The 111911-nt window shown below is 57.0% G+C and carries 117 protein-coding genes, 3 tRNA genes and 1 riboswitch (1 of these 121 running past the window's edge); of the genes, 61 read left to right on the plus strand and 59 right to left on the minus strand.

Annotated elements, in window-relative coordinates; all coding sequences use genetic code 11:
• The 5 genes from AC2FFF_RS00005 to AC2FFF_RS00025 all read right to left on the minus strand — a co-directional run bounded on the left by AC2FFF_RS00005 (position 1) and on the right by AC2FFF_RS00025 (position 4720).
• Positions 1–75 (minus strand) — tRNA-Glu (locus AC2FFF_RS00005).
• Positions 76–173: 98 nt separating this feature from the next.
• Complete coding sequence (gene recJ / locus AC2FFF_RS00010; protein ID WP_281972339.1) at positions 174–1916, minus strand: single-stranded-DNA-specific exonuclease RecJ; 1743 nt, start codon at positions 1914–1916, stop codon at positions 174–176.
• Positions 1917–2007: 91 nt separating this feature from the next.
• The gene (glpX, locus tag AC2FFF_RS00015) at positions 2008–2991 is read right to left on the minus strand and encodes a class II fructose-bisphosphatase (protein WP_271946243.1); all 984 of its coding nucleotides are present in this window, start codon (positions 2989–2991) and stop codon (positions 2008–2010) included.
• A gap of 69 nt (positions 2992–3060) precedes the next feature.
• Positions 3061–4347 carry a homoserine dehydrogenase gene (locus AC2FFF_RS00020; protein ID WP_142634682.1) on the minus strand — a complete coding sequence of 429 codons (1287 nt, stop codon included), beginning with the start codon at positions 4345–4347 and terminating at the stop codon, positions 3061–3063.
• A gap of 124 nt (positions 4348–4471) precedes the next feature.
• Positions 4472–4720 carry a hypothetical protein gene (locus AC2FFF_RS00025; RefSeq protein ID WP_142634680.1) on the minus strand — a complete coding sequence of 83 codons (249 nt, stop codon included), beginning with the start codon at positions 4718–4720 and terminating at the stop codon, positions 4472–4474.
• Between the two features lie 100 nt (positions 4721–4820).
• Here AC2FFF_RS00025 and AC2FFF_RS00030 point away from each other — a divergent pair, with 100 nt between their 5' ends.
• Positions 4821–5408, plus strand: coding sequence for a TetR/AcrR family transcriptional regulator (locus AC2FFF_RS00030; protein WP_281972338.1), 588 nt, complete (start codon positions 4821–4823; stop codon positions 5406–5408).
• A gap of 7 nt (positions 5409–5415) precedes the next feature.
• Here AC2FFF_RS00030 and AC2FFF_RS00035 read toward each other — a convergent pair whose 3' ends face one another.
• Complete coding sequence (locus tag AC2FFF_RS00035) at positions 5416–6327, minus strand: pirin family protein (protein WP_281972337.1); 912 nt, start codon at positions 6325–6327, stop codon at positions 5416–5418.
• A gap of 159 nt (positions 6328–6486) precedes the next feature.
• Here AC2FFF_RS00035 and AC2FFF_RS00040 point away from each other — a divergent pair, with 159 nt between their 5' ends.
• The gene (locus AC2FFF_RS00040; protein WP_281972336.1) at positions 6487–6957 is read left to right on the plus strand and encodes a hypothetical protein; all 471 of its coding nucleotides are present in this window, start codon (positions 6487–6489) and stop codon (positions 6955–6957) included.
• A gap of 71 nt (positions 6958–7028) precedes the next feature.
• On the opposite strand, the gene AC2FFF_RS00045 is transcribed toward AC2FFF_RS00040, so the two are convergent.
• From AC2FFF_RS00045 to AC2FFF_RS00055, 3 genes are read right to left on the minus strand one after another with little or no spacing between them, the layout of a single operon-like run.
• Complete coding sequence (locus tag AC2FFF_RS00045; protein ID WP_281972335.1) at positions 7029–7709, minus strand: hypothetical protein; 681 nt, start codon at positions 7707–7709, stop codon at positions 7029–7031.
• A 4-nt stretch (positions 7710–7713) separates the two neighbouring features.
• Positions 7714–8247, minus strand: coding sequence for a TadE/TadG family type IV pilus assembly protein (locus tag AC2FFF_RS00050; protein WP_142634669.1), 534 nt, complete (start codon positions 8245–8247; stop codon positions 7714–7716).
• Positions 8244–9857 (minus strand): TadE/TadG family type IV pilus assembly protein, encoded by a 1614-nt coding sequence (locus AC2FFF_RS00055; RefSeq protein ID WP_281972334.1) that lies wholly within the window; start codon positions 9855–9857, stop codon positions 8244–8246. Before AC2FFF_RS00055 ends, AC2FFF_RS00050 begins: the two co-directional genes overlap by 4 nt.
• A 332-nt stretch (positions 9858–10189) precedes the next feature.
• Between AC2FFF_RS00055 and AC2FFF_RS00060 the strand changes: the two genes are divergently transcribed.
• From AC2FFF_RS00060 to rpoD, 4 genes are all read left to right on the plus strand, one after another.
• Positions 10190–11620 (plus strand): Glu/Leu/Phe/Val family dehydrogenase, encoded by a 1431-nt coding sequence (locus AC2FFF_RS00060; protein WP_271946263.1) that lies wholly within the window; start codon positions 10190–10192, stop codon positions 11618–11620.
• Between the two features lie 145 nt (positions 11621–11765).
• On the plus strand, positions 11766–12062 hold the full coding sequence (locus AC2FFF_RS00065) for a hypothetical protein (protein ID WP_142634663.1): 297 nt from the start codon (positions 11766–11768) through the stop codon (positions 12060–12062).
• 80 nt (positions 12063–12142) lie between these two features.
• Positions 12143–14092, plus strand: a complete 1950-nt coding sequence (gene dnaG, locus AC2FFF_RS00070; protein WP_281972333.1) for a DNA primase — start codon at positions 12143–12145, stop codon at positions 14090–14092.
• Positions 14093–14206: 114 nt separating this feature from the next.
• Complete coding sequence (gene rpoD / locus AC2FFF_RS00075; RefSeq protein WP_142634659.1) at positions 14207–16195, plus strand: RNA polymerase sigma factor RpoD; 1989 nt, start codon at positions 14207–14209, stop codon at positions 16193–16195.
• Positions 16196–16388: 193 nt separating this feature from the next.
• Here the strand turns inward: rpoD and AC2FFF_RS00080 are convergent, their stop codons facing one another.
• Entirely contained in the window at positions 16389–17366 is a 978-nt protein-coding gene (locus AC2FFF_RS00080) for a helix-turn-helix domain-containing protein (RefSeq protein WP_281972332.1), read from the minus strand.
• A gap of 422 nt (positions 17367–17788) precedes the next feature.
• Between AC2FFF_RS00080 and AC2FFF_RS00085 the strand changes: the two genes are divergently transcribed.
• From AC2FFF_RS00085 to ribD, 6 genes are all read left to right on the plus strand, one after another.
• Entirely contained in the window at positions 17789–18136 is a 348-nt protein-coding gene (locus tag AC2FFF_RS00085) for a thiol-disulfide oxidoreductase DCC family protein (protein ID WP_496731802.1), read from the plus strand.
• Between the two features lie 41 nt (positions 18137–18177).
• Entirely contained in the window at positions 18178–18681 is a 504-nt protein-coding gene (locus tag AC2FFF_RS00090) for a DUF4166 domain-containing protein (RefSeq protein WP_281972407.1), read from the plus strand.
• A 78-nt stretch (positions 18682–18759) separates the two neighbouring features.
• The gene (locus AC2FFF_RS00095) at positions 18760–19158 is read left to right on the plus strand and encodes a hypothetical protein (protein ID WP_142634653.1); all 399 of its coding nucleotides are present in this window, start codon (positions 18760–18762) and stop codon (positions 19156–19158) included.
• 19 nt (positions 19159–19177) lie between these two features.
• Positions 19178–19591: a secondary thiamine-phosphate synthase enzyme YjbQ gene (locus AC2FFF_RS00100; RefSeq protein WP_281972406.1), complete on the plus strand. Its 414-nt coding sequence runs from the start codon at positions 19178–19180 to the stop codon at positions 19589–19591.
• 121 nt (positions 19592–19712) lie between these two features.
• Complete coding sequence (gene nrdR, locus AC2FFF_RS00105) at positions 19713–20183, plus strand: transcriptional regulator NrdR (protein ID WP_142634651.1); 471 nt, start codon at positions 19713–19715, stop codon at positions 20181–20183.
• Positions 20180–21280: a bifunctional diaminohydroxyphosphoribosylaminopyrimidine deaminase/5-amino-6-(5-phosphoribosylamino)uracil reductase RibD gene (gene ribD / locus AC2FFF_RS00110; RefSeq protein WP_496882800.1), complete on the plus strand. Its 1101-nt coding sequence runs from the start codon at positions 20180–20182 to the stop codon at positions 21278–21280. Before nrdR ends, ribD begins: the two co-directional genes overlap by 4 nt.
• Here the strand turns inward: ribD and AC2FFF_RS00115 are convergent.
• The 3 genes from AC2FFF_RS00115 to AC2FFF_RS00125 form a co-directional block, all read right to left on the minus strand.
• Positions 21277–23283 carry a capsule polysaccharide biogenesis protein gene (locus AC2FFF_RS00115; protein WP_496882838.1) on the minus strand — a complete coding sequence of 669 codons (2007 nt, stop codon included), beginning with the start codon at positions 23281–23283 and terminating at the stop codon, positions 21277–21279. The genes ribD and AC2FFF_RS00115 overlap by 4 nt on opposite strands.
• Positions 23283–24416, minus strand: coding sequence for a polysaccharide biosynthesis/export family protein (locus AC2FFF_RS00120; protein ID WP_281972329.1), 1134 nt, complete (start codon positions 24414–24416; stop codon positions 23283–23285). The genes AC2FFF_RS00115 and AC2FFF_RS00120 overlap by 1 nt, the downstream gene beginning before the upstream one ends.
• A 92-nt stretch (positions 24417–24508) precedes the next feature.
• Positions 24509–25807, minus strand: coding sequence for a capsule polysaccharide biogenesis protein (locus AC2FFF_RS00125; RefSeq protein WP_281972328.1), 1299 nt, complete (start codon positions 25805–25807; stop codon positions 24509–24511).
• A gap of 138 nt (positions 25808–25945) precedes the next feature.
• Between AC2FFF_RS00125 and AC2FFF_RS00130 the strand changes: the two genes are divergently transcribed.
• From AC2FFF_RS00130 to AC2FFF_RS00150, 5 genes are all read left to right on the plus strand, one after another.
• Positions 25946–26533 carry a riboflavin synthase gene (locus AC2FFF_RS00130; protein ID WP_142634640.1) on the plus strand — a complete coding sequence of 196 codons (588 nt, stop codon included), beginning with the start codon at positions 25946–25948 and terminating at the stop codon, positions 26531–26533.
• 109 nt (positions 26534–26642) lie between these two features.
• A complete protein-coding gene (gene ribB, locus AC2FFF_RS00135; RefSeq protein WP_281972327.1) occupies positions 26643–27764 on the plus strand; it encodes a 3,4-dihydroxy-2-butanone-4-phosphate synthase in 1122 nt (373 codons plus the stop codon).
• 2 nt (positions 27765–27766) lie between these two features.
• Entirely contained in the window at positions 27767–28318 is a 552-nt protein-coding gene (locus tag AC2FFF_RS00140; RefSeq protein WP_281972326.1) for a 6,7-dimethyl-8-ribityllumazine synthase, read from the plus strand.
• The gene (gene nusB / locus AC2FFF_RS00145; RefSeq protein WP_142634634.1) at positions 28315–28797 is read left to right on the plus strand and encodes a transcription antitermination factor NusB; all 483 of its coding nucleotides are present in this window, start codon (positions 28315–28317) and stop codon (positions 28795–28797) included. Before AC2FFF_RS00140 ends, nusB begins: the two co-directional genes overlap by 4 nt.
• A 59-nt stretch (positions 28798–28856) precedes the next feature.
• Positions 28857–29162: a hypothetical protein gene (locus tag AC2FFF_RS00150; protein WP_281972325.1), complete on the plus strand. Its 306-nt coding sequence runs from the start codon at positions 28857–28859 to the stop codon at positions 29160–29162.
• 112 nt (positions 29163–29274) lie between these two features.
• On the opposite strand, the gene AC2FFF_RS00155 is transcribed toward AC2FFF_RS00150, so the two are convergent.
• Positions 29275–30102 carry a TauD/TfdA dioxygenase family protein gene (locus tag AC2FFF_RS00155; protein ID WP_281972324.1) on the minus strand — a complete coding sequence of 276 codons (828 nt, stop codon included), beginning with the start codon at positions 30100–30102 and terminating at the stop codon, positions 29275–29277.
• Between the two features lie 90 nt (positions 30103–30192).
• Here AC2FFF_RS00155 and AC2FFF_RS00160 point away from each other — a divergent pair, with 90 nt between their 5' ends.
• Positions 30193–31089 carry a LysR family transcriptional regulator gene (locus AC2FFF_RS00160; protein ID WP_281972323.1) on the plus strand — a complete coding sequence of 299 codons (897 nt, stop codon included), beginning with the start codon at positions 30193–30195 and terminating at the stop codon, positions 31087–31089.
• A 275-nt stretch (positions 31090–31364) separates the two neighbouring features.
• Here AC2FFF_RS00160 and AC2FFF_RS00165 read toward each other — a convergent pair whose 3' ends face one another.
• Both AC2FFF_RS00165 and AC2FFF_RS00170 read right to left on the minus strand, forming a co-directional pair.
• On the minus strand, positions 31365–31790 hold the full coding sequence (locus AC2FFF_RS00165) for an SRPBCC family protein (RefSeq protein ID WP_281972322.1): 426 nt from the start codon (positions 31788–31790) through the stop codon (positions 31365–31367).
• Entirely contained in the window at positions 31787–32107 is a 321-nt protein-coding gene (locus tag AC2FFF_RS00170) for an ArsR/SmtB family transcription factor (RefSeq protein WP_271946295.1), read from the minus strand. The genes AC2FFF_RS00165 and AC2FFF_RS00170 overlap by 4 nt, the downstream gene beginning before the upstream one ends.
• 113 nt (positions 32108–32220) lie before the next feature.
• Here AC2FFF_RS00170 and AC2FFF_RS00175 point away from each other — a divergent pair, with 113 nt between their 5' ends.
• Positions 32221–32652, plus strand: coding sequence for an MmcB family DNA repair protein (locus AC2FFF_RS00175; RefSeq protein ID WP_281972321.1), 432 nt, complete (start codon positions 32221–32223; stop codon positions 32650–32652).
• Between the two features lie 4 nt (positions 32653–32656).
• On the opposite strand, the gene AC2FFF_RS00180 is transcribed toward AC2FFF_RS00175, so the two are convergent.
• Positions 32657–32845: a DUF6324 family protein gene (locus AC2FFF_RS00180; protein ID WP_142634620.1), complete on the minus strand. Its 189-nt coding sequence runs from the start codon at positions 32843–32845 to the stop codon at positions 32657–32659.
• Positions 32846–32922: 77 nt separating this feature from the next.
• On the opposite strand from AC2FFF_RS00180, the gene AC2FFF_RS00185 reads away from it, so the two are divergent.
• Positions 32923–33405 carry a GNAT family N-acetyltransferase gene (locus tag AC2FFF_RS00185; protein ID WP_281972320.1) on the plus strand — a complete coding sequence of 161 codons (483 nt, stop codon included), beginning with the start codon at positions 32923–32925 and terminating at the stop codon, positions 33403–33405.
• Positions 33406–33452: 47 nt separating this feature from the next.
• A tRNA-His gene (locus AC2FFF_RS00190) sits at positions 33453–33529 on the plus strand.
• 149 nt (positions 33530–33678) lie between these two features.
• Here the strand turns inward: AC2FFF_RS00190 and AC2FFF_RS00195 are convergent.
• The 10 genes from AC2FFF_RS00195 to secG form a co-directional block, all read right to left on the minus strand.
• Positions 33679–34485, minus strand: coding sequence for an ABC transporter permease (locus AC2FFF_RS00195; protein ID WP_281972319.1), 807 nt, complete (start codon positions 34483–34485; stop codon positions 33679–33681).
• Positions 34482–35369 carry an ABC transporter permease gene (locus tag AC2FFF_RS00200; RefSeq protein ID WP_142635158.1) on the minus strand — a complete coding sequence of 296 codons (888 nt, stop codon included), beginning with the start codon at positions 35367–35369 and terminating at the stop codon, positions 34482–34484. The genes AC2FFF_RS00195 and AC2FFF_RS00200 overlap by 4 nt, the downstream gene beginning before the upstream one ends.
• A gap of 72 nt (positions 35370–35441) precedes the next feature.
• Positions 35442–36155, minus strand: a complete 714-nt coding sequence (locus AC2FFF_RS00205; RefSeq protein ID WP_271946303.1) for a transporter substrate-binding domain-containing protein — start codon at positions 36153–36155, stop codon at positions 35442–35444.
• Between the two features lie 33 nt (positions 36156–36188).
• Positions 36189–36965 carry an ABC transporter ATP-binding protein gene (locus tag AC2FFF_RS00210; protein ID WP_281972318.1) on the minus strand — a complete coding sequence of 259 codons (777 nt, stop codon included), beginning with the start codon at positions 36963–36965 and terminating at the stop codon, positions 36189–36191.
• Positions 36966–37111: 146 nt separating this feature from the next.
• A complete protein-coding gene (locus tag AC2FFF_RS00215) occupies positions 37112–37843 on the minus strand; it encodes a phosphate/phosphite/phosphonate ABC transporter substrate-binding protein (protein ID WP_281972317.1) in 732 nt (243 codons plus the stop codon).
• Positions 37840–38277: a tellurite resistance TerB family protein gene (locus tag AC2FFF_RS00220; RefSeq protein ID WP_281972316.1), complete on the minus strand. Its 438-nt coding sequence runs from the start codon at positions 38275–38277 to the stop codon at positions 37840–37842. Before AC2FFF_RS00220 ends, AC2FFF_RS00215 begins: the two co-directional genes overlap by 4 nt.
• A 20-nt stretch (positions 38278–38297) precedes the next feature.
• Complete coding sequence (locus AC2FFF_RS00225) at positions 38298–38747, minus strand: tellurite resistance TerB family protein (protein ID WP_142634606.1); 450 nt, start codon at positions 38745–38747, stop codon at positions 38298–38300.
• 103 nt (positions 38748–38850) lie between these two features.
• Complete coding sequence (locus tag AC2FFF_RS00230; RefSeq protein WP_142634604.1) at positions 38851–39615, minus strand: isocitrate lyase/PEP mutase family protein; 765 nt, start codon at positions 39613–39615, stop codon at positions 38851–38853.
• A gap of 102 nt (positions 39616–39717) precedes the next feature.
• The gene (gene pyrG, locus AC2FFF_RS00235; protein WP_142634602.1) at positions 39718–41361 is read right to left on the minus strand and encodes a CTP synthase; all 1644 of its coding nucleotides are present in this window, start codon (positions 41359–41361) and stop codon (positions 39718–39720) included.
• Positions 41362–41522: 161 nt separating this feature from the next.
• Positions 41523–41888: a preprotein translocase subunit SecG gene (secG, locus tag AC2FFF_RS00240; protein WP_142634600.1), complete on the minus strand. Its 366-nt coding sequence runs from the start codon at positions 41886–41888 to the stop codon at positions 41523–41525.
• Positions 41889–42039: 151 nt separating this feature from the next.
• Between secG and nthA the strand changes: the two genes are divergently transcribed.
• The 5 genes from nthA (at position 42040) to AC2FFF_RS00265 (ending at position 45413) form a co-directional block, all read left to right on the plus strand.
• Positions 42040–42654, plus strand: coding sequence for a nitrile hydratase subunit alpha (nthA, locus tag AC2FFF_RS00245; protein WP_142634598.1), 615 nt, complete (start codon positions 42040–42042; stop codon positions 42652–42654).
• Positions 42651–43331 (plus strand): nitrile hydratase subunit beta, encoded by a 681-nt coding sequence (gene nthB / locus AC2FFF_RS00250; RefSeq protein WP_281972315.1) that lies wholly within the window; start codon positions 42651–42653, stop codon positions 43329–43331. The genes nthA and nthB overlap by 4 nt, the downstream gene beginning before the upstream one ends.
• Positions 43324–43659, plus strand: a complete 336-nt coding sequence (locus tag AC2FFF_RS00255) for a nitrile hydratase accessory protein (protein ID WP_281972314.1) — start codon at positions 43324–43326, stop codon at positions 43657–43659. Before nthB ends, AC2FFF_RS00255 begins: the two co-directional genes overlap by 8 nt.
• A 216-nt stretch (positions 43660–43875) precedes the next feature.
• Entirely contained in the window at positions 43876–45171 is a 1296-nt protein-coding gene (locus tag AC2FFF_RS00260; protein ID WP_281972313.1) for an adenylosuccinate synthase, read from the plus strand.
• The gene (locus AC2FFF_RS00265; protein ID WP_142634590.1) at positions 45171–45413 is read left to right on the plus strand and encodes a DUF2842 domain-containing protein; all 243 of its coding nucleotides are present in this window, start codon (positions 45171–45173) and stop codon (positions 45411–45413) included. The genes AC2FFF_RS00260 and AC2FFF_RS00265 overlap by 1 nt, the downstream gene beginning before the upstream one ends.
• 113 nt (positions 45414–45526) lie before the next feature.
• Here AC2FFF_RS00265 and AC2FFF_RS00270 read toward each other — a convergent pair whose 3' ends face one another.
• The gene (locus AC2FFF_RS00270) at positions 45527–47122 is read right to left on the minus strand and encodes a hypothetical protein (RefSeq protein ID WP_281972312.1); all 1596 of its coding nucleotides are present in this window, start codon (positions 47120–47122) and stop codon (positions 45527–45529) included.
• A gap of 134 nt (positions 47123–47256) precedes the next feature.
• Between AC2FFF_RS00270 and AC2FFF_RS00275 the strand changes: the two genes are divergently transcribed.
• Positions 47257–47952, plus strand: coding sequence for a thiamine diphosphokinase (locus AC2FFF_RS00275; protein ID WP_281972311.1), 696 nt, complete (start codon positions 47257–47259; stop codon positions 47950–47952).
• Here the strand turns inward: AC2FFF_RS00275 and AC2FFF_RS00280 are convergent.
• The 4 genes from AC2FFF_RS00280 to AC2FFF_RS00295 are packed head-to-tail and all read right to left on the minus strand — an operon-like array spanning position 47897 to position 51366.
• Positions 47897–48811, minus strand: a complete 915-nt coding sequence (locus AC2FFF_RS00280; protein WP_281972310.1) for a DMT family transporter — start codon at positions 48809–48811, stop codon at positions 47897–47899. The two genes, AC2FFF_RS00275 and AC2FFF_RS00280, sit on opposite strands and share 56 nt — an antisense overlap.
• 42 nt (positions 48812–48853) lie before the next feature.
• On the minus strand, positions 48854–49273 hold the full coding sequence (locus AC2FFF_RS00285) for a GFA family protein (protein WP_496728092.1): 420 nt from the start codon (positions 49271–49273) through the stop codon (positions 48854–48856).
• 16 nt (positions 49274–49289) lie between these two features.
• Entirely contained in the window at positions 49290–50663 is a 1374-nt protein-coding gene (locus AC2FFF_RS00290) for an L-serine ammonia-lyase (RefSeq protein WP_142634582.1), read from the minus strand.
• A 1-nt stretch (position 50664) separates the two neighbouring features.
• A complete protein-coding gene (locus tag AC2FFF_RS00295; protein ID WP_142634580.1) occupies positions 50665–51366 on the minus strand; it encodes a glutathione S-transferase family protein in 702 nt (233 codons plus the stop codon).
• Between the two features lie 167 nt (positions 51367–51533).
• Between AC2FFF_RS00295 and rpiA the strand changes: the two genes are divergently transcribed.
• The 7 genes from rpiA to AC2FFF_RS00330 all read left to right on the plus strand — a co-directional run bounded on the left by rpiA (position 51534) and on the right by AC2FFF_RS00330 (position 58208).
• Entirely contained in the window at positions 51534–52322 is a 789-nt protein-coding gene (rpiA, locus tag AC2FFF_RS00300; protein ID WP_271946345.1) for a ribose-5-phosphate isomerase RpiA, read from the plus strand.
• Between the two features lie 3 nt (positions 52323–52325).
• Positions 52326–52862 (plus strand): hypothetical protein, encoded by a 537-nt coding sequence (locus AC2FFF_RS00305; RefSeq protein ID WP_281972309.1) that lies wholly within the window; start codon positions 52326–52328, stop codon positions 52860–52862.
• Positions 52863–52923: 61 nt separating this feature from the next.
• Positions 52924–54282, plus strand: a complete 1359-nt coding sequence (gor, locus tag AC2FFF_RS00310; protein WP_281972308.1) for a glutathione-disulfide reductase — start codon at positions 52924–52926, stop codon at positions 54280–54282.
• 72 nt (positions 54283–54354) lie between these two features.
• Positions 54355–55497, plus strand: coding sequence for an FtsH protease activity modulator HflK (gene hflK, locus AC2FFF_RS00315; RefSeq protein ID WP_142634572.1), 1143 nt, complete (start codon positions 54355–54357; stop codon positions 55495–55497).
• A complete protein-coding gene (gene hflC, locus AC2FFF_RS00320; protein ID WP_142634570.1) occupies positions 55497–56393 on the plus strand; it encodes a protease modulator HflC in 897 nt (298 codons plus the stop codon). The genes hflK and hflC overlap by 1 nt, the downstream gene beginning before the upstream one ends.
• Entirely contained in the window at positions 56393–56587 is a 195-nt protein-coding gene (locus AC2FFF_RS00325) for a DUF2065 domain-containing protein (protein ID WP_142634568.1), read from the plus strand. The genes hflC and AC2FFF_RS00325 overlap by 1 nt, the downstream gene beginning before the upstream one ends.
• 184 nt (positions 56588–56771) lie before the next feature.
• On the plus strand, positions 56772–58208 hold the full coding sequence (locus tag AC2FFF_RS00330) for a Do family serine endopeptidase (protein ID WP_246097166.1): 1437 nt from the start codon (positions 56772–56774) through the stop codon (positions 58206–58208).
• Positions 58209–58423: 215 nt separating this feature from the next.
• Here the strand turns inward: AC2FFF_RS00330 and AC2FFF_RS00335 are convergent, their stop codons facing one another.
• From AC2FFF_RS00335 to AC2FFF_RS00355, 5 genes are all read right to left on the minus strand, one after another.
• On the minus strand, positions 58424–59092 hold the full coding sequence (locus AC2FFF_RS00335; RefSeq protein WP_142634564.1) for a Crp/Fnr family transcriptional regulator: 669 nt from the start codon (positions 59090–59092) through the stop codon (positions 58424–58426).
• 142 nt (positions 59093–59234) lie between these two features.
• A complete protein-coding gene (locus AC2FFF_RS00340; RefSeq protein WP_281972307.1) occupies positions 59235–59840 on the minus strand; it encodes an inner membrane-spanning protein YciB in 606 nt (201 codons plus the stop codon).
• Positions 59841–59857: 17 nt separating this feature from the next.
• Entirely contained in the window at positions 59858–60760 is a 903-nt protein-coding gene (locus AC2FFF_RS00345) for an EamA family transporter (RefSeq protein WP_142634560.1), read from the minus strand.
• Between the two features lie 86 nt (positions 60761–60846).
• Positions 60847–61965, minus strand: coding sequence for a signal recognition particle-docking protein FtsY (gene ftsY / locus AC2FFF_RS00350; protein WP_496882801.1), 1119 nt, complete (start codon positions 61963–61965; stop codon positions 60847–60849).
• Positions 61966–62023: 58 nt separating this feature from the next.
• Entirely contained in the window at positions 62024–62662 is a 639-nt protein-coding gene (locus AC2FFF_RS00355) for a lysoplasmalogenase family protein (RefSeq protein ID WP_281972305.1), read from the minus strand.
• Between the two features lie 133 nt (positions 62663–62795).
• Between AC2FFF_RS00355 and AC2FFF_RS00360 the strand changes: the two genes are divergently transcribed.
• Positions 62796–63191, plus strand: coding sequence for a hypothetical protein (locus tag AC2FFF_RS00360; RefSeq protein WP_496750892.1), 396 nt, complete (start codon positions 62796–62798; stop codon positions 63189–63191).
• A 12-nt stretch (positions 63192–63203) separates the two neighbouring features.
• Here AC2FFF_RS00360 and xseA read toward each other — a convergent pair whose 3' ends face one another.
• Positions 63204–64697 (minus strand): exodeoxyribonuclease VII large subunit, encoded by a 1494-nt coding sequence (gene xseA, locus AC2FFF_RS00365; protein ID WP_496750889.1) that lies wholly within the window; start codon positions 64695–64697, stop codon positions 63204–63206.
• 75 nt (positions 64698–64772) lie between these two features.
• Between xseA and purD the strand changes: the two genes are divergently transcribed.
• Positions 64773–66035 (plus strand): phosphoribosylamine--glycine ligase, encoded by a 1263-nt coding sequence (gene purD / locus AC2FFF_RS00370; protein WP_281972303.1) that lies wholly within the window; start codon positions 64773–64775, stop codon positions 66033–66035.
• 86 nt (positions 66036–66121) lie between these two features.
• Here the strand turns inward: purD and AC2FFF_RS00375 are convergent, their stop codons facing one another.
• The 4 genes from AC2FFF_RS00375 to AC2FFF_RS00390 form a co-directional block, all read right to left on the minus strand.
• Positions 66122–66877: an FG-GAP repeat domain-containing protein gene (locus AC2FFF_RS00375; protein WP_281972302.1), complete on the minus strand. Its 756-nt coding sequence runs from the start codon at positions 66875–66877 to the stop codon at positions 66122–66124.
• Positions 66877–67200, minus strand: coding sequence for a 2Fe-2S iron-sulfur cluster-binding protein (locus tag AC2FFF_RS00380; protein WP_142634548.1), 324 nt, complete (start codon positions 67198–67200; stop codon positions 66877–66879). The genes AC2FFF_RS00375 and AC2FFF_RS00380 overlap by 1 nt, the downstream gene beginning before the upstream one ends.
• A 136-nt stretch (positions 67201–67336) precedes the next feature.
• Positions 67337–67963: a GNAT family N-acetyltransferase gene (locus AC2FFF_RS00385; RefSeq protein ID WP_281972301.1), complete on the minus strand. Its 627-nt coding sequence runs from the start codon at positions 67961–67963 to the stop codon at positions 67337–67339.
• 60 nt (positions 67964–68023) lie between these two features.
• Complete coding sequence (locus AC2FFF_RS00390; RefSeq protein ID WP_271946383.1) at positions 68024–68713, minus strand: glutathione S-transferase N-terminal domain-containing protein; 690 nt, start codon at positions 68711–68713, stop codon at positions 68024–68026.
• 130 nt (positions 68714–68843) lie between these two features.
• A riboswitch (SAM riboswitch) is annotated at positions 68844–68921 on the plus strand.
• Positions 68922–68983: 62 nt separating this feature from the next.
• Here AC2FFF_RS00390 and metZ point away from each other — a divergent pair.
• From metZ to AC2FFF_RS00415, 5 genes are all read left to right on the plus strand, one after another.
• Positions 68984–70174 carry an O-succinylhomoserine sulfhydrylase gene (metZ, locus tag AC2FFF_RS00395; protein WP_281972300.1) on the plus strand — a complete coding sequence of 397 codons (1191 nt, stop codon included), beginning with the start codon at positions 68984–68986 and terminating at the stop codon, positions 70172–70174.
• A 171-nt stretch (positions 70175–70345) separates the two neighbouring features.
• On the plus strand, positions 70346–71449 hold the full coding sequence (gene folE2 / locus AC2FFF_RS00400; protein ID WP_142634540.1) for a GTP cyclohydrolase FolE2: 1104 nt from the start codon (positions 70346–70348) through the stop codon (positions 71447–71449).
• A gap of 275 nt (positions 71450–71724) precedes the next feature.
• Positions 71725–72486 carry a hypothetical protein gene (locus tag AC2FFF_RS00405; protein WP_281972299.1) on the plus strand — a complete coding sequence of 254 codons (762 nt, stop codon included), beginning with the start codon at positions 71725–71727 and terminating at the stop codon, positions 72484–72486.
• A gap of 50 nt (positions 72487–72536) precedes the next feature.
• The gene (locus AC2FFF_RS00410) at positions 72537–73985 is read left to right on the plus strand and encodes a TrkH family potassium uptake protein (protein ID WP_142634535.1); all 1449 of its coding nucleotides are present in this window, start codon (positions 72537–72539) and stop codon (positions 73983–73985) included.
• Positions 73985–75568: a thiamine pyrophosphate-binding protein gene (locus AC2FFF_RS00415; protein WP_281972298.1), complete on the plus strand. Its 1584-nt coding sequence runs from the start codon at positions 73985–73987 to the stop codon at positions 75566–75568. The genes AC2FFF_RS00410 and AC2FFF_RS00415 overlap by 1 nt, the downstream gene beginning before the upstream one ends.
• Positions 75569–75613: 45 nt before the next feature.
• On the opposite strand, the gene AC2FFF_RS00420 is transcribed toward AC2FFF_RS00415, so the two are convergent.
• Positions 75614–77350, minus strand: coding sequence for a serine protease (locus tag AC2FFF_RS00420; protein ID WP_271946395.1), 1737 nt, complete (start codon positions 77348–77350; stop codon positions 75614–75616).
• A gap of 204 nt (positions 77351–77554) precedes the next feature.
• On the opposite strand from AC2FFF_RS00420, the gene AC2FFF_RS00425 reads away from it, so the two are divergent.
• Positions 77555–78484: a glycine--tRNA ligase subunit alpha gene (locus AC2FFF_RS00425; RefSeq protein ID WP_281972405.1), complete on the plus strand. Its 930-nt coding sequence runs from the start codon at positions 77555–77557 to the stop codon at positions 78482–78484.
• A gap of 8 nt (positions 78485–78492) precedes the next feature.
• Here the strand turns inward: AC2FFF_RS00425 and AC2FFF_RS00430 are convergent, their stop codons facing one another.
• On the minus strand, positions 78493–79125 hold the full coding sequence (locus AC2FFF_RS00430) for a MarC family protein (RefSeq protein ID WP_142634527.1): 633 nt from the start codon (positions 79123–79125) through the stop codon (positions 78493–78495).
• A gap of 92 nt (positions 79126–79217) precedes the next feature.
• On the opposite strand from AC2FFF_RS00430, the gene AC2FFF_RS00435 reads away from it, so the two are divergent.
• The 9 genes from AC2FFF_RS00435 (at position 79218) to glmM (ending at position 91511) form a co-directional block, all read left to right on the plus strand.
• On the plus strand, positions 79218–79745 hold the full coding sequence (locus tag AC2FFF_RS00435) for a DUF6446 family protein (RefSeq protein WP_496882802.1): 528 nt from the start codon (positions 79218–79220) through the stop codon (positions 79743–79745).
• Positions 79742–80944 carry a sodium/glutamate symporter gene (gene gltS / locus AC2FFF_RS00440; protein WP_142634523.1) on the plus strand — a complete coding sequence of 401 codons (1203 nt, stop codon included), beginning with the start codon at positions 79742–79744 and terminating at the stop codon, positions 80942–80944. The genes AC2FFF_RS00435 and gltS overlap by 4 nt, the downstream gene beginning before the upstream one ends.
• A gap of 9 nt (positions 80945–80953) precedes the next feature.
• The gene (gene glyS, locus AC2FFF_RS00445; RefSeq protein WP_281972296.1) at positions 80954–83245 is read left to right on the plus strand and encodes a glycine--tRNA ligase subunit beta; all 2292 of its coding nucleotides are present in this window, start codon (positions 80954–80956) and stop codon (positions 83243–83245) included.
• Positions 83246–83281: 36 nt separating this feature from the next.
• Positions 83282–85843 (plus strand): putative PEP-binding protein, encoded by a 2562-nt coding sequence (locus tag AC2FFF_RS00450; RefSeq protein ID WP_281972295.1) that lies wholly within the window; start codon positions 83282–83284, stop codon positions 85841–85843.
• Positions 85844–85996: 153 nt separating this feature from the next.
• Entirely contained in the window at positions 85997–86671 is a 675-nt protein-coding gene (locus tag AC2FFF_RS00455; protein WP_246097141.1) for a cell wall hydrolase, read from the plus strand.
• Positions 86672–86787: 116 nt separating this feature from the next.
• Positions 86788–88116 (plus strand): multicopper oxidase family protein, encoded by a 1329-nt coding sequence (locus tag AC2FFF_RS00460; protein ID WP_281972294.1) that lies wholly within the window; start codon positions 86788–86790, stop codon positions 88114–88116.
• A gap of 100 nt (positions 88117–88216) precedes the next feature.
• Positions 88217–89137, plus strand: a complete 921-nt coding sequence (locus tag AC2FFF_RS00465) for a dihydroneopterin aldolase (protein WP_281972293.1) — start codon at positions 88217–88219, stop codon at positions 89135–89137.
• Positions 89134–90132, plus strand: coding sequence for a dihydropteroate synthase (gene folP, locus AC2FFF_RS00470; RefSeq protein ID WP_281972292.1), 999 nt, complete (start codon positions 89134–89136; stop codon positions 90130–90132). Before AC2FFF_RS00465 ends, folP begins: the two co-directional genes overlap by 4 nt.
• A gap of 35 nt (positions 90133–90167) precedes the next feature.
• Positions 90168–91511 (plus strand): phosphoglucosamine mutase, encoded by a 1344-nt coding sequence (gene glmM, locus AC2FFF_RS00475; RefSeq protein WP_281972291.1) that lies wholly within the window; start codon positions 90168–90170, stop codon positions 91509–91511.
• Here glmM and AC2FFF_RS00480 read toward each other — a convergent pair.
• Positions 91508–92416, minus strand: a complete 909-nt coding sequence (locus AC2FFF_RS00480; RefSeq protein ID WP_282027463.1) for a DMT family transporter — start codon at positions 92414–92416, stop codon at positions 91508–91510. The two genes, glmM and AC2FFF_RS00480, sit on opposite strands and share 4 nt — an antisense overlap.
• Before the next feature lie 77 nt (positions 92417–92493).
• Between AC2FFF_RS00480 and AC2FFF_RS00485 the strand changes: the two genes are divergently transcribed.
• On the plus strand, positions 92494–92838 hold the full coding sequence (locus tag AC2FFF_RS00485) for a hypothetical protein (protein WP_142634506.1): 345 nt from the start codon (positions 92494–92496) through the stop codon (positions 92836–92838).
• 39 nt (positions 92839–92877) lie between these two features.
• Here the strand turns inward: AC2FFF_RS00485 and ilvC are convergent, their stop codons facing one another.
• Positions 92878–93900: a ketol-acid reductoisomerase gene (ilvC, locus tag AC2FFF_RS00490; protein WP_142634504.1), complete on the minus strand. Its 1023-nt coding sequence runs from the start codon at positions 93898–93900 to the stop codon at positions 92878–92880.
• Between the two features lie 131 nt (positions 93901–94031).
• Between ilvC and AC2FFF_RS00495 the strand changes: the two genes are divergently transcribed.
• Together AC2FFF_RS00495 and AC2FFF_RS00500 are read left to right on the plus strand one after the other, a co-directional pair.
• Positions 94032–94487, plus strand: coding sequence for an Lrp/AsnC family transcriptional regulator (locus AC2FFF_RS00495; protein WP_271946422.1), 456 nt, complete (start codon positions 94032–94034; stop codon positions 94485–94487).
• Entirely contained in the window at positions 94484–94942 is a 459-nt protein-coding gene (locus AC2FFF_RS00500; protein ID WP_142634500.1) for an Lrp/AsnC family transcriptional regulator, read from the plus strand. Before AC2FFF_RS00495 ends, AC2FFF_RS00500 begins: the two co-directional genes overlap by 4 nt.
• A gap of 7 nt (positions 94943–94949) precedes the next feature.
• Here the strand turns inward: AC2FFF_RS00500 and hutC are convergent, their stop codons facing one another.
• Positions 94950–95651 carry a histidine utilization transcriptional repressor HutC gene (gene hutC, locus AC2FFF_RS00505; protein ID WP_142634498.1) on the minus strand — a complete coding sequence of 234 codons (702 nt, stop codon included), beginning with the start codon at positions 95649–95651 and terminating at the stop codon, positions 94950–94952.
• A gap of 229 nt (positions 95652–95880) precedes the next feature.
• On the opposite strand from hutC, the gene AC2FFF_RS00510 reads away from it, so the two are divergent.
• Positions 95881–97008 carry an aminotransferase class V-fold PLP-dependent enzyme gene (locus AC2FFF_RS00510; protein WP_281972289.1) on the plus strand — a complete coding sequence of 376 codons (1128 nt, stop codon included), beginning with the start codon at positions 95881–95883 and terminating at the stop codon, positions 97006–97008.
• A 10-nt stretch (positions 97009–97018) separates the two neighbouring features.
• Here the strand turns inward: AC2FFF_RS00510 and AC2FFF_RS00515 are convergent, their stop codons facing one another.
• The 3 genes from AC2FFF_RS00515 to AC2FFF_RS00525 all read right to left on the minus strand — a co-directional run bounded on the left by AC2FFF_RS00515 (position 97019) and on the right by AC2FFF_RS00525 (position 99268).
• Positions 97019–98215 carry a UbiH/UbiF family hydroxylase gene (locus tag AC2FFF_RS00515; RefSeq protein WP_281972288.1) on the minus strand — a complete coding sequence of 399 codons (1197 nt, stop codon included), beginning with the start codon at positions 98213–98215 and terminating at the stop codon, positions 97019–97021.
• Between the two features lie 74 nt (positions 98216–98289).
• Positions 98290–98538 carry a hypothetical protein gene (locus tag AC2FFF_RS00520; RefSeq protein ID WP_271946430.1) on the minus strand — a complete coding sequence of 83 codons (249 nt, stop codon included), beginning with the start codon at positions 98536–98538 and terminating at the stop codon, positions 98290–98292.
• Positions 98539–98623: 85 nt separating this feature from the next.
• A complete protein-coding gene (locus AC2FFF_RS00525) occupies positions 98624–99268 on the minus strand; it encodes a pyrimidine 5'-nucleotidase (protein ID WP_281972287.1) in 645 nt (214 codons plus the stop codon).
• A 99-nt stretch (positions 99269–99367) separates the two neighbouring features.
• Here AC2FFF_RS00525 and AC2FFF_RS00530 point away from each other — a divergent pair, with 99 nt between their 5' ends.
• Positions 99368–100015: a GntR family transcriptional regulator gene (locus AC2FFF_RS00530; RefSeq protein WP_142634488.1), complete on the plus strand. Its 648-nt coding sequence runs from the start codon at positions 99368–99370 to the stop codon at positions 100013–100015.
• Positions 100016–100018: 3 nt separating this feature from the next.
• On the opposite strand, the gene AC2FFF_RS00535 is transcribed toward AC2FFF_RS00530, so the two are convergent.
• Together AC2FFF_RS00535 and carA are read right to left on the minus strand one after the other, a co-directional pair.
• Entirely contained in the window at positions 100019–101890 is a 1872-nt protein-coding gene (locus AC2FFF_RS00535) for a glycosyltransferase (protein WP_281972286.1), read from the minus strand.
• A 73-nt stretch (positions 101891–101963) separates the two neighbouring features.
• On the minus strand, positions 101964–103130 hold the full coding sequence (gene carA / locus AC2FFF_RS00540; protein ID WP_281972285.1) for a glutamine-hydrolyzing carbamoyl-phosphate synthase small subunit: 1167 nt from the start codon (positions 103128–103130) through the stop codon (positions 101964–101966).
• 184 nt (positions 103131–103314) lie between these two features.
• Between carA and AC2FFF_RS00545 the strand changes: the two genes are divergently transcribed.
• The gene (locus AC2FFF_RS00545) at positions 103315–103794 is read left to right on the plus strand and encodes a GatB/YqeY domain-containing protein (protein WP_142634482.1); all 480 of its coding nucleotides are present in this window, start codon (positions 103315–103317) and stop codon (positions 103792–103794) included.
• Between the two features lie 21 nt (positions 103795–103815).
• Here AC2FFF_RS00545 and AC2FFF_RS00550 read toward each other — a convergent pair whose 3' ends face one another.
• The 3 genes from AC2FFF_RS00550 to ctaD form a co-directional block, all read right to left on the minus strand.
• Positions 103816–104307: a DUF2244 domain-containing protein gene (locus AC2FFF_RS00550; protein ID WP_142634480.1), complete on the minus strand. Its 492-nt coding sequence runs from the start codon at positions 104305–104307 to the stop codon at positions 103816–103818.
• 44 nt (positions 104308–104351) lie between these two features.
• Positions 104352–104951: a 2-hydroxychromene-2-carboxylate isomerase gene (locus AC2FFF_RS00555; protein ID WP_142634478.1), complete on the minus strand. Its 600-nt coding sequence runs from the start codon at positions 104949–104951 to the stop codon at positions 104352–104354.
• Positions 104952–105090: 139 nt separating this feature from the next.
• Positions 105091–106764 carry a cytochrome c oxidase subunit I gene (gene ctaD, locus AC2FFF_RS00560; protein ID WP_142634476.1) on the minus strand — a complete coding sequence of 558 codons (1674 nt, stop codon included), beginning with the start codon at positions 106762–106764 and terminating at the stop codon, positions 105091–105093.
• A gap of 188 nt (positions 106765–106952) precedes the next feature.
• Between ctaD and AC2FFF_RS00565 the strand changes: the two genes are divergently transcribed.
• Both AC2FFF_RS00565 and AC2FFF_RS00570 read left to right on the plus strand, forming a co-directional pair.
• Entirely contained in the window at positions 106953–107708 is a 756-nt protein-coding gene (locus AC2FFF_RS00565) for a glutathione S-transferase family protein (RefSeq protein WP_281972284.1), read from the plus strand.
• A gap of 81 nt (positions 107709–107789) precedes the next feature.
• Entirely contained in the window at positions 107790–108209 is a 420-nt protein-coding gene (locus tag AC2FFF_RS00570; protein WP_281972283.1) for an HIT family protein, read from the plus strand.
• 15 nt (positions 108210–108224) lie between these two features.
• On the opposite strand, the gene AC2FFF_RS00575 is transcribed toward AC2FFF_RS00570, so the two are convergent.
• Positions 108225–108638, minus strand: coding sequence for a MerR family transcriptional regulator (locus AC2FFF_RS00575; RefSeq protein ID WP_281972282.1), 414 nt, complete (start codon positions 108636–108638; stop codon positions 108225–108227).
• Positions 108639–108719: 81 nt separating this feature from the next.
• Here AC2FFF_RS00575 and AC2FFF_RS00580 point away from each other — a divergent pair, with 81 nt between their 5' ends.
• The gene (locus AC2FFF_RS00580; protein ID WP_271946444.1) at positions 108720–109646 is read left to right on the plus strand and encodes a cation diffusion facilitator family transporter; all 927 of its coding nucleotides are present in this window, start codon (positions 108720–108722) and stop codon (positions 109644–109646) included.
• A 292-nt stretch (positions 109647–109938) separates the two neighbouring features.
• Here AC2FFF_RS00580 and lipB read toward each other — a convergent pair whose 3' ends face one another.
• Positions 109939–110598 (minus strand): lipoyl(octanoyl) transferase LipB, encoded by a 660-nt coding sequence (gene lipB, locus AC2FFF_RS00585; protein ID WP_271946447.1) that lies wholly within the window; start codon positions 110596–110598, stop codon positions 109939–109941.
• A 38-nt stretch (positions 110599–110636) separates the two neighbouring features.
• A complete protein-coding gene (locus AC2FFF_RS00590; RefSeq protein ID WP_271946450.1) occupies positions 110637–111296 on the minus strand; it encodes a DsbA family oxidoreductase in 660 nt (219 codons plus the stop codon).
• A 142-nt stretch (positions 111297–111438) separates the two neighbouring features.
• Between AC2FFF_RS00590 and AC2FFF_RS00595 the strand changes: the two genes are divergently transcribed.
• Positions 111439–111525: transfer RNA gene (locus tag AC2FFF_RS00595), tRNA-Leu, on the plus strand.
• 162 nt (positions 111526–111687) lie between these two features.
• On the opposite strand, the gene AC2FFF_RS00600 is transcribed toward AC2FFF_RS00595, so the two are convergent.
• A protein-coding gene (locus AC2FFF_RS00600) for an ABC transporter permease (RefSeq protein ID WP_425595839.1) crosses the window boundary here: on the minus strand, positions 111688–111911 show its end. The gene runs 547 nt beyond the window's last position; 224 of the gene's 771 nt are visible here — the last part of the coding sequence; the start codon falls outside the window, past its right edge; it ends in the stop codon at positions 111688–111690.

A 111911-nucleotide genomic window follows, 5' to 3' on the forward strand; every position in this document is an offset into this window, starting at 1 on the left:
TGGTAGCCCGTAGGGGAATCGAACCCCTCTTTCCAGGTTGAAAACCTGGCGTCCTAACCGATAGACGAACGGGCCACGCTAGCTTGTGGGGGGCCTTTTACGGTTTCACTCTGACCCCCGCAAGCCGAAAAACGCAGGGTTGTGAAAGTTTTTTGGCGGTGGCGAATGCGGCCTTAGATCGCCTCGGCGGCATCTTCCAATCTGAGTTGTACGGTTTGCCGTCCACCCCATGTGTTCACCTCAAGTCGTCCGGCGAAATGAAAGCGCGCGCCGCCGTGATTGGTCAGCCGTTCCCCCATTGGTCCGTCAAAGGCGCCAAACGCGATGGCTTCCAACCCGGCACCCACCCCGTCTGATAGCGACAGCTTCAGATGGGAGTCGCCGACCCGCTTGGCAAAGCGCACCTGTAAGTCCGGAAAGGCATACCGCGGAGCCGGAGCACTGGCGCCGAAAGGCCCTGCTTTTTCAATCTGTTCAATCAGATCGACAGTGGCCGCGCCGGGCATAAGTGTGCCTTCCAGTTTCAGGTCTGCAGGGCCGGTTTGACCTGCCCCTTGTTTTGCCAGCAATTCGCTGAGCCGTTCCATCGCCGGTTCCAGCTGATCACGCATGACCGTCAGGCCAGCCGCCATCTTGTGGCCGCCGCCCTTGACCAACAGACCTTCCGCAGCCAGCCGCTGAATCGAAGCGCCCAGATCGACACCGCTCACGGATCGGCCCGATCCTTTGCCCTCATCCCCGTCCAGACCGATGACGATGGCCGGGCGGTTTGCGGTTTCTTTCAGGCGCGACGCGACGATGCCGACAACGCCCGGATGCCAGCCTTCCCCGGCCGCCCAGACCAAGGGTGCATCAAGGCCCCGTTCTTCGGCCTGTTCCATGGCGGCTGCCCGAACCGCATTTTCAATATCGCGCCGCTCGGTGTTCAACTCGTCCAGCCGTTGGGACAGAGCCTCTGCTTCATGGGTTGAATCGGTGCTGAGCAGCCGGGCACCCAGATCGGCCTGGCCGATCCGGCCCCCTGCGTTGACGCGCGGGCCCAGCATGAACCCCAGATGATAGCTGTTGGGCGCGGAATCCATCCGCGCCACATCCGACAGCGCCACCAGACCCGGTCTTTGTCGTTGCGCCATGACCTTCAGCCCCTGACGCACAAGCGCGCGGTTTGCACCGATCAACGGGGCCACGTCCGCCACCGTGGCCAGCGCCACAAGGTCTAGCATTGCAATCAGGTCAGGCCCTTTTGCACCCGCTTCGCGCAACTGCCGTCCGGCCTCGACCAGCATCAGGAACACAACGGCGGCGGCACAAAAATAGCCAAGATCGCCGCTTTCGTCCTGTCTGTTCGGGTTCACCACGGCCACGCAATCGGGCAAAGTTTCACCACCAAGGTGGTGGTCCAGGACGATGACATCGGCCCCCTTTGCGGCGGCGATGGGTTCATGGCTGAGGGTTCCGCAATCGACGCAGATAATCAGATCATGCGCGGCGGCCAGTTCCTGCATCGCCGGGACATTGGGGCCATAGCCCTCATCAATCCGGTCAGGCACATAGAGCGTCGCCTGCAGGCCCATCTGACGCAACCACGTGAGTAGCAGAGCAGCCGAGCTGCCGCCATCCACGTCATAATCGGCAAAGATCGCAATGCGCTGCTTTAGACGGACCGCAGTCAGAAATCGCGTTGCAGCGGTTTCCATGTCTTTCATCGCGCGCGGATCGGGCAACAGCTCTTTCAGTTTGGGTTCTAGAAATCCCGGTGCTTCCATTGCCGGAACACCGCGCCGGGCCAGAACCTGGCAGACAGCCCTCGGCAGGCCGGCTTGTTGTACCAGCATCTCGGTCGCGCGCTCTACATCCGCCGAGGGGCCGACCCAGCGACGTGCTGACAGTGAATGTTCAACCCCAAGAAAGCTCATGTCCTGCCCCTGATGTGCCAAGGCCGGACCCTCGCGGACCCGGCCTTATCATTTCTATGGATAGCCCTGCACGATGGTCAGGCGCAAGAACTTAGCCGTCGCTATGCGACCACGTCGGCGTGCGGTACGACATACGCCGAACCGACCCGGTTTTCGACCGCATCAACAGGGTGGTGGTTTCAACCCAGCCCGGCTCGCGCTTGATACGCGGCAGCAAAGAGCCGCCGGTGACGCCGGTTGCGGCAAAGATCACATCGGCGGTTACCATCTCATCGCGCGAATAGATGCGGTCCAGATCGGTGATGCCCGCTTTGGCGGCGCGGCCGCGTTCGTCATCATTGCGGAACAGCAGGCGGCCAAAGATCTGCCCGCCCATGCATTTCAGCGCTGCGGCGGCCAGAACACCTTCGGGGGCGCCGCCTTGGCCCATATACATGTCGATCCCGGTGACTTCGCTTTCGGCGCAGTGCATGACGCCAGCAACATCACCATCGGTGATCAGGCGGATAGATGCACCGGTTTCGCGAACTTCGGCAATCATAGCCTCATGCCGAGGGCGTTCCAGAATGCAGACGGTAATGTCGGCAGGCTCGCAATCCTTGGCCTTGGCCAGTGCTTCCACACGTTCGCGCGGGCTCATGTCCAGGCTGACAACGCCTTCAGGGAAACCCGGGCCAACGGCCAGTTTGTCCATATAAACGTCCGGTGCATGCAGCATTGATCCGCGCGGGCCCATTGCTATCACAGTTAACGCGTTGGGCATGTCCTTGGCTGTCAGCGTGGTGCCTTCCAGCGGGTCCAACGCGATGTCGACGCCGGGACCATTGCCGGACCCGACCTCCTCACCAATATACAGCATCGGTGCCTCGTCGCGCTCGCCTTCACCGATGACAACGACACCGGCGATATCCAGAAGGTTCAACTGTTCGCGCATGGCATTCACAGCGGCCTGGTCAGCGGCCTTTTCATCACCCCGTCCAACCAGCGAAGCCGAAGCAAGCGCAGCCTGTTCCGCAACCCGCGCCAGGCCCAGAGACAACAGGCGGTCATTGAAATCAATCTTGGCAGCACTCATTTTCACTATCCTCAGGTCAGTATCGGCGTCTTGTCCGGCATAGCCTGCGTATCGTGCAGGCCGCAAGGGTCAAACCTCTTCAATCCGCAAAGCAACCGGAGTGCCCGAAACAACATCGGTCTCGTGCAGGCCCAGCAAGGCGACATCCAGCGTGGCACGGGTGGTTTTGTGGGTAACTATCAGAACCGGCGCGGTGCTTTCCGCATGGGCGTATTGGCGCATGCGATCAATCGAGACCCCGGCATCGCCCAGGATGGCCGCAACTTTGGCCAAGGCGCCGGGTTTGTCCAGCAGACCCAGACGAAGATAATAGGGGGCAGGGCGACCAGTCAGCGCTGGCACTGCGTCCTGCAAAGAACTGGCAGGGCGGCCGAAGGTCGGAATCTGAAGCCCACGTGCCAGATCGCAGACATCGCCCATCACCGCGCTGGCCGTTGGACCCTCGCCAGCTCCGGGGCCACGCAGAACAACCTGCTCGACCGCGTCGCCTTCGATCACCACCATATTGGTGCCGCCTTCAAGCTGGCCCAGGGGCGAGTCACTGGGCACCAAACACGGCTGCATCCGCTGTTCAAGCCCCCGTGCCGTGCGCTGAGCCACGCCCAACAGTTTGATCCGGTATCCCATGTCATGGGCCTGGTCGATGTCATCCAGACTGATCTGCTGAATGCCTTCGATCTCGATCCCGTCGAAATTCGGTTTGGTGCCGAATGCGATCGAGGCGAGCAGCGCCAGTTTATGCGCGGCGTCTATCCCGCCCACATCCAGATTTGGATCGGCTTCAAGGTAACCCAGCTGTGCGCATTCGTCGAACAGGGCGTTATATCCCTGCCGCTGCGATTGCATCCGGGTCAGGATATAGTTGCATGTGCCATTCATCACCCCCATGACGCGGGTGATTTCGTTGCCCGCAAGTCCTTCGGTCAGGGATTTGATCACTGGAATGCCGCCAGCCACGGCCGCTTCGAAGCGGATCACACGGCCCGCGGCTTCGGCCATTTCGGCCAGTTCCTGACCGTGAATGGCCAACAGGGCCTTGTTGGCGGTGACGACATCCTTACCACTGGCTAGCGCCGCTTCGACCGAGGCTTTGGCAGGTCCGTTTTCCCCGCCCATCAGTTCAACAAAAACATCAATATCGTCGCGCTGTGCCAATGCGACAGGGTCAGTTTCCCAGGCATAATCCGACAGGTTCACACCGCGATCCTTGCCAGCGTCACGCGCGGAAACCGCTGTGATCTGGATGGGACGACCCGTTCGTGCCTGCAGCAGGTCGGCATGGCGGCGCACGATCCTGACGACACCCACACCAACAGTTCCCAAGCCCGCAATTCCAAGCCGCAGCGCCTGTGTCATCCTGTGGGTTCCTTTCCGCTCGAATATCCTAAACTGGGGTGTTTCCCCGTTCCCGCTGCCTTAGCGGGTTCAGCGCCGAGGCGCAATCCGCGACACCCATGCCGGGCGGCAGAAAACCTGAGGATTAATTGGTCTGAGCGTTTTGCAATGCCGTTGCCTTTTTCTTCAACGCCTTGCTGCGGTCGGTCAATTCACTTTCGACCTCTGCCGCTTCGTACAGCGGGTCAACAGGCACAGCGAAAACATCTGCCAGTGGGGTTAATTTGGGGTAGGGGGCCGATTGCACATTTGGCCCTTCGCGGTCTTTCAGCTCGGGAAAATTGGTGCATCCCAGGCAGAGCAAAACTAGGGGCAGAAGAAGAAGGGGCTTCATGATGAAACCTTATTGTGGCAACTGGCATCGGTGATGCACTTTTTGTCCGGTCGTTTCAAGCGGGCTTCTATCTGAACATCCGTTCAGATATGGTGGATACATGGCACGTACACAAGGCTCACACTCGGACATTACCGGCCCGCGTATCCGGCAGGCAGCGCTTCGGCTTTTCGCGCGCCATGGGTATGCTGCTGTTTCCATGCGGAAAATTGCGGGCGAGGTTGGGGTGCAGGCCGGGGCATTGTACAATTACACCCCGGATAAGCAGAGCCTTCTGTTCCGTTTGATGCGCGACCATATGCAGGATTTGTTGTCCGCCTATGGCGAGCAAAAGCAAACTGGCGATCCGCAGGTTGCTTTGCGTCGGTTTGTCGGATTTCACATCCGGTTCCACCTGCAGCGCCCCGACGAGGTATTCATCGCCTATATGGAACTTAGGAACCTCACGCCCGAAAACTTCGCCGAAATAGAGGATCTGCGCCGCAAGTATGAAGACGGGCTTGAAGCCATTTTGCGCGAAGGTCAGCGGGCGGGTATCTTTGCGGTCGCGGATACGAAGATTGCGACATTGGCGGTCATCGCCATGCTGAACGGCGTCATGACGTGGTATCGCGCCGGTGGGCGGCTTTCGCTGGACGAGGTTGAAGCCGTCTATTGGGACATGGTCCGAAAGGCGGTGACTGCTTAAGGGGCAGTCAATGTGCCGGCCGAATAAACGTCCCGTTGCGCAATTCGCGAAAAGCCTGTTCCAGCTCGGTCCGGGTGTTCATGACGATGGGGCCGTGCCACGCGACCGGCTCATTGATCGGTGCGCCGGAAATCAGCAGGAACCGGACACCCTCCGGACCTGCCTGAACGGTCACTTCGTCACCACTCCCAAACCGAACCAGAGTTCGGTCCCCCGACATGTCACGAATGTTCACCTCTTGGCCGCCAACTTCTTTTTCCAAAAGGACCCCCGCAGGCCGCGAGGCATCAGCAAAGGCGCCCGCGCCTTCGAATACATATGCAAATGCGCGACGGTAGGTGTCTATGGGGAAGGTCTTCTTCACACCTGCCGGAATTTGGATGTCCAGATACTGAGGGTCGGCGGCGATGCCGTCGACTGGGCCTGTCTTGCCCCAAAACGTCCCCACGATCACACGGACAACGGTTCCGTCATCGTCCATGATTTCAGGGATCTCTTTGCGCGGTACGTCCTGATATCGCGGTGTTGTCATCTTTTGGGCCGCGGGTAGATTGCCCCACAGCTGAAACCCGTGCATTTGGCCGGTTTGGCTTCCCTTGGGCATTTCCTGATGCAGGATCCCGGACCCTGCCGTCATCCACTGCACATCACCCGCGCCAAGTGTTCCGTTATTGCCAAGTGAATCCGAATGCTCAACCGAGCCGGACAGGACATAGGTGATCGTCTCGATCCCGCGATGCGGATGCCATGGAAATCCAGCCTGATAGTCCTGCGGGCGTTCATTGCGAAAGTCGTCGAACAGCAAAAAAGGATCCAGTTCTGACGGGTCCTGAAAGCCGAAAGCGCGGTGCAGTTTAACGCCTGCCCCCTCCATCGTCGGTATGGCCTTTCGGGTTTCCAAAGTCGGTCTGAGGGACATTGCTGTGCTCCTGTTGCTATGGGGAAGATGTACCGCACCGCCATGGCGGGTCAATTTGCGCTGAAACACGCAACCTGTGCGAAATTCAGCAGGTGCGTTCGCCTCTGTTGTTTGGCTGGGAAAGTGGCTAAACCCAACTGCAAAGTGGGAGAGCAGCAAATGCAACAAGAAGTTCTGGCCGTGGTCAAAGCCTCATCACCCAGGCGGTGGATGGGTGTCGGAATGTTGTCGACCGTGGGCTTTCTGGTTGTTTTCGTCGCGCTTGCCGCGCCGCCGGAGCCATCCTGGCAGGCATTCCTGTTTGTGGTAGGCGCGGCGTCCTTTTGGCTGGCCTATCGCATGTGGCAGGCAACCTCGGATTGGATCGAGCTGACTGAGACCGAACTCAGAACCGGGGCAGGGCAGCCGATCGCCGCAATAGAAGACATTGAAACCGTCGAAAGAGGTGCGTTTGCCTTCAAGCCGTCGAATGGCTTTCTGGTAACAACCCGGCAATCAGGTGCAAATAGATGGGCGCCGGGGCTGTGGTGGCGCTTGGGACGCCGCGTTGGCATAGGCGGCATGACATCCGCCGCCGAAACCAAATTCATGTCCGAGATTTTGTCTGTGATGGTGGCAGAACGCGGCTAGGTCAGACCTTCAGCGCCACCTCGTTATTCGAAGGCGGGGTGGAAGGCACTAAGATGCCATCCCACGCTGTCCTAGTTCGTTGCGCTTTCCGCACTCGCACCGGAATCCCCTGTGCCAGGGTCCTCGATTTCACCGATCTCGCCAGACCCGTTGGGATTTTCCTCAATTTCAACAACGCCCGACACATTTGCCGCAACCTCATTGGTAAAGCGTGGGCGTGTAAAGACGAAATTTTCAAAGACATGTTCGCCTTTGAGGAAATCTACCCCATAGATCGAGTCAAAGACCGGAATGTAAGCATTCGCCGTTTCAACAATGATCAGTGTGTCCTGGTTCGGCATAGGCGGCAGGTTATCACGCATGCGGTCGATATTGTCGTCGGTCCAGATGCTGTCGTAACCGCGCGCGGTTGACCATCTGACGTAATGACGATCATCCTGTTCGTCGAACACAACCAGCGACACGCGCAGATTCATCTGTGATCGGTTGTTGACCATCGCCACCAGCAGCGAATGCAATGAGGTGATATATGTGTCCGTGATCGTGCCGGTCTCGCGAGAGATCAAATCGCCAACCGTATATGCCGCTTTAAGGTTAGATGCGCTTTGGCGGAAGCCGTCGAAATACGTGAAGGCGCCTGTGATCGTCCACACCAGCATCGGAAAGACAAGCAAAGCCTCAACCGTGAGTACCCCACTCTCGTCTTTCGTCTTGGATTTCAGAAGATTCCGGAGCTTTGAAATGAAAAACATAGGCTTACAGAGGCTCCTGTACGAAGGCAGTCGTCGCGGTAAGTTCGATCTGGCCTGATTCATCCGACAAAATACGCCCCATCGCCGATGTAGGGAAAATCGGATCGACCTTTGCGCAGGCCCGAAGGATCATCAACTCGTTCGAAAGGCCATTTTCGAAAGCGCGAACTGGGTTCACTTCTTCAGAATTGTCAGTGCAATCCGGGACAGGCGGAAGGTTCAACCCGACAAACGCGCTTTGTTGCAGCATCTCCAGCTGCAAGTTGGTGGTACAGCGTTTGATCACTACGACGCGATCACAGATCGTACTTTTTATCTGATCATGCGTTGGGTTGGTGCCCGTGCCGAGGCGAATGTCGCGAACTGTCTGGTCCACAGCCCGCTCTAACATCGCCTGCTGCAAGGTGACCACCGAATATTCCATCGCACTCAGGATGAAGAACATGAATGCCGGGAAGATGATCACAAACTCGACGGTGACCGCCCCATCTTCCCTGCGTCTCAGGCTTCGCAGCTTTGAAACAAGGGCTCCGATCATTGGGTCAACCGCAGTTTTCTGATCGACGACGCGATAGAAGCAAATGCGTCTTCCAGGTCCAGACCGTTCACATTGTATACATGGCTGTCCGAGCTGGCACAGTCCTTGATGGTTTTGTACCCGGCCCTGGGTGCTTCGAAGGCGATGCCATAGACAATGACGCCCTCATCTTTGGCTGCGTCACAGATATGCTTGGTGCGCTGGTTCTTGGCCGAAGTTTCAACTTTGGCATACGCTTTCGAGTACCACTCGGCCCATGCACTTGACTGCCAGTAATAGTTATATCTTGCATTCCAGGCCAAAGACACACGGTTGAAGAGTTCTGGATAGGTCAGGCGAACAGCCGTACCCAATTCTTCGTTGGCTGGTGTCTCTGGATCAGGATTGCCGAACGGATGGTCCGCCCATGTGTTCTGCTGTGGCCAGAAAAAGTTAGGCCGACCCTGCGAATGGTAGACTGTGTATTCGGAGGCCTCAGCATTGTACCAGACATCCGACAAGCCCTCCCGAAGGGACGGGTTCAGCATATACTGGTCCGTGTTCTGACCGTCGGTCATTACGATTACAATTTTCAAGATGTCCGAGTTATAGTCTGACGGGCGGGTCCGGAAGTGATTTGGAACGATGTTGTCGTCAGCCAGGTCGCTCACAATGCCACGAACGCTTGGGTCCAGGAAGGCCACGCCCCATTTCATGCCGACATCTATCGAGGTGTTCCCGGTTGCAGTCAACGCCTTGATCTGTTTGGTCAAGGCCTCCAGATTATCGGTAACAGGCGTAATCGCACTGCCATCGCGGACCGGGCAAACCGGTGTTCTGATCGAGCCTTCGGAATAGGTGAAGGGGTCAAAATGCGCGGTGCGTTCCAGCCTGTCATCACGCTCCAGGTCTGTGTCGCTATACTGTTCAGGGATAAAGTTCACACAATGGGAGTAGTTGTGCTCTGCTGTAACGTTGGTGAATTTGCTCAGGATGGGTTCACCCGCATTGACCTGAGTTGCGTAAGGCACGATCGAGATCGAAATGCCCGTGCGGTTCGGATCATCTGAATCCAGCATCAGCGTGACAAATTCTGTGGCCGCATCCTGCAGAAGCGCAATTTTGCTCTTCCCGCCAGAACTCGAATAGTTGTTCATTGAGCCTGAGATGTCGAGAACCAGCGAGATTTCAACAGCTCCAATGCTTTCGACGGCCGTGCTGGCCGCGTTAGCGGTCAAGCTGTTGACGCCAGAGAAATGCATAAAGTGGGTTTTGATGGTCGCCTCGGCGGTGGCTGATACTTTACGTGATCCAAAGCCTTCTTCCACCACGACGGAAGTGATTTTGCCGCCCAGCCCGGCCTTCTCGAAATAGGCATCGACAATTTCGCGTGCGGGCTTTTTCTGATCAAGGTCAGCGGCCGCAAGAACGGCGCGGTCCAATGTTGATTGCAGATTGGCGCGGTCGCGTTCGAAATTCATTAGGTCAACGCCAGCCCCAGTCGAGGCGATGATCACCAGGAAACCCAACAATACAAAGATTGTGAATGTACCGTCTTCGCTTTTTGCGAACCGGCGCGCGCTTAGCGCGGATTTAGCGCCGCTTTTGCTTTCGCGTAGAAACTTGGGCATTTTCATCTTGCAGACCTCGCTGAGCAGACATCCAAAGCTGCTAAGGAAAAGTTAACGTATGGAAATTAACTGCCAAACGTGGCGGGAATTGGGCGAAAAGGGCCCAGTTTTGGCTGGTTTGAGGGAAATTGAGGGATAATTCCGGACCGTTGCGCGGGGCTGTATTCGATGCGTGAACAATTCGGCGGATAATGTCTGGGTTTGGCGACTCAGCCAGAGTTCGAATATTTCCCCGTAACTTGAGATTTTATTTCTGCTTAAACATTGATCGTTTAGCAAAGGGGTGCGACAAAACGTCAGAACGCAAGTCGTTCGCCGGCACGGAGGTTTAAATGACGGCCACAAAAGAACCCAGCTTTCGAGAGAGTGTAGATCTTATGTTTAACAGGGCAGCGTCCCTGATGGATCTGCCTCCGGGCCTTGAAGAAAAGATAAGGGTCTGCAACGCCACCTACACTGTACGCTTCGGCGTCCGGCTGCGCGGTGACATACACACGTTCACCGGATATAGGTCGGTACATTCCGAACATATGGAGCCGGTGAAAGGCGGCATTCGCTATGCTTTGGCGGTGAACCAGGACGAAGTCGAAGCGCTGGCGGCGCTGATGACCTATAAGTGCGCCCTTGTCGAAACGCCATTTGGCGGATCAAAGGGCGGCTTGTGTATAGACCCGCGCCAATACGAAGAGCATGAGCTTGAACAGATCACCCGCCGGTTCGCCTATGAGTTGGCCAAGCGCGACCTGATTAACCCGTCACAGAACGTGCCAGCCCCGGATATGGGGACGGGTGAGCGTGAAATGGCGTGGATGGCGGACCAATACGCCCGGATGAATACAACTGACATCAACGCGCGCGCCTGTGTGACAGGCAAGCCGCTGAATGCTGGCGGTATTGCCGGACGGGTCGAGGCCACGGGCCGCGGCATTCAATATGCGCTGCGCGAGTTTTTCCGCCATCCTGAAGACATTCAAAAGGCAGGGCTGTCGGGCAAGTTGGACGGCAAGCGCATTATTGTTCAGGGCTTGGGGAATGTGGGCTACCACGCTGCCAAGTTCCTGAGCGAGGAAGACGGCTCTCGTATCGTGGGCATCATTGAATGGGACGGAGCGCTGTATAATCCCGACGGGATCGACGTCGAGTCGGTTCGCCAATGGATTGTCAAGCATGGCGGCGTCAGCGATTATCCCGACGCCACCCATTCCGCCGAGGGAGGGGCCGTGCTGGAAGAAGAGTGCGACATCCTGATCCCGGCGGCGCTGGAAGGTGTGATCAACCTTGATAATGCCGATCGCATCAAGGCCCCGTTGATCATTGAAGCTGCAAACGGCCCAGTGACAGCTGGTGCAGACGAAGTTCTGCGCGATAGGGGCGTCGTGATCATTCCTGATATGTACGCAAATGCTGGCGGTGTGACCGTTTCGTATTTCGAATGGGTTAAGAACCTAAGCCATATCCGGTTTGGCCGCATGCAGCGTCGCCAGGAAGAGTCGCGGCACGAGCTGATCGTCAGTGAACTGGAACGGCTGGACCGCTATCTGGGCGATGCCTGGTCCATGTCTCCGAACTTCAAGGCGAAATACCTGAAAGGTGCGGATGAGCTTGAGCTGGTTCGTTCGGGGCTCGATGACACCATGCGGATTGCTTACCAGTCGATGCGTGAAGTCTGGCACAGTCGCGACGATGTCGAGGATCTGAGGACCGCGGCCTACATCGTGGCCATTGACCGTGTCTCGAAAAGCTACCGCGCTAAGGGGCTTTGACAATACTCTCTGCGGGCGGTTGGCATCTGATCCCTCGCCCGCAGGACCAAGGCGCAACAGGGCTGCGCAAGATGCAATTCGACGATGGCGCGCATCCGCGCCCGGCAGTAGACTTCAGCGACGAGAACGAATCCCGGAGACCACCATGTTGCGTATTGCCGTCGCGGCTATTTTACTGGCCACACCTCTGGCTGCTCAGGAAACAAAAGAACAAAGCTGTCAGCATCAGGCGGATGTCGTGGCGGCGATCCAGCAGGCGCGACTTGACCGCGTGAAAGAGCGCGACGTGCCGCAAGCCGTGGCCGATACAGGTCCGACCTGGCCCGCGAACTATAATGCCGCGATCCCGCTGATCACCCCTTGGGTCTATGAGCAGAAGATGCGCGATGTGCGCAAAAAGGATCTCGGCGCCACGTGGATGGAGCTGTGCCTGCAGCAGTAATCCAAAACCTTGCGATTTCTTTGCGGACAAACGCGCGCCTTCCCCTTGGCGCGCGTTGCTGTTTCTGTCAGGTTTAACCCATGTCATTACCACCCGGTTTTCTGGATGAGTTGCGCACCCGGCTGAGCTTGTCTCAGGTCGTCGGGCGCAAAGTCATGTGGGACGCGCGCAAGTCCAATCAGGGCAAGGGCGACATGTGGGCTCCGTGCCCGTTCCATCACGAGAAGACAGCATCGTTCCACGTCGATGACCAAAAGGGATTCTATTACTGCTTTGGCTGCCATGCCAAAGGGGATGCGATCAGCTTCGTGAAAGAGACCGAGAATGTCTCGTTCATCGAAGCGGTCGAAATTCTCGCGCGTGAAGCCGGGATGCCGATGCCAGAACGTGACCCCAAGGCGCAAGAGAAACAGGATCGTCGCACGCAACTGGCCGAGGTGATGGAACAGGCGGTGCAGTTCTTCCGGTTGCAACTGAAAACAGGGGCAGGTGGGGAGGCGCGCGATTATCTGGCGCGGCGCGGCTTGAAAGAGCGGGCGCTGGATCGGTGGGAAATCGGCTTTGCGCCCGACGGTTGGCAGGCGCTTTGGGATCACCTACGCGGCAAGAACGTTGCCGAAGATCTGATCCTTGGTGCGGGTCTGGCGAAACCCTCGAACAAAGGTAAAAAGCCCTATGACACGTTTCGGAACCGGATCATGTATCCGATCCGGGATCCGCGCGGGCGTTGCATTGCGTTCGGTGGCCGGGCGATGGACCCCAATGACAATGCGAAATATCTGAACTCGCCCGAAACCGAACTGTTTGACAAGGGACGCAGCCTCTATAACCAAGGCCCCGCGCGGCAGGCTGCCGGCAAAGGGCAGCCATTGATCGTGGCCGAAGGATATATGGATGTGATCGCGCTTGCCGAGGCCGGTTTTGGCGCATCGGTGGCCCCATTGGGCACCGCAATCACCGAGCATCAGTTGCAACTGCTGTGGCGTATCTCGGACGAGCCGATCATTGCGCTGGATGGCGACACGGCGGGTTTGCGTGCTGCGATGCGGGCGGTCGATCTGGCCCTGCCGCTGCTTGAGGCAGGAAAGTCCTTGCGCTTTGCGCTGATGCCCGAGGGCAAAGACCCTGACGACCTATTGCGGGCGGAAGGACCGGCAGCCGTGCAGACGGTTTTGGAAGGCGCCATGCCGATGGTCCGGCTGCTGTGGCAGCGCGAAACCGAAGGCAAGGTGTTCGACAGCCCCGAACGCAAAGCAGCTTTGGACAAGGTCTTGCGCGACAAGATCAAGCTGATCCGTGACCCGTCGATCCGGTCGCATTACGGGCAAGAGATCAAAGACCTGCGCTGGCAGCTGTTTCGCCCTCAAAGGCAGCCACAAAACCGCACCTGGCAAACGCGCGGGAAATGGAAGCCCCAGCCACAACCGGCCACACCGGGCGCGCGGGCGTCATTCCTGGCATCGTCCGACAATGCCGATATCCAGATGCGCGAAGCCGCCATTCTGGCCATCGCCGCATTGAACCCCCAAGTCGTGGTGCAGTTTGAACACCAACTGGAAGAAATGGAGTGCCGTGACCAAGATCACGCGGGCCTGCGTGATGCCATTCTACGGCACGCGATAGATGATCCTGAGAACCTCAAACAACATATTGCGGAAACTTTGGGACATCACGCCCTTGAAAACCTGCTGACCCTTCGCCATGTCGCAGTGATCCCCTGCGTGAATAAACCGGGCGACGTTGAAAAGGCCGAAATGACATTGGCTGAGGAACTCGCCAAAATCAAAGCTCTCAGGGGTCTGGACGCAGAGATTGCCGAAGCCGCAGAGGAGCTGTCCGATCTGGACGATGAAGCGTTGACCTATCGCTTGGCGCAAGCTGCCGAAGAGCGCAACAGAACAAGCCGGAGCCAGAATGAAGACAGGGCCGTTTTCGACATCGCTGACAATGGTGCGCGAATCAACCGCGACGAGAAGGATGCGTTTAAGGCAATCATGTCAGGTATCAATTTCGAGCGAAAACGCCGGTAATGTGGTGTTTTCGTAAGGCACTGGAAAAGAAAAACAGGTAAACGGGTGGCCGAATCACTTCAACGCGCTAATGATTCGGTTCAATCGAATCACCCATCCCTGCAGGAGCATTGAATGGCCGCCAAGGATACAAACGAAGACAGCAAATCCGACGAGCAGGAACAGGAAATCTCGCTGGACATGAGCCAGACTCAGGTCAAGAAGATGATCGCCGAGGCTCGTGAGAAAGGCTACATCACCTACGACCAGCTCAATCAGGTCCTGCCGCCTGATCAGGTCAGCTCGGAACAGATCGAAGACGTTATGTCGATGCTGTCCGAGATGGGGATCAACATCATCGAAGATGAAGAGGCGGAAGAGGAAGAGAATAAAGGCTCGACCGACCTGATCACAACGGAAAGCAACCGTGAGGTCACGCTGGCCGGTGCCGCCGCCGAAAAGCTTGATCGTACCGATGACCCGGTGCGCATGTATCTGCGCGAAATGGGTTCGGTCGAACTGCTCAGCCGTGAGGGCGAGATTGCTATCGCCAAGCGGATCGAGGCTGGTCGTAATACGATGATCCTGGGGCTTTGTGAAAGCCCACTGACCTTCCAGGCGATTACGATCTGGCATGATGAATTGCTGTCCGAAGACATTCTGCTGCGCGACGTCATTGATCTGGAGGCCACTTTCGGCAATCAGATGGACGAAGACGGCGATGTCGAAGAGCCGGTCGTCGACACTTCGACCGTGCAGGCCGCAAAGCCCGCCAAAGAAGAAGGCCCCGAGCTGGATGCCGATGGCAACCCGATTGCGACCGATGATGACGATGACGAAGACGAGCAGGCGAACATGTCGCTGGCTGCTATGGAAGCTGCTCTGAAAGATCAGGTTCTGACTACGCTCGAGCGTATTTCGACTGATTTTGCGATGCTGAGCGAAATGCAGGACAGCCGGATTTCGGCAACCCTGAACGAAGACGGCACATTCAGCGACACGGACGAAGCGACCTATCAGAAGCTGCGCGCCGAGATTGTCGAGCTGGTGAACGGCCTTCATCTGCACAACAACCGGATCGATGCTTTGATTGACCAGCTCTATGGCATCAATCGTCGGATCATGTCGCTGGACAGCTCGATGGTGAAGCTGGCGGATCAGGCCCGCATCAACCGTCGCGAATTTGTTGACGCCTATCGTGGGCGTGAACTGGACCCGAACTGGCTGGCAGAGATGGCTGAAAAGCCGGGCCGGGGCTGGCAGATGTTCATCGAACGCTCGACCTCCAAGGTCGAGGAACTGCGCAACGATATGGCTCAGGTCGGGCAATATGTTGGCCTGGACATCAGCGAATTCCGCCGCATCGTACAGCAGGTCCAGAAAGGCGAGAAAGAGGCGCGCCAGGCCAAGAAAGAAATGGTCGAAGCCAACCTGCGTCTAGTGATCTCGATCGCCAAAAAATACACGAACCGTGGTCTGCAATTCCTTGATCTTATTCAGGAAGGTAACATTGGCCTGATGAAGGCCGTAGACAAGTTCGAATACCGCCGCGGGTATAAGTTCTCGACCTACGCCACCTGGTGGATCCGTCAGGCAATCACCCGATCCATCGCGGATCAGGCACGCACGATCCGTATCCCGGTCCATATGATCGAGACGATCAACAAGTTGGTTCGGACCGGACGTCAGATGCTGCATGAAATCGGCCGCGAGCCGACGCCGGAAGAACTGGCCGAAAAGCTGCAGATGCCGCTGGAGAAGGTCCGCAAGGTGATGAAGATCGCCAAGGAACCGATCAGCCTGGAAACGCCGATTGGCGACGAAGAAGACAGCCAGCTTGGCGATTTCATCGAGGACAAGAATGCTGTGCTGCCGTTGGACAGTGCTATTCAGGAAAACCTCAAGGAAACGACCACACGTGTTCTGGCCTCACTTACCCCGCGGGAAGAACGGGTTCTGCGGATGCGGTTTGGCATCGGTATGAACACCGACCACACTCTGGAAGAGGTCGGCCAACAGTTCAGCGTGACCCGCGAACGTATCCGTCAGATCGAGGCGAAGGCGCTGCGAAAACTGAAACACCCCAGCAGGTCGCGAAAGTTGCGGTCGTTCCTGGATCAGTAACCCAGAAAGGCGCCTCGACCGAGGCGCCTTTTTCGTTTGAAACCACTGTTCACGGTGGCTTGTAGAAACATCAATTTGGCGAGAACTCACAAGAAGCCCGCTGCGCGTCTTCCTATATCCGCAATGTCCACTCATGGGACGGGCCGGGGCGAGGCTGCAAGGCTGACGACCCCCGGCTACCTCAAAGTTACGATCACGGGTCCAGGCGGCTGCGGAAAGCGCTGGGCGCGCGACCCGTCCACCGTTTGAAAGCGGTGGAAAAGGCGGGTTGGTCTGCGTAGCCAAGTGAGAATGCAATTTCAGATAGCTGCATACCGTTGGTGATGAAAGTTTGGGCCAGATCACAGCGCAGATCGTCTGCGATCTCTCGATAGCTTGACCCTTCATCCTTTAGCCGACGCGCAAATGTTCGCGGGCTCATGCCGAGATTGGCGGCTATGTCATCGGCTTGCGGAAAATTTCCCGGCATCGAACGTGTAATCAGACCCTCGACCTGCGCCCGCAATTTTTGCTTAGGCGAGGCCCGTTCTGCCAGAACGCGTTCCCCGTACCCAATCAGATGCTCTCGAAGCATCGGGTCATATGTGGGCACGGGAAGATCCAGAGATGAAGGCGACAGAACAATCTCTAGGTTTTCTGCTCCAAACTCTACCGAAAATCCTGCAAGCTTTTGAAATAGATTTCTTTTCTCTCCAACCTCGTGTTGAAAGCGAATTGCTATGGGGTGGAAGTCTGACTGCGTCAGGTTCCGCATTCGCGCCAGTGTCCCAAACATCAAAAACTCTGTGCGTCTGTGATACCGGGCAAAACTTGCGTCTTCCCAGTCCGCCTCGAAGGACACAAAATTCCCGACATGGCGCAGACTGAAGGTTATTGTGGGATCTATGATGCGAGAGAAGCGGGTTGTGTTTTCAAACACCTGTCGGAGGTCACGAGAGTACTTGCTGATATAGGCCGTAATGCTAGAGGCCGAACTGACTTTTGAACCCGCATAGGCGGCAAAAGTTATGTCGCGCATAGCGTCGCAGGCATATCTGATGAACATCGCCTCAGTTTGCGCACTGTAGACTGTAGTGGGGGGAGCGATTGCCGCTCGGCTTAGACCGCTGCGTTCCAAAAGCTGGTCTGCCAACTCTGGGCCGCCCGAACGCTCATCTACCGTTCGGGTCAAGTGTTGAATTCTGGCAATATCAAGCTCCATATCCAATTCTTAATGCTTTCGCGAAAAATTTGAACCCAGTTTGTACGAGTGCAGGCAAACCCATCTGGCAGGTTTTCACAAGTTTCTGGCACTTTTCAGCAAGGATATAGCAACGCAAAGGCATAGTTACCTCGTGTTGTCGGGTCAGCACCTTATTGGGATGAGGGTAGAGCTCCGGTCGTCTCAGACTAGCGATCGGTAGCTCCCCGGCACGTTTCATCTGAAAACCTACGTGTCGCATTGCGGATTTTACCCTTCAATGGCACGGTCCGGTTGTGGCGAAATTGATCTGGTATCCAATGCAAGACCGGGCGATCTCAGATGTGGGAACCGAGCAGAACCTCATCGTTTTTGATGGAGAATGCGTGCTGTGTTCTCGATTTTTCAGGTTCATGCTGTGGGCCGACACAAAGAAGCGGTTCAAGTTTGTAATTGCCCAGTCCCCCATAGGACAAAGCCTTTACCGGCAACTCGGCCTGCCCACCGACGAGTTTGAAACCAATCTTGTGATCGTTGACGGTGTTGTGCATCAGCGCTTGGATGCTTTTGCTGCTGCAATGCGCAGCTTACCCGCTTTGTGGCCTGTTCTGTCGGCCTGTCGATTTCTTCCGCGGTTTTTGAAGGATCCGCTTTATCATTTCATCGCGCGCCACCGATTTGCATTCTTTGGACGGTTCGAAACGTGCCTGGTTCCGGATTCATCCATGAAAGCGCAGTTCTTCCCCGGAGGGTATGCGTGAGGCCGGACCCATTTCTGCAGGCCCTTCCAGCCAATTCTGAGGTGCCGGATGCGGTCCGAAAATTCCACAGTGAAACGGCAGAGTTTACAGGACTATGCAGCATCCAAAGAGGAACCGGGTGGTTGACCTCTTTGTCATTGTGGTTGGGTGGGTTTCCCCCCGGTGCAGATACTCAGACGGTCCGCATTCGAACCAAACTCAATGGCCAGGAATGGGAATGGTTCAGGGATTTTGGCGGGCATGAGACGCTGTCTCATCTGGTCTACGACGCAGACAGGCGGTGCGTGAAAGAGAGGATCGGAGGGCTGACCATCTGGATGCGCCCACAGGTTCGAGGTCAAAAGCTGCATTTGAACATCCTGCGCCTCACTCTATTGGGGGTGCCATGCCCAAACTTTCTTTTACCGCGTTCGGCGACGGTGGAATGGCAGGATGATCAAGGCCGGTTTCGGTTCGATGTTTCGGCAGAAATGCCGATGTTGGGTCAACTGATCCGATATCGGGGCTGGCTGATGCCGGTTCACGTAAATAGGAACAATGCCTGAATTGAACGTGAGGTGGCTTTGCCATGGCCGCCTGCAATCTACTTTAATATTTATCAAGAAACATGAGAGAGTAGCATTATGAAAAAAGTGATCACATCTGCGGTTCTGGCCGCCGCCACGTTGTTTGAACCGGGGGCGGTGACAGCAGCACCAAACGGTTTTCAGACTGTTGCAGTAAACGACAAAGTGTTTGAGGTGATCCCGCGCGCGCGCAGGGATGTGGATGGCTATTGGTGCGCTGCTGCAGATTTTGCTCGTCGCAGCTTAGGGGCAGGGTGGCAGCAGAATATCTATGTTGTGCGTGGATATGGCCCAAGCGAAGCCACCGGTCGCCGCACGGCGGTCCAATTCTCGTTGACCCCTCCAGCAAATGTCGAGCAGAGCACAAGCTTTGTTTCCATTGGTTTCCAGCCGGGGCAGAGCAGGTCCGTCCAGAACGCGAATGGCCTGTGTTTCCGGCAGCCAATTTTTGACTGAAGAAGGTAAGACCCGCGTTTTGCAGACCGAGTTTATCATTTCAACGCAGGGGCCGGGGCTGTATGAGTTCACCTCGGATATACGAGACTGGCTTGCCCCAAGCGGTTACGACGGATTGTTGACCCTGTTTGTACGCCATACCTCGTGTTCTCTGGCCATTCAGGAAAATGCGGACCCCGAGGTGCGGACAGATTTGCAGGCCTTTTTCGAACGTCTGGTCCCACCGGCGGATGATCCGTCGATGGCGTATTTAAGCCACACCTATGAGGGGCCAGACGATATGCCAGCACATATCAAAGCTGCGTTGCTGCCTGTGTCCTTGGGCATTCCTGTCGCCGCAGGGGTGCCCATGCTGGGGACATGGCAGGGCGTTTATCTGTTTGAACACCGGACCCAATCACACAACCGACGCGTCGCTGCGCATTTCGCGTGACCCCTTTATTTAGCGGTAAAAATTTCCGACTACCCAAATCCTAGAGGCTGCCCTATAGTTGTGGATAAGTGGGCCACAGCGCTTACTAAAAGAGGCGGAACAAGAGACGAGGAGACGGCGGATGCGCTGCCCGTTTTGCGGAAATATCGACACTCAGGTCAAAGATTCACGCCCGGCAGAGGATCATGTCGCGATCCGCAGGCGCCGTTTCTGCCCGGCTTGCGGCGGACGGTTCACCACCTATGAACGCGTTCAGTTACGCGATCTGGTTGTGATCAAAACCAATGGAAAACGCGAGGATTTCGATCGCGACAAGCTGGAACGTTCGATCCGTATCTCGATGCAGAAACGCCCGATTGATCCGGAACGTATCGATCAGATGATCTCGGGTATTGTGCGACGGCTGGAAAGCATGGGCGATACCGACATTCCGTCCAGCAAGATCGGTGAAATTGTTATGGAAGCTCTGGCGCGGATCGACACCGTTGCCTATGTTCGGTTTGCAAGCGTGTATAAGAATTTCCAGGCGGCCGATGATTTCGAGGAGTTTGTCCACGAACTGCGCCCGCCGCAGCCTTCGACGGACGAGTGAGCGAAACAGATAAGCGATATATGGCGCTGGCCCTTGACTTGGGGCGGCGCGGACAGGGGACGTGCTGGCCCAACCCATCCGTTGGCTGCGTACTCGTACAGGACGGGCGGATTGTTGGGCGTGGTTGGACGCAACCTGGCGGTCGGCCACATGCAGAAACCGAAGCGTTAAGACAGGCGGGATCGCAGGCGTGTGGCGCGACTGCTTATGTCTCGCTTGAACCCTGCGCCCATCACGGACAGACCCCGCCTTGCGCTCAGGCCTTGATTGAGGCCGGTGTGGCGCGTGTTGTTTCAGCCATCGAAGACAGTGATCCGCGTGTTGCCGGGCAGGGCTTTGCCATGCTGCGCGACGCTGGGATTGACGTGACAACCGGTGTTCTTGCGGATCAGGCGGCCCGCGACCACGCCGGTTTCTTTCTAAAGACCGAACAGGGCCGGCCATTTGTCACGCTTAAACTGGCCAGCAGTTTTGACGGGCGCATTGCGACCGAAAGCGGCCATAGTCAGTGGATTACGGGTCAGACCTCGCGGCGGGCTGTTCATGCCATGCGGGCAACGCATGATGCCGTTATGGTTGGGGCGGGTACAGCGCGTGTAGACGACCCCTCTCTGACAGTTCGGGATCTTGGGATTGAACGTCAGCCTGTGCGCGTCGTCGTTTCGCGCCATCTGGATATCCCGTTGATGGGTCAACTGGCACGCACCGCCTCGAAAGTTCCGGTGTGGTTGTGCCATGGTCCGTCACCGGATGCCGAACGTGCAAAAGCGTGGGAAGGACTGGGCGCAAGGCTTATCCCCTGCGCGTTACGCGATCATCACATCGATGCCGCTGACCTGTTGCTGCAGTTGGGGCAGGAGGGTTTGACCCGCGTCTTTTGCGAGGGCGGATCGTCCCTTGCCGCGTCGCTTTTGGCGGATGAACTGGTTGATGAGTTGATCGGCTTCAGTGCCGGGCTTGCGATTGGTGCCGAAGGTTTGCCTGCCATCGGGGGGCTTGGTATGGATCGTCTGGATGAGGCCCCACGGTTTGAACTGCTGGAGACCCGCATCATCGGTCAAGACGTGATGCATCGCTGGGCGCGGGCATTGCGCTAACGGCGCCAGAGATGCGCCTGTGTTGCGAAAACGCCCTGTAGTTTCGAGAGCAGTCTAAGGCCGGGGCCAGATCGGCTCTGGTAGCCGTCTGTCAGCCTTTCCAATACCACTTCCGGAGGGCAGGGCATGCCGGTGACAGGGTCCAGATACCTCGGGTAATCGATCAGTGCGGCATGGATCAATCCCAGCAGGGAGGGCCGTGCACCACGACGGGCGGGGACGGACCCCAAATCCTGCGTCAAACCCCAACCAGCATAAAAGGGTGCACCGAGCGTTGTGACCGGCAATCCGCGCATCAGCGCCTCGAACCCTAGCAGAGAGGTCATGGTCCAGACCTCCTGAACCTCACCCAACAATGCGGCGGGATCGGTGTTCGTGACGATCAGGTCTGCTAGCCCCTCAGCTTCGGCCTCACCTTCACGCAGGCCAGCTTCGACATCGGGGTGCGGTTTATAGATCAGAACGGCGGTCGGGTTCATCTCGCGGGCGGTGCGCAGAAGTTCGGTATTGGTGCGAACGGTGCTGGTTCCAAACAGGATCGAGGCATCGTCCTCGACCTGTCCGGGCACCAGAATGCGGTGACCTTTTTGCAAGTCCGGAACCGGGCCGCCGGTGTTATATTTGCTGACCGCTCCGGCGATAATCTGTGTCACCAACCGCTCGGCCCGCAATTCCTGATCCGGCCGCAGGGCCTCCCGCTTGGCGATCATCTCTTCCAGCCTGCTGGGTTTGGTCGGGTCGTAATAGATCCCAAGGTCATCCAGCGACAGCGACAGAGGCGGCACAAGGCTGGCCCCCAACCCACGGGACCGAACAAAGCCATCCTCGACCCGTGTGACGTTTTCCATATCACGGCCGTGCCGCGCCCAAACCATGTGGGGACGATCTGGGTTTTCGGGAACGTCAGGTGTGAATTTTACCTTTTTCTCGCGCCCAAACATGTGCTGCAGGTGCCTGCGTTTCCAAAGCCGCATCCCGGATGCCGTCCAGCCCTTGTGATCTTGTCGCCAGGCGCGGGTCAGACCTTCAAGCGTGTCCAGCACGGATTCGAATTCGCACAGCTGATCCCGATAGGGATCGTACCACTTGGGATAAAGAACCATGGTGGCGGCGAAGAGTTGCGCGCGCGTCAGGTTTCGTTGGCGTCTTGGGAAATGGGCTTCGTCTTGGGTAAGACCCCATCCGGCGTAAAACGGTTGGCCGAAGACGCGGGGTTTGTGACCGGCCAATATGGCCTCGAACCCAAGTTGCGAGGACAGGGTGTAGACGCCCACAGCACCCTCTAACAAGGTCCAGGGGCTGATGGCGCTGTGCTGAAAGGATACGCGGTCGGTCAGATCATCGGCAGAGTAATATCCGGGCCGGTGCCCTGCGATCGTGTCGGGGTGGGTTTTGATCAAAACGGTCGCGCCGGGGTTCTCCTCTTGCGCCATAACCAGCATCTCGCGGAACCGGGCCTCATCGCCGCCGCTTGCCCTTACAGAAGCATCGTCGCGTGCTTGATCGACAACCAGGACATACCCTGGGTCCGGCGCAGGGGTCGCGGGATCATAGGCGGAATACTTACTCAGATGCAGTTCGCGCAGCCGCGCCATCCCGCCACGTGCCCGGTTCAGCAGGGCCGTATTATCCAACGGGTCGGTCGCAAGAAGTGTTTCCAGATCCGAAGGCTGTGTTGGATCAAAATGCACACCGCTGCGATCAAGCAGCAGACCCAGCGGAGCATCGCCATTGCGTCCTGAGTGCAGAGATCGCAGGAATGCATCCTCTACGCGCAAGATCGGAGTATTGTATTTGGTCGCTATACGCAGTCCACGATGTGCCGTCGGGCTATTGCCCCAGATACCCACCAGATCCGACCCCTTGGGCGTGCCGATGCCGATATCATATCCGGCCAGTGACAGAATTCTCCGCACGCGCGCGGCTGTCAGAAATCCGCCATTATAGACCAAAAGACGACTGCGTTCGGCCTTGGCATGCGTTCCTTGAGGAACGGAGGGCATCATCCGCCTGTCAGTGTCGTGACATTGGCAAGCGGGGTCAGGCCACCGGCGATCAACGAGATGGATTTGCTCCATTGCGCGTAAGGTGCTTCGGTGACGTAAATTGTGTCATCATCGCGGATGACAAAGTCACGGGCGATGAAAAGGCCATTGGGTGCTGTCAGGTTCAGCACGTAGATCATGCGCTGCTCTCCCTGCAGGTCCGGTTTTCCCATGACTGACCGGACAATGTCCTGTCGTTCCTTTCGTAGAACGAAAATGCCGGTCGGGTCCGAAGACAGGGGCTGTAAGCCACCAACCTGTGCCAGCGCTTCCAGCGCGGACAGATCCTGACTGTCGAATGCCACGCGCGACTGACCGCCCGTCGCCCCCAAGGCGACATAGGACCGGTTGTCGGCTTCGACTAGAATGCGGTCGCCACCCCGCAGGGCAACGTCAAATTCCGGGTTGCGGAACAAGTCATTGTACCAGACCGTCCCTTTTTGATTGCCTCGGATCAGTGTCACCAGGGCGATATCGGACCCTTCGATCACGCCGCCAGCCCGTGTCAGCATTCCGGCCAGTGTGCGGGTTGGTCGTTCGATCGGATAGATCCCGGGTGCGGACAGGGTGCCCGACAGCGAAACGGTTGATCCGTCCCCGGCGATACGGCGCACTTCGACCTGAGGATCAGGGGTCTGATCCTGGAGCTTTTCCGTGATCAACATGCGAAGCTGTTCCGGCGTGTTTCCGGCTGCGCGCAGGCGCCCGGCATAGGGAACAAAGATGAAGCCCTCGCTGTCGACCTGTACCTCTTCCAGGGATGTTGAGGCGCCGGTCTCTCCGGATAACAGCCCGTCATCTACGTTTTCCCAGATTGTCAGGCCCAGTACATCACCCGGACGAACCGTGTCGGCGGTCAGGTTCTGAGCGCTACGGAAGGTTTGCGAGAACCCGTATTGAGGCACTGCCGACGTGACCTGCGCCACCCGGTCGTTGACCTCAACAACATAGGCGTTTCCACCTTTTGTGGTCGAACCGGCAAGGATTTCGGATTTGTTTGGGCCGGTTTTAGGTAGTTGGCACGCGGCCAGCAGGCCAAGAGCGGCCACAAGGGTTACACCCCGTCCCCATCGGATTGGAAAGCGCTGCACTGCCGAATATCCTCGAACGTCTTGGTTTTGGTCTTTTGTTTCCAGCAGCGTACTTGTTTCCCACTGCAATCGCCAGCATCAAGAGGGGTGATTTACTCAACGATCCTCAACTGTGGCGTCCGCGCCTCTTTGTCGGTCAGCACGGATTGGTAGGGATCTTTCGCCCTTAGCATCATATCCACGGCGCGCCTAAGCAACTGTCGCCGCCCACGGCGTGAATAAAACCCGCCGGGGACCTGACTGGTTTCAAGCAGAAAACGCCTATAGCTTTGATAGGCTTCGGTATCGGGGATATCTGGATTGGAAAAGAAATCAGTGATCGGTTGGCTGGAAACAAATTCGGGCTTGTCATAGACCGATTTGCCAAAGGCGCGCAGAGGAATGCCGCGCCACAATACCTGCTGACCCGCAGTTGAATTGATCGTCACGGCCGAGCTCGCTTCGTTGAGCAATGTGGCCAGTTTGCCCCCGGGTACATAATGGACCCGATCAGCGATACCCAGTGTTTTGGCCAGCTTGCGTGCCACCTGGCGCAATGGTTCCCGATGGTTTTCCAGCGGGTGTTCTTTGATGACCAGATGATGGTGCGTTGGTGCGCCATTTGCAAAACCGTGCAGTACCTGCTCAAGAAATTCGGACATGCAGTCAAAGTCCGAGTGTGACTGAACTGAACTGTCATGTCCCAGTTGCAGCAATGCCAAGTGATAGGGAAACCCGCCCCGCCGGACTCGCTCCGTCGCCATACGCCGCCGGATTCTGTGGAACGGCATCATTGCCAGCCGTTTGAAATAAAGCCTGAACTCTTTCGAAACCGGTAGGTCACGGTGGGTTCGAAAATTGCGATACTTGCCGTTCAGGAACAGAACAAACCAATGATACAGCGCGCCATAGAAAATATGCTGTCGCATATCACCCCAATGCGTCGGAGGGGGCGGCATCGGCGCATCAGTACGCTCCAGCGCTCGCTGCATCTGGGTAACTTCCAGATTCATCAGATGCGAATTGCCATTCGTACCTGTGCGTTCGTAGGTGACCCACCAGGGCCTCAGATACCCTTCTTCGAAAACATGAACAGTGATCCCGTGGGCGCGGGCGATGCGGATGGCTTGGGCGTGGATTGGACGCGTATCGCCATACAGGACAATGTCTGTCACCTCGCGGCCGACAACCAGGTCAACAAATTTTGCCGGCCAGTTCTCGGGTTTGCCAGCATAGGGAATAAAGCTGGCCTTATCAGACCAGAAAGCCTGATCCCCGGCGTTGAAACCCACGCGCCACACCTCGGAACCCGCTGCGCGCAGGATCTTACCAAGCGCGCCAAAAAACGGCCCGTGCGGTCCTTGCAGGAAAAGAAATACGCGTTTTTGCGCAGCGCCGTTGAGTGGTAACATTTCTGCTGCTCTTGTCGTTAGATGAGGAATTATGCCTGTTTGTCGTATTTGCGGCAACCTGGGGCTTGCCCGTAGGCGCGCTTACGCTTACCTCGACGGTGAGCGCTGGCATCAGGTTAGAAACAGAGGGTTAACGCAATGTTTACGGGGATCGTCACAGATATCGGCACCATCACCGAACTGGAGCAGCAAGGCGATCTGCGGGCGCGGATCAAAACCGCCTACAATACCCCGGGGATTGATATTGGTGCATCCATTGCCAGCGACGGCGTTTGCCTGACAGTCATCGCACTGGGCGAAGACTGGTATGATGTGCAAATCAGCGCGGAAACCGTTTCGAAAACAAACCTGGATCGCTGGACCGTCGGCAAACGCGTCAATCTGGAACGCGCGCTGAAGGTCGGAGATGAGTTGGGCGGTCATATCGTGTCTGGTCATGTTGATGGCGTCGCAGAAGTGGTCGCCGTTCTGGACGAGGGCGACAGCACGCGGGTAACCTTGCGCGCACCCAAAGATCTGGCTCGCTTCATTGCGCCCAAGGGATCAGTTGCGCTGAACGGTACTTCTTTGACCGTAAACGATGTGGACGGGTGCGATTTTGGTATCAACTTCATTCCGCACACCAAAGAGGTGACGACCTGGGGGGATGTCGGCATCGGCGACCGGGTCAATCTTGAGATCGACACGCTGGCTCGCTATGTCGCGCGCCTCGCTGAAATGTCCTAGTCCACAATTCAACGTCGCGTCTGACCGGAACGGTGCCGCATGCGGTCTGGTCTTTGACCGCGCGGTGGTCTATCCACCCGGTCAAACTTGGCATGTGAAAGGCTGCCCCATGAGCTTTGAAACTCCCGGACCGGTCGAGGCCCAGCTGCGCGCGGCAATCAGCCCGATCAAAGAGATCATCGACGAGGCGCGCAGAGGCCGGATGTATATCCTGGTTGATCACGAAGATCGCGAGAATGAGGGCGATCTGGTGATTGCCGCCGAGTTCGCTGATGCTGAGGCAATTAATTTCATGGCCACCCATGGTCGTGGCCTGATCTGCCTGCCGATGACGGCGGAACGGATTGACACGTTGGGTCTGCCGATGATGGCGGTGAACAACTCGTCACGTCATGAGACCGCGTTCACCGTGTCGATTGAAGCGCGCGAGGGAGTGTCGACTGGCATTTCCGCTGGTGACCGGGCGCTGACCGTGGCGACTGCGATCAACGAGCAAAACACGATGGTCCATATCGCCACGCCGGGTCACGTCTTCCCCTTGCGGGCCAAGCGGGGCGGGGTGCTGGTGCGCGCGGGCCATACCGAGGCCGCCGTTGATATCTCACGCCTGGCCGGGCTGAACCCGTCGGGCGTGATCTGCGAGATCATGAACCCTGACGGAACCATGGCGCGGCTGCCTGACCTGGTCGAATTCGCCAAGGAACACGGGTTGAAGATCGGCACGATCAGCGACTTGATCGCCTACCGGTCGCGCAATGACAATCTGGTGGTTGAGACATCTCGGGAAACCGTCACATCCGAATATGGCGGCGACTGGGAAATGCGGATTTTCACCGATCAGACCCATGGCATCGAACATGTCGTGATGGTCAAGGGTGACATCACCACGCCCGAGCCGGTTTTGACCCGGACCCATGCGCTGCACGAGGCGCCCGACATTCTGGGTCTTGGCCCGAAATCCTCACGTGAGCTGCCGCGCGCGATGGAAAAGATTGCGGATGAAGGGCGCGGCGTAGTCTGTCTGTTCCGCCAACCGCGCAACTCGCTCTATGCGGCTGAAGATGAGGGCCCGCGCACCATCAAACAAACCGGTCTGGGGGCGCAGATCCTGTCCAAGATGGGGATCCAGGAACTTGTGCTGCTGACCGACTCGCCGGAAACCGTTTATCTCGGGCTCGACGCTTTTGGCCTGTCCATTGTCGGGACCCGTTCTATCCTCAGGGAGGACTGATTGTGGCTGAACAAGACAAACACGGCGTGTTGCCGACACCGAGTTTCGACAAACCCGTCAAGCTGTTGATCGTTGTGGCCCCGTTCTATCGCGCCATCGCTGACAATCTGGTGGCTGGCGCAAAGGCCGAGATCGAAGGGGCAGGCGGCACCTGTGATGTGGTCGAAGTGCCCGGCGCCTTGGAAATCCCGACGGCTATCGCCATGGCGGACCGTCAGTGCAATTTTGACGGCTATGTCGCGCTGGGCTGTGTCATTCGCGGAGAGACCACGCATTACGAAACCGTCTGCAACGACTCCAGCCGTGCCATCCAACTGATGGGTCTGCAGGGGCTGTGCATCGGCAACGGTATCCTGACAGTCGAGAATGACGATCAGGCCGAAGTGCGCGCCAATCCGGAAAAAATGAATAAAGGGGGCGGGGCTGCCGCTGCGGCCTTGCATCTGATCGCGCTCAGCCGTAAGTGGGGCTCTTCCAAAAAGGGCGTCGGGTTCAAGCCGCCGTCCGAGTCCATCCTTGTGGCGGGCGACAGCAACGGATCCACGACAGCATGACCAAGACAGACGCGCCAAAACCGGCCAACCAGAAACGCCTGATGAAATCCGCCGCTCGGCTCTATGCCGTGCAGGCGCTGTTCCAGATGGAGCAATCGGGTCAGACAACCGATCAGGTTGTGACCGAGTTTCTGGATCACCGCTTTGGCGCCGTCTATGAGGGCGAGGAAATGCTGGACGGCGATATTCGCCTGTTCCGCAAGCTGGTTGAAGATGCGGTCAATTATCAGGCGCCGATCGATCAGATGACCGATCGTGCTTTGGTTGCCAAATGGCCGATTGCCCGGATCGACCCGACCCTGCGCGCGGCCTTCCGGGCCGCCGGAGCAGAGCTGACACAGAACGACACACCGCCCAAGGTGGTCATCACTGAATTCGTCGATGTGGCGCGGGCCTTCTTCCCCGAAGGTAAAGAGACCAAATTTGTCAACGCAGTGCTGGATCACATGGCGCACGAGGCCAAGCCCGAGGCGTTCTGACGCGTTTACACGGATCAAATATGCGTTAAACTGAATATTATAGCGCAATGAGGTCCGCCATGCCCAAACTGATCCGTTTGTATATCACGCAAGTGGCCTGGGGCTTTGCCATCTCGGCAATTTTTGTCGGGGTGCTTCTGGCCCTGAACGTCGCCAACCTGCGTCATCTGATTACTGGTTCTGATATCGGTCTGGTTGCTCTGGCGATGATCTGGTTCATGAACGGGATCGTCTTTGCCGGTGTACAGTTTGCCTATGCCATTATGAGCATGGCAGAAAAACCCGGCGGTCCGCGCGGTGGAACGCCGGTTTCTGTCAGGCTAAAGCCTGCCTTGATCAAACAAGAGACACGTACTGGGCGTTAGGACACGTGACACGCCGGCTGAGGTGGACGCAGAGCTTGCCCGCCGTAATTGTTAGGTCAGGGCGTCAGTTTTAGTCTGACTGCGTTGTGACTTTTGTCTGACAGGGTTCGGGTCATTCGGCAGACAAGGCGACACCCTCCACGGTAACCCTGTGCATCAATCGTCGAAATCCATGATAGTCATTGACCGCTTTGTGCCATGTGGCCCGGTTGTCCCAGATGGTCATGTCGCCTGTTTGCCAACGAATGCGGCATTGGAACTCGGGTTGCTGGCAATGGTCATATAGCATTGCAAGGATGGCTGCTGATTCATCAGCGCTCAGGCCTTCGATATGGGTTGTGAACACTGGATTCACATAAATACCGCGCCGCCCGCTGAGGGGGTGTTTTATGATCACAGGATGTCGCGCGTCTTGGGTGGCTGCCTGTGCATTGCTTAGCCGACCACTTTGCGCCGCTTCACTGTCCTGTGTGCTTGTTCCAAAAACGTGCCGAGAGGAATGAACCGCCCAGAGCCCATCCAGAAAGCTCCGCATGGTAGGTGACAGCGCCTCATAAGCTGCACCCATCGAGACGAACAGCGTGTCGCCTCCAAAGGGCGGGGTTTCCAAAGCATGCAGGATAGACCCCATCGCCGGGATTTGGTCGTAGGAATGATCGGTATGCCAGCCCTCTCCGATGGCCTCTTTCTGATCCTTTTCCTTCAGCACCATAGCGATTTCTGGATGCCCATCGACCGGCCTGAAGAAGCGGTTGATGTTGATCGCGCCAAAGCGTTGGGCAAACGCCAGATGCTCATCCGGGCCGACATCCTGCGCTCTGAGTACGATGACAGAGTGCTGAGCAAAGGCCGTATGAATGGCGTCGAACTGGCTGCCGTCTCGGATATCGGCGCCGATGATCTCTGCGCCCACACCGCCGGTAAGTGGTCTGATGTCCATCTGCTTTCTCCCTGAGTTTCAAACGCAGGGTAGCGCATTGCTAAAGGTCGAAAAAACTGATTTAAAATTTGTAAAGAGAAGATTTTATTGATGATACGTTTCACTTTGCGCCAGTTGTCGTTCTTTGCCGAGACGGCGCGATGTGGCGGTATCGCGCAGGCAGCCAGGAACCTGAATGTTTCGGCCGCCGCTATTTCATCGGCAATCGACAAACTCGAAGATGTCACTGGTTTGACGTTGTTTGACCGCTTTCCCGCACGCGGGATGAGGTTGACCCGCGTTGGCGCAGCCTTTTTGACGGATTCCGACGCGTTGCTGATGCAAGCAGGCGCGCTCGGCAATCGGGCCGCTGTGATGGCTGAGGGTAAAACAGGGTCTATTGTGATCGGGACACATTATGCGATTGCGCAGAAGATCATTCTACCAGCTGTTCTGGCTTTTCGCCAAAGCCATCCCGGTATCCGCATCGAGGTTGTTGAGGATGATTTCCCGAACCTCGTTGCTGCGATAGATGCGGGCGAGTTGGACGCGCTTGTGGTGTTTGATCAAGGGTTTGAACCCCGACGTCATCACGTTGAAGTACTTAAAGAACTGGCGCCTCTGGTTTTACTCCCGGCCTCGCACCCATTGGCGCATGCCGCCAGCATACAGCTTGAGCAGCTGACAGGCATGCCCTACATCGCAGTGTCGCGTTCCGGTCCGGGTCCAAGCTATCTTGACCTGTTGCAGGCCGCCGGGCTTGATCCAGAAGTGCCGCTGACCTCGCAATCGCGAGAGTTGGTGCATGCCTATGTTGGCAAAGGGCTCGGGTTCACGCTGGTTGGTTTTCCGCCAGAGGCGAGCCGCACGATAGAAGGCGATGCGGTCGTAGCGCGTCCGCTGGCACAGGATATCGGGTATTTTAATGTTGTGATTGTGCAGCACCGCGCCATTCGGCAACCCGAACCCGTAAAAGCATTTCTTGATGCCTGTCTGCTCCAGGTATGATTAGCGCGATCTGGCCCGCAGGTCAGAACCCAGAGCTCGGAAATCCGGCTATTTCCTGCCGGAGTTTGGATCGAGTGTGGCGGGACCACCAGTCAACCGTGCGGTTTGATTCCCGAGGACCTGTATGTACAGGTGGGCGCCAGGTAATCAGGCCAGGACCTGAACAGAGCCAGCCCCCTCGGAATTGCTTAAGGCCACCAGAATGCTACCAGTCACAAGAAGGGCAGAACCCGCCACGGGCCTAAGTAGGGCGTCCGGCGGGTTCGCACAAGGGGTCAGGCGTCAACAGTTTCGTGCAAGGCCACGCGCATCTTGCCAAAATGCTCGTCCCAGCCATTGTCCAGCGCCAGGATCAGGCCAAAGGCCTCGGCACCTTGCGGCAGACCTTCGTGCAGCAGGTCCAGGCGTGTACCGCCCGCAACCGGTTCCAGCGTCCATTTCACGATGCTTACCGCGTCGCCCATCGGCTTAACCGTGAACGAGTATTCCAGATAAGACGGAGGGCGCGCCTCGCGGACCTCTCCCCAGATCAGCAGGTCGCCACTGGTCGTTCCGAACATCTCAAGCTTTTGGCCCTGCGCCAGGGGGCGTTCGGGTTTGTGAAACCATTCCGCCAACCGGTCGGGTTCGGTCAGATAGGCCCAGACAGTCTCGGGCTCGGCCCTCAGGAAGATGGATTTCCTTAGAACGGCATCAGTCATTTTGATTTCCTTTCAACAGCTTCTTTAAGAGAGTTAAGGCGTTCATCCCAGAATTGATCAAAGTAGCTGAGCCAATCCAGAACAGGGGCCATGCCTTTTGGTTCAAGTCGGTTTATGCGTTCCCGGCCACGGGCTTCGACGGCAATCAGGCCGCCATCCGACAGCACGGTTAGGTGTTTCTTGACCGCCGCGCGGGTCATGTCGAAGCGATCAGTCAACTGAGCGATCGTCATGTCCTGCAGTGCTAACATCTGCACAATGTCCCTGCGGGTAGGGTCAGCCAGAGCGCGGAACGCGTTTTGAGTTTGGTTTTCCATATGCAACCTAAAGAGATACCATTTGGTTTCATATTAATGCGATACCAAGTGGTACTATGTCAAGCCCTATGGGCTCACTTTACATTTGTTCACTAATTGTTCACATTTGGGATATGACATTGGACCTGCAACCCGGACAAAGACTTGCACGTGGCGTCGCCCGTCACCTGACGGCGCATGGCTTTGTATCCGTTGAGGAATTCGTGCCTATACGCGGACTGCGGGTTGATGTGATGGGGCTGGGTCCTAAGGGTGAGCTTTGGGTGATCGAATGTAAATCAAGCCGCGCTGATTTCCAGTCGGATTCCAAATGGCAGGGCTATTTGGAGTGGTGTGATCGATTCTTCTGGGCAGTGGATACGGAGTTTCCGACCGAGCTGTTGCCTGCCGAGACCGGGTTGATCATTGCCGATGCTTATGACGCCGAGATCGTGCGTATGGCACCAGAGGACAAGATAGCTCCGGCCCGGCGGAAGAAGATGATCCAGAAATTTGCCACAGACGCGGCCCGTCGCTTGCAGTCTCTGAGAGATCCCAGAATTTGATAGGTCAGCTTTTTACTGCCCGTGCGGCATGCGCGGCGGCGCGGAGCTCGTCGGCAATCTCTTCGGCTTCTTCTGGATCGAAATCCATTGGAATCTCAAGGTTTTCTGCTTCGATGAATAGGCGCACCATCCCCTGATCTGTTGGTCCGATCTGCAAATTCGCCTGAATGTCACTTTCGGTATTGATGCTCATGTGTGCCTCCGGGGATGAGAGTTCGTGCTAGCGCGCAAAGGCTTGAGAATCAAGTTACCTTTGCGTTCAAATAGGGGATGCACTCTATTCAGATCAGACCCTTTGAAGCTTTGGACGCGCCGTGGTTGGTGGCTGTGCATGATCTTTTGTATTCACGAGACGAGGGTTTTGACGACTCTTTTGTCGTGTTGGTGAAAGAAATCCTCGATGATTTTATCACTGACCATGATGCCAAGCGCGAGCGTGGCTGGATTGCGGAATGTGACGGTAAACCTTTGGGCAGTATTTTCTGCGTTGCCCTGAGTGAAACGACCGCAAAACTGCGGTTGTTCTTACTGTTGCCCGAAGCGCGCGGGGTGGGTCTGGGAAAGCGGATGCTGGAGAGCTGCATGGGCTTTGCTCGCAGCGCCGGTTACACTGAAATGAGGCTGTGGACGCATGAAAGCCACAAGGCTGCCTGTGCGCTTTATGGGTCCACTGGGTGGCAGTTGATGGATAGCAAACCGGTCCATTCCTTCGGGGTTGATCTGGTCGAACAAAGCTGGAAAATTCAGCTTTAATCCTCTTGCATTCCGCGAACGCGTTCGATACATCGCCCTTCACAAGTGCCGCCTTAGCTCAGTTGGTTAGAGCGCTGGATTGTGGATCCAGAGGTCCCCTGTTCAAGCCAGGGAGGCGGTACCATCTCCCCGATTGCCAGAAAATTCCCAAGCTAGTTCCGCCCCTAGGCCGTCGCGCAAATCGAAGGGCTGCCTTTACTCAAAACGGTACCGACTTTTATCTGAGAAATTGTCTTTTCCGGGGATTGCAGCGGCTGCATCCCCGGATGGGCCTTAGCGTGCCAGATTCAGGCGAAAGCGCATCTTTGTTTTCCGTTCCGCAGGTAAATGACGGTTCAGATGCTTGTTCACTAGGCCGAACCCCCCAACGATCGCAAGCGTCAGTAAGATGAAATAGAAGGCAAGGATTGGATAGGCGACAAAGGGGTTGAACGTCTTATCCGCGAAATAGCTTGCGTAATACAGCGCATCGCCTCGTTGCTGCCAGGCGGGGAAGGCCGAGAAGAACACCAGCGTGGTGGCATGGAACAGAAAGATCGCCTCATTCGTGTAGGCGGGCCAGGCAAGCCGCAGCATGGTGGGCCAGACGATCCGCCGGAAGCGAGACCAGCCGGACATGCCATAAGCATCTGCAGCCTCGGTATCGCCCTTGGGAATGGATCGGAGCGCGCCAAAGAAAATTTCGGCTGAATAGGCGGCAGTGTTCAGAAACAGAACGATCAGCGCCCCAATCCAGGCCGACGTCAGAGAATCGAACATCGGATAGGATTTCTTCAGCGACAGGAAGAAGAAATAGGCAAAGAAAAACTGAATGAACAGCGGCGAACCACGAAAGATGAAAATGAACCATTCCGAAGGTTTGCGCAGCCAGAAACTGGGTGAAGCTTTGCCAAGCGCCAGTGCTGTGGCAAGGAAAAACCCGGTCGCAAGCGCCATGACTCCGAAATAGATATTCCAGATCATACCAGACCCGATCAGGGTAAAGTGCTCACATAAGGTAAAGTCGGATTTTGGCAGCAGACGCTCGCCATATCCAAGAGATCGCAGGCCGTAGTCCTGAATGGTCTGCAAGCAGCTCATGCGGTGGTCTCCTTGCGCAGCAATTCTCCGGCGGCGGTGGCCTGTCCGTGGGACAGCCGGCGCATCAGGCGCTCAAGCCCGATCTCGGACATACGGGTGAAGCCAAGGTAGAAAACCAGCAGGAACAGGAAATACCACATGCGCCAGTCACCGTGTGGGTATTGCGTAAACTTCGGAGTCTTGGTGCTGCCCAGTTCGCGGGCCCAGTACACGATATCTTCGATGCCCAGAAGGAACAGCAACGGCGTGGCCTTGATCAGAACCATCCAGAGATTGCTGAGACCGGGCAGGGCATAAACCCACATCTGAGGCACAAGGATTTTCCAGAAAGTCTGGCGACGGGACATCCCATAGGCTTCGGCGGTTTCCAGCTGTGTATAGGGTACGGCCCGCATGCCGCCGAACAGAACATTGGCGGCGAAAGCACCGAAAACAATAGAGAAAGTGATGACAGCCAGAAAGAACCCATAGGTTTCGTGCACCCATTCCGGCGAGGTGCCCAGTGGCAGTTTGGCAGATTGGCAGACGATAAAGTCGTTGCCCTGTCGGATCGAATCCGTCCAGTCCGGGCAGAGAATTTGATGCCGCGTCCATTCGAATGCCTGATCCAAAGCAATCACGAAGAACATGAAAAAGGCGATATCCGGCACGCCGCGCACGATGGCGATATAACCCTTACCCAGCCAACTGACCGGCAGAACGTGCGAACGGGCAGCCATGGCCCCGACGAACCCGAAACCCAGCGCTACGGGCGCCGTCACGGCAAGCAGAGCCAGTACCTTGAGGAAGGACAGGTAAAAGGACCAATGCACACCATTGGTCAGATAGCACGAGAACCAACGGAAGGTTCCCAGCGTGTCGGGGTCAGTGCAGAACGAAAAAATGGCGGGCCTCTTCAGGTGGTAAAGGCGCTGGGGCGGCGCGCCCGTAGACTGGGGCACGCCGCCGGATCAGAATTAGAAGGTCGAAGACACTTCCCATTTGGTGATCAGCTCGTTCAGGCTGCCGTCATCCTTCATGGATTGGATGGCTGCGTTGAGCTTTTCTTTCAGCTCACCGTCGGATTCACGGACGCCAATGCCGACGCCACCACCCAGCGGAACCTCATCGGCCACAAAGCGCAGATCTGCGTCTTCGTCGACGATCGGGGCAAGGAAGGATTTGTCGGCCAGAACCGCATCGGCCTCACCGTTGCGTACGGCAGCGATGGTTTCCTCGGGGCTGGCGAACTCGACCAGGGTCGCGCCGGATTCGGCGATATAGCCAGCCTGAATGGTGCCAGTTTGTGCGGCGACCACACCACCTGCAACATCGGCGTCATCCGACATTGCAACATAGGCGGAGGGATCCGGTGGTGTGTAGTTCTGGGTAAAGTCGATGACCTCGTCACGCTCGTCGGTGATCGACATACCAGCGATGATCACATCGTAGTTGCCCGAGACCAGGTTCGGAATGATCGAATCCCAGTCGTTCTTGACCCACTCGCAGGTCAGGTCTGCGCGTTTGCACAGCTCGTCGCCCAGCTCGCGCTCAAAGCCGTCGATCTCACCTGCGTCATTGACGAAGTTCCAAGGTGCATAGGCGCCCTCGGTCCCCATCCGGATGGTGTCTGCCATAGCCATGCCTGCGCTCAGCGCAAGGGCCGCAGTGGTCAGGATCAGTTTTTTCATTGGATACTCCCCAGTTTTGGTTCTGATCTGAAGTTATGCCGCCTGAGTGGCGGAAAGAAAGCCCTGAAGCCGTGGAGATTCAGGGGTAGTAAAGAGATCTTCAGGCAGGCCTTCTTCTTCGATGAGGCCCTGGTGAAGGAAAACGACATGGCTAGAGATATCAGCGGCCATTTTCATGTCGTGGGTCACAATGATCATGGTGCGGCCTTCTGCAGCCAGGTCTTTGATCACCTTGATCACTTCTTGTTCCAATTCGGGGTCCAGCGCCGACGTGGGCTCGTCAAACAAAAGCGCCTCGGGCTCCATGCACAGCCCCCGCGCGATCGCGGCACGCTGTTGCTGGCCACCAGACAACTGTGCGGGGTAGGCGTCGCACTTGTCGCCAATACCAACTTTTTCAAGGTATCTGCGTGCGCTGTCTTCAACTTCTTTTTTGTCACGGCCCAATACCGTTACAGGTGCTTCCATCACGTTCTGCAGGATGGTCAAATGAGCCCACAGGTTGAACTGTTGGAAAACCATCGACAGGTTTGTGCGAATGCGCAGAACCTGTTTCGCATCAGCAGGCTGGCGCGTGTGGCTGTTACCGGACCAACGAACAGGTTCACCCTTGAAAAGGATTTCGCCCTGCTGGCTGTCTTCCAACAGGTTGCAGCACCGCAATAAAGTGGATTTCCCAGACCCCGAGGACCCAATCAAAGATACGACATCGCCCCGTCTGGCAGTGATATCCACGCCCTTCAGCACTTCCAGATTGCCGAAACTCTTGTGTAGGTTCTTGATCTCAATGACGGGAGTTGAATCTGTCACGGTTGGTCCAGGTGTTATTGGTGTTGGTGCGGTACTAGGGCTTAAAAATCAGCTCAATGCAATGCGCAAATGACAGAGTAAGTGGGTGATTCCGTCAATTTGACGAAGCGTTCTGGTCAATTTGATCATGAATTATCCATCGCAGTTTACAATTTCGACGGATTTGGGACGCGCAGATAATCTTTGGCAGGAATAGAGATCAGGTCATGCAGGTGCAGAAGGTTCCGATCTTGCGGTGACATGGTTTGAATCGCGTTGCGAACTGCGCGTGCGATCTGAGCGGCGTCCTGATCCTTCGCTGTGATATAAGGTAGCGCGGGGGTTGGGGTTGTTTCGGCGACCTCACGCAGAGCTTCTGGAAGGTCGGAATGGACCTTCAGCATCTCCCATGTCAGCGCATCCAGCGCGGCATAATCGGCACGGCCCTCGGAAATGGCTTGAGCAGACAGCGCATGACCACCGGATTGCAGAACCGACGATGGTGTTCGGTGGTATCGTTCAAGGTGAACCATTGGGGCGGCCCATCCGGATTGCGACAGCGGTTCATTATAGGCAAAAACACCATCGGCCAATTCATCAAGATCGCGGGGGTCGTGGCGGCGGGCTACAAAAACTGACCGGTAATGGCCAGGTGGGCAGCCAGGCAACGCGTAATCCGGCGTTCCAACCAACTGCACCTTGCCATGCAACCGGGTGCGATAGGGCATGCCGCAGGTCTGGGCAAAAACCAGATCCGGGTCCAACCAGACATCCCAGACATCCCGGTCTCGGTTTAGGTTTGCGGGGCCATAGCCAAGGTAATCCCGAATCGATGCCCAAAACCGATCATTCGCAGGGCGCAGCGCAGGCATGTCGTACATGCCCAGCGTGGCTATCAAGATTTGGCAGCCTTTTGACGGGCCATTGCAGAGTCGACATCACTGATGCCCAGCAGGCTGACGACCAGTCGCAGTAAGGAATCCTCTTCACCCGTGCGGTGCCCATCCGCCAGAGCGACCGACCACAAGGCCTGAACGACTGCCAGGCGGTCGTCATAGGCAACGGCCTCTTTGATTGCGCGAGTGAACCGTACGGTGTCCGGTGCTTCGGCCTCGAGATCTTCGGCGCGGGCGCGCAGGCCGGCGGCTTCGAACGGGGATAGGTCATAGCGTTCAATCGAAATCCGGTCGATTCGCGCCATTTCACTGTCGGCATAGTCGTTGTCAGATCGGGCAACGCGCACCAGCAGGGCCGTCAAGGCCAGTCGAGCATCGTCATCGGTGAAAGGGGCGGGCTGAGGCTGGGTCAGTCGAGACAGAAAATCACTAAACATGAGACAGGTATAGAGAGGCCTTACGCCTCTTCCAAGCGTCTTTGCACACGCTTTCTGGCGGTCTTGCTGTCGTTAAAGCTCAGACCCATGGCGATGCGGGCTTCTTCGACGATTTTCATCTCGCCCTCATCTGTATTCCCGTCGGCCAGAACCACCTCCCAGAGGGCATCCAAAGCGGCCAAGCGCTCGTGCAGGTCCGTGGTTTCCCGGATCAGCTTACCGAACGTGTCCGTTTCCGGTGCGGCTGCGTGCAGTTTCTCGCAGGTGGCGCGGACCTTTGCGGCTTCGATCGCATTATGTTGATAAAGTCGGGCGAGGATACGGTCGATCAGGCTGATCTCTTCCAGCTTATAATCCCTGTCCGCTTGTGCAACGCGCACCATAAGCGCCCCGAGTGCAAGTTCAGCGTCTGGGTCGGGCAGATTGTCGTGTTGTGGCGGGCGGAAAGCCTGAAAGAGTTTTTTCAACATGGTCAGAGATTATTCCATATTTGATAACCCGCCAAGCACGGACTATCGCGCAAGGCTCAGAATGATCAAAAGACCGCCTGCTACAGCCGGATAGCGCGCTGGGTCAGAGTACCTTTCGCGCTTCGTCTTGCAGCCAGGCCAGCATTTTCCGATAGGGTACAGGGCCATAGCTTATACGCGCGACTCCCAGCCCAGCCAAAGTGGCGGTGTCCGGTGTGCCGGGTAATGCTATGATATTTAGCGGCAGGTCGATTGACTCTACCAACCGGGCAATCATGGCCTGATCCCGTAGGCCGGGGGCGAAGAATCCGCTGGCCCCTGCATCTGAATAGGCTTGTGCTCGGACCATTGCCTCTTCCAGCATCGCATCATCATGGGTTTCGGGCTGCGCCTTCAGGAAAATGTCGGTCCGCGCGTTGATAAACGCAGGAACGCCCGCCGCATCGCAACCTTCACGCATCGCGCTGACACGGGCGGCCTGAGTTTCAATATCGTACAACTCATTTGATCCGATGATCTGGTCTTCGAAGTTGAAGCCGACAACGCCGGATTCAAGGGCCAGCCTGACATTGGCAGAGATACCCTGAGCATCAGCCGCATACGCACCTTCGAAATCCAGAGTAACCGGAAGATCAACGGATTCGACAATCCGGCGAGCATTGTCCAGCGCGGCCTGCATCGGGATGTTTTGGCCGTCGCTGAACCCTTGTGCCATCGCAACAGGAGCGCTTCCAGTGGCAATGGCTTGGGCGCCAGCGTCGCGCACGGCACCGGCACTGCCAGCATCCCAGATATTGTACAGGATAACCGGTTCGCCCTTTTTGTGCAGGGCCGCGAATGTCAGTGCATTGGTGATCTGATCGGTCATGGACGGTCTCCTATCTCTGAGTTGCGGACAGTTAACCGTGCAAAGGGTCAGCGCGTACAGTCTTTTCGCGCTGACCGATACAATCTGCTTTCGTGCCTGGTGTCAGACCAGACGCGAGGTGTCCTTGGCAGCGCGCACAAAGTCGCGGAACAAAGGATGCGGGTCGAACGGCTTTGATTTCAGCTCGGGGTGGTACTGGACCCCAATGAACCACGGATGATCCGACCACTCGACGATTTCTGGCAACCGGCCGTCGGGGGACATGCCTGAGAAATTGAGACCAGCTTTTTCCAGCTTGTCGCGGTATTTGATGTCCACTTCATAGCGGTGGCGGTGGCGCTCTTCGATGGCGGTACCGCCATAGACTTCGGCCACTTTTGACCCTTCGGCCAGAACCGCGTCATAGGCTCCCAGGCGCATGGTGCCGCCCTTGTCATCACCGACTTTGCGTTCGACCTTGTGATTGCCCTGCACCCATTCTTTCAGGTGATAGACCACCGGTTCGAAACGCTTTTTACCGGATTCATGGTCGAATTCCTCGGACCCGGCCTCTTTGATGCCAGCGGCATTTCGCGCGGCCTCAATTACGGCCATCTGCATGCCCAGGCAGATACCCAGGTAGGGCACTTTATGTTCGCGGGCGTATTGCGCAGCCTTGATTTTGCCTTCGGTACCGCGCTCACCGAATCCGCCGGGCACGAGGATCGCGTGGAAGCCTTCCAGATGCGGGGCGGCCTCTTCGGTATCGAATACCTCGGCATCGACCCATTCGACCTTGACGCGGACACGGTTGGCCATCCCGCCATGGGTCAGCGCCTCGGCTATCGACTTATAGGCGTCTTCCAACTGGGTGTACTTACCGACGATGGCGACCTTCACTTCGCCCTCGGCATTGTGGATGCGATCACTGACGTCTTCCCATTTGGTCAGATCGGGCTTGGGGGCAGGGCTGATCTGGAAGGCATCCAGAACCGCCTGATCAAGTCCCTCGCGGTGGTAGGCGAGCGGAGCATCGTAGATGGTGCTGAGGTCCTGCGCAGCAATCACGCTATCGGGGCGGACGTTACAGAACAAAGCCAGCTTTTCACGTTCCTTCGTCGGGATCGGGCCTTCGGACCGGCAGACCAGAATGTCGGGGGCGAGACCGATCGAACGCAGCTCTTTCACCGAGTGCTGGGTTGGCTTGGTTTTCAATTCGCCCGAGGCTTTGATGTAGGGCAGCAGGGTCAAGTGCATGAACAGGCATTGGCCGCGTGGTTTGTCCTGGCTGAATTGGCGGATGGCCTCAAAGAAGGGCAGGCCTTCGATATCGCCCACGGTGCCGCCGATCTCGCACAGCATGAAATCGACTTCATCCTCGCCTATGGCGATGAAATCCTTGATCTCATTGGTGACGTGCGGGATCACCTGAATGGTTTTGCCCAGGTAATCGCCGCGGCGTTCTTTTTCCAGCACGTTGGAATAAATCCGCCCGGAACTGACCGAGTCGGTTTTGCGCGCGGCGACGCCGGTAAAACGTTCATAATGGCCAAGGTCCAGATCGGTTTCTGCCCCGTCATCTGTAACGAACACTTCGCCATGCTCAAAAGGCGACATGGTGCCCGGATCGACATTCAGATAGGGGTCCAGCTTGCGCAGACGCACCGAATATCCGCGGGCCTGCAACAACGCGCCCAAAGCCGCCGAAGCCAATCCTTTGCCCAAGGATGAAACCACACCACCAGTGATGAAAATAAAACGCGCCATGTTTTTCGGCTGCTCCCCGTGAGACGTCAATATCAGCTGCCCGGCGGTTCAAGAAAAACCGCTGCATCACGGGACTTCACGTATAAAGGATTCGCGCCAATAGCGCAAGAGAACCGCAAGATGCTGTTGCAGTTCTCTTTTCTGTTTCTAGGTTTTGTGTGTCAGTTGGCCTGCGGGATCAAAGGCGCGTTGTCACCCTGTGCCGGAGGCAACAGGTCATCCGCCGACGGAATTGCCGGTGTGCTTTCTTCGGTCGCGGCCGGTGCCTGTGTCCCAATCCGGTCGAGCACAGAGCTGCCCGAGGATTTTTGTGCCGCCAGAATGGTCAGTGTGATCGAAGTGACGATAAAGCACGCGGCTAAAATCCAGGTCACCTTGCCCAATGCTGTTGCAGCCGACCGGCCAGCCATGGCACCGCCTCCGCCGCCACCCATGCCAAGGCCGCCGCCTTCGGACCGCTGCATCAGGACGACGGCGATCAGGCCCAAAGCCAGAAGAAGATGGATAATGAGAACGACGTTTTCCATGGTGGTCCTGTACAGCGTGGCGTGTATCGCGAGGTACTTATGCAAGTTTGGTTCCGGGGGCAAGTCACGAGTTACCATCACGCCAAGTGATCTTCGGGATCACAGCAAAGAGACTGGACAGGCAAGGGGATGGTAAAGCAGGCTGCGACCCATGCCACATGACGATCCCGACCATCCGCACGCCTTATTGCCGCCTGAACCCGCCCTTCGCGTCAAGGCGCTGGAAACGATTCTGACCCGCAAGGGGCTGATCGACCCGGCCGCTTTGGATGAGATCATCGACACTTACCAAAACAAGATTGGCCCGCAGAACGGTGCCCGGGTTGTTGCCAAAGCCTGGACTGACCCGGCCTTTAAGGCAGCACTGCTTAAGGATGCAACGCCCGAGGTGACAAAGCTTGGTTTTTACGGTCGGCAAGGTGAACATATCGTTGTTGTCGAAAATACCCCTGATCTCCACAACATGGTCGTTTGCACGCTGTGCAGTTGCTACCCATGGCCTTTGTTGGGGATTCCACCGGGGTGGTATAAATCGGATGCCTATCGTGCGCGGGCCGTGCGTGAGCCGCGTAAAATTTTGTCAGAGTTCGGAGTTTCTCTGGCGGATGAAACAGCCGTGCGGGTTTGGGATTCAACGGCCGAGATACGCTATCTTGTTCTACCCATGCGCCCCGATGGCACCGATGGGATGACCGAAGACGACCTGACCGCGCTTGTGACCCGTGACAGTATGATCGGAACCGGCCTGCCCAAGGTGCCGTCATGACCCGCGTTCACGATATGGGAGGACGGTTCGGCGACGGTCCGGTGATCCCCGAATCCCAAGATGCAGCGATTTTCCCAGAAGAATGGCACGGGCGCGCATTGGCACTGACATTGGCTGCCGGGTTTCTGGGACAATGGAATATCGACATCTCGCGCCATGCACGCGAACGACTGTCGCCCAAAGACTATGCACGATTCTCTTACTACGAAAAATGGGTGTCAGCACTTGCAGATCTGTTGGTAGAGCAGGGGGTCCTGACTTTGGAAGACCTTCTGGGCCAAGGAACGGATGCTTCACATCCTTTGGCTTCCCGCGCGCTGACAGCCGGGACGGTTGAGGGCGTACTGTCCAAAGGCGGTCCGGCTGATCGACCCTCGAATATCGCGGTGCAGTTTGATCCCGGTCAAAAGGTGCGTACTGTACGACCGGCTGCCAACCGCCTGAAAAACGGTGGTCATACCAGATTGCCATCTTACGCTTCTGGCGCTTGCGGTCGGATATTACGCCTGCATGGGACGCATGTTTTGCCGGATTCCAATGCTCATGGTCTGGGAGAGGCACCTGAACCACTATATGCGGTTGCATTCCCAGCCTCGGAGCTTTGGGCCGATCCCGAGAACCGAAATGACGAGGTCATATTAGATCTGTGGCAAAGCTATCTGGTGCCCGATGAGTGAGTGTAACGCACAGCCATTACCCGAGCTGGCATTCGCAGAGCCCTGGCATGCACAGGTCTTTGCGGTCACGGTCGCGCTGAATGAAGCGGGACGATTCGAATGGTCGGAATGGGCCGATCGATTTTCGAAGATGCTAAAACGCCATGGTCTGAGCAAAGAGCTGAATGGTGGCAACGACTATTTCCATGCCTGGCTGGAAACACTCGAGGCCTATTTAGCCGAAATGGGTGACGCGAACCCAAGTGATGTCTCTGCAGTCTCGTTGGATTGGGAGAAAGCCTATCTGACGACTCCACATGGTGAACCCGTTCATTTGTCGAATGGCTAGAAAGGGGGCGCTGCCCCCGCCGCGGCAAGCCGCGACTCCCCCGAGGTATTTTGAGCCAGATGAAGCAAGGGATCCTCTCTTCATCTGGCCAAAAATACCTCCGCCGGAGGCACCACGCACAGCGTGGTTATGATCTGCGGCGAATTATCGGTTTCCCTGTCGCTGACACATCGCTATACGAGCCGGGTTTGATATCTCAGCGCAAAAGGACCAGATATGGCCAATGTGGTTGTTGTCGGCGCCCAGTGGGGTGACGAAGGAAAAGGCAAGATCGTCGATTGGCTCAGTGAACGGGCCGATGTGATCGCGCGTTTTCAAGGCGGGCATAATGCCGGTCATACGTTGGTAATCGACGGTGCCGTCTATAAGTTGCACGCTCTGCCATCCGGTGTGGTACGTGGCGGCAAGCTGAGTGTCATCGGCAATGGCGTTGTTCTGGACCCCTGGCACCTGCTGAAAGAGATCGCAACGATCCAGGCGCAGGGAGTCGAGATATCGCCCGAAACGCTGATGATCGCAGAGAACACCCCGCTGATCCTGCCCATCCACGGTGAACTGGACCGCGCACGCGAAGAGGCGGCAAGCAAAGGAACCAAGATCGGCACCACCGGTCGTGGAATTGGCCCCGCATATGAAGATAAGGTTGGGCGGCGTTCTGTGCGGGTTGCTGACCTGGCAGACGAAGCGACCCTTGAGGCACGCGTAGATCGCGCGCTGCAGCACCATGACCCGCTGCGCAAGGGATTGGGGATCGAACCCGTGGACCGCGATGCACTGATTGCTCAGCTGAGGGAAATTGCGTCCGAGATTCTGCCTTTCGCAGCACCCGTTTGGAAAGTGCTGAACGATAAGCGCAAGGCTGGTAAACGTATTCTGTTTGAAGGCGCGCAGGGTGCCCTTCTGGACATCGACTTTGGAACCTATCCGTTTGTGACCTCGTCCAACGTGATCGCCGGTCAGGCGGCGACCGGTGTTGGCATCGGGCCCGGCTCGATTGATTTTGTCCTTGGCATCGTAAAGGCTTACACGACCCGTGTGGGTGAGGGGCCGTTTCCAACCGAATTGGATGATGCGGATGGCCAGCGTCTGGGTGAGCGTGGGCACGAGTTCGGTACCACCACCGGGCGCAAGCGGCGTTGCGGCTGGTTTGATGCCTGTCTGGTGCGCCAAACCTGTGCCACTAGCGGCGTAAACGGTATTTCGCTGACCAAGCTGGACGTGCTGGACGGATTCGAGACGCTGAAAATCTGTGTTGCCTATGACCTTGACGGTAAGCGTCTGGATTATCTTCCCACTGCAGCCGATCAGCAGGCACGATGTACTCCGATCTACGAAGAAGTGCCTGGTTGGAGCGAATCCACGGAAGGCGCGCGCAGTTGGGCGGACTTGCCTGCAAATGCCATCAAATATGTGCGTCGGGTCGAAGAGTTGATCGAATGTCCGGTTGCATTGCTGTCCACTAGCCCAGAGCGGGATGACACCATTTTGGTGACAGACCCGTTTGCTGACTGATGGCCGGCGAGCAGAAAAATGGCCTGAGCTATAAAGCGCGTCGTCGTTGGTCGATGGTGCTGCTGCTGATTGGCCTGCCGGCTTATATCGTTGCGGTGGTGACGGTGATAAACTGGTTGGACCGGCCACCAATTTGGTTGGAACTTCTGGTATACGTAGCGCTCGGCATTTTGTGGGCTCTGCCTTTCAAATTCATCTTCAAAGGTGTCGGAAAAGAAGATCCAAACGGATCCTCTGACTGAGCGGCCTATTCCGGGCTCATCCTGCGGCGGGTTCATACGCCTGCCCACAAAAGATCGCCCAATGAAAAAGGGCCGGAGTTGGTCTCCGGCCCTTTTTTCTTTTCGGTTTGAATTCAGCCTGCGGCGCGTTCATCTCCGTCAGGGCGGAACCCTATCTCGTCCGAAGCCGCAAACCGACCTCCGCCAGCTTTCTCAATCTTGCCGTCGCGCAGCAGTTGCCCGAATGAGCGCAGGCTTTCCTCGCGATTAAAATCGTCCTGCTTGAGAGAACGGATCTTGTTCATCAGTTGTGGGCGCGAGAACTGTTCCTGTCCTTCGATGAACGACAGATAAGATGCCGCAGCTTCCAGCAGGTCCGGCAGAGATTGTGCGCCCTGTTCCTGCGCATAGTGCGCAAAGCCGCTTTCCTCGATCGGAAGACCCAGCGGTTTGGATTTTACACGGCGCGGAGAAATCGGCCCCATTTCATCCTCGTCTTTATTGTCGATGCGCTGTTCAGCAACCAGCTTGAGGGGAGCGGCAGGCTCTGCCTTGGGACGGGCAGTTGTAACATTGCTTTCAGGGCGGCGCGGGCTGATCTGCTGAGCCTGATTACGGTTTAGCGCATCTGCACGATCAGCATTGGTTGCGGCCACTGCATTGCGCAGACGGGAATATGTCTCGCGCTGAGTGGCAGTCGCGGGATCATCCATCTGTTCGACCGCCTTTTCCATCAGGCGAGAAACGTCCTCGTCCAGGTTCGGTTCCTCAGGCAGAGGCTCGGATGCACGGGCGGACAACACGGCTTCGACGCTGGCGATTTCGTCAAGCAGAGTTTCCTCGTCTTCTTCGGTCAAATAGCCGGCAACCTCTTCAGGTTCGTCTGCGTCCGCCGAAATGTCTTCTGTCAGGATATTGTCGATTTCGTCGCTCTCGGCTTCGTCCGTCTCGGCACTCAGATCCGAAAACAAAACCTCTTCTGCCTCGACAGTGGTCACGTCGTCGGCAGTAGGTGCGACATCAATTTCTGGCACGGCGGGGGTCTCTTGGGCCGGGCCTTCGATCTCTGCCTCTTCCGCGGCGGGTGGGGGCATGTCCATCTGAGGTTCGGGCTCAAATTCCTGAGCCGCTTCAACCTCAGCATCGGCCGCGGGGGATTCGGCCAGATCTGTGGGGGTCAGAGTTCCGGCCTGAAAGGCAGCCGATACGGCATCAGTTGGGCCGGTTTCGGATTTCATCAGGGGGGAATCTTCATCCTCGGCGTAGATCACCGAGTTTTCTTCGCTATGAGAGACCACCGCCCGGATCCGTTGCAGCTTTGCGGCGATACTATCGGCGGCGGGTTCGGGTCGACCCTCAACCGGCTCGGCCTCTGCGATGGACGCGGACTGTGAGGGGGCAGCGGTATAGGCCGGAGCACTTGGGGTACTGGGCGGGGTCATGGGCGCGGTAGAAAGGGGCGGTGAAGCGGCACGGTCTTGCGCCCGCAGAAGCAATCCGTTTTCGCTCTGGCTGGCTTCGACTTTACGCGTCGCATCTCGCTGAGCAATGCGGGTCAGCATTTCGGCGTCTGGTTGCGGAGGTTCGGACCCAAAATACCTGTCATCCGCTGCAAGGTCGCGGAAGTATTCGGCAATCGACTTCATCGTTTCAAAAGAATCGTCAAATCCTTCCAAAGTGCACGAGAAGGTTCCGTAGGAAACTGTCAAAACCTTGTTATTCTGTACCATCAGACGTACGTCCTCTACAAACTACACGAGCCATCAGCCCGGTCGTGGGCAGAGCTATTGGCTCAGAACTTTGTCCATGAACCTATCATTTTGTGGTCTCAATGTGTCAAAACCCGGAAAAAATGATCAATCTCATGAAAAAGACGCGAATTGTACGTTCGAAAGAGTCAATCACGCTAGTTGGAAGCGGTCAAATTGGCCCTGAAGATTTGGATTTGGCGTTGATTCGCACCAAGTTGGCCGTCGCCGCAGATGGCGGGGCGGCAAGTTTGTTGGAAATTGGGCGCATTCCAGACGCTGTTATCGGTGATTTTGATTCGCTTGATTCGGATCACAAAGATCAGATTCCGCTGGATCGACTGTTTCCAATTAGCGAACAAAACAGCACGGATTTCGACAAAGCCCTGCGCAGTGTCGAGGCGCCGTTGGTGATTGGGGTCGGTTTTCTCGGGGGGCGTCTGGATCACCAGTTAGCAGCACTAAACGTCTTGGTTCGCAGGCAAGATCAGCCCTGTATTCTGATTGGCGAAAGTGAGATTATCTTTCACGCACCCCCCCAAATCTCGGTTTCTATGGCACCTCGAGATGTCGTCTCATTGTTTCCATTACAGCGTGTATCAGGGCAAAGCCGCGGCCTTGAATGGCCAATCGACGGTTTGGTGATGGAGCCGAATGGCGCTGTCGGAACGTCCAACCGCGCATTGGGCTCGGTTGAATTGCGTATGGATGGGCCGGGCCTTTTGGTAATGTTTCCCAGGGCGATGCTGGATCAGGTCATGCAGGCGCTTCTGTCGGGGCCGTCCGGGCGCTGGCCCGCTCACGCAGAATGACATAGAGGCCGGCGGCGATGGTGATGCAGATGCCCAAAGCGGCGACACCGTCGGGCAGGTCGTGAAAGATCAGCCAGCCAAACACCGTGGCGACCGGGATTTCGAGATACTGCATCGGGGCCAATGTTGCAGAGGGTGCATATCGCAGCGACCAAGTCATGAACAGATGTGCGACCGTACCGAGAAGCCCGATTGCAAGCAAAAGCCAGACATCGCCCAAATTCGGAGCAATCAGGGACAGCTCCCAGATTCCGGCGGGTGTTCCCACCAACAGTGCAGGCAGTAGGATGACAGAGGCTATGACGCCCGACACGGCCTGCAGCGCAATGGGATCTGTAGCTTTTGCAATTTGCCGGGTCACGAGCATGAACAGGGCAAACACCACCGCGACGACAAGTGGAAGCAAAGCCGCATATCCGACTTCGGCAAAGCTGGGTTGAATGACAAGCAATGTACCACCAAAGCCCACAAGGCACGCAATCAGGCGCCGCTTGCCGACTTCTTCCTTTAGTACCAGTTTGCCAAGAAGCAACATGATAAACGGCATAACAAAGGCGATGGCCACAGCGTCTGCCAGGGGCAAGTATTGCAGGGCACTAAACATCGCGGTGATACCGACGATGTGCAGCAGAGTTCTTATGACAGCGAGACGAAAAATGCGCCTCGGCATTTGCCAGGGCCTGCCGGTCCAGGCGACCAGCGGAACCAGCAACAGGGCCTGAAGTGTAAACCGGACAAAGACCAGCATCCCAAGTGGCATGGTTTCGCCCAGCAATTTGGCGACCGCGTCCCCCAACGGTGCGAGCGCACAAAAGCCAAGCATCAGCACGATGCCAAAAACGGGACGATCCTGTGTCATGCAGCGACGCTAGCGCTTTGGCTGAACCGGGGAAAGCGAAAGCTAGGTTTCAGGCAAAGGCTGCATCTTGGTGTAGTCCGGGCCGATACAGATCGGTAGCCCGTCATCCATTTGCAACCAGTCCAGCTTTTCCTCATGCGCGACATGCAGTGTTGGCTGCAACTGGTTGGGGTCCTTCAGAAGGGCCACGTAGAGGTGCATTATGCCGGACATGGACGCAGACCGGAATGAGATCGGCGAGCCGCAATCAGGACAAAAGCTGCGTTCTACGCCGGGTGAGGATGCGAATGTCTTTGGTGCCTGGCCCGTCCATTTCAACTGTCCATCGCGGATCCCGAAATAGGCCGTCATCGGGGCCGCGCATTGTCTGCGGCAACTGTCGCAGTGGCAGGTTACACAGGACAGAACAGGCGGGTCCACCTGAAATGAAACTTTACCGCAAAGACAATGGCCATCCATCATGCTTCCCCGCTTTGTTTCAGCAATTCGGCACGTTCACCGCCAAACCGCCCAATGACGTTTCCTTGTATTTTTCGTGCATGTCATGCCCTGTCTGACGCATGGTTTCGATGACGGCGTCCAGTGGTACGAAATGGTGACCATCTCCGCGCAGGGCCAAGGAGGCCGCTGATACCGCCTTGATCGCACCCAGCCCGTTGCGTTCGATACAGGGTACCTGAACCAGTCCGGCGACAGGATCACAGGTCATGCCCAGATGATGCTCGAGAGCGATCTCGGCGGCATTTTCCACCTGTTCCGGGGTGCCGCCCATAACCGCGCACAGCCCGGCTGCAGCCATGGCTGCGGCGCTGCCGACTTCAGCCTGACACCCGGCCTCGGCGCCCGAGATCGAGGCGTTGTATTTGACCAGCCCGCCAATAGCGGCCGCAGTCAGCATGAAATCTTCGATGTGGTTCTCTGAAGCACCGGGTACATGGTCCAGATAATAGCGCATTACCGCTGGAAGAACCCCGGCAGCACCATTGGTGGGGGCGGTCACCACCTGACCGCCAGCTGCGTTTTCTTCGTTTACGGCCATGGCGTAAACGCTCATCCAGTCGTTGATCGTGTGGGGCGCGTTCAGGTTCATGCCACGCTCGGCCATCAACGCGTCATAGATGCCTTTGGCGCGACGACGCACGTTCAAACCGCCTGGCAGAATGCCGTCGGTGGTCAGACCGCGCTCGATACAGTCGTTCATGACCTGCCAGAGGCGCGCTGTGCCTTTGGCAAAACTGTCTGCACAGCCGCGCGCGATCTCGTTGGCGCGCTTCATCTCGGCGATGCTTTTGCCGCTGGTTTTGGCCATGTCCAACATCTCGACCGCCGATTTGAAAGGAAAGGGCACCGGTGCGCCTTCATCGGTTGCCTTGCCCTGGGCCAGTTCTTCCTCGGTCAGAACAAAGCCGCCACCGATCGAGTAATAGACCTGCCGCAGGATCACGTCGCCCTGTGCGTCCGTGGCCATCAGGACCATACCGTTAGCATGGCCCGGCAGATTGTTTTCATAGTCGAAAACCAGATCGGCCTTGGGATCAAACTGCAGCGTGGGCAATCCTTCGGGGGTCACGCTGTGGGTCTCACTTATGCCAGCCAGTGCGGCCTCGGCCCGTTCGTGATCATATGTGTCGGGCACAAATCCGGCCAGGCCCAGGATCGTGGCGCGATCGGTTGCGTGGCCGACACCGGTAAAGGCCAGCGACCCGTGCAACGACCCGCGCAGCCCTGAAAATTCGAACGGAGAGGCGCGCATCATGTCCAGAAACCGCGCGGCAGCAACCATTGGTCCCATCGTATGGGACGAGGACGGGCCAATGCCCACTTTGAACATATCGAAGACAGACAGAAACATATCAGGTAGCAAAGCCTTCCGGTGGGTTAGCATAGGTTGGTGAGGTAAAGGGTGTAACCCCTAAACCCTCGGCCGCGATTGCGGCACGTGTGGCAGGGCGCGTCTCCAACTGCATCAGCATTCGCTGCAGATGCGGCGTGTCAGCGATCTGAAACCAGCTGCGATCAGCCTTCGCAGGATAGAGCGCCATCCAGCGCATCTGACAGGCCAGATAATAACTCAGGACCGATGGTATGTCCGGGCTCAGCCAGGAAGGCGCGCTTTTCGCAACATCGTCAAGCAGGCGCAAGTGCTGGCGCAAACGAGGGCGGATACCGGCGCGCAAAGGATTGACCTGCGCTGCGTCTATATATTTTTCGGCATAAAACAGAATACGCAGATCAGCGTGCAGCGTATTGGAGGCAAAGAACAGCCACTTCAGAAACGCGGCGCGGTTGCTGTCCATGGGGGTAGGGGCCAGCCGGCCATGCGTATCCGCCAGCCACAACAAGATAGCAGCGGTTTCGAAGATCGGCCCCTGTGGTGTTTCCAATACCGGGATCAGCCCATTGGGGTTCAGCGCGCGATATTCCGGGCTGTCCTGTGCGCTTTGGCGGCGGTCTACCAGAACGGTTTCATAGGGCAGGCACATCTCTTCCAGCGCCAGCCGGATGACCAGCGAAGCATTGTCCGGGGCATAGTGCAGGCGGTAAGGCGTGTTCATGCGAACTATGTATACCTCACGTATGTTTTCAACAGACCTGATTGCGACGTTTCCCATAGGAAACGCGTAGTTTCGCGACATGTTGGTCTACCGATCCGGACAATTCTCTCTCGCAGTTGTTGTAGGCATTCCGTATAAGTTCCGCAGCAAATTAGGGGGATGCTGAAATGGCCGGTGATCTGTCGCCCATCGACACTGCAAAATACGTCGCAGCACGCCGTGCGGCTGACATGGTGCAGAATGGGATGCGAGTCGGCCTGGGAACCGGATCGACCGCTGCATGGATGGTGCGTCGGCTGGGGGAACGGGTCAGAGAAGAAGGTCTGGCGATCAAGGGTGTTCCGACATCGACCCGGACGGCCCAACTGGCCCGCGAACTGGGCATTGAGGTTGTTTCTCTGGATCAGGCGGGATGGCTGGACATCACCATCGACGGTGCGGACGAATTCGACAGAGAGCTTAATCTGATCAAGGGCGGCGGCGGCGCGCACCTGCAGGAAAAGATCGTAGCCACGGCCAGCGACCAGATGGTGGTCATCGCCGATGCCGGCAAAGAGGTCGAGACTCTGGGTGCCTTCCCATTGCCGGTCGAGGTGATCCCCTTTGGCTGGCAGACCACACGCACCCTGATCGAAGAGGTGCTGGATACCATGGATGTTCTCGGTACCCGCTCGGCGCTTCGCATGAACGGAGAAGCGCCGTTTGTCACGGATGAAGGCAATCACGTGCTGGACCTGCATTTGCAACGGATCGGAAACCCAAGGCAGATGGCGCTGGTGCTGAACCAGGTACCCGGCGTGGTCGAGAACGGGTTGTTCATCGACATTTGCGACAAGGTCGTGATCGGTTATGGAGATGGACGGGTCGAACTGCGCGACATCAACGAGGGAACGGTGGAACTGGACGAGTTGTTTGATGGCGGCAAAGACAACCTGTTCACGGATTTGGCGGATTAAGGAATGAGCACCTCTCCGGTTGCTGAATACCGCGAAACCGAAGCAGATTTGGCTGCGCGAGCCAGGACGCTAAAACGCAACCTGATCAAGATCGGGATTGCGGCTGTGGTGGCGGCGTGGGGTTTTGTTTCCGCGGGGTGGACAGGTGGCACGCTTTTCACATTGGTGCTCGTTGTCCTTACTTCCGTCGTGTTGTTCATGAACTATCTAGTCTCACTCAATATGCCGTCGCTTGTGGCCCTAGTGGACTCTGGTGGATTGAAGCTCCGCACGCGTAGAGGAACGATCCAAGACATTGTTTGGCCTGATGTACGCTACATTGATGCGTTGGACGAAACCGAGCAAAAACGACGCCTTATTTTTTTTGTTAGCTTCAACAAGTCAGATGGCGGGCATGAGTGTTTACCCCTTCCGTTGCAATCCATGCCGAAACCCATATCTGAGTGTTTCGTAGAGACGATTGAGCATTATCGACCAAATCTGTATGCGTCCTGGCAAGATCAACTGTCCCAGTGGTCCAGCCTGGGCCGTCATGAGTGACCGGGTACATCATTGATGATGGCTCGATAGCGTTGTCAGAAAACTGAAAGAGGCACTGTAAATGAGCTTTGACTATGATCTTTTCGTCATCGGAGGCGGCTCGGGCGGGGTCCGGGCGGCGCGTGTGGCGGCTGGCGAAAACGGGGCCAAAGTGGCACTGGCGGAAGAGGATCGCTATGGCGGGACCTGCGTGATCCGCGGATGTGTCCCTAAGAAGCTGATGGTATTTGCTAGCGAGTTCTCTGGCATGGTTGAAGATGCACAGGCTTATGGCTGGGACGTCAAACCCGGTGCATTTGACTGGGATCTCTTCCGCGGCAAACTCCATGTCGAGCTGGACCGGCTGGAAGGCATCTATCGCAACATCCTGAAAAACAACGGCGTCGAAAGCTTTGATCAGCGTGCACATGTGGTGGACGCACATACGGTTGAGCTGGCCGATGGCACCCGCATGACGGCCAAGCATATTCTGGTCGCCACAGGGGGACGCCCTGTTGTGCCCGAGTTTCCGGGCTCGGACCTGGCGATCACCTCGAACGAGATTTTCCATCTGGAAAAACTGCCCGAAAGCATCCTGATCGTTGGTGGCGGTTATATCGCCAGCGAGTTTGCAGGAATCATGAACGGCATGGGCGTGAAAACCACACAGTTCTACCGCGGTGCGCAAATCCTGCGGGGCTTTGACGAAGAAGCGCGCGGTCTGATCAGCGAAGAGATGTGCCAGAACGGGATTAATCTGCATCTGGGCACCAATGTGCTTGAGATGGCCAAAGACGGTGACAAGATTCGCGTAAAGGCCACCAATGGCACGGAACAGCTGTTTGACGTGGTCATGTATGCCACTGGTCGCGCGCCCAATGCCGACAATCTGGGGCTTGAGGCGATCGGCGTTGAACGCGGCCGCAAGGGTGAGATCATCGTGGATGATTACAGCCAGACCGGCGTGCCCTCGATCTATGCGATTGGCGACGTGACGGATCGGGTAAACCTGACTCCGGTTGCGATCCGCGAAGGGATGGCTTTTGTCGAAACCGTATTCAAAGGCAACCCGACACCTGTGGATCACGACCTGATTCCAACTGCGATTTTCACGCAGCCGGAATTCGGCACGGTCGGGTTGAGCGAAGAAGACGCTGCAGCCCAAGAGCCGGTCGAGATCTATGCAACCTCGTTCAAGCCGATGCAAAAGGCATTCGCAGGTGGCACGCAGCGGGTTTTGATGAAACTGATCGTCTCTCAGGCCACGCGTAAGGTACTGGGCTGTCACATTGTGGCACCGGGCGCCGGCGAGATGATTCAACTGGCTGGCATTGCCGTCAAAATGGGTGCAACCAAGGAAGATTTCGACCGCACCGTTGCAGTTCATCCGGTCATGGCGGAAGAACTGGTAACAATGCGTCATCCTGTGCGTACGGCTTGATTTGCAACCGCGCGCACACAAGTTACAAGGGAACCCGTGATCACACGGTTCAACACAAGGGAATAGATAAAAATGGCGGGCAACAGCGGCGGCCCCTGGGGGGGCGGAGGCTCTTCTGGCGGCGGAGGAAATCGGGGTGACAACGGGGACGGGCGCAAGCCTCCCGAAAATGAAGGCCCGCAGATTCCCGAGATCGACGAGCTGATGAAAAAAGGCCAGGAACAGCTGCGCGTCCTGATGGGCGGCGGCGGTGGTCGTGGCACCAATGGTTCGGGCAGTGGCGGCGGTGGTGGTCCCATCTTTACCAAAGGGACCGTTGCCATTGGGTTGGTGGTGGGTGCAGTCCTTTGGGGGGCGGCCAGCTTTTATACGGTAAAGCCGGAAGAACAGTCAGTAGAGCTGTTTTTGGGTGAATTTTCAAACGTTGGAAATCCCGGTCTGAACTTTGCGCCTTGGCCATTTGTAACTGCCGAGGTCATTCCTGTGACCCGCGAGCAGAACGAAGACATGGGCGGAGCCCGTGGTAGCGATGATGGCTTGATGCTGACCGGCGACGAAAATGTTGTCGATATCGACTATCAGGTGGTCTGGAACATCAATGACCCGGCCAAGTATCTGTTCAATTTGCGCGACCCGCGCCAGACGATCCGCGCCGTGTCGGAATCGGCCATGCGCGAGATCATTGCACAAAGCGAGCTGGCACCGATCCTGAACCGAGATCGGGGTGTGATTGCTGATCGCTTGCAGGAATTGATTCAGTCGACGATGGACAGCTATGATTCCGGCGTGAACATTGTGCGTGTCAACTTTGACAAAGCCGACCCGCCACAGGACGTAATCGCGGCCTTCCGCGATGTTCAGGCCGCCGCACAAGAACGTGACCGTCTGCAGAACGTCGCCGACGCCTATGCCAATAAGGTACTGGCCGAAGCACGTGGTGAAGCCGCGCAAGTTGTGGAAGAGGCCGAAGGATATCGCGCCCAGCAGATCAACAGCGCACAAGGTGAAGCCAGCCGCTTTAGCGCGGTTCTGGAAGAATACTCCAAAGCGCCGGATGTAACGCGCAAACGTTTGTATCTGGAGCGGATGGAGCAGATTCTGGGTGATGTCGACAAGATCATACTGGACGAAAACTCGGCCGGTCAGGGACAGGGCATTGTGCCGTATCTGCCGCTGAACGAACTGCGCCGCAATCAATCCGGGGAGAGCAACTGATGCGTAAGTCACCCATTATCCTCATCCTTGTGGTGATCCTTGGCGTCGCTGGGCTGTCTTCGATCTTTATCGTTGATGAACGCGAGCGTGCGCTGGTTCTGCAATTCGGCCGTGTGGTCGCGGTGAAAGAAGATCCCGGTCTGGCGTTCAAAATTCCACTTATTCAGGAAGTTGTCCGTTATGACGACCGTATCCTGTCCATCGACGTTCAACCGCTTGAAGTGACGCCGTTGGATGATCGGCGTCTGGTCGTCGATGCCTTCGCCCGCTACCGGATTTCCGATCTGAACCAGTTCCGCCAGGCGGTTGGTGTCGGTGGTATCCCGGTTGCCGAGGATCGTCTGGACCGCATCTTGCGCGCTGAAACCCGCGAAGTTCTGGGTTCAGTTTCGTCTCGTGACATCCTGAGCTCGGACCGGGCTGCGCTGATGCTGCGTATCCGCAATAGTGCGATTGCCGAGGCACGTGCGCTGGGTGTGACCGTCATTGACGTGCGCCTGAAAGCGACCGATCTGCCGCAGGCCAACCTCGAAGCGACGTTTGACCGGATGAAGGCCGAGCGGGAGCGCGAAGCAACGGACGAACGTGCCCGTGGTAATGAGGCGGCACAGCGCGTACGTGCCCAGGCCGACAGGACCGTTGTCGAACTGGTGTCGGATGCGCGGCGTGAGGCTGAGATCATTCGCGGTGAGGCTGACGCCGAACGCAATGCGATCTTTGCCGAAGCTTACGGTGCGGACCCGGAATTCTTTGAATTCTATCGTTCGCTGACCGCCTATCAGAATGCATTGCAGGGCGGTAACAGCTCGATGGTATTGAGCCCGGATTCCGAGTTCTTCAACTATCTCAAATCACCCACCGGCCGGGGCCAATCGGCGGGGCAGGCGTCTGAATAATGGGTATGATCCTTCTGGCCTTTGGGCTGGTGTTGATTGTCGAGGGGCTGGCCTATGCGCTGGCCCCTTCGCTTATTGAACGTATGCTAGAGGCGCTGCGGTCGATGCCAGAGCAGGCACGTCGACTTGCAGGATTGTTATGTATGGTAGGAGGTCTCGTGTTGCTATGGGGTGCATATCAGGTCGGGTTTTGAACAACGGCTACACTTCATGGTGATTTCCCCGCGATCCTCAGTTGCGGGCAAGGACAAACCAGCTACATTGGATATCAAGAAGGGCCGCCTGCGGGCGATCTAGATAGTGTTGACGACAAGGAGTTCCCACGTGCAGTCACAAGCGCGCATTATATCCGTCCGGCGGGACGACGTTGTTGGTTTCATGCGGTTGATGTGGCTGGCCTTTGCCGGGATGCTGCTTGTATTGGCGCAGTCAGTGGCCGCCCAGGCGCGGGGCGAAAGCCTGGCTCCGCTGGCCGATAAGATCAGCCCAGCGGTGGTCAACATCACCACTTCGACACTGATCGAGGGACAGACCGGCCCGCAGGGGATCGTTCCCGAGGGCTCTCCGTTCGAAGATTTCTTTCGCGAGTTTCAAGACCGTAACGGGGATGAAGATAACCGCCCCCGCCGCAGCAATTCGCTGGGCTCGGGGTTTGTGATATCCGAGGATGGTTTCATCGTTACTAACAACCACGTTATTGCCGAGGCTGATGAGATACTGGTCGAATTCTTCCCGGGCGACGGTCAACCGAAGAAAGAACTGCCTGCGAAAGTGATCGGTACAGATGAAAAAACCGATATCGCGCTTTTGAAGGTCGAAGCCACCGGGCCGCTGAAATACGTCAAGTTTGGTGATAGTGACATTGCGCGCGTTGGCGACTGGGTGATTGCGATGGGCAACCCGCTGGGGCAAGGGTTTTCGGTTTCGGCGGGGATCGTCTCGGCGCGGAACCGCGCGCTCAGCGGATCTTATGACGACTATATCCAGACCGATGCTGCGATTAACCGGGGGAACTCGGGCGGGCCGCTGTTCAATATGGATGGCGAGGTGATCGGCGTGAATACGGCGATCCTGTCGCCGAATGGCGGTTCGATCGGGATTGGCTTCTCGATGGCCTCGAATGTGGTGGTCAAGGTTGTCGACCAACTGCGCGAGTTCGGCGAGACCCGCCGCGGTTGGCTGGGTGTCCGCATTCAGGACGTGACCGAGGATATGGCCGAGGCGATGGGCCTGGACAAGCCGGGTGGCGCACTGATCAGCGATGTACCCGAGGGCCCGGCCAAAGAGGCTGGCCTGTTGGCCGGTGACGTGATCCTCAGCTTTGATGGTGTCGAGGTCGATGACACCCGTGGATTGGTACGTCAGGTTGGTGAGACAACGGTTGGCAAGTCGGTCCGTGTGGTGGTGCATCGGGATGGCAGCACGCAGACAGTGCTTGTGACTCTGGGCCGCCGCGAAGATGCCGAGCGGGCCGAAAGCGAAGAGGGTGAAGCCGAAGAAGCCCCGGTTGAGGAAAATGCCGATATTCTGGGGCTGACGATATCGCCCGTGACTGAAGCCCTGCGTGCTGATCTGGGGCTGGAGCCGGATACTGAGGGGCTGGTTGTGACCGAAGTGGACGAGGCGTCAGAAGCCTATGCCAAGGGTTTGCGCGCCGGTGATCTGATCACCGAGGCTGGCCAGCAGAAGGTCACTGCGATTTCTGATCTCGAGGACCGAATGGAAGAAGCCCGCACGGCCGGGCGGAAGTCACTGCTGCTTTTGGTGCGGCGCGGTGGAGATCCACGCTTTGTCGCGCTGAGCCTTGAAGAGTGATCTCTTAGGTTGAACAAACAGAAAGGCCAGGGCACCTGCTCTGGCCTTTTTTCTGTGCTGAAAAAAGATGAGCCACACGCCGGGGAAGGCGTATGGCTCTGGTACAGGGAGAGGTCAGTGGACAGATATCGGGGATGATTCTCTGACCTCCTACGGTAACAGTTCCTAACGTAATCTTAATGCGATCCGTCGTATGTGAAGCAGGTCACAACAGGTCAAATGAGGTCGGAATCCGCCAGTTCCCGCAGTGCCTCAAAATCATGGATCATCAGGCCGCCCCGCGAAGCTTCGACAACCTTGTCGCGTTTCCAGGTTGAAATTGTCTTTGAGACAGCTTCGCGCGTGGCACCAACGAATTCGGCCAGCTCGCTTTGGGACAGGGTAATGCGAGTGGTTGGATCGTCTTGAAGGTTGGACAGATGCAGCAGTTTGCGCGCAAGCCGGATAGGCATCGGCAAAAAGACCTGTTCATTCAGTTGCGACCCCATCCACCGCATGCGCAAACCGGCCAGTCGGATCATATCCACCGCAAGGTCAGGATGTTGGCGGATCTGGTTCATGACATCGGACCTACGCACACGCAGCACCCGAGAGGCCTCGGCCGCGGCCACGGTTGCGGTGCGGGGGCCATTGTCGAACAAGCCGATTTCACCAAAGACCTCGCCAGGCTTCATCAATGTCAACGAGAGTTTTCGACCGCTCATCGCCAAGAAGGACACCTCTAGCGTGCCGGCAAGAATGGCATAGAGGGCATCCCCTTCATCCCCTTGTTCGAAAAGGATATCACCAGGTTCGAGAGAAATCTCTGTCGCCTGTGCCGAGAGCATTGATCTCAGCCGGTCTGAAGCTTCGGATAGAAAGCCACTATTTGGGAAAGCCGTCATTTGGTGTGGTGCTCCGGCGGGAAAAGGTGAGTGGTGACACAACTTTTCATAGCCCAAGCGTTTAGCCAAGGATTTTGTTAGGTTTTATGGCCTCCCGCGCTTCACGGAAAAGTCATCCGAAGGGCGGTTGAGGATTTAGCCGTCATTGATGATCGGGATCATCCATATAGCTTTGCAACAGGCTGAACTGCAGCATGAGGAACGCCATAAGGGCAATGGGGAATCCGAAGGTCTCAATCTTGACCCACAGGTCGGTCGACATCGTGCGCCACACGAATTCATTTGCGACGGCCAGAACAGCAAAACACGTACACAGACGACGGGTCAGGATCATCCAGCCTTCGTGTTTCATGGGCAGCATCTCGTCCAGAACATAGGCAAGATAGGATTTCTTTTGCAGCAGCCCGATCCCCAGGATCAGAGCAAACAGGCCATAAACAAGCGTGGTTTTCATCTTGAAGAACCGCTCGTCATTGAACCAGGCGGTCAGGCCGCCGAAGAAAATGACCATGAAAGCTGTGAATATCTGCATCCGGCTTAGCTTGCCGGTCAGGTACCACAAGATGCCCATTGCCCCCAGCATCAGCGGCACAAAAATGATCGTGGCAATGATAAAGCCGGAATACTCGATGCCGCCGATCATAAAGCTGTCATCGCGCAAGCGTAGGTAGATGAAGAAAAAGGCCAGCGGAGGACCCAGTTCCAGCACCTGTTTCAGAAATGGATTTATGTCGGTCTTGCCTGTCATGTCTTTTGTCCTGCTGCTTACCCGCCCATTTCAACTATTACGGCGCCGAGTGCAATCAATGCCATCAGCGCGATCCGCCTTGGGCCGACGGTTTCTTTCAGAACCAGCCAGCCGATCAGGGCGGCAAAGACGGTGGAGGTTTCCCGCAGAACGGCGGCTTCGCCGACCTTGTCCAACCGCGTGGCCAGCATGATGGCCCCGAAAGATAGAGGGGCGATGATCCCGCCGGCGATGCCGCGCAGCGCCAAGGGCCCCAAGGCCGGGCGATGGGCCATCGCGCGCCAGCGGAAGAACGCATAGATCGGCATGGCGGCCCCGTCGATCATGAAAAACCAAGCCAGAAAGGTGAACGGATCGGCCGTCGCGCGAATGCCATAGGCGTCATAGGTGGTATATAACGCCACAAACAGGCCGGTTGCGAGGGCCAAGGCTAGGGCGATCCCAAGCGTTTCGCGGTTGGTTTCGAGAAACCGCAGATTATAGGCCGCAAGCCCGAATATCCCGGCCAGCAAGACCGCGACACCAAACCATTGCGTGGCAGAGAAGGTCTCGCCAAACAACAGGTAGGCACCGAATACTGTGAACAGGGGTCCGGTGCCGCGCACAACAGGATAGACCACTGTATAAGAGCCTTTGGTATAGGCCATTGCCTGCAGGATCTTGTAAGCGATGTGGATCAGCCAGACGGTGGCGAAGATTGGCCACATATAGGGCTCGGGCCAGGGCACTACAAAAAACGCGAAAGGTGCAGCCAGAAGACAGTAGCTGGCGTCTATGGCCCCGCGGGACAGCCACGGGTCGTGACGGCCCTTTTGTAATGCTCCGAACACCGCGTGCAAGAAGGCGGCCATCAGCGCGAGCCCAAGGGCAAGGTCATGGCCCTTGGGCGTGCCTTCCAGAGAGATGAGCCAGTCGCTCAAGACATCGACCTTTCGCGGGTGGAGAGGGTGGGGGGCTGTCTGCCCCCCACACCCCCGAAGATATTTTTAGCCAGTTGAAGTTCGGATCAGCGTTGATCGAGGCCGGTTAGAGCAGCGGCGAATTCTTCGGGATCGAAAGGGGCGAGATCGTCGATCTGTTCTCCGACGCCGATTGCGTGAATGGGCAGGCCGAATTTGTCAGCCAGAGCCACCAGCACGCCGCCTTTTGCGGTGCCGTCCAGCTTGGTCATCACCAGGCCGGAGACATCGGCCAGTTTCTGAAAGGTATCGACCTGACTGAGTGCATTCTGACCAGTGGTGGCATCCAGAACCAAAAGGGTATTGTGCGGTGCGGATTCGTCGACTTTGCGGATCACCCGGACGATCTTGGCTAATTCCTCCATCAGGTCGGCACGATTCTGCAGACGACCGGCGGTGTCGATCATCAACAGATCGGCGCCATCCTCTTGTGCGCGGGTCAACGCGTCGAAGGCCAGGGAGGCGGGGTCCGAGCCTTCGGGGGCTGTCAGGACCGGAACGCCTGCGCGGTCGCCCCAGACCTGCAGCTGTTCTACGGCGGCTGCGCGGAAGGTGTCTCCAGCTGCGATCACTACGTTCTTGCCGGCAGCCCTGAACTGGCTGGCTAGTTTGCCGATCGTGGTGGTCTTGCCCGATCCGTTGACGCCAACGACCAGTACCACCTGTGGGCGTTTGGAATAGAGCGGCATGGGCTTTGCAACGGGTTCCATAACCCGGGCGACTTCCTGCGCCAGAAGCTGCTTGATCTCTTGTGTCGAAAGTTTGCGGCCATAACGGCCCTCGGCCATATTGGCGGTGACGCGCAGCGCTGTGTCCACACCCATGTCGGATGCAATCAACAGCTCTTCAAGCTGTTCCAGCATGTCGTCATCCAGCGTGCGGCGAACTGTTGTCTCGGTCTCGGCGCGCCCGAAAAGCCGCCCGAGCATGGATTTGGACGGAGCAGACTCGGCTGTAGTGGCCACCGGTTTGGCAACTGCCTGTTCCGGTGCCATGTCCGGTTGCGCGACTTCGGGTGCCGGTTCGGAATGCGGCGCTGGCGCTGGCGGGATTGGATCCGGTGCAGTTGTTTCCTCGCCCCCATCTTCAACGATGGCATCCAACCCTTGTTCAAGGCGGGATGAGGATTTGAACAGCTTGTCCTTGAGCTTTGAGAATAGCGCCATTTTTGGTCTCCGCAGGTGTTCCTCTCACCTAATGCGGAATTGCAGCAGTTGCAAAGGGTCAGAGGAAGGCGATCAGAAGACCGGCTTGCGCCCCCCAATACAATACCCAAACCAGATAGGAGGTGAAACGGCGGCTGGGATGGTCCACTGGCAGAAGAAACTTCTCAGTCGCCAGGATAAGGTCGGACGCGATAAAGGACAAAGCCGCAGGTAAAGCCCAACGCAGCGCGCCTGTTTCGGGTAGGGCCAGGACCGTGATGCCCATGCCCAGAATGATCGGAATATACCCGAGAACGGGCCATTTCAGGTCTCCGGCACGCGGCGGTAATAGGGTGACAACGACAATACCGAGGAGGATCAAAGACCAGAAATATCCGGGCTTCTCCAGAATAAGCGCGGCGTCGCTGGCCGGATGGGACAGGAACAGCCCGATATAGGCCAGATGACCAGTTGCAAAGGCACCGATCCCGGCCATGAAGGTGGCATCACTTTCCCGGGACAGAAGGGCGTCCCCCAGCGCACAGAATGCCAGCGCAAGGATCAACAGAAATGGAGCGCCACTTTGGGCGGCAATGACCGCCAAAACTGCGACGGATAGGGTCTTTAGGATTGACCGAACAGCGCCAGCGCCACGCGAGGTCAATGGCAGGTAAGCCAGAGCGCAAGCTGTCGCAATCAGAAACAGGGCATTGGTCATAGAGTTATCTCCGCAGCATGTACTGAACACTTTCGCAGCGCATAACCGCAAAACTCAATCGGTAACGTGAAGGCACCCGGTTGGAATGAAAAGGGAATTGGCCTAGCGGCCTGCCATCTGACAGAATGAACCCATGCTGAAACGAATTGCGATTCTGTTGTCGATGGCTGCCCCGGCGGTTTGTGCCGACACATCCCTGTCCGGCGCCGAATTTGACCGCTATACGCTGGGAAAAACCCTGTTCTATGGCTTTGAAGGCAGGATTTATGGGGTCGAGCGTTATCTGCCGGATCGCCGCGTGATTTGGTCTTTTCTGGATGGGAACTGCAAAGAAGGGCTCTGGTACGAGCAGGAAGGACAGATCTGTTTCGTCTATGAAGACCGGCATGACCCGCAATGCTGGGTATTCACCGAATCTGGCGGCGGTCTGATCGCTCAGTTCGCGGGAAATCCTGAGATGACCGAACTATATGAGAACGAAGACACAGACGCCGAGATGGTCTGTTACGGTCCCGAAGTCGGTGTCTAGCCTGTGCAGGGGTCAGAACAACGACCCCTGATCCGGCGCATCCTTTTTCGGCGGCTTTTTCGAAGTTGACGGTGACGCGGTAGACGGGCCGGTCGTCAATTCGCCATCTGCAAATTCAATGTCAAAGGATTGGTGTTTTGCCGCCTGTTTACGGGTTGTCAGTACCTGTCCTTCGGCGCGTACGACCGCATATCCACGTTGCAGCGTTGCCTTGTAGCTTAGCGTTTCCCGCAGCCGGTCTGCGGTTTCCAGGGATTGACGCATCCGGTCCAGACGCGCGGCTTGCGCTGTACTCAAGCGTTCGGCTAGGCGGTTGATGTTTTGCCGTTGGCTGTCGATTTCGCGCTGGATCGGCCGGACAGACAGGCGCGACGAAAGGCTGCGCAGTGTTTCCTGTCGGGTTCCGACCAGTGAGCGTAATGTGGACGGGCGCAGATGGGCGGACAGTTTCACAACTTGAAGGCGGCGGTTTTGTACGCCGCGCTCAAGTGCTGGTGTCAGTCGGTCCGCAATTAAATCAAGGCGTTGTCGCGGGTTGTTCAACAAGCTATCCGGGCGTGGTAATGCGCGGGATAAATCCCGCAACCGTTGCGACCGTCTTTGCACAGCGTCCGTGGCTGCACGGGACAGGCGGGCGCCTTGCTCGCCGGTCGAGGCCAGAAGTTCCATGCGGACAGGCACCGCAAGTTCGGCTGCGGCTGTGGGGGTTGGGGCCCTGCGGTCCGACACAAAATCAATCAGGGTCGTGTCGGTCTCGTGCCCAACGGCCGAGATCACCGGGATCTCTGATGCCGCCGTAGCGCGGGCCACGATCTCTTCGTTGAACCCCCAGAGGTCCTCGATTGACCCGCCACCACGGGCGACGATGATCAGGTCCGGTCGTGGCAGCGCACCGCCAGGAGTCAGTTGGTTGAAACCAGTAATCGCGTTCGCCACCTCAGGCGCGCAATTCGAACCTTGCACGGCGACAGGCCAGATCAACACTTTGCGCGGAAACCGGTCACGCAACCGGTGCAGGATATCGCGGATCACCGCGCCCGAGGGTGAAGTCACTACGCCGATGATCTGAGGAAGATAGGGCAGAGGCTTTTTACGCTCGGGTGCGAACAGGCCCTCGGATTCCAACTGTTTCTTTCGCTTTTCAAGCAGGGCCATCAGGGCACCCTGTCCGGCCACCGAAACCTCATCCACGTTCAGATTGTATTTGGACTGCGCTCCAAAAGCGGTCAGACGGCCTGTGACGACCACTTCCAGACCTTCCTCGGGAACCACGGACAGGGCAGCAACCTGGCCTTTCCAAGTGGTGCAGGCCAGTACGTTCTTGTCGTCCTTGATGTCATAGTACAGATGACCAGATCTGGCTTTGAACACGCGACCGACTTCACCCCGAACACGGATTCGGCCGAAACTGCCTTCCAGCGTCCGCTTCACCTCGCCCGAGATGTCGGAAACAGTGTATTCTGGGGTATTTTGGCCGGGAATGGGGTCGTCAAGTAGGTCGGACATTTCAGCGCCTTGTGTCAAATGCTCGGCCAGCTTAGAACGCGCGGAAGGCGAGGCCAAGCAGATCGGAGAGCAGTCATGAACATCCTCATTCTCGGTAGTGGTGGGCGCGAACACAGCCTGGCCTGGGCGGTGATGCAAAACCCGAAATGCGACCGCCTGATTGTGGCGCCGGGCAATGCCGGGATCGCCCAGATTGCCGAATGTGCAGCGCTGGATATCGAAAACGGCGGTGAGGTGGTCAGGTTTGCGGATGAGAACGCGATCGACTTTGTGATCGTCGGCCCCGAGGCGCCATTGGCTGCGGGGGTTGCGGATCGTTTGCGCGAGGCCGGTGTGCTGGTTTTTGGCCCCTCGGCCGCGGCTGCACGTCTCGAGGCGTCCAAGAGCTTTACTAAAGAGATCTGCGACGCCGCCAATGCTCCAACCGCAGGATACGCCCGGTTTACCGAGGCCGAGCCAGCCAAAGCCTATATCAAAAAGCAGGGCGCACCTATCGTCGTCAAGGCTGATGGCTTGGCCGCGGGCAAGGGTGTGATCGTTGCGATGGACGAAGCGACGGCCTTGGATGCGATCGATGACATGTTTGGCGGAGCCTTTGGTGGTGCCGGTGCCGAAGTTGTGGTCGAAGAGTTCATGGAAGGTGAAGAGGCATCTCTGTTCGTGCTATGCGACGGGGAAAGCATCCTATCCATTGGCACGGCGCAAGACCATAAACGGGTAGGCGAGGGCGATACCGGTCTGAACACCGGCGGCATGGGCGCGTATTCTCCGGCTCCTGTGTTAAGCGCTGTAATCGAAGAGCGCGCGATGAACGAGATTGTGCGCCCCACCATGGCAGAGATGAAGCGGCGCGGAACGCCGTTTCAGGGCGTTCTTTATGTTGGTTTGATGATCAAAGACGGCCAGCCACGGTTGGTTGAATATAACGTGCGTTTCGGCGACCCGGAATGTCAGGTGCTGATGATGCGCCTGGGCGCGCAGGCGATGGACTTGATGCACGCCGCAGCAGAAGGCCGGTTGGCCGAGGCGCGTGTAAACTGGGCGGATGATCACGCCTTGACGGTAGTCATGGCCGCAAATGGTTATCCGGGCGCCTACCAAAAAGGCAGCGTGATTAAAGGGCTGGATGACGTATCTGAAGATAGCGGTAATATGGTGTTTCACGCAGGAACCAAAGAAGCCGACGGTCAGATCGTCTCTAGTGGTGGCCGGGTATTGAATGTCACCGCACGCGGACGGAACCTGCAGGAAGCGCGTGACCGCGCCTATGAGCTGATCGACGGGATCAACTGGCCAGAGGGGTTCTTTCGCCGGGATATCGGATGGCGGGCGCTGTAATCGCGACGGCTCCCGCGCTCAGCCACTGCATCAGAGATGCAGCGTCAATGGACTTGGGCCGGGCAGCCCTCTGACGCGGGCTGCAGTCAGGGCGAGGGTACGCAGTTAAGCGCAGAGGTCATTGCTTTCGGGCTAAAGGGGGCGACCAGATGCTGCACCCAGCCATTGTCAAAGCGGATGCTGACAATTTCGCGCCAGTCCGCAGACGCGACTACCAGTTCCGGGCCATTGCCACAGTCGCGCAGGCCCCCTGTGATGAAACCTTCGCCGATCCGATGATTTGTCAGCCCTGGTAGAGCGGCAATCTGGATTAATTCGCCGTCGACAAAGCGCCAAATGCGCAATGTCTTGGCCAGATGAGGGCGGTCGACATAGGCGATTTCGATATTGCCATCCCCATCCAGATCCGCCGCCCCGACCGGAGCAAGCCATCGAAAGCGGGTACCGATATGCGGAGTTGCGGCGATTTTATCGCCTCTGGCATCATAGATGGCCAACTGAGCGCCCGTTTGATCCTGAGATTCAATGACAATGACCTCGGGGGTCCCGTCTTGATCCACGTCCACAAGCCGTGGAGCGAGATCTTCAAATACGCGATCAGATGGAAGACGGATGGTCACGTTTCCGCTTTGGATAGTCAGCTCCAACGCGCCATATTCGATGTTATCACCCAGAACTCCGTGGGCGTAACGTGTAGTCGGCTCGGTGAAACGAGCGGCTGGGACGGTCTCTGCCAGTGCCAGCGGGACATGGCCCGTCAGCCAGAAGCACAACGTCAGCGCTGCGCCGCGGGCCTGACCCTGCCAAGTTCGGTAGGGTAGGCGCGGCGCTTTGCAGGGCATCAGATCTGTTTTTCCGGCATCTGAACGATCAGGCCATCCATCTCGTCTGTGACTTTGATCTGGCAGGTCAGGCGCGAACGGGCAGGGTCGGGCTCATAGGCAAAGTCCAGCATGTCTTCTTCCATGTCATCCTTGCCGGGAATTTTCTCAACCCAGTCGGGGTGGATATAGACATGGCAGGTCGAACAGGCACAGGCGCCGCCGCAATCCGCTTCGATGCCGGGAATGTTGTTGTCACGGGCTCCTTCCATGACGGTTAGTCCGTTGGCGACCTCGACAGTGTGCTCGGTACCGCCATGCTCGACATAGGTGATCTTTGCCATTGCGTGCGTCTTCCTTTTTCGATTGTCGATTTCTTCCTTAGTGAAGGGCGTTGCCTGTTTCCAGTGGGAATTGCGACATGAACGGTCGCGGCTGAATATTCTTATCGACAATATTGCAATCGAGCCTGCACCGATGTCAGTCGCTTTGACCGATCTCTAGAACCATGTGCAGGTGCATTCCTATTCCATGCTCGTCGTCCAAAACGGGCACGCGCGATTCAATTTCGACGCTAAATCCAATATGTTCATAAAAACTAACGGCTTCATTGTTGGCAGCTACATCAAGGCATATTTGATTGCACCCACCCGCCAAAGCCCGTTTCGTTGCTATTGCAAAGAGTTGGCTGGCAATGCCTGTACCCTGCATGTCTGGGTTCACAGCGAATTCGAGAATGTAGTAAGAGTTTTGACGCGGGGCGGGAAACAACCGATCCATCCAATGCAAGGCAGATTTTAGATGACGGGCTTCATCTTCGCCAAGAGCATTAGCTTGATGATCGACGGAAAAATCGAAATTCGCAGCATATTCTTCTTCTGTATGCCCAATAAAGAGGCCGGCGACTTTGCCACGGTGCATGGCCGTGAAGGCATGTTTGAACGAATACAAACCTAGTTGCGCGGGCCATTCTGTTCCGATGATCTTAAGCAAGACATCCATTTTTCCAAATATGTAACCGTTTAGTTTTGGATCTGTGCTCCATAGAAGATCGGCGAGAGCCTCGGGTGGAACAGATTTGGAGGCCGGTTGTACTAGGACGGTCAAAATTCACTCCTGATTCTGGCATCCAGAAAATGCGACATACCGTGTAAACAATACCCTCGCTTATCGTTTAAACAAAACGCCCTGCGATTGCCTGTCACGGTGATCTCCGCGCAACTCGGCATGCAAGGCGCGGCCCGCTTGCACACCGCGGCGAGAGCTTACGGTTTCCAACCAGCGGGTAAAGTGAGGCTTGTTTTCCAACACCTGTTGTTGCCCTTCCCACAAGCTCGCCCAGCCCCAGATCGACATGTCGGCGATGGAATAGAAATTGCCGGCCACATATTCGTTCTCGGCCAGCCTGCGATCCAGAACGCCGTAAAGACGTCCGACTTCGGCACGGTAGCGATCCTTGGGGTAGGGCAGGTCTTGCGGCGGGTCCAGCTGAGGTGCGTATTTCAGGAAATGGTGTGCTTGTCCCGCCATCGGGCCGATGCCGCCCATCTGCCACATCAGCCATTCTTCGACAGCGATCCGGTCACGTTCAGTTTCACCATAGAAGCGTCCGGTTTTTCGGGCGAGATACATCAGGATCGCGCCGCTTTCGAATACAGATACCGGCGTCCCTCCGGGTCCGTTCGGATCGACGATCGCGGGCATCCGGTTATTGGGGGCGATCTTAAGGAACTCGGGGTCGAACTGGTCGCCTTGGCCGATGTTGATCAGGTGGGTTTTATAGGGCAGCTCCATCTCTTCCAAAGCGATGGACACTTTCCAGCCGTTGGGCGTGGGCCAGAAATATAGATCGATCATGTCATCTCCTCAAACTGGACGCGATCATGGAGGTTTCAGCGCGTTCGGCAAGAGGGCGCGCAGGTGTGTTACGAAAGCGTGACCTTGGTGCAGCCGGTCTTGACGTGATCTGGGACGGGGCGTAAATGCATCCTCACCACGTGGCGATTTGTTACCGGATTGCGGGCCACGCTAAACAACACCGCTAAAAGGTCAGGATGAAAGACCCCTTTCGCTTGGCCGCGTCTGGGGTTTTTTGTTTACGTCCCTCAAGGGGCTGAAAGGAATGACATGAGCGAGAGCTGGAACAAGCGCACACAAGCTGTCCATGGCGGCACCCGCCGCAGCCAATACAACGAAGTGAGTGAGGCGATCTTTCTGACCCAGGGATTTGTCTATGATACGGCCGAGCAGGCCGAGGCGCGGTTCATCGAAACCGGCCCTGATGAGTTCATTTACGCTCGGTATGGCAACCCGACAGTTTCGATGTTTGAACAGCGTATCGCGGCTCTGGAAGGGGGCGAAGACGCTTTTGCCACCGCCTCTGGAATGGCTGCGGTGAATGCGGCACTGACTTCGATGTTGCAAGCCGGTGACCACGTTGTTTCTGCCAAGGCTCTGTTCGGGTCGTGCCTGTATATTCTGGAAAACGTGCTGACCCGGTTCGGGGTTGAAGTGACCTTTGTGGACGGTACCGATCTTGACGCATGGGAGGCTGCGATCCGCCCGGACACCAAAGCGGTTTTCTTCGAATCCATGTCCAACCCGACGCTTGAGGTCATCGACATCTCAGCCGTTTCCCTTCTGGCCCATGCGGTTGGTGCAACGGTCATCGTGGACAATGTGTTCTCGACCCCAGTTTTCTCGCGCGCGATCGCTCAGGGGGCTGACGTGGTTGTCTACTCGGCGACCAAGCATATTGACGGGCAGGGCCGCGCCCTGGGTGGTGTCATCATCGGCACCAAAGAGTTCATCCGTGGTACGGTCGAGCCCTATATGAAACACACCGGAGGCGCGCTTAGCCCCTTCAACGCGTGGATCATGTTGAAAGGGCTTGAGACCATGGCCTTGCGGGTCAACGCACAGGCCGAAACCGCCCAGAGGATTGCCGAGGCGCTAGAGGGCCATCCGGCGTTGGAGCGGACGCTTTACCCCGGTCTGAAGTCTCATGCGCAGAATGATCTGATACAAACGCAGCTTGGCGGCAAAGGCGGGACAGTGCTGTCGTTAGATATCAAGGGCGGAAAAGAGGCGGCATTTTCCTTCCTTAACACCCTGACGATTCCGGTGATTTCGAACAATCTGGGCGATGCCAAGTCGATTGCCACCCACCCGGCAACCACCACACATCAAAGATTGAGTGACGACCAAAAAGTTGAGCTGGGCATTGCTCCGGGCCTCATCCGGTTCTCGGTCGGTTTGGAAGACGCCGATGATCTTCTTGCCGATATCAAGCGCGCATTGGACGTTTCTCAGCAATAGGGGCGTCAGCTGAACTGTTAGGCATGGTTCGAAAACGGTTTGTGACTTGTGCGCATGATGCGCCCATCACGAAGTTTCGATCCGGGCTGTGTTTCGGCGCGTATACCATTAGACTGGAAATCGCGTCGAACATATATATAGTCCGGCGACCAACCCGAGGAGCCCTGATCGATGAACGTGTATCCCCGTGACATTGATGACGCCCCCAACAATGATGAGGCCGCGGCAGCGTTGAAAACCCTGCGGAAATGGGCCGAGAACGCGACCGAGGCTGAAATTGGTCAGCTTGATCCTGCTGTCGCGCGGCTTGTGCCGGGGCTCCTGCCGGTCAACTACCCATCCCTGTCGCGGCATTACCCCGAGGGGTTTGCTGTGGATGAGGCCTACCGCGCCTCGTTGCCTGACCTTCAGAATGGACCTTCCAGTCTGATCCGTGGGGCAAAGCAACAGATTCAACATGTTGGCATATCGAATTTCCGCCTGCCGATCCGGTTTCACCGCAAGCAGGGCGACGACCTGACGCTGGAGACCTCAGTGACTGGCACTGTCAGCCTTGATGCGGAAAAGAAGGGCATCAACATGTCCCGTATCATGCGTTCGTTCTACAAACATGCTGAGCGCACGTTCAGCTTTGAGGTGATCGAGGCTGCGCTGAACGACTATATGACCGATCTGGACAGCTTTGACGCACGTATCCAGATGCGGTTCTCTTACCCGGACAGGACACAAAGCCTGCGTTCGGGTCTGGAAGGCTATCAATATTACGATATCGCGCTGGAACTGGTCGAACAGAATGGCGTGCGTCAAAAGATCATGCATCTGGATTATGTGTATTCCTCGACGTGCCCATGTTCTCTGGAGCTCAGCGAGCATGCGCGGTCTACACGAGGGCAACTGGCGACGCCGCATTCGCAGCGCTCGGTTGCGCGGATATCGGTTGCGGTCGATTGCGATGCCGATTGCCTCTGGTTCGAAGATCTGATTGCGCTGTGTCGCAGGGCGGTGCCGACCGAGACGCAGGTCATGGTCAAACGTGAAGATGAGCAGGCCTTTGCCGAGCTGAACGCCGCAAACCCGATTTTTGTCGAAGACGCGGCACGCCTGTTTTGTGCCGAACTTTTGGCAGACCATCATATCGGCGATTTCCGCGTTATCGCCAGCCATCAAGAAAGCCTGCACAGCCATGATGCCGTTTCTGTTCTGACTGAGGGCCCGACCTTTGTGTCCTCTAGCCTGGATCCGAGACTGTTTACGACATTGTTTCACGTCGGATAGGCGTTAAACCTTTGTAAAGACTTGATTAAGTGCCGATGCGGTGAAATTTCGCCGCATTGCAGCGATAAATGCTGCAAGCGCGAAGTTCTTGCTGTAAACTATCCTTGAATGCAGCCATCTCGTGGTCACTGTTCTGGTGATCATTTCACTCAATCAGGAAGCCGGCACGTGCGACGCCAAGGACTGCAAGGCAACGTAATCCGCCCGTTTAGTCAGGGCGGGCAGGGTTCTTTACTCATTCGCGGGTTGCATCACTTTCACAGGAGAACAACCTCATGAACCCGTTTACCCAGCCATTTGAATTTCAGGCAGCAGCAATTCGATTTGCCGGTGAGGCAATGACCAACCATTTGAAAATCATGCAAATTCTGACCAAATCTGCGATTGAACTGCCCTTCGCCCAGGTTCAGGCCCTGCGTGTCGCCTCCGAAAAGACTGTTGCTGACGTGAAGGCACCTGAGTTCAAATCTCAGGCGATGCCTGTGGTCAATGCTGATCCGCAACCTGCGGCAAAGGTCAAAGTGGCCGTTCAGAAAAAGGCAGAAGTCAAGGCAAAGGCCGAATCGCCCAAGCCCGCCCTGGCGAAACCTGTGACAAAAGCCAGAGCGTCGGGGGGGGCGAAAAAGGCACAGACCAAATCCGCGGCAAAACCTGCAGTGGCAAAAGCCGCAGCCCCAAAAGTCGCAGCTAGGCCCGCTGCCCCCAAAGCCGCTACGGCAGAGCCTGCAGTTACCAAAACCGTAACTGCCAAATCTGAAACGCCCAAAGTAGAAGCCGCTAAACCTGCTGCAGTCAGACCTGCAGTGGCAAAAACTGCTGCTCCCGCCGCAGCGATCGACGCTGCTGTTGCAAAAACCGCAGCTGTTAAACCCGTAGCGTCCAAGGTGAAGGCAGATCGGGTTGCAATCGCCAAACCTGCACCTGCAAATCCGGCCGCGCCGAAGGCTCAGCCGGGACAGGCGGCAGCTGCACGCCGGTCACGCGCGCCTTCGAAACCGCCCGTGATGCCCGTCTCGAGCAGCAAAACCGAAAAGTAATCGGGACATCCGCTTGACACAGTCGTGCAGGCGCGCCAACGCTGCGCCTCATGACGGACATGCGCCCGGTAGGATATGTGATTGGCCTGTTGGTCGCCATTCTTGGGGCGACCATGATGTTGCCCATGCTTGCGGACCTTATCGAGGGCCGCGGCGAATGGCATGTTTTCCTTGAAAGCAGCGTTATCACCATTCTGACCGGCGCTGTCCTTTCTATGAGCTGCTCAAATGGCGTTGGCGAAGGGTTGACGATCCGTCAGACCTTTCTGCTCACGACCGGCGTTTGGGTGGCTTTGCCTTTATTTGGGGCAATTCCTTTCCTGTTCGGGGAAACCGAGCTGCGCTTTGTAGATGCCTATTTCGAGGCCATGTCTGGCCTTACGACCACGGGCTCGACCGTGATTTCCGGGCTCGACGGGCTGCCGCAGGGGTTGCTTTTGTGGCGCGGTGTGCTGCAATGGCTGGGCGGTATCGGGATCATCGTTGTTGCAATGGTTTTTCTGCCCGAGCTTCGGGTCGGAGGAATGCAGATCTTCCGTTCGGAAGGTTTCGAAACCATGGGCAAGATCCTGCCGCGGGCGCAAGAAATCGCAGGCCAGATTTCCCTGATCTACGTGTTCCTGACCGTGGTCTGCGCACTTGTTTACACCGGTCTTGGCATGAGTTTCTTTGACGCCGTGGTTCATTCTATGACCACAATCTCGACCGGTGGGTTTTCAAACTATGATGCATCGTTCGGTACCTTCTCGGGTCCCGCGGAATATGCGGCGTCGATTTTCATGATCCTCGCTGCCTTGCCATTTGTGCGTTATGTTCAATTTGCCAATGGCAGCACCGGCTCCCTGTTCCGCGACAGTCAGATTCGGGCGTTTTTGGCCACGATCCTGATTCTTGTAGCCGTCATGGCGGTGTTTTTGACCTCTGTCTTTCCGCATCACTGGGAACAGGCGGTGCGGGAATCGCTGTTCAACATCACATCGATCATTTCAGGTACCGGATATGCCAGCGTCGATTATATGGGTTGGGGCAGTTTTCCGATCATGGTGTTCTTCCTGATTGGCCTGATCGGAGGGTGTGCGGGATCAACTGCCTGTTCGATCAAGATTTTCCGCTATCAACTGCTGTTTGCATCCATCAAAACTCAAATCCGGCGTATCCGTTCACCGCATGGGGTGTTCATGCCTCTCTATGACGGGCGTCCCATCGGAACGGATGTCCTGACTTCGGTCATGAGCTTTTTCATGTTCTTCGTATTGTCTTTGGGTTTCCTGGCATGGGCGCTGGCGCTGACCGGGCTGGATTTCATTACCTCTGTCTCGGGTGCAGCAACGGCGTTGGCCAATGTTGGTCCGGGCCTTGGGGATCAGATCGGACCAGCGGGTAATTTCAGCGGGCTCAGCGATACAGCCAAATGGTTACTATCTGCGGGGATGCTGGTCGGTCGGCTTGAACTGCTCGCGGTCTATGCGCTGTTCACAGTCCATTTCTGGAGAAGTTGATGAAAAGACCACTTGGCGCTCAAATCTCGCACATGCTCCGGGATCGGGGTGTTGATGTGATTTTTGGTATCCCCGGCGTCCATAATCAAGAGATGTATCGCGGGATCGAAGAAGCCGGCATCACCCATGTTCTTGCGCGTCACGAGCAGGGGGCCGGTTTCATGGCGGACGGATATGCGCGCGCAAGCGGCAATCCTGGCGTGGCCTATGTGATCACAGGGCCTGGGCTGTGCAACATCATGACACCCATGGGGCAGGGGTATTCGGATTCGGTGCCAATGCTGGTGCTGTCCTCCTGCCTTGATGATGATCAGGCGCTGCAGGGACAGCTTCATCAGATGAAGGATCAACGTGCCGCCGGAGAAACGGTCGCGGATTGGTCGTTGCAGGCTAATACAGCTTCGGCCGCCTATGGCCTAGTTGAACGTGCTTTCGAAGAGTTCGCGTTGAGCCGCCCCAGACCCAAGCACATACAGGTGCCGATTTCGCAACTTAAGGCACAGGCTGACCCAGCCCCATTCCCGAACCAGCCGGGTTTGCGGACAAAGGCTCTGCCGCCGGACGTCGCGCCGGTCTTGTCGATGCTGAACATCGCGCGCAGGCCGCTGTTCATTCTGGGAGGCGGTGCAAGATCAAACCTGTGGCGGCAGATTCTGACACAGATCGGAGCGGCCTGTTTCACTACCTATGCGGGGCGTGGAATGGTGGGGTTGGATTATGCGTTGGATTTTGGCGCTGCCTTGTCTCGCCCCGAAAGCGCCCAGATCATCGCCTCCGCCGATCTTGTGGTGGTCGTCGGAGCCGAGCTGGGTGAGGTCGATCTGTGGCGCGATGCGCTGGGGCATACGGCCAATATGATCCGCATTGATCTGGACCCTCAGGTCCTGTCGGACCATCATCGGGCATCGGTCAAGTTGCAGGCGGATGGCGAAAGCTTTGCCCAAGCGATGTGGGCGTCTATCGACCATGTCAAACCGGCAAATGGCTGGTCTTCGGATGAGGTCTCCGAAGCCCGCAGTAAATGGCGCGCGGAGATTGACGCAGAACGGCCCGGTATTGTCCCGGTGTTGGATGCCTTGCGTAAGGCAATGCCAGCGGATGTGATGGTGTATTCGGACATGACCCAGTTCGCCTATGTTGCCAAGGGGGTGTGGGAAATGCCTTTCCCCTATCATTGGCACCACCCGAACGGCTTTGGCACGCTGGGCTATGCGTTGCCGGCTGGAATAGGTGGCGCTATCGCGCGGCCGGGCAGGCCGACTGCTGTGATTGCTGGGGATTATGGCTTTCACTACACGATGATGGAATTGGGCGTGGCGGTAGAGCTGGGTTTGCCCCTGCCGATCATTCTTTGGGACAATGGCAAGCTGAAAGAGATCGAAGACAGCATGGTGGGCAGTCAGATCGCGCCGAATGCTGTCGTTGCGCGAAACCCTGACTTTTGCAAACTGGCCGAGGCATTCGGCGCCTTGTCTGCTGCGCCCTCAACACTGGAAGACATGCAGTCTGCGGTGCGAAAAGCGTTTTCCGCTAAGGGGCCGACATTGATCCGGATCACTCCGGACATATGGCGCGCAGAATAAAAAACGCCGCCCGGATGGGCGGCGTTAATGCGCGATTTTACGAACTCAATCCCAGCATTGTACCAGAACAGTCATCCCATTTGCCCGGCGGCTAAGCTCATTGGGTGAGACCTGCGTGGCGGCGGTGGCGCTGGATTGACCTGCCAGCCCAGCCTTGCTCAGCGCCTTGTTCAGGCTCTCTGTATTGGCAGACAGGCTGACCGAGGCGGGCAGGGTCCGCCCATTCGTCGGGGTCGGCAAAAGCATCCCGACCACCTGACCGTTGCCGTCAAACACGGGGCCTCCTGCATCGCCGGGTTGGGTGGCCAGCGCCAGACGCTTCACGCCATCCTCACCGTTCAGGCCGCGCAGGTCGGCGATCTGCCCATATGACAGCGTCGGACCGCCCAAAACGCCCTGATACGAGAATCCGGAGACCGCAACCTCGGACTGAATCCGCGGCTTGGTGCTGCTGAACTCGGCCACGCTGATCGGGGAAAGGTCGCGGCTTGGCCGCAGAACGGCGATGCCGATATTGGGATCGGTCGAGGCGACCTCAAGCTCGTGCGCGCCGTCCAGCGTGATCCGCGAGCAGCTATCTGCCGCCTCGGTCACGGTGAGGACGGTGCCTTTGGCATCCGCAAAGAACCCCGAGCGTGACAGGCGCGGTTTGCGAACCTGCAGGCCGGATACAAGATCAATGCTTTGCGCAGCGTCCGATCCGGCGGCGGCGTCAAGAACCGCATCAGTGGTGCTAAAGTCCGCTTTCATGGCGGCAAGAACGCGGGTACGGCGCGCCTCGTCCCCTTCGGGCCAGACCAGAGTAAAACCTTTGATCTGACCATCTTTCAGCTTGGCCTCGGTATAGGATACAATGTCATTGCCGCGACCTTCCAGCGTAAAGCTGTCACCGCGCAGCTGGCGAGGGCCTTCAAGCGGAACGATTTCCAGCGACTGCATGACTTCAAAAAGGGCCCGCAGGGTTGCTTTGGTGCCATCCTGACTGATCAGCAGGGCCTGAGCATTCAGGTCGGTCGAGCCGTTGAAATGCACGAAGGGGGCCTCGTAACGGTCGAATGCAACAACACCCAGCGGCATGGCCATCTCGATACCTGCCTGTGGGTCTGTGTAGCGCTGCATTCCGGCGCTGATTAATGGCGCGTTATAGTCATCCATCAAGGCGTTGCGCTGTGCCGTCGTCAAAACCCCGGTCGCCTCGTATCCGTTGAAACTTTGCCAGTCGCCCATCGAGCGACGCGTTCCCTGTCCAAAGGCACCGTCAATCGTCGAGTTGTAGAAACCGGCTGCTTGAAGTGCGGTTTGAAGGCCCATACGCTCCTGCGCGCTCAGCAATCGTTCGCTTTGCAGCGCCTGTGATCTGGTTTCATCGGCAATTTGCGGGGTTGCCTCGGCCACTGGCTGTTCCGGTTCAGGTGCGACCGGCGCTGTCACAGCGGCCTGGTCCTGAGTATTCGCACTGACCGGCCAGAACTGCTGCCCCAGTGTGTTCGAGAAGGCGATAAAGCTGTCGGCTGGAATTTGCCCCTCTGCGCGGTACACCCGCAGAACTTGCTCGGCATCGCCGCGCAGATACGGGCCGATAACAATGGCATACCAGCCCGAATTCAGGCGAAATCCATTCACGTCTGGCAACGCGCCAGAATAGGCTTGTGCGCGTTCCTGGGCTTCACGCAGCGAAGGCTGCGCCTCAACCTGGACCCAAACACCTCCGTCTTGCTGCGCAAATGATGCCCGCACGCCGAAAAGGAAAAGAACTGAAATTACCGTTAGTATGCGTCTCATTGTGTGCCTGTGTCCGCGGTGTTTTTCTGCGATGAAGAGTACGCGATATGCGGGTTGAAACACCATGCCTGGAATGCGGGGAATTTCCAGTTTGGCCGCTCAGTGGCTTCCCGGGCACACTGTCCCGTTGACGCCCCTTGGCCCCTTGCATAGGAAGGGCAAAACCCACCGGAACAGGGCGCAATGGCGTCCAAAGGGAATGTGATGACCGTTCAGTCCAACGCACCTCGCTCTTTTCAGGAGATCATCCTGCGCCTTCAGACCTATTGGGCGTCAAAAGGCTGCGCCATTCTGCAGCCCTATGACATGGAGGTCGGGGCAGGGACATTCCATCCCGCGACTACTTTGCGCGCGTTGGGGTCCAAGTCCTGGGCCGCAGCTTATGTACAGCCCTCGCGCCGCCCAACAGATGGGCGCTATGGCGAGAACCCCAATCGCTTGCAGCACTATTATCAGTATCAGGTGTTGATCAAGCCTAGCCCGCCGGACCTGCAGGCGTTGTATCTGGGCAGCCTTGAGGCAATCGGCATCGACATGGACCTGCATGACATCCGGTTTGTCGAGGATGACTGGGAAAGCCCAACCCTGGGCGCCTGGGGCCTGGGCTGGGAGGTCTGGTGCGACGGCATGGAAGTCAGCCAGTTCACCTATTTTCAACAGGTCGGAGGCCATGACTGCGCGCCGGTTTCAGGTGAATTGACCTATGGGTTGGAGCGGCTGGCGATGTATGTGCTGGGTGTTGATCACGTGATGGACATGCCCTTCAACGATCCGCAGTCACCCAGCCCGCTGACCTATGGTGACATATTCAAACAGACCGAAGAAGAATATGCCCGCTGGAACTTTGACGTGGCCAATACCGACGTGCTGCTCGACCATTTCAAAGAGGCCGAGGCTGAATGTGCCACCATTCTGGCGCAGGATCATGACGATCCCAAGACCGGCAAACGCATCATCATGGCGCATCCGGCCTATGATCAGTGCATCAAGGCGTCGCACATCTTTAACCTGCTGGATGCGCGTGGCGTGATCTCGGTGACGGAACGGCAGGCCTATATCGGACGCGTGCGCGCCTTGGCCAAGCAATGCGCCGACGCCTTCGTCCAGACCGAAGCCGCCGGGTACGAGGTCTGATGCGGCAGTTACGCCAAACCGGGAAGCAGAACTTTAAGTCCGTCCGCGATCATGCTGATTGCGATGGCAGACAGGATCATACCCATAAAGCGGCTCATGATCACCCGAGCGTTGTCCGAAAGCCGCTTGGACAGCGCCGCGGCGTTCCAGAATGTGACGAACAGCAAAAACAGCACTGCCAGAAAAACGCCCGCATAGAGTATGACGTCCATAGGTTTGGACATTTGATGTGCATAGAGGATCAACGTCGTGATTGTGCCAGGCCCAACGAGGATGGGAAAGGCCAACGGATAAAAGGCGACGGTGTCGGCCTCGGGATAAGATTTCTTTTCGCCTTCGGTTCCGTGATGCGCCGTGCTCTCGGTGCCGCTCAGCATGTTCAGGCCGATCATCAGGACAACAAGACCGCCCGCAACGCGCAGATCATTGACGCTGATGCCGAACAGTCCCAATGTCTTGCTGCCAATGGCTGCAAAAGCACCGCCCAGGATCAGACAGTAGGTGACGGTTTTCACCGCAACCTTGCGTTGATCTGCGGGGGTCAGACCATCAGTCACGCTCAGAAAAACGGGCAAGTTGGTGATCGGGTTCATGATCGCAAAAAGCGCGCCGAAAAAACCTGCGGCGAGAGTCGTGTCCATTTTCATTACCCTAATGTCAGCCTGTATCAGGTTGGAAACTGGCCCATTTTCGACCTCAATGAAAGAGGCCACGTGAATAGGATGCTCGAACGATGACCGGAAAACTACTTGCTATTCTCCTTCTAGGGTCGGCTGTTCTGGCTGGTGGGGCCATGTACTATCTGCAAGTTTACGGCTTTTATTATGAAGTGGTCTCAAAGCCGGGACAGGATGTCCGTTTGCTAGCAATCGGCGCAGATGAGCCCGAGACCATCGCCTATACGGACTTTCAGGCGATTGATGCGGACAGCTCTCCGATTCGATACCGCGCCTGCTTTGAAACTGACTTGACGCCAGCAAATCTGGCTGGTTATCAGACCGCCAATGACCCCGAACCGTTGACGGCGCCCGGATGGTTTGAGTGCTACGATGCCATAATGATTGCCAACGCGTTGCAGACCGGTCAGGCGCAGGCCTTTATCGGGGCTAAGAATATACACTTTGGCGTGGACCGGATCGTCGCTGTAACCCAGGATGGAAAAGGCTATGTTTGGCACGCGCTGAACAACTGCGGGGAAAAGGCCTATGACGGCACGGTCGTCGGGGAGAAATGCCCGCAGCAACCGGAAACGGGGCAATGACTTATCTGATCCCGGATATGATCGCCGCCACGTTGGGTCTGGCTGTATATCTTTTGGGGGCGGAGTTGAACCAGCAGGTGAAGCTGCTTCAGCGCTTCAACATACCCGAACCGGTCAGCGGCGGGTTGGTCGCAGCGCTGGTGATGTTGGGATTATACATGGCCACAGGTATCTCTTTCGATTTTGAGATGGCCACGCGGGATTACATGCTGGTGCTGTTTTTTGCGGCAATCGGCCTGAATGCCCGGTTCCTGGATCTGCTTACCGGCGGCAAACCTCTGTTCTTGCTGTTGGTTCTGACACTGATCACCATCATCATGCAAAACGGCATTGGTGCCGTCGGGGCAGTTGCATTTGGCTTTCCTGCCCAGTCCGGAGTGTTATTCGGATCAGCTGCACTGATCGGCGGGCATGGAACCGCCATCGCATGGGCGCCGGACGTTGGCGCCGTAACTGGGTTGGAAGGCGCGACCGAGTTGGGGGTCGCAGTGGCGACATTGGGCCTGGTGTTGGCCGCGGTGGTTGGTGGTCCCGTGGCCAAGTATCTTGTCGAACGCTATAATCTGACCCCCGACCGCCCCAACGAAGAACTGACAGTTGGTGTCGCAACCGAAGAACAGCGTTATCCCGATATTACGCCGCTTGGTCTGATGCGGGTCATGCTGTACCTCCATCTTGCCATTATCATTGGCTATGGCGTGAATGTCCTGATCGCAGAGGCCGGCCTGAAACTTCCCCTGTTTGTACCTTGTCTGATCATTGCCATTTTGATCGGCAACCTGCGCAGTTGGTTGCGGCCAAATGCAGTTCCCGTCAGCCGCACATCCGCGCTTGGGCTGGTTTCAGAGCTTGCGTTGGGTACCTTTCTGGCCATGTCGCTGATGAGCCTGCAGTTGTGGACGATTGCGGAACTTGGTGTGACCATTTTGGTCGTACTGGCGGCACAAACCGCCTTTACGGTAATCTTCGTTATCTACGTGTTGTTTCCGGTGATGGGGTCAGGATATCGCGCTGCAGTTCTGGCCGCCGGGTTCGGTGGGTTTGCGCTGGGCGCAACTCCGACCGCCATCGCCAATATGACCGCCGTAACCAAGCGATATGGCCCGTCCCCTATTGCCTTTATCGTACTGCCCCTTGTATCCGCATTCTTTGTGGATATCGCCAATGCCATCGTCATCCAGACGATCGTCAATTTCTAAGGACTGACTATGCCCGACCTGCTGATCGAACTGTTTTCCGAGGAAATCCCTGCACGCATGCAAACCCGTGCCGGTGAAGACCTGAAAAAGCGGATCACCGATGGTCTGGTCGAGGCCGGTCTGACCTATGCCGGGGCTGCCTCTCTGACCACGCCCCGTCGTCTGACGTTGGCGGTCGAAGGCTTGCTAGCCGAAAGCCCGTCCATCCGCGAAGAACGCAAGGGTCCGAAAGTGGGCGCGCCGGATCAGGCCATCGAAGGCTTCCTGCGCGGCGCCGGTGTAACCCGTGACCAGTTGGAAGAGCGCGAAACGCCCAAAGGCGCGGTGTATTTCGCGATGATCGAAAAGCCCGGGCGACCGGCGACTGATATCGTGGCCGAAGTGCTTGAGGCGACCATCCGTAATTTCCCCTGGCCCAAGTCGATGCGCTGGGGCAGTGGGTCGATGCGCTGGGTGCGTCCGCTGCATTCGATACTGTGCATCCTCAATGATGAGACCGGCGCGCAGGTCGTGCCTCTTGAGGTCGAAGGGATCAAATCCGGCGACACAACCGAGGGTCACCGCTTTATGGCCCCGAACCAGTTTTCTGTAACATCGTTCGAGGATTACGCTGCCAAGCTGAAACGCGCTTTTGTTGTGCTGTCACCCGAGGAACGCGCCGAACACATCTGGAACGACGCGCAGAACATGGCTTTTGCTGCTGGGCTGGAAGTGGTCGACGACAAGGGCCTGCTGGCCGAGGTGGCCGGGCTGGTCGAATGGCCCGTGGTGCTGATGGGGCAGATTGACGAAGAGTTTTTGGAACTACCGCCCGAGGTACTGCAAACCTCGATGAAAGAGCATCAGAAGTTCTTTTCTGTGAAGAACCCTAAAACCGGCCGGATTGAACGATTTATCACCGTTGCCAACCGCGAGACCGCCGACAATGGCGCGACCATTCTGGCAGGGAACCAGAAGGTGTTGTCGGCTCGTCTGGCAGATGCCAAGTTCTTTTGGGAGAATGACCAGCGCGTTGCCAAGTCGGACATCGCCCAATGGACCCGCGCGCTGCAGAATGTGACCTTCCACAACAAGCTGGGCACACAGGCGGAACGGATTGACCGCATCGCAGCACTAGCCCGCGAACTGGCCCCGGTGGTCGGCGCAGATGCGGATCAGGCCGAGAAAGCCGCGCGTCTGGCCAAGGCCGATCTGAACTCGGAAATGGTCTATGAGTTTCCCGAACTTCAGGGGCTTATGGGGCGGTATTACATCGAGGCTGCAGGCGAAGATGCTGCTGTCGCCGCCGTGGCACAGGAGCATTACTCGCCGCTGGGGCCGTCGGATGACGTGCCGACTGCACCGCTGTCGGTGACCGTGGCGCTGGCCGACAAGCTGGACACGCTGACCGGGTTCTGGGCGATTGACGAGAAGCCCACCGGGTCCAAAGACCCGTTTGCCCTGCGGCGTGCGGCGCTGGGTTGGATTAGAACTGACCTTAGCTGTGAATTGGGAGGCTCGTTGCAGGAAACGATCCTCAAAGCGGCTCGCTTGCATGCTGCAGACGATATTGCTTTGATAAAGTCTCTTCATGGTAAGACCCCATTGGAAATGGGGGAGGTATTAGCAAATAGTGGTGTACCTTTCCCAACTCAAATCAGTCCTACACCTGAGCTAAGAGAACTTCACGTCGGTTCGTTGGCGATGCCGAGGCTAACTTTCCATTCTGTTGTTTTCGAAGAAGTGGAAATACCAGATGGCTTGGTGATTGATCAACCCAAGTACATTGGGCGAGAAGGAAGTCTCCTCTCCTTCTTCCACGACCGCCTCAAAGTCTTCCTCCGCGATGAGGGTATCCGCCACGACATCATCGACGCCTGTATCGCGATGGAGGGGAATGACGACCTGAATCTGCTGGTCAAACGTGCCCGCGCGTTGAATGCGGTGATTGCGACCGAAGATGGTGAAAACCTCGTGCAGGGGTTCAAGCGGGCCAACAACATCCTGACTCAGGCCGAGGAAAAGGATGGGGTCGAGTACTCCTATGGGGCGGATGTGAAGTTTGCCGAAACAGAAAGCGAGAAAGCGCTGTTTGCAGCATTGGATCAGGCTCAGGCACAGATCGACACAGCGCTGGCGTCCGAGGATTTCCCGGCCGCGATGACGGCCATGGCCGCGCTGCGCGGGCCGGTGGATGCGTTCTTTGAGGATGTGCAGGTCAATACCGACAATGACATCCTGCGCCGCAACCGTCTGAACCTGCTCAGCCAGATCAGGAAGGTCTGTTCCAGCGTGGCCGATCTGGCCCGAATCGAAGGTTAACGCTCTTGCGCCACGGGCGCAGGGGCCTATGCTGCGGTGAAACCAAAAGGTGCCGCAGTGCAGAATAACCCGCATACCACTCTGATCACAGCCGAAGCGCCCGTAGCGGCGAATACTCATGGCGGGCGCGCGAAATGCCTGCAGCGTCTGGTTCGGCTGGATTTTCCCGTACCACGAACGGTTGCATTGTCCTTTGATGCAGTGCAGCGGATCGCCGGCGGGCAGGTGCCCGACATTGCGGCTATTCTCGAACAGTTCGACGAGGCGGCGCTGCTATGTGTTCGTCCAAGTTCCGAGGACCCCGATTGGGGCGGGCCTGGGGCAATCCTCAACATCGGTATGAATGATGCGCGCTATGTGGATCTGTCAGACGAGATGGGGAACGAGGCCGCGGCTGCACTGTCGCTGCGCTTTGTTCAAAGCTATGCCATTCATGTGGCGCGTCTGGATGCGGATGTGTTTGACGACATCGAGGCCGATGGGCTGGAAGGTCTGCGCCAGTCGTTGCGGGCCTATGAGGATGAGACCGACGAGCCCTTCCCACAGGATCGTGGTGAGCAGCTGGTTGCGGTTCTGCGTTCGATGGCGCGGGCATGGGATGGAACCTCAGCCCGGCTGTTACGCCAGGCAAAAGGTGCGCCAGCGGATGCAGGTCTGGGTCTGGTCATTCAAGAGATGGTCCCGGGTGTGGGGCAGGGCGAATGCGGGTCCGGCGTTCTGCAACTGATTGATCCGACAACAGGGCTGCAGCAGATAACCGGTCGTTATCTCAGCCAAAGCCAGGGTCGCGATGCGTTGGGCGAGGGGGTCGCTGCGCTGTATCTGGAAAAGGATCCGCGTGGTAAGTCGCTTGAGGAAGTTGCGCCCAAGGCATTCGCGGAACTCAAGGCACATGCTGCAATCATGCGCGAAAAGCTGCGTGAGGAAATGCAGGTCGAATTCGTCATCGAAAATGGGCACGTTCACATTCTGGACGGTGTGCGCGTGCAGCGCAGTGCCCGTGCCGCCATGCGGATTGCCGTTCGGTTGGCCGAGGATGGCATCATTCCTCAGCAAGAGGCGGTGATGCGGGTCGATCCGCATTCTCTGAACGAGTTGCTGCACCGGCAGGTTCACCCCGACGCGCGCCGTGATGTGCTGACCACAGGCATTGCAGCCAGTCCAGGGGCGGCAACCGGAAAGCTTGTGTTTACTGCGGCCGAGGCGCAGGCCAGTGCCGCGCGGGGCGAGCCCTGTATTCTGGTGCGCCGAGAGACGTCCCCGGAAGATGTCCGGGGAATGCACGCCGCAGTGGCTGTTCTGACCGAAAAGGGTGGGATGACAAGCCATGCGGCCGTGATCGGTCGCGGCTTGGGCCTGCCTTGCATCGTTGGCGCCTCTGAAATGCGGTTTCAGACCAAAGAGAAGATGTTGACAGCCCAGGATGGCCGCGTTTTCAAAACGGGCGACAAGCTGACGATCGACGGAACTTCGGGGCAGGTTCTGGCGGGGCAGCCCGCGATGCTTGAGGCGGCGCTAGACGATTGTTTTCAGACGCTTATGAGCTGGGCAGACGCCGAACGTGATATTGAGATCCGCGCCAATGCCGATACGCCTGCGGATGCGCAGACCGCTCGGAACTTTTCGGCTCAAGGGATCGGCCTGTGCCGGACCGAACATATGTTCTTTGATCCCGGCCGCCTGATCGTGATGCGCGAAATGATCTTTGCCCAAACCTCTTCCGGTCGTGCGGCGGTTCTGGAACGTCTGCTTCCGATGCAACGCGCAGATTTCGTGCAACTCTTTCGAATAATGGAAGGTCAACCAGTCTGTATTCGCCTGTTCGACCCGCCGTTGCATGAATTCCTGCCCACGACTCGCAGTGGCCAGCGTGAATTAGCAGAGGCACTTGATCTGCCGGTTTCGGATGTGGAACGCCGTGTCGCCGAGATGACCGAATATAATCCGATGTTGGGATTGCGCGGCGTCAGGCTGGGCATCACGGTGCCGGAAATCTATGATATGCAGGCCCGGGCAATCTTTGAGGCGACGCTTGAGGCCAGCAAAGAGGGCGCTCTGGTGGTCCCCGAGGTGATGATACCGCTGGTTTCGGCCAAGCGCGAGGTTGAGCTTGTCAAATCTCGGATAGACACGGTTGCGGCGTCGGTAGCCGCTGAACGAGGGCAAGAGTTCGAATATCGGCTGGGGGTCATGGTGGAAACGCCGCGTGCCTGCCTGCGGGCGGACGAAATCGCTCCACAAACTGCGTTCCTTAGCTTCGGCACCAATGATTTGACCCAAATGACCTACGGATTGTCTCGTGATGACGCTGGTCGCTTCATGTCTGCTTATGTGCGTCAGGGTGTTTTCGCCGAGGATCCGTTCCACGTGCTAGATCCCGATGGTGTAGGGGAATTGCTGAAGCTGGGGTCTGAACGCGGACGCCGGGTTCAGCCGGACGTGACCCTGTCGGTCTGTGGCGAACATGGCGGAAACCCCGAATCAATCGCAATTTGTCGGGATTTGGGGTTCGACTATGTGTCATGTTCACCCTTCCGGGTACCTGTCGCTCGGCTGGCTGCCGCTCAACTGGCGATTTCGTCCAGACTTGGGGGTTGACAGTAACTGCCGACCCAAGGATTAGTGGGAAAAGAAGGTAGCCGTCGTCAACTTATTTTGACGTTACGGCGATTTTCCACTTGCATCTTCTTCTGATCTGGACGTTTCCGATTCAATTCGGTATGAGCCTCATCGCGCCCGCCGGGGGAGGGTATGGCGCAGAATGTGCCTGTGCGAGGTTATCTGATGCTAAGATATATTCTGGCTGTTGCCGTTATGGCGACAACCATGCTGCCTAGTGTGTCCTTCGCTGAGAGGGAAGCAACCGATACTGCGAAACGTGAGCTGGTCGCCCGTAGCGAACTGCCCGGTCAGAATTTTCGCGATTATCTGAATTTGTTCAAGCCCCGACAGGAGCCTGAGTCGAAAGAAGTGTCCTACTCCAAGAGCTGGTTGGACGAGCAACCCACCGCCACCGGAGGTGAACAGTTCAAGTGCCTGGCCGAGGCGTTGTACTTTGAAGCGCGCGGCGAAGGTGTGCGCGGTCAGTTTGCTGTGGCGGAGGTTATCCTCAACCGTGTTGCCAGCAGCCGCTTTCCCGACACGCTGTGTGGTGTGATCAATCAGGGCACAGGTAAGAAATACCAGTGCCAGTTCACCTATACCTGTGACGGTCAAGAGGAAGTGATCCGTGAAAAGAAGGCCTATGAGCGTGTGGCAAAAGTTGCGCGTACAGCCATCGACGGGGATGCCAAAAAGCTGACCGAAGGGGCTACGCATTATCACACGACCGCAGTGCGCCCGTCTTGGGCCAAGGTCTACAAGGAAACCGCGCGTATCGGTGTCCATATTTTCTACCGTCACAACTATCAGACGGCGAGTAACTGATTGACGCACCCGCGCTGGAACCCTACTGGCGCGGGACGAAAATCGGTTTAGATTGCGGGCCAAGGAGGCCCGTATTGTTGTTATCACGCAGACAGATTTTGCAATCCGGTACAGCAATGTTGCTGTTGCCCAAGGCAGTGCATGCCGCAATAGATGATTTGGTCGCCCAGATCGTCTCCCGACAGCTGGCCCCTGACGGGTACTCCGAGACCTCGGTTTGGTCCTTTGGTGGAAATGTGCCCGGTTCAGAAATTCGCCTGCGCAAAGGGCAAAGCGTCCGGCGCAGATTGGTAAACGATTTGCCCCAACCCGCTACGATCCACTGGCATGGCATTCGGATTGTCAATGCAATGGACGGAGTCCCGGGTCTGACGCAGGACGCTGTTCAGCCAGGCCACAGTTTTACCTATGACTTTGTGGTCCCGGATGCGGGAACATATTGGTATCATGCCCATAACCGATCCATGGAGCAGGTTGCGCGTGGCCTCTACGGCCCATTGATTGTCGAAGAAGATAATCTGCCTGATGTGGATCAGGATTTGACCCTTGTCCTGGACGACTGGCGATTGACCCCGGAAACCGGGCAGATCGTAGAAGATTTTGATAACCAGCACGACCTCAGCCACGCCGGGCGTTTGGGCAATCTCGTCACAGTTAATGGCCAGTTTGATCCAGAATATGCAGTGGCGCGCGGCGCGCGCCTGAGGCTGCGGCTGATCAATGCGGCAAATGCCAGGATATTCGATCTGGGGCTGGATGGTCTGACAGGTTGGATCGTCGCTTTGGATGGAATGCCTCTGGTTGACCCTTTGCCGGTTTCCGGGAACGTCCCGCTTGCACCTGCTCAGCGGATGGATCTGATTGTGGATGTGCAAAGTCATGAGGGTCAGATTGCCGGGCTTGTAAGTCAAGAACGCGGTGACAGCTTCGGTCTGGTTCGGCTTGCGGTGGCCGGTCAGGCGGCGGCAAACAGGACTGGAATCCGCCCTTTGCCAGCAAATGAGATGCCTAAGGTTCGGCTGGACGACGCACCGATCCATCGCATGACGCTGCAAGGCGGGGCCATGCGCTGGCTGGATTCCGCCAATATGGGCGAGACCGAACTATCAGGCCGTGAATTGGCCCAACTCGGGAGGTTTTGGGCATTGAATGGCTATTCTGATCGACCGGATGAGCCGTTTCTGGATGCGCGATTAGGAAGTGCTCATCAGATTGAGTTTGTCAATGAAACAGCGTTTCCCCACGCTATGCACCTGCATGGGCACCATTTCCGCATCATCCTGGATGGCGGCACGCTGGGCCCCTGGCGCGACACGATACTGATAGGGCGGGGTCAGACCCGTAAAATCGCGCTGATTGCTGACAATCCAGGCGACTGGTTGTTACACTGCCACATGCTGGGTCATTCAGCATCAGGAATGATGAGCTGGTTTCGCGTCAGCTGACGCCGCATTCGAAGACTGGAATGGCGCTTGTTGCAGTGTTATAGGGCCTGCAATGTGTAAATAGGTCCGAAAAGTCCACCAAGCCCAAAGGGTCAACCGCATGAGTTCTGAAATCCGTCTTGCCTTTGCGCACCCGTCCGAGCGGTCCGAGGCGACTGCCACGCGGGGACCTCTGGATCGCATCTCTCTGCGTGACCATATTGTCGAGGTCGAGATCGGCGCCTTTCAGGCCGAGCGTGGAACGACGCAACGCATCTGCTTCAATATCGTTGTCGAGGTGCGCCCGCTGACCGATCCTATTGACGATGATGTTGATCGCATCCTGTCCTATGATCGTGTGACCGAGGCCATCGCCTTTGAGCTGTCGGCCGAGCGGTTGAACCTGCTGGAAACTCTGGCGGACCGGATTGCCGAGAGAATTCTGCTTGAACCTCAGGCTGTAAGAGCCTTTGTCAGAATAGAAAAGCTGGATCGTGGCCCCGGCGCTTTGGGCGTTGAGATCGTGCGCGGTAAAGATGCAACTCACCACGAGCTGGTCGAGGAAGAGCGTCCGCACCCGCGTTTGGCCTTCCTGTCAAACGAAGCAATCGCGTCGGACAATCTGACCGGCTGGATTGACCAGTTGGAAAACCGGAAACGCCCCCTGATCCTCTGCGTCGGGGCGGCGGATATGGCCGTTTCGCAAACCGGTCACGCGATGACTCAGCGCCGGATCGACCTGCTGGCCATTGAACAGAACGCCTGGGTACTGGCCGCGCGCGACCTGCGCTGCGTTGTCGTTTCCACCCGGACCGAGTTGGATTGGGCCATGAAGAACGGGCAGATTTGCGTCTGGGCGCCGTCCAAGATCGTGCTTGATGCAGTGGACGGCCCGTCGGCTGCGCCCTCGGATGCGGTCGCTCTGGCGGCGTGGTTTGCCGCGACATTCGAAGCGAGCGAGCTGATGGTATTCGGAGGCGCCTTGCCGGACTCACCCCAGACTCCGCTGCGCGCTGTGCCGGTGGATCAGGCGACCCTGTGACCACTTACTATCGCCCTTTGGTTCAACATGGTGAGGCGCGCCCCGAGGGGGCGGTCGCCTTGGCCGGTCAGACGCTGTGGTTCACCCATGTCGAACGCCTCAGCCGGACCGCAGCCGCGCGCATCCTCCCGGCTGCGCAGGTTCCCGGCGATGTGCTGGATCGGCTGACACGTCCACGGGCCGCTATTTCTGGCGTTGCGATGGATCGGCCCCAGATCATGGGCATCCTCAATGCCACGCCGGACAGTTTCTCGGATGGCGGGGTGCATAACTCGGTCGAGGCGGCACAGGCTGCGGCGCGGGACATGGTCGCGCAGGACGCCAGTATTCTTGATATCGGAGGCGAGTCGACACGCCCCGGCGCAAGTTTTGTTCCTGAAGACGAGGAAATCGCCCGGACCGAACCGCTGATCAAAGCGATCAGATCGGCCACCGATGCGCTGATTTCCATAGACACCCGCAAAGCCGCCGTCGCCAAAGCCGCCTGGAAAGCCGGGGCAGGGCTGATCAATGACGTCTCGGGCTTTACCTTCGACCCGGACCTTGCGCCGTTCTGTGCCCAGGTTGGGGCCCCTGTCTGCGTGATGCACATGCAGGGCGATCCCGGTTCGATGCAGGACGACCCGACTTACGACAGTGTTTTGCTGGATGTTTATGACTTCCTACATGGGCAGGTTGGTTTTCTTGAAGACCTCGGCATGAGCCGGGACCAGATCGTTATCGACCCGGGCATAGGATTTGGCAAAACCGAAAAGCACAATCTTATCCTTCTGCAGAATCTCAGCCTGTTTCACTGTTTGGGGTGTCCGATCCTGCTGGGCGTATCCCGAAAGGGGTTTATCGGGCAGATAGGCAAAGAGCCCCGCAAAGACGCGCGTGCGCCGGGATCCATCGCCGTGGGGCTGGCCGGATTGGCACAGGGTGTGCAGATCCTGCGTGTTCATGACGTCGCTGAAACCGCTCAGGCCTTGCGTCTATGGGCCGCCGTCCGGTAATCCGGTCGCAAGCAAGAATTTACGGAGAGATACCAATGCGCAAGCTGTTCGGAACCGATGGGGTGCGTGGCACCGCCAATACGCATCCGATCACGGCTGAGATGGCCCTGCGCATGGGGGCCGCGGTTGGGCGGTACTTCCGACGTGACCAATCCGGCGTGCACCGTGTTGTTATTGGCAAGGATACGCGCCTGTCTGGGTATATGCTGGAAAACGCGCTGACGGCGGGGCTGACCTCGACCGGGATGAATGTTTTGCTGTTGGGACCGGTTCCAACGCCGGCTGTCGGCCTAATGACGCGGTCAATGCGCGCCGATCTGGGAGTGATGATCTCGGCCAGTCACAACCCCGCCGAAGACAACGGGATCAAGTTTTTCGGGCCTGATGGCTTCAAGCTGTCGGATCAGGCGGAAATTGAAATCGAACGGCTGATCGAAGAAGGGGTTAAGCCTGCGCAGGCGCAAAATATCGGTCGGGCCCGCCGGGTAGACGATGCGCGGTTTCGCTATGGCGAGCGGGTGAAATCTTCGCTATCCCGCGATCTTAGGCTGGACGGTTTGAAAGTGGTGGTGGATTGCGCCAATGGCGCCGCGCACCGTACTGCGCCCGAAGTTTTGTGGGAACTTGGGGCCGAGGTCATTCCTGTAGGCACCTCTCCTAACGGTAAGAATATCAACCTGAATTGCGGTTCGACCAAACCTCAGCTAGCAGCTGAAACGGTGGTGGCGCACGGGGCCGATGTCGGGATCTGCCTGGATGGTGATGCCGATCGGGTTGTGATCGTGGATGAGCACGGACACGTGGCCGACGGCGATCAGTTGATGGCGTTGTTGGCGACCTCTTGGGCCAAGGCCGACCGCCTGCGCGGCGGCGCCTTGGTCGCGACAGTTATGTCCAACCTTGGTCTCGAACGCCATCTCGGTTCGCAGGGGCTCAGGCTTGAACGAACGGCCGTAGGCGACCGCTATGTAGTCGAGCGGATGCGTGAAGGAGATTTCAACCTGGGTGGTGAACAATCTGGCCACATCGTCATGAGCGACTATGCCACCACAGGCGATGGCCTCATGGCGGGCCTGCATTTCCTGGCTGAAATGGTACATTCCGGGCGCAACGCATCCGAACTGTCGGTTCAGTTCGAAACAGTACCGCAACTGTTGAAGAACGTGCGCTATGGCGAGGGGCAGGCCCCGCTGGAAACAGCTGGTGTGAAAGCCGCAATCTCGGATGCCGAAGAGCGTCTAAAAGGAAAAGGCCGATTACTGATCCGTAAATCCGGCACTGAACCTCTGATCCGCGTTATGGCGGAGTGTGAAGATGATCAGCTGTTGGCCCAAGTCGTTGACAGTATCGTTGCTGAGGTCGCGGCGGTTGCAGGCTAGCGACCGGCCAGCATTCTGCGCAGGCTGAACCACTGGCTGATCGCTAGCCCGGTCAGGATCATCGCCAGAGCAACGTAAAACCGTATCGGCAATGCCTCGGACAGAACCCACGCGCCAAACACCATCGACCATATCGGAACTTGGTAGTTGACCAGCGTCAGAAAAACAGACCCGGCGCTGCGAATAATCGAGACGCGCAGCAACGTGGCAAAGGCGGTTGGAACAAGGCCCAATGCGATTATGGCGAGGCTAGGCCGTGCGCCATGCCAATTTGGCACCCCTTCGGTTACCAGCATGATGGGCAACAAGATCGCCGCGCCGACCAGCAAAGTGAGCGCAGCCAGAACAACCGGATCGACCGGAGGGCATCTGCGCGTGAATATAGAAGCGCAGGAATAGCACAGTGCAGCACCAATACAGGCCAGCTGTGCCAGTGGTTCCGCACCTTGACCAAGCTGTGCAAGGCCAGGGCCAATCAGCACCAGTGCGCCTGCAAATCCAAGTGATACGCCAACAAAACGCCGCGCGTTGAGGGGCTCATCCGAAAAGAAATGTGCCAGTGGCAACACCATCAACGGGATGGCCGCCATCGAAAGGCCCGCAAAGGCGGACGGAACATATTGCTGGCCCCAGCTGAGAAGCAAAAAAGGTAGGGCCGTCGACAGAATGCCGATCACGATGATTGAGGGCCAAAGGCCCCGCGTGGTTGTTGGCAATTTGCGACCCGTCGCCCCCATCAGCAGTATAAGGGTGAGCGCGCCCAGAGTCGTGCGCGCTGTTGCTACTGTGACGGGCCCGTACCCTTCGAGCGCGATGGCCACGACCATAAATGTGCCGCCCCAGATGAAGCCAAGTACAGCGACCATAAGCCAGTTTTTGTTGGTGATTTCAGAGGGTTCTCTCATGGTATTGCCTGCTTCGTCACAATTAGCTGCGAGTGTGGTATTGTAGGGGTATTGGAAAAAGAATTTGGAGACAAATTATGGACTACAAAGAAGTGAATGCTGTTTGCCAGCCCGGAGACGATGTGGCTTCACGAGATTGGTATGCTTGGAACAACAAGATGCCTCCGGGGCCCGCTAGGTTGATTGTGACGGGCATTGTCACGGTTGGTAATCCAGGGGTCGAGCCCATGTTGGTTATCGCCAATCCGCAGGGGATCAATCCCAGCCATTTGCTGCTCAACATCTTCCTCTGTCAGAAGCCCGGGAAATGGCCCTCGGTGGTTGTCGACAAGCCGGTGCGGTTCGAGCAGCATTCGAACCCGATGTATACCCATGTGGATATTGTTGGCGGGCCGTCGATAGAAATTTTTGACGCCCATTAAATGAATGACGCCGCCCCGGGGGGCGGCGTCACGATAGGATCAGTTCTTTTCCTGATCGACCAGTTTACCGGCCGAAATCCAGGGCATCATGTCCCGCAGCTTTTTGCCGACCACTTCGATCTGGTGCTCGTCATTGGAACGGCGCGAGGCTTTGATGGTGGGTTGACCCACAGCATTTTCCAGCATGAAGTCGCGTACGAACTTGCCGCTTTGGATGTCCGACAGGGTCTCTTTCATTGCCTTCTTGGTCTGCTCATAAGGCAGGATGCGCGGACCAGTGACGTACTGGCCGTATTCAGCAGTGTTCGAGATCGAGTAATCCATGTTGGCGATACCGCCTTCATAGATCAGATCCACGATCAGCTTGGTTTCGTGCAGACACTCGAAATAGGCCATTTCGGGTGCATAACCAGCCTCGACCAGAGTTTCAAAGCCGCAGCGGATCAGCTCGACGATACCGCCACACAGAACCGCCTGTTCACCGAACAGGTCGGTTTCGCATTCTTCGCGGAAGTTGGTCTCGATGATGCCCGAACGACCGCCACCGATGGCCGAGCAATAAGACAGACCGATTTCCAGCGCTTTGCCGGTTGCGTCGGTGTCAACAGCCACAAGGCAGGGAACGCCGCCACCTTTGGTGTATTCACCACGGACGGTGTGGCCGGGGCCTTTGGGGGCCATCATGATGACGTCGACGCCTGCTTTCGGTTCGATCAGGCCAAAGTGAACGTTCAGGCCGTGGGCGAACGCAATCGCAGCACCCGGCTTGATGTTGTCATGCACGTATTTCTTGTAAGTTTCGGCCTGCAATTCATCGGGCATGGTGAACATGATGACATCACACCAGGCTGCCGCTTCTGCAATGCCCATGACCGCCAGGCCTTCGGCTTCGGCTTTCCTAGCCGAAGGCGAGCCTTCGCGCAGGGCAACGACCAGATTCTTCGCGCCCGAGTCGCGCAGGTTCAGCGCGTGTGCATGACCCTGGCTGCCATAACCCAGGATGGCCACTTTTTTGTCTTTGATCAGGTTGATGTCGCAATCGCGATCATAATAGACGCGCATGATGCTGGTCCTTTCTGTTTCGATTGCTGTGGGTTTACGGTGGTTTTCCAAGGATAGCGACACTGTTATCCTTGAAAAATCACCTGAACATCGAGTATATATTCTTAAAAATTCAGAAAAAAGAAAAAATCATGCTTGATGATGTTGACCGCAGGCTTCTGCGTCATTTCCAGGCCGACCCGACGCTGACAACCGCTGAGCTGGCCGAGCTTTGTCGCATCAGCACAAGTGTCTGCTGGCGGCGTATCGAAAAAATGCAAGAGGCCGGGATTATTCAAGCCCAAGAGGCGATCATTGACTGGGCCGCATTGGGATATGCGGTCGAGGTTTCATTGCGGGTGACGCTGGATAAGACCCAACCGCGTGCATTCGACGAGTTCATGGGTGTCGCGCGTGAGGTTCCCGAGGTGATCGAGATTCAGACCTTTTTGGGCCGTGTGGATGTGCGCTTATCTGTGCTTGCCAAGGATATGGCACATTACCAGCAGCTGTATCGTGACCGTATTCTGACTTTGCCGCATATCGCAGATATCGAGGCATTGATGCATATCGCGCGGGTCAAAAGCGATGAGGTGCTGCCGCTATGACCGAATTGGATGAGCTCGACCGCAAAATTCTGCGCGCTCTGATCCAGGATGCAACGCAAAGCGCGGGTGCCTTGGGGCGTAGATTTGGCCTGTCTCAGCCCGCGATGTGGCGCCGTATCCGGAGGCTTGAAACGACGGGGATCATAAAGGGGCGCCACCTGCGTTTGAATGCAGAAGCGTTGGGGTTTGGGGTGACAGTTTTTCTGGGGGTCAAGTTAGCGCGGAAAGGTCAGGTCAGCCTTGAAGATTTCGAACGTGCCGTCAGTGCGATCCCCGAGGTTCAAACCGTTGAACATGTGTTGGGCCTCTATGATTACCGTTTGCGCGTCGTGGCACGGGATCTCTCGGACTTTGAACGTGTTCTGCGCCGCCGGATTATGACTTTGCCCGGGGCCGGAGATGTCGAAGCCAATGTATTGCTGAGCGAAGAGAGGCTACCCGGGCCTATCGGCTAGGTCCGTTTCAGTACCTGGTACGGATGTAATATCCGGGATGATGTGTCATGCGCGCAAAGGTAATTGGCTGCCCGTCTTTCCATGTCGTGCGCTCTAATTGGATCATAGACGTCCCCGAGGTTGTCCCCATGAATTCAGCCAGCCGTCCATCTGCCGAAATCGCGCAAAAGGCGACTTCAGCATCGGTGAAGGGGGCGGCGTGCAACAGCCACTCATGCGGGCCTTTGGTGTCGAGGTCAGCATGTTCCACTTCTGGAACTGCATCGATATTGATCCAGCGCTCTTCCAGTTGAAACGGCCGGTTGTCTGCATAGTGCATGCAGACAATATGCAAAACACGCGCTTCTTGCGAGACGCTTAACTGAGAGGCAAGCCATCCGGGGCTGGAGACGATATTACGCTCGACCAGCGCATAACGATAGGTGGAGTTCTGCCCCTCGACATCCAGTCGGGTCAGGGAAAACTCCAGTTTTGCGTGTTTGCTGGGTTCTTTTTTGACCCGCGTTCCGCTTTTACGTTTTCTTTCAACGAAGCCCTGATCTGCCAGTTCCCGCAAAGCACGATTTACCGTGGCACGGGCACAATTAAATTCTTCTGCCAACTGGGTTTCTGTCGGCAGCACCGACCCCTGTGGCCAAACTCTGGTTTCTATTCGTCGTTTTACTTCGTCACGTACAAACTGAAAACTGATCCGCTTATGCGCAGTCACGAGTGAAAATACCTTTCTTCTCCAAAGTGTATGTATCTGGTCAGAAACACGTAGGGGTGTAAAGGGTTGCTGACACTGTTTGGCGTCATTAGTTGTCGATAGGGCCTTTGAGGCGTTAAAATTTTCTTAGGAAACCGGGTTCCGTCGGGTCAATTTTCAGTAATAACTGAGAGGCAGTGAGCGAAGTTGCGAACACCCGCTCGTTTCGTGGAATTTGAAAGGAATACCAATGCCCCCGCTTTTGGACAAAATTGACCCCAATGGGTTAGAGGAGTTTTCGGTCGTCTTCACCGATCGCTCGCTTAATCACATGTCGGTTCAGTTTCAGCATGTGATGCGCGACATCTCTGAGATGCTGAAAGGCGTTTACAACGCTGACGGTGTGGCCGTTATCCCGGGCGGTGGTACCTACGCTATGGAAGCAGTCGCGCGCCAGTTTGCCCGCAATGCCAACGTTCTGGTGGTCAGGAATGGCTGGTTTTCCTATCGGTGGAGCCAGATCATCGAGTCCGGTGGGTTGACGGCGTCGGCAACAGTTCTGAAGGCGCGCCAGACCGGCAACTCGGCAACGTCCCCATTTGCGCCTGCTCCGATCGAGGAAGTCATCGAAACGATCCGCGATGGGCGCCCGGATGTGGTCTTTGCGCCGCATGTCGAAACGGCGGCCGGGGTCCTTCTGCCCGACGACTATATTTCGGCGATGGCAGCCGCAGCCCACGAGGTTGGGGCGCTGATGGTTCTGGATTGCATCGCTTCGGGCTGCGCATGGGTGGACATGAAGGCGACGGGTGTGGATGTCCTGATCTCGGCCCCTCAGAAAGGGTGGAGCGCATCGCCTTGCGCGGGTCTTGTCATGCTGTCCGAACAGGCTGAGGCAAGGCTGGAGGAGACGACTTCGGACAGTTTTGCCGTCGACCTGAAGAAATGGCGGCAGATCATGCAAGCCTATGAAAATGGCGGTCACGCCTATCACGCCACGATGCCAACAGATGCGCTGAAAGCCTTCCGCGACACGATGGCTGAGACTCGAGACTATGGCTTTGACAAACTGCGTGACGCCCAGTGGGCATTGGGGGACGGTGTACGGGCAATGCTGAAGGAGAAGGGCATTGTTTCTGTCGCTGCCGATGGGTTTGGTGCGCCGGGTGTGGTGGTCAGCTATACCTCGGATCCCAATATCCAGAACGGCAGCAAATTCGCCGCCTTGGGCATGCAGATCGCTGCTGGTGTACCCTTGCAATGTGATGAGCCAGACGGGTTCAGCACCTTCCGTCTGGGCCTGTTCGGTCTGGACAAGCTGTACGATGTTGACGGCACAATCGCGCGTCTAAAGCGCGTGCTGGACCAGGTTTTGTGACCATCGGGCTTTAGCGGACGCCGAGGCCCATCTGCATCAGCGTCTTGCGCACGGTCGGCAGCGAATACAGCGCGTTCAACCCCATTGCACGTATGTCCCGTAAAGGCCGCGCTTCGATCATCGAGGCGCGGTTCAGCAGGTCGATACCCTTGACCCGGGCCTCGATCTCGGTATGACGCGCTTTGTGATAGGCATCCAACATCTGCGCGTCACCCAGGCCCTCGGGACGGGCCTGTGCCAAATCCAGCAGGCATCGCAGATCACCCAAGGACATGTTCAGCCCCTGCGCACCGATGGGGGGCACGACATGGGCGGCTTCGGCCATCAGGGCCACGCGTTCGCCCGAAAGGCGCTCTGCCGATTGGCTGATGATCGGCCAGATTGTTCGGCGTGAAGCCAGTTTCAACGGACCGAACAACCCGCAGGACCGTTCGGTCATCAGCGCTTCAAAGCTTTCCGGATCGGTGTTCAACAGCTCTACCGCGCGCGGGCCACGCTCCATCCATACAATCGCGGACGAGGGCTGACTCTGCCAGTCGGGCAGGGGAACTAGCGTGAACGGGCCGCCGGACCTGTGAATCTCGGTCGAGACGTTCTGATGCGGGATCGAGTGTGTAACCGCGAAGGCCAACGCCTTTTGCCCATAGCGCGTGGTGTGCACGTTGATCCCGGCGGCCTCTCGCATGGGCGAGTTGCGACCATCTGCGGCGATCACCAGTTTACAGCGGATGCGCGTCCCGTCGCTCAGGCCAACGCGGGCTTCGGCTGTACGGGTGAACAAGCTGACCGTGCCCGTTCCGGGGCGAAAATCGACATTGGGCAGTTCAGCGAGACGGGCCACCATTTCACGCCGCAAGAGCCAGTTTGGCAGGTTCCAACCAAAGGGCTGGTCCGAGATATCCGCGGCATTGAAGTCGCGCACAACGCGCGGCTCGGGCACATCGCCGCCTGCATCCACAATCCGCATGATCTGAAGAGGGGCGGCATGCGCGTCGAGTTTTTCCCACAGCCCGCATTGTTCCAAAAGACCGTGGGCTGGTTGCAAAAACGCGGTGGTCCGTAAATCCGATCCGTCCACGTCCCGCTGGGTCACAGGTGGGGTAGGATCAACACAGACCACATTGAATCCAGCCGCGCCAAGGGCCGCCGCTGCGGTCAAACCGGCAATTCCGCCGCCGGAAATCAGGATGTCACACTGGTCGTTCATGGCGCCCTCTTTGGTTCTGACCCGACCCTAGAGCGGTTCGACTTCCCGCGCCAAGTGACATCCTGTCTCGCAGGTCAGCCGCGCGAGATCAGGATGAGGATCAGGAATATCACGGGCACCATCACGACGGCGGGGATATACAAGCCCGGCAAGCCAAACAGCATCACTGAACAGCCCCACATGCTGAAGATGGCGGCAGCGGTGTAATACCAGTCGTCCCCATCTGCATCGGCCGCATCGCGCGCCATCCAGCCAAACAGAGGAACAGCAAATAGCAGGCGCTGCCAGATGGGTGAGCGCGGGGGCATTTCGATTGCGGACATCTGGGTCTCCGTTCTGTTCGTCGCAGTTGGGATATAGGGGCGGTGCCCGGGTCGCAGTACGTGCAGATCGTCGCAGTGTGACAGCCTATCGCAGGCGGGCCAGAAAGGCGGTCAGGTCGTCTGTATGATGGTGGATGTAATCGGCCATGTGCGGTTCGGGCGCGACATGAACTGTGCGCATCCCCATCTCATGCGGGGCCGCCAGATTGCGCGGATCGTCTTCGAACATGGCCGCTTTTTCTGCCTTGATTCCGTCTTGCGCAAAGATGGCCTGGAATGCGGCCTTCTCGGGTTTAGGACGGTATCCCGCATGCTCGACCCCATAGATGGCATCGAACAAACCGCTGAGGCCACGCGCCGCAAGGACGCGTTCGGCATAGGGCGCGCTGCCATTGGTATAGACAATGCGGCGACCGGGCAGAGCACGAATATGTGCCGCCAGATCCACGTCCGGGTCCATATGGCTCATATCCACCTGATGCACGGCATGCAGGTAAGGGTCGGGATCCAGATCATGTTCGGCCATCAGCCCGGCCAGCGTGGTGCCATATTCGCGCCAGTAATGGGATCGCAGCCGGTCGGCCTCGGCCCGGTCGACGCCGATGGCCTGGACCACATAATCCGTCATCAGCACCTCGATCTGATCGAACAGGCGCATATGCGGCGGGTACAGGGTGTTGTCCAGATCGAACACCCATTGGGAGACATGGCTGAAGGCAGGTTTGACCATGCCTGCCGTTTAAGCCGCGCAGCGCAGGTTTTCAATGCAGTACTTGATTGTGCGCACTGCAGACGGATAGACATGTCCGAACGAGGAGAAAAACTAAAGATGCCCCAATCCAAGCAGTCCAACAGCGACGCCTACAGCCTTATTCTCGAAGCGATTGATGTGGGCATCTACAAGCCCGGTGACAGGCTGGTCGAAAGCGAGCTGGCCGAAAGGTTCGGTGTTTCGCGCACGCCAATCCGCGAGGCATTGCAGCGGTTAGAGACCCAATCCTTGCTTGAACGCGACGGGCGTTCGCTGATTGTGGCCTCATTGGACCACAATCAGATGGCAGAGCTATATGTCGTTCGCCGTGAACTTGAAGGTCTCGCTGCAAGTTTGGCCGCCAAGCACGCGACCGAGGAAGAGATCAAGGTGCTGCAGGAAATGGTTGCCGAAGATGATGCGCTGGTGGACAATCCAAACGCCCTGTCTCGGGCGAACCGGCGGTTTCACGAACAGATCCATCTGGCCTCGCACAACCGCTATTTGGTGCAACAGCTGAACCTTGTGCACCGCACAATGGCCTTGATGGCAACGACATCGCTTGCGGTTTCCGGGCGCGGTGAGATCGCGCAAAGTGAACACAAAGGCATCGTCGAGGCGATAGCAGCCCGTGACGAGCAAGCCGCGGAACGTGCGTTGAAAGAGCATATCTCGGTCGCTTTCATGACGCGTCTCAAGCAGGATGCGGTTCGTCGCGAAAGCTGACGGTCACATGTCGAAGGCTTCTTCACTGGCTTGACCGTGTTGGGTTTTGTCCCAGAAGAACGGGTTGATAGCCAATTCCCAAAGGGCTTTGTAAGCTGCCAGCACACCCAAGGGGAAATACAACGGCATTGTCGGCACCCACGGCATCAGAAACCGTCTTTCACGGGCAGAGACAGCCAGTATCCCGATGGTTACATTCGTGATCTCTGCAAATACGAACAGAGCTATCAGTATGGTCATGACCTTGCCCGGAATGACCGGATCCAGCGGGCTGGCCAATCCGAATGTGGTAAGCCAGAACAGCCACAAAACCGGGGCCAGCAGGAATTGTCCGACGGTGCCCAGAAAAAACGCCTGAAGCCCAAGGAAGCGCAGCACACCCAGCTCTTTCAGCAGATGGATCGGCGCGCGCATGTGGACAAGATATGTGACCATAAAGCCCTTGAGCCATCGTGAACGCTGTTTGACCCAAGGCCAGGCCCGAAAGTTTGCTTCTTCGAAAGTGGAGGTATCAACCATCTCGGTCCGATAACCCGCGCGGCTGAGGCGGACGCCCAGATCCGCGTCTTCGGTCACATTATGGGCATCCCAACCGCCCAGTTCCAACAGCTTTTCGCGACGAAAGAAAAAGGTTGTACCACCAAGTGGAACCACCAGTCCCAACCGGGCAATGCCAGGCAGGATGACCCGAAACCAACTGTTATACTCGATGGTAAAGCAGCGAGACCGCCAGTTGGTGCGTGGGTTGTAATAGTCCAGAACGCCTTGCAAGCAGACGACGTCTTCACTGGCTTGGGTGAAATGTCCGACGACGCGTTCGATTTGATCGGGAAGAGGGGCGTCCTCGGCATCCCAAACGCCCAGAATATCACCACGACAGAAATCCAGCGCATAGTTCATCGCGCGCGGTTTTGTCGTCAGCCCGCTTAATGCCGGTACTTCGATCGTGCGGATCCAACAGGGCAGCTCGATTTTGGCCAGGGTTGCACGGGTTACCATATCCGTTTCTTCCAAAACCAGAATGACGTCCAAAAGAGCTTTGGGATATGTCAGACGTCGCAATCGACGGATCAGAGCGCCAGCAATCTCTCGCTCTTTGTACAAAGGGACCATGATGGAAACGCGAGGCAGTCGAAGAGGAAGCGTGGTGGCGGTCTGACTGTGGCGTTTTCCTTTGTAACATAGAAACGAGAGCAATCCCGCCAGTCGCAATGTCAGGAATAATACAAGCGACGTAACGGCCAATACGACCAGAGCCAGCAGCCCCGGAATGGGTTGCGCCAGGAACAGTGTGGCTAGGCCAAGCACTATGGCAATCGGCCCAATACGCGAGTGCCGAGTCCAGGACCGGCAACTCTGAGCTATTGCCACACGGGTTTCAGCCTTTTCAGCAAGGCTTTCCGAGAAAATGCTGGCGATCGCGTCGTCGATCCGGTCCGCATCGGCAAGCACGGGTATGATCGTTTGCTTTTCCTTTGCCAACTGCTTGCGAACTGCGTCGAACTGATCGGGATTGGCGGTAGCGACCAGGAGAATGGGACCGATGCGCATCCAGGGAATGATGTTGTGATCCAGCCAAAAGCTGGCGGGGCGGGTTTTGCAAAGGTCCGGATTTGGTGGATGCAGATCCAGGTCCGCGATCTGCAATCCTGTTTGTTCAGACAGCGCCGTCAGAACCTCGGACCGATCTACCCAGCCTTCGCCGACCAGGATTTCGCCCAGTGCAACATTTTGTCTGGATTGCAGGTGCAGGGCTTTTTGCAACTGATGGTTCGAAAGCAGCCCGCGGTCGATCAGGCAAGCCCCCAAAGGCTTGCGCACCGTTGCAGAAATCGGCGCGGCCGATGCGAAATGCTGCAGGTTCAGTTCAACCATTCAATCAACCCAGACGTGGTAATCTGCGTCAGGGTGGAGCGATTAAGGTTAACAGGCCGTTAAGGCTGTATGATTATGCCTGTGCCTTCCGGGCGGCCATCGCATGTGAGAACCGCTCGAACAGGTAGAAGCTGTCTTGTGGGCCTGGAGATGCCTCTGGGTGGTACTGTACCGAATAGACCGGTCGATCCGTCATGCGAATTCCGCAGTTTGAACCATCAAACAACGAACGATGAGTCTCAACGACACCGTCGGGAAGGGTTTGAGCGTCTACCGCAAACCCATGGTTCATCGACGTTATTTCCACCTTACCAGTCTCGAGATCTTTTACCGGGTGGTTCGCCCCGTGATGGCCGTGATTCATCTTGACAGTCTGACCGCCAAGGGCCAGCGCAAGCATCTGATGACCAAGGCAAATCCCGAATACGGGTAGGTCGGTGGTGTCCAATACCTCTTTGATCATCGGTACTGCGTATTCACCCGTAGCCGCTGGATCACCGGGGCCATTGGACAGGAATACGCCGTCGGGATTATGGGCCAGAACCTCAGCCGCGGTGGCCGTTGCGGGCAGCACAGTGACATCGCACCCGGTCGAGGCAAGGCATCTCAGGATATTGCGCTTTGCCCCGAAATCCAGTGCCACAACCTTATGTACTGGGGCCTCTTGCCGTTTATAGCCATCTGGCCAGGCCCAACGCATCTCATCCCAGCGATAGCTTTGCGCACAAGTCACTTCCTTGGCCAAATCCATACCTTCAAGCCCGGCAAAGCCACGCGCAGCCGAAACCAGAGCTTCGATGTCGAAATTGCCCTCAGGATCATGAGCCAATGCCACATGAGGTGCGCCTTGCTGGCGAATTGCGCGGGTTAACCGGCGGGTATCGACACCGCCAATGGCAATACGCCCACGCTGGGCAAGCCATGATTTCAGCTCTTCAGCAGACCGCCAGCTGGACGGTTCGGTTGGGTCCCATTTGACGACCATTCCTGCCGCGACAGGATCACCGGTTTCGTCATCCTCGGGGTTCACACCAACATTTCCGATATGAGGGAAAGTGAAGGTCACGATCTGTCCGGCATAAGAAGGATCGGTCATGATCTCTTGATAGCCGGTCATTGCGGTGTTGAAACACAGCTCGGCCACGGTCTGGCCTGTGGCGCCGAAACCGACCCCGTAGAACAGTGTTCCATCGGCCAAAGCCAGACATGCGGTGGGCTTAGACGGGGCGTTCTGGGCCATAGCGCGACTCTCCTGCAGGGTAAATCGGCGCATACCTAAGGGGGTTATGCGCTTGGGTCAAGTGTGTTCAATTTTTGGGCTATTGAGCAATATCAATGACTTAGATGTTGAGGCCCCCGGTTGTATCACGCTTTTTGTTTCGATATGGTCGGGGTTCCTTTTGTCATGGGGATGGACAAACTAAATGGATATGCGATCACGGGTGAATTCCGCCCTGAAGCAAGCAATGAAAGACAAGAACGCCGAGCGTCTGTCGACCCTACGTCTGATCAATGCAGCAATCAAGGACCGGGATATCGCGTCTCGTGCTGCGGTCAACGAGGAAGCCAAGGGTTGCGGTGATGCCGAAGTTCTTGAAATTCTAGGGAAAATGTCCAAGCAGCGTAAGGAAAGTGCGCGTGCTTACGAAGAGGGTGGACGCCTCGATCTGGCGGAGCGTGAACTGCGCGAGATAGAAGTCATAGAAGAATTCCTGCCCGAGCAACTGGACGACGATGAGGTGACGAAAGCCATCCAATCAGCGATTACGGCCACTGGTGCCGGGTCGATCCGGGATATGGGCAAGGTCATGGGCGAGCTCAAGACACGCTATACTGGCCAGATGGATTTTGGGAAAGTTGGGCCCATGGTCAAAGATCAGCTTTGTGCGGCTGCCAGCGGCTGACTGCCGTGACATGCTGAGAGCTTACTGCGCGACTGGTTCGCGCAGTTTTTCTTTGAGGTCATCGTAAAGCGCAATCCGCTCTTCCTCGGACAGGAATGCGCCGATTTCTACTTCGCGACCTTCGCCCTTGAGGGTGACGTAGTTCGGAACCGGGCCGCCGCTCTGATGGATCTCGGGGCGGGCCCAATAGCGATTACAGGCCCATTCCTGCTGCCCCCGTCGCGGGTCATGATGTATCAGATGCGCCTGTGTTCCGGTCAGCGTCAGGACTTCGAATATGCTACGGGCCCGATAGTTTGACCGGAGAGCCAGCCAAAGGCCAATAACTGTTAGCAGCAGGAAGGGCAGCAACCCCCAAAGCAAGGCCGAGCCGAGCACGGCCAAAAGCGGGATCAACCCGAACAAAAAGACACTAAACACAACCCGAACTGCCCAATGACGCGGCAGCGAGTTATGCGGCCACAAGCGCAGCTCAAGTTCTGATGTGGTGGTTTGATTCCATCTGTAGGGCATGGCCGGAAGATAGCCCAAAGCGCGTCCGAGTCGACGCTGAAAATTCAGATGACGTGCCCGACGCGGGCCCACGATAGGGCATCGTCCAGCCGATCATCCCCCCAAAAGACTTCGTTCCCCACAACCAGGCTTGGGGCGCCAAAAATGCCCAGCTTGATTGCGCGTAGTGTTTCCGCCTCAAGTGCGGCGACAATGTCGGGGCTGCGCGCGCGGGACAGGATCAGTCGGGGATCCTGCTGACTGCGATGTAGCGCTTCGGACAGGGCGGTTTCGCTGCCGGCCTCTACACCTTCTTCGAACCAGATCCGATATAGAATTTGCGTAAAGTTCTTGCCCCAGCCTTCTTCCATTCCCAACAGCGCTACTTGATTTGCCAAGGCAAGGTCAGAAATGGGGTAGGGCGCAGGAAGCTGGGCGTGCATATGGTACTTGGCCGCCCGACGCTCAATGTCGCGCCACATATAGGCGGATTTGACGGGTTTCCCTGCAAAGGGGATGTTCTTCTGCTGCGACATCACTGTGCGTACATTGAACGGCCGCCATGTGACGGACGCATCGTGTTCAGAACACCAATCGTCCAGGCGCATGATCGTCAGAAAGCTGTAAGTGCTTCCGATAGAGTACCAGAAATCAAGATCGGGCATATGAACCCTCGGGGTTGCCGATTGTTTTGCCTTTACCAGAGTACCCTATTTTGACCGATCTGGCGAATTTCCGGTGGCACGCCACTTAGAAATGAAAAACCCCGCCAAGTTGGCGGGGTTTTCTGTTGGTTCAGAGGGATCAGTGCGCGTGGCCCTTGTCCCAGTCTTCTTGCTTGGGCAGCTGCTCGAACGTGTGTTCGGGCGGCGGCGAGGGCAGGGTCCATTCCAGCGTATCCGCGTATTCGTTCCACGGGTTGTTCCGGGTCTCACGTGCGCCACGGAACAAGGCGTAGAACACGATACCAAAGAACAGCAGGAACGAGGCGAAGGATACAAAGGCGCCAATCGACGAGACATAGTTCCACTGCGCGAACGCTTCGGGATAATCGATGTAGCGACGTGGCATGCCCTGACGGCCCAGGAAGTGCTGGGGGAAGAAGGTCAGGTTGGCGCCGATGAAGAACAGCCAGAAGTGAACCTTGCCCCAGAACTCTGAATACTGACGGCCTGTCATCTTGGAGAAGTAGAAATAGATCCCAGCAAAGATCGCAAACACTGCGCCCAGCGACATCACATAGTGGAAGTGTGCAACCACATAATATGTGTCGTGATAGGCGCGGTCGATACCGGCCTGCGACAGAACCACACCGGTCACACCGCCAACGGTGAACAGGAACAGGAAGCCGAAGGCAAACAGCATCGGTGTCTTGAACTCGATCGAGCCGCCCCACATGGTTGCGATCCACGAGAAGACCTTAACGCCGGTAGGAACCGCGATGACCATCGTTGCCAGCATGAAGTAGGCTTGCTGCTGGACCGACATGCCAACTGTGTACATGTGGTGTGCCCACACGACAAAGCCCAATACACCGATCGCAATAAGTGCCCAAACCATCGGCAGGTAACCGAAGACTGGCTTGCGCGAGAAGGTCGCAATGATGTGGCTGATAAGGCCAAATCCAGGTAGGATCACGATGTACACTTCTGGGTGGCCAAAGAACCACAGGATGTGCTGATACAGGATTGGATCACCACCACCGGCCGGATCAAAGAAGGTGAAACCAAAGTTGCGGTCCATTAGCAACATGGTGATCGCACCTGCCAAAACCGGCAGCGACAGAAGAATCAGCCACGAGGTGATGAAGATCGACCAGCTGAACAGCGGCACCTTAAACAGGGTCATGCCCGGGGCACGCATGTTCAGGAAGGTGGTGATCATGTTGATCGCGCCGAGGATCGAGGAGGCGCCCGATACGTGCACGGCAAAGATTGCAAGGTCCATGGACATGCCGCCCTCGCTCGTCGACAGCGGCGGGTACAGAACCCAGCCGACGCCCGAACCAAGCTGGTCATTACCACCGGGGCTCAGCAGCGAGGCCACGCCCAGCGAAGTACCGGCGACATAGAGCCAGAAGGACAAGTTGTTCATCCGCGGGAACGCCATGTCCGGCGCGCCAATCTGCAACGGCATGAAATAGTTGCCAAATCCGCCGAATAGGGCAGGGATGACCACGAAGAACATCATCAGAACACCGTGATAGGTGATCATCACGTTCCACAAATGCCCGTTCGGAGTGCAGAGCTCGGCACCGCTGCCGAACAAGCGGAACCCTTCCATGCACATGTGCTGTACCCCGGGCTCCATCAGTTCGATCCGCATGATAACAGTCATCAGAACCGAGATTAGACCGGCCAGGGCTGAGACGATCAGGTACAGAATCCCGATGTCCTTGTGGTTGGTCGACATGAACCAGCGGGTAAAGAACCCGCGCTGGTCTTCATGGTCGTGACCATGAATGGCTGCGTCTGCCATTAGGTGCCTCCTGTTGCAACTACACCGCGCTGTCGGACCTCTCCAACGCGCGGGATTCCTGCTGGTTTTAGATTGCGTGGGGGCGACCTTCAATGGTCGAGTTTGATCTGGATCAAGATTAATTGTCGCGGGTGCCGGTTGCAGGGCTTCGAAAAAGAGCACAACTTTCGGCAAATGGAGGAGACCGGATGGTTCTGAACTACGTGACGACCGAAAAGGCTCAGGCGGCCACCGGGCTACGCATGATCGTTGTCGGAGGTGTGCCAAGCCCTTGGAGCGAAGCCGCAAAGGGTATTTTTCACGTAAAGCGTCTGTCTTGGCTGCCAGTTTATCTGGACCATCAGGACCGGGCGCAGACCATCTGGGCGCAAACGGACAGCGCACCGGTTGTGTTCTGGAAAGATAAGGCACCGCTTTCCGAAACGGCCGATATTGTCGCCTTGGCACAACGAATCGCGCCTGAACCAGATTTGTTGCCAGCATCGATGGCGCCCGACATTCTCGCCTTCATTGACTTACTGGCGGCCCCGAATGGATTGGGCTGGCAAAGGCGGCTTCAGCAAATCCATGCTGGTATGCGAGGCCAAGAAGGTGGGTTCCATCCCAAGATTGCCGACTGTCTTGGCAAGAAATACGGCTATGATACAGAAGCAGGTGAAATGGCTGCCGGTCGCGCTGATGGGATATTGAAACGCGTCAGCAGCAAGCTCGCAGAAAGTGGTGATTTTCTGTTTGGCAACACGCTCACTGCAGCAGATATTTATTGTGCTGCCTTCATGGCTTTGTTCGCACCGTTGCCGGAAGAGTTGTGTGCTATGCGGCCGAGTACCCGAAGGGTTTTCGAGCATATATCCGATCCTGTACGGGATACGCTTTCGGCAGGTTTGCTGTTGCATCGGGACAGGGTATACCGCGATTTTCTGGAAACACCCTTGTCGCTTTGATCGCATGTGCATTGCGTCTTGACCGCCAAGATGCGGCACCGCACAAACACCTCATGAAAAACGTCCAAACGGAGGCCGAGTATGTCTGCCTATGATCCCGATAACATTTTCGCCAAGATCCTGCGTGGTGAAATCCCTGCAAACCGGGTCTATGAAGACGACGACACACTGGCCTTCATGGACATCATGCCGCGCACGGACGGGCATCTGCTGGTGATCCCGAAAACGCCTTGTCGCACCGTGCTGGATGCCAGCCCAGAACAGCTTGCTTCTGTGATCTCAACGGTTCAGAAGATGGCGCAGGCGGTGAAAGCGGCCTTTGATGCGGATGGCGTCACCATCCAGCAGTTCAACGAGGCTGCAGGTGGGCAAGAAGTGTTTCATCTGCATTTTCACGTTCTGCCGCGGCACGAAGGCGTTTCGATGCGACCACCGGGCAATATGGGTGATTTTGACCTGATCGCTAAAAACGCCGGTAAAATCAAAGACGCGCTGGCCTGATCACCCGCTACAGGATCAGTGCGATCCAAGGCATTTGCTATGGTCGCCAAACGCGTTCAGCACTTCACATACATGGTCGTGGGTGCCGTCACAGGCGGCTGTGATGCGTTCCAGTTCGGCCTCAAGGCTGCGCAGCAATGTTATCCGGTTGCGCAGTTCAGTCAGCTGACGATCCGCGATTTCATGAACATGGTCCAGATCCGCCCCCTGCGCCCCTTCCAAAGAAAGCAACGCCTCGACATCCGGCAAAGGCAGGCCCAGATCACGCGAGTGCCGGATAAATTGGAGGCGTTTCAGAGCAGTCTCGTCATATCTGCGCTGATTGCCCGCCGTCCGATACGGTTTGGCCAACAAGCCTTTTTCCTCATAGAAACGGATCGTGGGCACCTTGACCCCGGTTTGCCGCGACAAATCTCCGATTGAGTACATTTTGTGCTTTTTGCCTCTTGAACCTCTAGTGACTAGAGGAATTACATAAGATGGCAGTTCAAAACAAGGATCTGATCTGCCATGTCACATAACCACACCCACTCTCACATTGATCCGAATGCCGGTGACCGGAGGGTGGTCGGAGCGATCGGCGTCAATATGGTATTGACGCTTGCACAAATAGTGGGGGGCATTTTGTCTGGCTCACTGGCCTTGATCGCAGATGCCTTGCACAATTTTTCAGATGCCATCGCGCTGATCATCGCGTTTTTCGCTCGTAAGATTGCGCGACGCCCGGCAGATCCAAGGATGAGCTTTGGTTATGGCCGGGCAGAGGTTGTGGCCGCTCTTGTTAACTACACCACTCTTGTCGTTCTGGCCGTTTACCTGATGTACGAAGGTGTCATGCGGTTTATAGAGCCCGAACCGGTGAATGGCTGGATCGTCGTCTGGATCGCAGCGCTGGCCCTGATCGTCGATCTGATCACAGCTGTCCTGACCTATTCGATGGCAAAGGACAGCATGAATATCCGGGCGGCCTTTCTGCATAACGTGGCAGATGCCTTGGGCTCCTTGGCTGTGATCGTCGCCGGAACCCTAGTTATCCTGTTCAACTGGACATGGGTGGACCCGGCCGTGACCATCATGATCTCGGTCTACATCCTTTGGCATGTGAAGTCTGAAATTGGCGAAACCATTCACGTCTTGATGTTGGGTGCACCATCCGACCTTGACCCAGAAGAGGTCGCTTCGATGATCGAGGCCACCGAGGGCGTTGTTTCGGTCCATCACGTTCATCTGTGGAGTATGCAGGAGCATGAACCTGCCCTGACTGCACATGTAGTTGCGACCAGCCACGCAGACGAAGATGCCAGGTGGCTTTCCACAACCATCAAGAATGCGCTGCAGGATCAGTTCGGGATTGGCCATGCAACGCTTGAAATTGAAAGTGGGGAAGAGGTTTGTGGCCATCCGGCCCGGTTTGGACATGACAAACACGAGCACTAAAAAAGAAATTGCCGTTCCGATTTGGGGTCGGAACGGCAGACTCGTAACCAAAACACATACCTGTTTTCCCAGGGTATACCTGCGATCACCGGCTTAACACACCACTCACTCTAGAACGGTAAATTCATACTAGGCGTTAATGGGACCCAAGTATTCATATTTGTGAAATTTAACTAGATTCCGTCGGAAACCAGACGGACCAATCGGGAATTGTTTCCAAATTATGAAGCAGAGCGGATCTGACGGCTGGATTGTAGTCGGTGCCGGGCTGTTTTTCGATTCGTGATCCGAGTTAATCCGCCCCCGCGGGTCCAAAAACCTCAGCGAAGGTTTTTCTAAGCGCGTTGTCCACATCATCCATCGCGACCGGAAGACCCAGATCGACCAGAGAAGTCACGCCATGGTTCGAGATGCCGCAGGGTACGATCCCAGAGAAATGGCTCAAATCCGGTTCGACATTGATCGAGATGCCGTGAAAGCTGACCCATTTACGCAATCGCAGGCCGATCGCCGCGACTTTGTCCTCGGCTTTTTCGCCTGCTGGCGTCAGCGGCTTGTCATCCCGTTGCACCCAGACACCAACACGGCCGTCGCGGATTTGCCCGGTCACGTTGAACTCGGCCAAAGCTGCGATCACCCAATTCTCAAGCTGCTTTACAAACTTGCGCACATCCCTGCCGCGTTTGTTCAGGTCCAGCATGACATAAGCAACGCGCTGCCCCGGACCATGATAGGTGTATTCACCACCGCGTTTTGACGTATAGACTGGAAATCTGTCCGGGTCTTTCAGGTCTTCGACCTTGGCTGAAGTGCCCGCTGTGTACAGGGCAGGGTGCTCAAGTAGCCAGATACACTCATCCGCCTCACCCGCCGCGATATCCGCCACGCGCGCCTCCATAAAGGCGATGGCCTCATCGTAGTCGGTCAATCCGTCAGTAATCTTCCATTCCATGTCGGCTCCTTAGCGGCTGGATGCATGGATGGAAAGACCTAGGCTGCTTCGGTCAAACAGCGCTGCAGGACCTGTGTATAGCTGTCCGCCCCCTGCGCCCCAGTCAGCAGATACTTTCCGCCAAACACCATTGCGGGAACGCCGGAAATACCACGACCGGTCCAGTATTGCTGCTTCTCTCGAACCGGCGCGGCATGAGCACCTGATTCAAGCACCCTGCGCGCAGCATTCCGATCCAGACCGGCAGATTCCGCGGCCTCGAGCAGAACTTCAATATTCGAAACGTCCTTTTGCTTGGTGAAATAAGCCTCGAACAAGGCCAGTTTCAGTGGATGCTGGCGACCCTGAGCCTCGGCCCAGTCAAGAAGCTGATGTGCAGCAAATGTGTTTACGATGCGACTTTTTTCATCAAAGGCGAAGGTAAAGCCCAAGTCAGCCCCGATTTGTGTCAATCGATCTCGCATCGCTTGGCTTTGTTCCGTCGAGGAGCCGTATTTCTCGGCAATGTGCTCACGCAGGTTCTGACCCTCGGGCGCCATGTTTGGGTTCAATTCGAACGGATGCCAGCGCAGCTTTGCCAGAATATTTTGCTGTTTGAGCGCCAGATCCAACTGCCGGAATCCAACAATGCACCAGGGGCAAACCACATCCGAGACTATGTCGATCTGAACGATGGGGCGAGGGTCGGGCGAGGTCATGGCGGGGCTCCTGACGGGGTCATTTGGACGACAACCTGTTAAAGATAAGAGCGCCGAATGGGAATTCAAACCAACGTGATTTTTGCCTCTTCACATCTTGATCATCAAAGTCTATACGCCCCACTATCAAGTCACTAACAGTGCGGTCGTGGCGGAATTGGTAGACGCGCAGCGTTGAGGTCGCTGTGGGGTAACACCCGTGGAAGTTCGAGTCTTCTCGACCGCACCAAGTGATTGGCTTTCAATCTTCTTATAGCTTGTATTCGCGACGCCCTCGGTGCGTTCAGCCGACCTGTAAAACCGGTCGCCAGCCACCTGATGTTAGGCAGTATCGGGGCTGGCAGCCGAGATTCTGACCATGTGTCAGGATTCTTAGGTGTCCGGCGTTGCGTTACCGAGCAGGGACCTGCAGCTCAATTCGCCGGAATATCAGCGTGATGATGCCTGCAATGATCAGATAGATCAGCGCCAACAGCAACAATGGCTCATAGACAACAAAGGTGTCCGCCCGAATTCTGGACGACACAGCGTAGATCTCAACCACTGTTATCGTCGCCACCAGCGGGGTTGCTTTCAGCTGTAGGATCGTCTCACCGCCTAGTGTCGGCAGCACGC

The organism is Ruegeria sp. YTSA226 (assembly GCF_059609905.1).

Coding starts and splice junctions, on each gene's coding strand:
- recJ (WP_281972339.1), bottom strand. CDS start 1,916: ATGAGCTTTCTTGGGGTTGAACATTCACTGTCAGCACGTCGCTGGGTC.
- glpX (WP_271946243.1), bottom strand. CDS start 2,991: ATGAGTGCTGCCAAGATTGATTTCAATGACCGCCTGTTGTCTCTGGGC.
- AC2FFF_RS00020 (WP_142634682.1), bottom strand. CDS start 4,347: ATGACACAGGCGCTGCGGCTTGGAATTGCGGGCTTGGGAACTGTTGGT.
- AC2FFF_RS00025 (WP_142634680.1), bottom strand. CDS start 4,720: ATGAAGCCCCTTCTTCTTCTGCCCCTAGTTTTGCTCTGCCTGGGATGC.
- AC2FFF_RS00030 (WP_281972338.1), top strand. CDS start 4,821: ATGGCACGTACACAAGGCTCACACTCGGACATTACCGGCCCGCGTATC.
- AC2FFF_RS00035 (WP_281972337.1), bottom strand. CDS start 6,327: ATGTCCCTCAGACCGACTTTGGAAACCCGAAAGGCCATACCGACGATG.
- AC2FFF_RS00040 (WP_281972336.1), top strand. CDS start 6,487: ATGCAACAAGAAGTTCTGGCCGTGGTCAAAGCCTCATCACCCAGGCGG.
- AC2FFF_RS00045 (WP_281972335.1), bottom strand. CDS start 7,709: ATGTTTTTCATTTCAAAGCTCCGGAATCTTCTGAAATCCAAGACGAAA.
- AC2FFF_RS00050 (WP_142634669.1), bottom strand. CDS start 8,247: ATGATCGGAGCCCTTGTTTCAAAGCTGCGAAGCCTGAGACGCAGGGAA.
- AC2FFF_RS00055 (WP_281972334.1), bottom strand. CDS start 9,857: ATGCCCAAGTTTCTACGCGAAAGCAAAAGCGGCGCTAAATCCGCGCTA.
- AC2FFF_RS00060 (WP_271946263.1), top strand. CDS start 10,190: ATGACGGCCACAAAAGAACCCAGCTTTCGAGAGAGTGTAGATCTTATG.
- AC2FFF_RS00065 (WP_142634663.1), top strand. CDS start 11,766: ATGTTGCGTATTGCCGTCGCGGCTATTTTACTGGCCACACCTCTGGCT.
- dnaG (WP_281972333.1), top strand. CDS start 12,143: ATGTCATTACCACCCGGTTTTCTGGATGAGTTGCGCACCCGGCTGAGC.
- rpoD (WP_142634659.1), top strand. CDS start 14,207: ATGGCCGCCAAGGATACAAACGAAGACAGCAAATCCGACGAGCAGGAA.
- AC2FFF_RS00085 (WP_496731802.1), top strand. CDS start 17,789: ATGCTGTGGGCCGACACAAAGAAGCGGTTCAAGTTTGTAATTGCCCAG.
- AC2FFF_RS00095 (WP_142634653.1), top strand. CDS start 18,760: ATGAAAAAAGTGATCACATCTGCGGTTCTGGCCGCCGCCACGTTGTTT.
- nrdR (WP_142634651.1), top strand. CDS start 19,713: ATGCGCTGCCCGTTTTGCGGAAATATCGACACTCAGGTCAAAGATTCA.
- AC2FFF_RS00115 (WP_496882838.1), bottom strand. CDS start 23,283: ATGCCCTCCGTTCCTCAAGGAACGCATGCCAAGGCCGAACGCAGTCGT.
- AC2FFF_RS00125 (WP_281972328.1), bottom strand. CDS start 25,807: ATGTTACCACTCAACGGCGCTGCGCAAAAACGCGTATTTCTTTTCCTG.
- AC2FFF_RS00130 (WP_142634640.1), top strand. CDS start 25,946: ATGTTTACGGGGATCGTCACAGATATCGGCACCATCACCGAACTGGAG.
- ribB (WP_281972327.1), top strand. CDS start 26,643: ATGAGCTTTGAAACTCCCGGACCGGTCGAGGCCCAGCTGCGCGCGGCA.
- nusB (WP_142634634.1), top strand. CDS start 28,315: ATGACCAAGACAGACGCGCCAAAACCGGCCAACCAGAAACGCCTGATG.
- AC2FFF_RS00150 (WP_281972325.1), top strand. CDS start 28,857: ATGCCCAAACTGATCCGTTTGTATATCACGCAAGTGGCCTGGGGCTTT.
- AC2FFF_RS00155 (WP_281972324.1), bottom strand. CDS start 30,102: ATGGACATCAGACCACTTACCGGCGGTGTGGGCGCAGAGATCATCGGC.
- AC2FFF_RS00160 (WP_281972323.1), top strand. CDS start 30,193: ATGATACGTTTCACTTTGCGCCAGTTGTCGTTCTTTGCCGAGACGGCG.
- AC2FFF_RS00165 (WP_281972322.1), bottom strand. CDS start 31,790: ATGACTGATGCCGTTCTAAGGAAATCCATCTTCCTGAGGGCCGAGCCC.
- AC2FFF_RS00170 (WP_271946295.1), bottom strand. CDS start 32,107: ATGGAAAACCAAACTCAAAACGCGTTCCGCGCTCTGGCTGACCCTACC.
- AC2FFF_RS00175 (WP_281972321.1), top strand. CDS start 32,221: ATGACATTGGACCTGCAACCCGGACAAAGACTTGCACGTGGCGTCGCC.
- AC2FFF_RS00180 (WP_142634620.1), bottom strand. CDS start 32,845: ATGAGCATCAATACCGAAAGTGACATTCAGGCGAATTTGCAGATCGGA.
- AC2FFF_RS00185 (WP_281972320.1), top strand. CDS start 32,923: ATGCACTCTATTCAGATCAGACCCTTTGAAGCTTTGGACGCGCCGTGG.
- AC2FFF_RS00195 (WP_281972319.1), bottom strand. CDS start 34,485: ATGAGCTGCTTGCAGACCATTCAGGACTACGGCCTGCGATCTCTTGGA.
- AC2FFF_RS00205 (WP_271946303.1), bottom strand. CDS start 36,155: ATGAAAAAACTGATCCTGACCACTGCGGCCCTTGCGCTGAGCGCAGGC.
- AC2FFF_RS00220 (WP_281972316.1), bottom strand. CDS start 38,277: ATGTTTAGTGATTTTCTGTCTCGACTGACCCAGCCTCAGCCCGCCCCT.
- AC2FFF_RS00225 (WP_142634606.1), bottom strand. CDS start 38,747: ATGTTGAAAAAACTCTTTCAGGCTTTCCGCCCGCCACAACACGACAAT.
- AC2FFF_RS00230 (WP_142634604.1), bottom strand. CDS start 39,615: ATGACCGATCAGATCACCAATGCACTGACATTCGCGGCCCTGCACAAA.
- pyrG (WP_142634602.1), bottom strand. CDS start 41,361: ATGGCGCGTTTTATTTTCATCACTGGTGGTGTGGTTTCATCCTTGGGC.
- secG (WP_142634600.1), bottom strand. CDS start 41,888: ATGGAAAACGTCGTTCTCATTATCCATCTTCTTCTGGCTTTGGGCCTG.
- nthA (WP_142634598.1), top strand. CDS start 42,040: ATGCCACATGACGATCCCGACCATCCGCACGCCTTATTGCCGCCTGAA.
- nthB (WP_281972315.1), top strand. CDS start 42,651: ATGACCCGCGTTCACGATATGGGAGGACGGTTCGGCGACGGTCCGGTG.
- AC2FFF_RS00255 (WP_281972314.1), top strand. CDS start 43,324: ATGAGTGAGTGTAACGCACAGCCATTACCCGAGCTGGCATTCGCAGAG.
- AC2FFF_RS00260 (WP_281972313.1), top strand. CDS start 43,876: ATGGCCAATGTGGTTGTTGTCGGCGCCCAGTGGGGTGACGAAGGAAAA.
- AC2FFF_RS00265 (WP_142634590.1), top strand. CDS start 45,171: ATGGCCGGCGAGCAGAAAAATGGCCTGAGCTATAAAGCGCGTCGTCGT.
- AC2FFF_RS00270 (WP_281972312.1), bottom strand. CDS start 47,122: ATGGTACAGAATAACAAGGTTTTGACAGTTTCCTACGGAACCTTCTCG.
- AC2FFF_RS00275 (WP_281972311.1), top strand. CDS start 47,257: ATGAAAAAGACGCGAATTGTACGTTCGAAAGAGTCAATCACGCTAGTT.
- AC2FFF_RS00280 (WP_281972310.1), bottom strand. CDS start 48,811: ATGACACAGGATCGTCCCGTTTTTGGCATCGTGCTGATGCTTGGCTTT.
- AC2FFF_RS00285 (WP_496728092.1), bottom strand. CDS start 49,273: ATGATGGATGGCCATTGTCTTTGCGGTAAAGTTTCATTTCAGGTGGAC.
- AC2FFF_RS00290 (WP_142634582.1), bottom strand. CDS start 50,663: ATGTTTCTGTCTGTCTTCGATATGTTCAAAGTGGGCATTGGCCCGTCC.
- AC2FFF_RS00295 (WP_142634580.1), bottom strand. CDS start 51,366: ATGAACACGCCTTACCGCCTGCACTATGCCCCGGACAATGCTTCGCTG.
- rpiA (WP_271946345.1), top strand. CDS start 51,534: ATGGCCGGTGATCTGTCGCCCATCGACACTGCAAAATACGTCGCAGCA.
- AC2FFF_RS00305 (WP_281972309.1), top strand. CDS start 52,326: ATGAGCACCTCTCCGGTTGCTGAATACCGCGAAACCGAAGCAGATTTG.
- gor (WP_281972308.1), top strand. CDS start 52,924: ATGAGCTTTGACTATGATCTTTTCGTCATCGGAGGCGGCTCGGGCGGG.
- hflK (WP_142634572.1), top strand. CDS start 54,355: ATGGCGGGCAACAGCGGCGGCCCCTGGGGGGGCGGAGGCTCTTCTGGC.
- hflC (WP_142634570.1), top strand. CDS start 55,497: ATGCGTAAGTCACCCATTATCCTCATCCTTGTGGTGATCCTTGGCGTC.
- AC2FFF_RS00325 (WP_142634568.1), top strand. CDS start 56,393: ATGGGTATGATCCTTCTGGCCTTTGGGCTGGTGTTGATTGTCGAGGGG.
- AC2FFF_RS00330 (WP_246097166.1), top strand. CDS start 56,772: ATGCGGTTGATGTGGCTGGCCTTTGCCGGGATGCTGCTTGTATTGGCG.
- AC2FFF_RS00335 (WP_142634564.1), bottom strand. CDS start 59,092: ATGACGGCTTTCCCAAATAGTGGCTTTCTATCCGAAGCTTCAGACCGG.
- AC2FFF_RS00340 (WP_281972307.1), bottom strand. CDS start 59,840: ATGACAGGCAAGACCGACATAAATCCATTTCTGAAACAGGTGCTGGAA.
- ftsY (WP_496882801.1), bottom strand. CDS start 61,965: ATGGCGCTATTCTCAAAGCTCAAGGACAAGCTGTTCAAATCCTCATCC.
- AC2FFF_RS00355 (WP_281972305.1), bottom strand. CDS start 62,662: ATGACCAATGCCCTGTTTCTGATTGCGACAGCTTGCGCTCTGGCTTAC.
- AC2FFF_RS00360 (WP_496750892.1), top strand. CDS start 62,796: ATGCTGAAACGAATTGCGATTCTGTTGTCGATGGCTGCCCCGGCGGTT.
- xseA (WP_496750889.1), bottom strand. CDS start 64,697: ATGTCCGACCTACTTGACGACCCCATTCCCGGCCAAAATACCCCAGAA.
- purD (WP_281972303.1), top strand. CDS start 64,773: ATGAACATCCTCATTCTCGGTAGTGGTGGGCGCGAACACAGCCTGGCC.
- AC2FFF_RS00375 (WP_281972302.1), bottom strand. CDS start 66,877: ATGCCCTGCAAAGCGCCGCGCCTACCCTACCGAACTTGGCAGGGTCAG.
- AC2FFF_RS00380 (WP_142634548.1), bottom strand. CDS start 67,200: ATGGCAAAGATCACCTATGTCGAGCATGGCGGTACCGAGCACACTGTC.
- AC2FFF_RS00390 (WP_271946383.1), bottom strand. CDS start 68,713: ATGATCGATCTATATTTCTGGCCCACGCCCAACGGCTGGAAAGTGTCC.
- metZ (WP_281972300.1), top strand. CDS start 68,984: ATGAGCGAGAGCTGGAACAAGCGCACACAAGCTGTCCATGGCGGCACC.
- folE2 (WP_142634540.1), top strand. CDS start 70,346: ATGAACGTGTATCCCCGTGACATTGATGACGCCCCCAACAATGATGAG.
- AC2FFF_RS00405 (WP_281972299.1), top strand. CDS start 71,725: ATGAACCCGTTTACCCAGCCATTTGAATTTCAGGCAGCAGCAATTCGA.
- AC2FFF_RS00410 (WP_142634535.1), top strand. CDS start 72,537: ATGACGGACATGCGCCCGGTAGGATATGTGATTGGCCTGTTGGTCGCC.
- AC2FFF_RS00415 (WP_281972298.1), top strand. CDS start 73,985: ATGAAAAGACCACTTGGCGCTCAAATCTCGCACATGCTCCGGGATCGG.
- AC2FFF_RS00420 (WP_271946395.1), bottom strand. CDS start 77,350: ATGAGACGCATACTAACGGTAATTTCAGTTCTTTTCCTTTTCGGCGTG.
- AC2FFF_RS00425 (WP_281972405.1), top strand. CDS start 77,555: ATGACCGTTCAGTCCAACGCACCTCGCTCTTTTCAGGAGATCATCCTG.
- AC2FFF_RS00430 (WP_142634527.1), bottom strand. CDS start 79,125: ATGGACACGACTCTCGCCGCAGGTTTTTTCGGCGCGCTTTTTGCGATC.
- AC2FFF_RS00435 (WP_496882802.1), top strand. CDS start 79,218: ATGACCGGAAAACTACTTGCTATTCTCCTTCTAGGGTCGGCTGTTCTG.
- gltS (WP_142634523.1), top strand. CDS start 79,742: ATGACTTATCTGATCCCGGATATGATCGCCGCCACGTTGGGTCTGGCT.
- glyS (WP_281972296.1), top strand. CDS start 80,954: ATGCCCGACCTGCTGATCGAACTGTTTTCCGAGGAAATCCCTGCACGC.
- AC2FFF_RS00455 (WP_246097141.1), top strand. CDS start 85,997: ATGGCGCAGAATGTGCCTGTGCGAGGTTATCTGATGCTAAGATATATT.
- AC2FFF_RS00460 (WP_281972294.1), top strand. CDS start 86,788: ATGTTGCTGTTGCCCAAGGCAGTGCATGCCGCAATAGATGATTTGGTC.
- AC2FFF_RS00465 (WP_281972293.1), top strand. CDS start 88,217: ATGAGTTCTGAAATCCGTCTTGCCTTTGCGCACCCGTCCGAGCGGTCC.
- glmM (WP_281972291.1), top strand. CDS start 90,168: ATGCGCAAGCTGTTCGGAACCGATGGGGTGCGTGGCACCGCCAATACG.
- AC2FFF_RS00480 (WP_282027463.1), bottom strand. CDS start 92,416: ATGAGAGAACCCTCTGAAATCACCAACAAAAACTGGCTTATGGTCGCT.
- AC2FFF_RS00485 (WP_142634506.1), top strand. CDS start 92,494: ATGGACTACAAAGAAGTGAATGCTGTTTGCCAGCCCGGAGACGATGTG.
- ilvC (WP_142634504.1), bottom strand. CDS start 93,900: ATGCGCGTCTATTATGATCGCGATTGCGACATCAACCTGATCAAAGAC.
- AC2FFF_RS00495 (WP_271946422.1), top strand. CDS start 94,032: ATGCTTGATGATGTTGACCGCAGGCTTCTGCGTCATTTCCAGGCCGAC.
- AC2FFF_RS00500 (WP_142634500.1), top strand. CDS start 94,484: ATGACCGAATTGGATGAGCTCGACCGCAAAATTCTGCGCGCTCTGATC.
- AC2FFF_RS00510 (WP_281972289.1), top strand. CDS start 95,881: ATGCCCCCGCTTTTGGACAAAATTGACCCCAATGGGTTAGAGGAGTTT.
- AC2FFF_RS00515 (WP_281972288.1), bottom strand. CDS start 98,215: ATGAACGACCAGTGTGACATCCTGATTTCCGGCGGCGGAATTGCCGGT.
- AC2FFF_RS00520 (WP_271946430.1), bottom strand. CDS start 98,538: ATGTCCGCAATCGAAATGCCCCCGCGCTCACCCATCTGGCAGCGCCTG.
- AC2FFF_RS00525 (WP_281972287.1), bottom strand. CDS start 99,268: ATGGTCAAACCTGCCTTCAGCCATGTCTCCCAATGGGTGTTCGATCTG.
- AC2FFF_RS00530 (WP_142634488.1), top strand. CDS start 99,368: ATGCCCCAATCCAAGCAGTCCAACAGCGACGCCTACAGCCTTATTCTC.
- AC2FFF_RS00535 (WP_281972286.1), bottom strand. CDS start 101,890: ATGGTTGAACTGAACCTGCAGCATTTCGCATCGGCCGCGCCGATTTCT.
- carA (WP_281972285.1), bottom strand. CDS start 103,130: ATGGCCCAGAACGCCCCGTCTAAGCCCACCGCATGTCTGGCTTTGGCC.
- AC2FFF_RS00545 (WP_142634482.1), top strand. CDS start 103,315: ATGGATATGCGATCACGGGTGAATTCCGCCCTGAAGCAAGCAATGAAA.
- AC2FFF_RS00550 (WP_142634480.1), bottom strand. CDS start 104,307: ATGCCCTACAGATGGAATCAAACCACCACATCAGAACTTGAGCTGCGC.
- AC2FFF_RS00555 (WP_142634478.1), bottom strand. CDS start 104,951: ATGCCCGATCTTGATTTCTGGTACTCTATCGGAAGCACTTACAGCTTT.
- ctaD (WP_142634476.1), bottom strand. CDS start 106,764: ATGGCAGACGCAGCCATTCATGGTCACGACCATGAAGACCAGCGCGGG.
- AC2FFF_RS00565 (WP_281972284.1), top strand. CDS start 106,953: ATGGTTCTGAACTACGTGACGACCGAAAAGGCTCAGGCGGCCACCGGG.
- AC2FFF_RS00570 (WP_281972283.1), top strand. CDS start 107,790: ATGTCTGCCTATGATCCCGATAACATTTTCGCCAAGATCCTGCGTGGT.
- AC2FFF_RS00575 (WP_281972282.1), bottom strand. CDS start 108,638: ATGTACTCAATCGGAGATTTGTCGCGGCAAACCGGGGTCAAGGTGCCC.
- AC2FFF_RS00580 (WP_271946444.1), top strand. CDS start 108,720: ATGTCACATAACCACACCCACTCTCACATTGATCCGAATGCCGGTGAC.
- lipB (WP_271946447.1), bottom strand. CDS start 110,598: ATGGAATGGAAGATTACTGACGGATTGACCGACTACGATGAGGCCATC.
- AC2FFF_RS00590 (WP_271946450.1), bottom strand. CDS start 111,296: ATGACCTCGCCCGACCCTCGCCCCATCGTTCAGATCGACATAGTCTCG.